General features: G+C 59.7%; 85 protein-coding genes and 4 pseudogenes (1 of these 89 running past the window's edge). 52 read left to right on the top strand and 37 right to left on the bottom strand.

Features of this window, described 5'->3' with window-relative positions; genetic code table 11:
- The 7 genes from F8N12_RS10675 to F8N12_RS10645 all read left to right on the top strand — a co-directional run.
- Positions 1 to 681 carry the 3' portion of a glutamine synthetase family protein gene (locus F8N12_RS10675; RefSeq protein WP_150580397.1) on the top strand. 678 nt of this gene lie to the left of the window's left edge, so the window shows 681 of its 1,359 coding nt (coding positions 679-1,359); its start codon lies beyond the left edge, outside the window; the stop codon is at positions 679 to 681.
- 168 nt (positions 682 to 849) lie between these two features.
- Entirely contained in the window at positions 850 to 1,938 is a 1,089-nt protein-coding gene (locus F8N12_RS10670) for a polyamine ABC transporter substrate-binding protein (protein ID WP_150580396.1), read from the top strand.
- Positions 1,935 to 3,227, top strand: coding sequence for an NAD(P)/FAD-dependent oxidoreductase (locus F8N12_RS10665; protein WP_150580395.1), 1,293 nt, complete (start codon positions 1,935 to 1,937; stop codon positions 3,225 to 3,227). Before F8N12_RS10670 ends, F8N12_RS10665 begins: the two co-directional genes overlap by 4 nt.
- Positions 3,228 to 3,534: 307 nt before the next feature.
- On the top strand, positions 3,535 to 4,131 hold the full coding sequence (locus F8N12_RS10660; RefSeq protein WP_150580394.1) for a paraquat-inducible protein A: 597 nt from the start codon (positions 3,535 to 3,537) through the stop codon (positions 4,129 to 4,131).
- On the top strand, positions 4,128 to 4,790 hold the full coding sequence (locus tag F8N12_RS10655) for a paraquat-inducible protein A (protein ID WP_150580393.1): 663 nt from the start codon (positions 4,128 to 4,130) through the stop codon (positions 4,788 to 4,790). Before F8N12_RS10660 ends, F8N12_RS10655 begins: the two co-directional genes overlap by 4 nt.
- Positions 4,771 to 6,426 carry an intermembrane transport protein PqiB gene (locus tag F8N12_RS10650; protein WP_150580392.1) on the top strand — a complete coding sequence of 552 codons (1,656 nt, stop codon included), beginning with the start codon at positions 4,771 to 4,773 and terminating at the stop codon, positions 6,424 to 6,426. The genes F8N12_RS10655 and F8N12_RS10650 overlap by 20 nt, the downstream gene beginning before the upstream one ends.
- A gap of 16 nt (positions 6,427 to 6,442) precedes the next feature.
- Positions 6,443 to 6,988 (top strand): membrane integrity-associated transporter subunit PqiC, encoded by a 546-nt coding sequence (locus F8N12_RS10645; RefSeq protein ID WP_150580391.1) that lies wholly within the window; start codon positions 6,443 to 6,445, stop codon positions 6,986 to 6,988.
- A gap of 646 nt (positions 6,989 to 7,634) precedes the next feature.
- Here F8N12_RS10645 and xerC read toward each other — a convergent pair.
- A complete protein-coding gene (gene xerC, locus F8N12_RS10640; protein ID WP_150580390.1) occupies positions 7,635 to 8,525 on the bottom strand; it encodes a tyrosine recombinase XerC in 891 nt (296 codons plus the stop codon).
- Between the two features lie 317 nt (positions 8,526 to 8,842).
- Here xerC and F8N12_RS10635 point away from each other — a divergent pair, with 317 nt between their 5' ends.
- The 3 genes from F8N12_RS10635 (at position 8,843) to F8N12_RS10625 (ending at position 11,947) form a co-directional block, all read left to right on the top strand.
- Positions 8,843 to 9,553, top strand: a complete 711-nt coding sequence (locus F8N12_RS10635) for an HPP family protein (protein ID WP_150580389.1) — start codon at positions 8,843 to 8,845, stop codon at positions 9,551 to 9,553.
- 132 nt (positions 9,554 to 9,685) lie between these two features.
- Positions 9,686 to 10,792, top strand: coding sequence for an enoyl-CoA hydratase/isomerase family protein (locus tag F8N12_RS10630; protein WP_150580388.1), 1,107 nt, complete (start codon positions 9,686 to 9,688; stop codon positions 10,790 to 10,792).
- A gap of 3 nt (positions 10,793 to 10,795) precedes the next feature.
- Positions 10,796 to 11,947 (top strand): acyl-CoA dehydrogenase family protein, encoded by a 1,152-nt coding sequence (locus F8N12_RS10625; RefSeq protein WP_150580387.1) that lies wholly within the window; start codon positions 10,796 to 10,798, stop codon positions 11,945 to 11,947.
- 202 nt (positions 11,948 to 12,149) lie between these two features.
- Here the strand turns inward: F8N12_RS10625 and F8N12_RS10615 are convergent, their stop codons facing one another.
- Positions 12,150 to 12,923 (bottom strand): enoyl-CoA hydratase, encoded by a 774-nt coding sequence (locus F8N12_RS10615; RefSeq protein ID WP_150580385.1) that lies wholly within the window; start codon positions 12,921 to 12,923, stop codon positions 12,150 to 12,152.
- A gap of 13 nt (positions 12,924 to 12,936) precedes the next feature.
- On the bottom strand, positions 12,937 to 14,064 hold the full coding sequence (locus tag F8N12_RS10610) for an acyl-CoA dehydrogenase (RefSeq protein ID WP_150580384.1): 1,128 nt from the start codon (positions 14,062 to 14,064) through the stop codon (positions 12,937 to 12,939).
- A gap of 49 nt (positions 14,065 to 14,113) precedes the next feature.
- On the opposite strand from F8N12_RS10610, the pseudogene F8N12_RS27850 reads away from it, so the two are divergent.
- Positions 14,114 to 14,191: pseudogene (locus tag F8N12_RS27850) on the top strand (outer membrane lipoprotein carrier protein LolA); the annotation flags it as partial.
- A 9-nt stretch (positions 14,192 to 14,200) separates the two neighbouring features.
- On the opposite strand, the gene F8N12_RS10605 reads toward F8N12_RS27850, so the two are convergent.
- The 4 genes from F8N12_RS10605 to F8N12_RS10590 form a co-directional block, all read right to left on the bottom strand.
- Complete coding sequence (locus F8N12_RS10605; protein WP_150580383.1) at positions 14,201 to 15,394, bottom strand: acetyl-CoA C-acyltransferase; 1,194 nt, start codon at positions 15,392 to 15,394, stop codon at positions 14,201 to 14,203.
- A 12-nt stretch (positions 15,395 to 15,406) separates the two neighbouring features.
- Positions 15,407 to 16,168, bottom strand: coding sequence for an SDR family NAD(P)-dependent oxidoreductase (locus F8N12_RS10600; RefSeq protein ID WP_150580382.1), 762 nt, complete (start codon positions 16,166 to 16,168; stop codon positions 15,407 to 15,409).
- A 16-nt stretch (positions 16,169 to 16,184) separates the two neighbouring features.
- A complete protein-coding gene (locus F8N12_RS10595) occupies positions 16,185 to 17,849 on the bottom strand; it encodes an AMP-binding protein (protein WP_150580381.1) in 1,665 nt (554 codons plus the stop codon).
- Positions 17,850 to 18,052: 203 nt separating this feature from the next.
- Entirely contained in the window at positions 18,053 to 18,940 is an 888-nt protein-coding gene (locus F8N12_RS10590) for an AraC family transcriptional regulator (protein ID WP_150580380.1), read from the bottom strand.
- Between the two features lie 232 nt (positions 18,941 to 19,172).
- Here F8N12_RS10590 and F8N12_RS10585 point away from each other — a divergent pair, with 232 nt between their 5' ends.
- Positions 19,173 to 20,243 carry an aldo/keto reductase gene (locus F8N12_RS10585; protein WP_150580379.1) on the top strand — a complete coding sequence of 357 codons (1,071 nt, stop codon included), beginning with the start codon at positions 19,173 to 19,175 and terminating at the stop codon, positions 20,241 to 20,243.
- Between the two features lie 4 nt (positions 20,244 to 20,247).
- On the top strand, positions 20,248 to 20,766 hold the full coding sequence (locus tag F8N12_RS10580; RefSeq protein WP_150580378.1) for a nuclear transport factor 2 family protein: 519 nt from the start codon (positions 20,248 to 20,250) through the stop codon (positions 20,764 to 20,766).
- Between the two features lie 57 nt (positions 20,767 to 20,823).
- Here F8N12_RS10580 and F8N12_RS10575 read toward each other — a convergent pair whose 3' ends face one another.
- Together F8N12_RS10575 and pssA are read right to left on the bottom strand one after the other, a co-directional pair.
- Positions 20,824 to 21,840, bottom strand: a complete 1,017-nt coding sequence (locus tag F8N12_RS10575; RefSeq protein WP_150580377.1) for an AraC family transcriptional regulator — start codon at positions 21,838 to 21,840, stop codon at positions 20,824 to 20,826.
- Positions 21,841 to 21,953: 113 nt separating this feature from the next.
- On the bottom strand, positions 21,954 to 23,297 hold the full coding sequence (gene pssA, locus F8N12_RS10570; protein WP_150580376.1) for a CDP-diacylglycerol--serine O-phosphatidyltransferase: 1,344 nt from the start codon (positions 23,295 to 23,297) through the stop codon (positions 21,954 to 21,956).
- A gap of 168 nt (positions 23,298 to 23,465) precedes the next feature.
- Here pssA and F8N12_RS10565 point away from each other — a divergent pair, with 168 nt between their 5' ends.
- The 3 genes from F8N12_RS10565 (at position 23,466) to F8N12_RS10555 (ending at position 25,511) form a co-directional block, all read left to right on the top strand.
- Positions 23,466 to 24,029, top strand: a complete 564-nt coding sequence (locus F8N12_RS10565) for a TetR/AcrR family transcriptional regulator (protein ID WP_150580375.1) — start codon at positions 23,466 to 23,468, stop codon at positions 24,027 to 24,029.
- A gap of 47 nt (positions 24,030 to 24,076) precedes the next feature.
- Positions 24,077 to 24,553 (top strand): DUF1348 family protein, encoded by a 477-nt coding sequence (locus F8N12_RS10560; RefSeq protein WP_150580374.1) that lies wholly within the window; start codon positions 24,077 to 24,079, stop codon positions 24,551 to 24,553.
- A gap of 178 nt (positions 24,554 to 24,731) precedes the next feature.
- Entirely contained in the window at positions 24,732 to 25,511 is a 780-nt protein-coding gene (locus tag F8N12_RS10555) for a TSUP family transporter (RefSeq protein WP_150580373.1), read from the top strand.
- On the opposite strand, the gene nudC is transcribed toward F8N12_RS10555, so the two are convergent.
- On the bottom strand, positions 25,479 to 26,309 hold the full coding sequence (gene nudC / locus F8N12_RS10550; protein WP_150580372.1) for an NAD(+) diphosphatase: 831 nt from the start codon (positions 26,307 to 26,309) through the stop codon (positions 25,479 to 25,481). The two genes, F8N12_RS10555 and nudC, sit on opposite strands and share 33 nt — an antisense overlap.
- A gap of 6 nt (positions 26,310 to 26,315) precedes the next feature.
- Positions 26,316 to 27,128 carry a crotonase/enoyl-CoA hydratase family protein gene (locus tag F8N12_RS10545; protein WP_150580371.1) on the bottom strand — a complete coding sequence of 271 codons (813 nt, stop codon included), beginning with the start codon at positions 27,126 to 27,128 and terminating at the stop codon, positions 26,316 to 26,318.
- A 577-nt stretch (positions 27,129 to 27,705) separates the two neighbouring features.
- Here F8N12_RS10545 and glgA point away from each other — a divergent pair.
- From glgA to F8N12_RS10475, 14 genes and pseudogenes are all read left to right on the top strand, one after another.
- Positions 27,706 to 29,292: a glycogen synthase GlgA gene (gene glgA, locus F8N12_RS10540; RefSeq protein WP_150580370.1), complete on the top strand. Its 1,587-nt coding sequence runs from the start codon at positions 27,706 to 27,708 to the stop codon at positions 29,290 to 29,292.
- Positions 29,293 to 29,304: 12 nt separating this feature from the next.
- Entirely contained in the window at positions 29,305 to 31,098 is a 1,794-nt protein-coding gene (gene treZ / locus F8N12_RS10535; RefSeq protein ID WP_150580369.1) for a malto-oligosyltrehalose trehalohydrolase, read from the top strand.
- Positions 31,095 to 33,173 (top strand): 4-alpha-glucanotransferase, encoded by a 2,079-nt coding sequence (malQ, locus tag F8N12_RS10530; protein ID WP_150580368.1) that lies wholly within the window; start codon positions 31,095 to 31,097, stop codon positions 33,171 to 33,173. The genes treZ and malQ overlap by 4 nt, the downstream gene beginning before the upstream one ends.
- The gene (locus F8N12_RS10525; protein WP_150580367.1) at positions 33,170 to 35,935 is read left to right on the top strand and encodes a malto-oligosyltrehalose synthase; all 2,766 of its coding nucleotides are present in this window, start codon (positions 33,170 to 33,172) and stop codon (positions 35,933 to 35,935) included. Before malQ ends, F8N12_RS10525 begins: the two co-directional genes overlap by 4 nt.
- 21 nt (positions 35,936 to 35,956) lie before the next feature.
- Positions 35,957 to 36,289, top strand: a complete 333-nt coding sequence (locus F8N12_RS10520) for a DUF2934 domain-containing protein (protein WP_150580366.1) — start codon at positions 35,957 to 35,959, stop codon at positions 36,287 to 36,289.
- 139 nt (positions 36,290 to 36,428) lie between these two features.
- Positions 36,429 to 38,591, top strand: a complete 2,163-nt coding sequence (gene glgX / locus F8N12_RS10515; RefSeq protein ID WP_150580365.1) for a glycogen debranching protein GlgX — start codon at positions 36,429 to 36,431, stop codon at positions 38,589 to 38,591.
- 1 nt (position 38,592) lies between these two features.
- Positions 38,593 to 39,582 (top strand): acyl-CoA dehydrogenase, encoded by a 990-nt coding sequence (locus F8N12_RS10510; RefSeq protein WP_150580364.1) that lies wholly within the window; start codon positions 38,593 to 38,595, stop codon positions 39,580 to 39,582.
- The gene (locus tag F8N12_RS10505; RefSeq protein ID WP_150580363.1) at positions 39,579 to 40,337 is read left to right on the top strand and encodes a PIG-L deacetylase family protein; all 759 of its coding nucleotides are present in this window, start codon (positions 39,579 to 39,581) and stop codon (positions 40,335 to 40,337) included. The genes F8N12_RS10510 and F8N12_RS10505 overlap by 4 nt, the downstream gene beginning before the upstream one ends.
- Complete coding sequence (locus F8N12_RS10500; RefSeq protein ID WP_150580362.1) at positions 40,334 to 40,933, top strand: SAM-dependent methyltransferase; 600 nt, start codon at positions 40,334 to 40,336, stop codon at positions 40,931 to 40,933. The genes F8N12_RS10505 and F8N12_RS10500 overlap by 4 nt, the downstream gene beginning before the upstream one ends.
- Positions 40,930 to 41,589, top strand: a complete 660-nt coding sequence (locus tag F8N12_RS10495; RefSeq protein WP_150580361.1) for a glycosyltransferase — start codon at positions 40,930 to 40,932, stop codon at positions 41,587 to 41,589. Before F8N12_RS10500 ends, F8N12_RS10495 begins: the two co-directional genes overlap by 4 nt.
- Before the next feature lie 119 nt (positions 41,590 to 41,708).
- Positions 41,709 to 42,467, top strand: a complete 759-nt coding sequence (locus F8N12_RS10490) for a PIG-L deacetylase family protein (RefSeq protein ID WP_150580360.1) — start codon at positions 41,709 to 41,711, stop codon at positions 42,465 to 42,467.
- A gap of 705 nt (positions 42,468 to 43,172) precedes the next feature.
- Positions 43,173 to 43,973, top strand: a complete 801-nt coding sequence (locus F8N12_RS10485; RefSeq protein ID WP_150580359.1) for an endonuclease/exonuclease/phosphatase family protein — start codon at positions 43,173 to 43,175, stop codon at positions 43,971 to 43,973.
- Positions 43,974 to 44,216: 243 nt separating this feature from the next.
- Positions 44,217 to 46,818, top strand: a pseudogene (locus F8N12_RS10480) (autotransporter outer membrane beta-barrel domain-containing protein).
- Between the two features lie 312 nt (positions 46,819 to 47,130).
- Entirely contained in the window at positions 47,131 to 48,198 is a 1,068-nt protein-coding gene (locus F8N12_RS10475) for an autotransporter outer membrane beta-barrel domain-containing protein (protein ID WP_150580358.1), read from the top strand.
- 84 nt (positions 48,199 to 48,282) lie between these two features.
- Here F8N12_RS10475 and glgB read toward each other — a convergent pair whose 3' ends face one another.
- From glgB to F8N12_RS10460, 3 genes are all read right to left on the bottom strand, one after another.
- Complete coding sequence (gene glgB, locus F8N12_RS10470; protein ID WP_150580357.1) at positions 48,283 to 50,514, bottom strand: 1,4-alpha-glucan branching protein GlgB; 2,232 nt, start codon at positions 50,512 to 50,514, stop codon at positions 48,283 to 48,285.
- A gap of 2 nt (positions 50,515 to 50,516) precedes the next feature.
- Positions 50,517 to 53,858, bottom strand: coding sequence for a maltose alpha-D-glucosyltransferase (treS, locus tag F8N12_RS10465; RefSeq protein ID WP_150580356.1), 3,342 nt, complete (start codon positions 53,856 to 53,858; stop codon positions 50,517 to 50,519).
- A 149-nt stretch (positions 53,859 to 54,007) separates the two neighbouring features.
- Positions 54,008 to 56,002 (bottom strand): alpha-1,4-glucan--maltose-1-phosphate maltosyltransferase, encoded by a 1,995-nt coding sequence (locus F8N12_RS10460; RefSeq protein ID WP_150580355.1) that lies wholly within the window; start codon positions 56,000 to 56,002, stop codon positions 54,008 to 54,010.
- 206 nt (positions 56,003 to 56,208) lie between these two features.
- Here F8N12_RS10460 and F8N12_RS27605 point away from each other — a divergent pair, with 206 nt between their 5' ends.
- A complete protein-coding gene (locus tag F8N12_RS27605; protein WP_177326947.1) occupies positions 56,209 to 56,376 on the top strand; it encodes a hypothetical protein in 168 nt (55 codons plus the stop codon).
- Positions 56,377 to 56,419: 43 nt separating this feature from the next.
- On the opposite strand, the gene F8N12_RS10455 is transcribed toward F8N12_RS27605, so the two are convergent.
- Complete coding sequence (locus F8N12_RS10455) at positions 56,420 to 56,929, bottom strand: MgtC/SapB family protein (RefSeq protein WP_150580354.1); 510 nt, start codon at positions 56,927 to 56,929, stop codon at positions 56,420 to 56,422.
- A gap of 121 nt (positions 56,930 to 57,050) precedes the next feature.
- Between F8N12_RS10455 and F8N12_RS10450 the strand changes: the two genes are divergently transcribed.
- The 3 genes from F8N12_RS10450 (at position 57,051) to mapR (ending at position 60,424) form a co-directional block, all read left to right on the top strand.
- Positions 57,051 to 57,284, top strand: a complete 234-nt coding sequence (locus F8N12_RS10450; RefSeq protein WP_150580353.1) for a DUF3203 family protein — start codon at positions 57,051 to 57,053, stop codon at positions 57,282 to 57,284.
- Positions 57,285 to 57,463: 179 nt separating this feature from the next.
- On the top strand, positions 57,464 to 58,894 hold the full coding sequence (gene ccoG / locus F8N12_RS10445) for a cytochrome c oxidase accessory protein CcoG (protein WP_150580352.1): 1,431 nt from the start codon (positions 57,464 to 57,466) through the stop codon (positions 58,892 to 58,894).
- Between the two features lie 102 nt (positions 58,895 to 58,996).
- Entirely contained in the window at positions 58,997 to 60,424 is a 1,428-nt protein-coding gene (gene mapR / locus F8N12_RS10440; protein ID WP_150580351.1) for a GntR family transcriptional regulator MpaR, read from the top strand.
- Positions 60,425 to 60,499: 75 nt separating this feature from the next.
- On the opposite strand, the gene F8N12_RS10435 is transcribed toward mapR, so the two are convergent.
- From F8N12_RS10435 to tpx, 7 genes and pseudogenes are all read right to left on the bottom strand, one after another.
- On the bottom strand, positions 60,500 to 61,246 hold the full coding sequence (locus F8N12_RS10435; protein ID WP_150580350.1) for an SDR family oxidoreductase: 747 nt from the start codon (positions 61,244 to 61,246) through the stop codon (positions 60,500 to 60,502).
- Positions 61,247 to 61,474: 228 nt separating this feature from the next.
- A pseudogene (locus F8N12_RS10430) lies at positions 61,475 to 63,555 on the bottom strand (putative bifunctional diguanylate cyclase/phosphodiesterase).
- 291 nt (positions 63,556 to 63,846) lie between these two features.
- Positions 63,847 to 65,328, bottom strand: a complete 1,482-nt coding sequence (locus F8N12_RS10425) for an efflux transporter outer membrane subunit (protein WP_150580349.1) — start codon at positions 65,326 to 65,328, stop codon at positions 63,847 to 63,849.
- Positions 65,325 to 68,432, bottom strand: a complete 3,108-nt coding sequence (locus F8N12_RS10420; RefSeq protein ID WP_150580348.1) for an efflux RND transporter permease subunit — start codon at positions 68,430 to 68,432, stop codon at positions 65,325 to 65,327. Before F8N12_RS10420 ends, F8N12_RS10425 begins: the two co-directional genes overlap by 4 nt.
- On the bottom strand, positions 68,429 to 71,533 hold the full coding sequence (locus tag F8N12_RS10415; RefSeq protein ID WP_150580347.1) for an MdtB/MuxB family multidrug efflux RND transporter permease subunit: 3,105 nt from the start codon (positions 71,531 to 71,533) through the stop codon (positions 68,429 to 68,431). The genes F8N12_RS10420 and F8N12_RS10415 overlap by 4 nt, the downstream gene beginning before the upstream one ends.
- On the bottom strand, positions 71,530 to 72,840 hold the full coding sequence (locus F8N12_RS10410) for an MdtA/MuxA family multidrug efflux RND transporter periplasmic adaptor subunit (RefSeq protein WP_150580346.1): 1,311 nt from the start codon (positions 72,838 to 72,840) through the stop codon (positions 71,530 to 71,532). The genes F8N12_RS10415 and F8N12_RS10410 overlap by 4 nt, the downstream gene beginning before the upstream one ends.
- 179 nt (positions 72,841 to 73,019) lie before the next feature.
- A complete protein-coding gene (gene tpx, locus F8N12_RS10405; RefSeq protein WP_150580345.1) occupies positions 73,020 to 73,520 on the bottom strand; it encodes a thiol peroxidase in 501 nt (166 codons plus the stop codon).
- 308 nt (positions 73,521 to 73,828) lie between these two features.
- Between tpx and F8N12_RS10400 the strand changes: the two genes are divergently transcribed.
- Positions 73,829 to 75,265 carry a DUF1254 domain-containing protein gene (locus F8N12_RS10400; RefSeq protein WP_150580344.1) on the top strand — a complete coding sequence of 479 codons (1,437 nt, stop codon included), beginning with the start codon at positions 73,829 to 73,831 and terminating at the stop codon, positions 75,263 to 75,265.
- Positions 75,266 to 75,335: 70 nt separating this feature from the next.
- Here F8N12_RS10400 and F8N12_RS10395 read toward each other — a convergent pair whose 3' ends face one another.
- The 4 genes and pseudogenes from F8N12_RS10395 to F8N12_RS10380 form a co-directional block, all read right to left on the bottom strand.
- Positions 75,336 to 76,007 carry a DUF3313 domain-containing protein gene (locus tag F8N12_RS10395; RefSeq protein WP_150580343.1) on the bottom strand — a complete coding sequence of 224 codons (672 nt, stop codon included), beginning with the start codon at positions 76,005 to 76,007 and terminating at the stop codon, positions 75,336 to 75,338.
- 136 nt (positions 76,008 to 76,143) lie between these two features.
- Complete coding sequence (locus tag F8N12_RS10390) at positions 76,144 to 76,638, bottom strand: hypothetical protein (protein ID WP_150580342.1); 495 nt, start codon at positions 76,636 to 76,638, stop codon at positions 76,144 to 76,146.
- A gap of 134 nt (positions 76,639 to 76,772) precedes the next feature.
- Positions 76,773 to 76,937: pseudogene (locus F8N12_RS10385) on the bottom strand (GNAT family N-acetyltransferase); the annotation flags it as partial.
- A 58-nt stretch (positions 76,938 to 76,995) separates the two neighbouring features.
- Positions 76,996 to 77,436, bottom strand: a complete 441-nt coding sequence (locus F8N12_RS10380; RefSeq protein WP_150580341.1) for a carboxymuconolactone decarboxylase family protein — start codon at positions 77,434 to 77,436, stop codon at positions 76,996 to 76,998.
- A 231-nt stretch (positions 77,437 to 77,667) separates the two neighbouring features.
- Between F8N12_RS10380 and F8N12_RS10375 the strand changes: the two genes are divergently transcribed.
- The 5 genes from F8N12_RS10375 (at position 77,668) to F8N12_RS10355 (ending at position 81,759) form a co-directional block, all read left to right on the top strand.
- On the top strand, positions 77,668 to 79,101 hold the full coding sequence (locus F8N12_RS10375; RefSeq protein WP_150580340.1) for a PLP-dependent aminotransferase family protein: 1,434 nt from the start codon (positions 77,668 to 77,670) through the stop codon (positions 79,099 to 79,101).
- 123 nt (positions 79,102 to 79,224) lie between these two features.
- Positions 79,225 to 79,518, top strand: a complete 294-nt coding sequence (locus F8N12_RS10370; RefSeq protein WP_150580339.1) for an antibiotic biosynthesis monooxygenase family protein — start codon at positions 79,225 to 79,227, stop codon at positions 79,516 to 79,518.
- Positions 79,519 to 79,671: 153 nt separating this feature from the next.
- A complete protein-coding gene (locus F8N12_RS10365; protein ID WP_150580338.1) occupies positions 79,672 to 80,091 on the top strand; it encodes a cupin domain-containing protein in 420 nt (139 codons plus the stop codon).
- 229 nt (positions 80,092 to 80,320) lie between these two features.
- Positions 80,321 to 81,013 (top strand): ATPase, encoded by a 693-nt coding sequence (locus F8N12_RS10360; RefSeq protein WP_150580337.1) that lies wholly within the window; start codon positions 80,321 to 80,323, stop codon positions 81,011 to 81,013.
- A gap of 164 nt (positions 81,014 to 81,177) precedes the next feature.
- Positions 81,178 to 81,759, top strand: a complete 582-nt coding sequence (locus tag F8N12_RS10355) for a hypothetical protein (RefSeq protein WP_150580336.1) — start codon at positions 81,178 to 81,180, stop codon at positions 81,757 to 81,759.
- A 143-nt stretch (positions 81,760 to 81,902) separates the two neighbouring features.
- On the opposite strand, the gene F8N12_RS10350 is transcribed toward F8N12_RS10355, so the two are convergent.
- Positions 81,903 to 86,810: an NAD-glutamate dehydrogenase gene (locus F8N12_RS10350; RefSeq protein ID WP_150580335.1), complete on the bottom strand. Its 4,908-nt coding sequence runs from the start codon at positions 86,808 to 86,810 to the stop codon at positions 81,903 to 81,905.
- Positions 86,811 to 87,310: 500 nt separating this feature from the next.
- Between F8N12_RS10350 and F8N12_RS10345 the strand changes: the two genes are divergently transcribed.
- The 10 genes from F8N12_RS10345 to F8N12_RS10300 all read left to right on the top strand — a co-directional run bounded on the left by F8N12_RS10345 (position 87,311) and on the right by F8N12_RS10300 (position 100,825).
- Complete coding sequence (locus F8N12_RS10345; protein WP_150580334.1) at positions 87,311 to 87,664, top strand: hypothetical protein; 354 nt, start codon at positions 87,311 to 87,313, stop codon at positions 87,662 to 87,664.
- Positions 87,665 to 87,942: 278 nt separating this feature from the next.
- The gene (locus tag F8N12_RS10340; protein ID WP_003218556.1) at positions 87,943 to 88,902 is read left to right on the top strand and encodes an AAA family ATPase; all 960 of its coding nucleotides are present in this window, start codon (positions 87,943 to 87,945) and stop codon (positions 88,900 to 88,902) included.
- 5 nt (positions 88,903 to 88,907) lie between these two features.
- The gene (locus F8N12_RS10335) at positions 88,908 to 89,852 is read left to right on the top strand and encodes a DUF58 domain-containing protein (RefSeq protein WP_150580333.1); all 945 of its coding nucleotides are present in this window, start codon (positions 88,908 to 88,910) and stop codon (positions 89,850 to 89,852) included.
- Positions 89,849 to 90,343: a DUF4381 domain-containing protein gene (locus F8N12_RS10330; RefSeq protein ID WP_150580332.1), complete on the top strand. Its 495-nt coding sequence runs from the start codon at positions 89,849 to 89,851 to the stop codon at positions 90,341 to 90,343. Before F8N12_RS10335 ends, F8N12_RS10330 begins: the two co-directional genes overlap by 4 nt.
- A complete protein-coding gene (locus F8N12_RS10325) occupies positions 90,336 to 91,415 on the top strand; it encodes a vWA domain-containing protein (protein ID WP_150580331.1) in 1,080 nt (359 codons plus the stop codon). Before F8N12_RS10330 ends, F8N12_RS10325 begins: the two co-directional genes overlap by 8 nt.
- Positions 91,412 to 93,148, top strand: coding sequence for a VWA domain-containing protein (locus tag F8N12_RS10320; protein WP_150580330.1), 1,737 nt, complete (start codon positions 91,412 to 91,414; stop codon positions 93,146 to 93,148). The genes F8N12_RS10325 and F8N12_RS10320 overlap by 4 nt, the downstream gene beginning before the upstream one ends.
- Positions 93,145 to 94,779 carry a BatD family protein gene (locus F8N12_RS10315; protein ID WP_150580329.1) on the top strand — a complete coding sequence of 545 codons (1,635 nt, stop codon included), beginning with the start codon at positions 93,145 to 93,147 and terminating at the stop codon, positions 94,777 to 94,779. The genes F8N12_RS10320 and F8N12_RS10315 overlap by 4 nt, the downstream gene beginning before the upstream one ends.
- A gap of 570 nt (positions 94,780 to 95,349) precedes the next feature.
- A complete protein-coding gene (locus F8N12_RS10310; RefSeq protein WP_150580328.1) occupies positions 95,350 to 96,594 on the top strand; it encodes an exonuclease SbcCD subunit D C-terminal domain-containing protein in 1,245 nt (414 codons plus the stop codon).
- Positions 96,591 to 100,232, top strand: a complete 3,642-nt coding sequence (locus tag F8N12_RS10305; RefSeq protein WP_150580327.1) for an AAA family ATPase — start codon at positions 96,591 to 96,593, stop codon at positions 100,230 to 100,232. The genes F8N12_RS10310 and F8N12_RS10305 overlap by 4 nt, the downstream gene beginning before the upstream one ends.
- Positions 100,229 to 100,825 carry a glutathione S-transferase gene (locus tag F8N12_RS10300; RefSeq protein WP_150580326.1) on the top strand — a complete coding sequence of 199 codons (597 nt, stop codon included), beginning with the start codon at positions 100,229 to 100,231 and terminating at the stop codon, positions 100,823 to 100,825. The genes F8N12_RS10305 and F8N12_RS10300 overlap by 4 nt, the downstream gene beginning before the upstream one ends.
- Before the next feature lie 193 nt (positions 100,826 to 101,018).
- On the opposite strand, the gene F8N12_RS10295 is transcribed toward F8N12_RS10300, so the two are convergent.
- The 8 genes from F8N12_RS10295 to F8N12_RS10260 all read right to left on the bottom strand — a co-directional run bounded on the left by F8N12_RS10295 (position 101,019) and on the right by F8N12_RS10260 (position 107,868).
- Entirely contained in the window at positions 101,019 to 101,276 is a 258-nt protein-coding gene (locus F8N12_RS10295; RefSeq protein ID WP_150580325.1) for a hypothetical protein, read from the bottom strand.
- On the bottom strand, positions 101,273 to 101,485 hold the full coding sequence (locus F8N12_RS10290) for a hypothetical protein (protein ID WP_150580324.1): 213 nt from the start codon (positions 101,483 to 101,485) through the stop codon (positions 101,273 to 101,275). Before F8N12_RS10290 ends, F8N12_RS10295 begins: the two co-directional genes overlap by 4 nt.
- Before the next feature lie 292 nt (positions 101,486 to 101,777).
- Positions 101,778 to 101,957 (bottom strand): hypothetical protein, encoded by a 180-nt coding sequence (locus tag F8N12_RS10285; protein ID WP_028620583.1) that lies wholly within the window; start codon positions 101,955 to 101,957, stop codon positions 101,778 to 101,780.
- A 156-nt stretch (positions 101,958 to 102,113) separates the two neighbouring features.
- Positions 102,114 to 103,283, bottom strand: a complete 1,170-nt coding sequence (locus F8N12_RS10280; RefSeq protein ID WP_150580399.1) for a lactonase family protein — start codon at positions 103,281 to 103,283, stop codon at positions 102,114 to 102,116.
- Entirely contained in the window at positions 103,276 to 103,572 is a 297-nt protein-coding gene (locus tag F8N12_RS10275) for a DUF5629 family protein (RefSeq protein ID WP_150580323.1), read from the bottom strand. The genes F8N12_RS10280 and F8N12_RS10275 overlap by 8 nt, the downstream gene beginning before the upstream one ends.
- A 222-nt stretch (positions 103,573 to 103,794) precedes the next feature.
- Entirely contained in the window at positions 103,795 to 105,375 is a 1,581-nt protein-coding gene (locus tag F8N12_RS10270) for an aldehyde dehydrogenase (NADP(+)) (RefSeq protein WP_150580322.1), read from the bottom strand.
- A gap of 10 nt (positions 105,376 to 105,385) precedes the next feature.
- A complete protein-coding gene (gene araD1 / locus F8N12_RS10265; RefSeq protein ID WP_150580321.1) occupies positions 105,386 to 106,378 on the bottom strand; it encodes an AraD1 family protein in 993 nt (330 codons plus the stop codon).
- A gap of 167 nt (positions 106,379 to 106,545) precedes the next feature.
- Complete coding sequence (locus F8N12_RS10260) at positions 106,546 to 107,868, bottom strand: MFS transporter (RefSeq protein WP_150580320.1); 1,323 nt, start codon at positions 107,866 to 107,868, stop codon at positions 106,546 to 106,548.
- Positions 107,869 to 108,062: 194 nt separating this feature from the next.
- On the opposite strand from F8N12_RS10260, the gene F8N12_RS10255 reads away from it, so the two are divergent.
- Together F8N12_RS10255 and F8N12_RS10250 are read left to right on the top strand one after the other, a co-directional pair.
- The gene (locus F8N12_RS10255; RefSeq protein ID WP_150580319.1) at positions 108,063 to 109,799 is read left to right on the top strand and encodes an IlvD/Edd family dehydratase; all 1,737 of its coding nucleotides are present in this window, start codon (positions 108,063 to 108,065) and stop codon (positions 109,797 to 109,799) included.
- Between the two features lie 187 nt (positions 109,800 to 109,986).
- Positions 109,987 to 110,706, top strand: coding sequence for a FadR/GntR family transcriptional regulator (locus F8N12_RS10250; RefSeq protein WP_150580318.1), 720 nt, complete (start codon positions 109,987 to 109,989; stop codon positions 110,704 to 110,706).
- 177 nt (positions 110,707 to 110,883) lie between these two features.
- Here F8N12_RS10250 and F8N12_RS10245 read toward each other — a convergent pair whose 3' ends face one another.
- Both F8N12_RS10245 and F8N12_RS10240 read right to left on the bottom strand, forming a co-directional pair.
- Positions 110,884 to 113,259: an efflux RND transporter permease subunit gene (locus F8N12_RS10245; RefSeq protein ID WP_150580317.1), complete on the bottom strand. Its 2,376-nt coding sequence runs from the start codon at positions 113,257 to 113,259 to the stop codon at positions 110,884 to 110,886.
- Between the two features lie 25 nt (positions 113,260 to 113,284).
- Positions 113,285 to 114,337, bottom strand: a complete 1,053-nt coding sequence (locus tag F8N12_RS10240; protein WP_150580316.1) for a WD40/YVTN/BNR-like repeat-containing protein — start codon at positions 114,335 to 114,337, stop codon at positions 113,285 to 113,287.
- Between the last annotated feature and the right edge of the window lie 1,006 nt (positions 114,338 to 115,343).

The raw sequence follows: 115,343 nt of genomic DNA, 5'->3' as shown, positions 1-115,343 counted from the left end.
ATTACCGTGTTCAAACGCACCCTGCGCGAAGCGGCACTCAAGCACAACGTCGCGGCAACATTCATGGCCAAACCGATTGGCGACGAGCCGGGCAGCGCCATGCATATTCACCAGAGCGTGGTCAACATCGCCACGGGGCAGCCGATCTTCTCCAACGCCGACGGCAGCATGAGCGAACTGTTCCTGCAGCACATCGGCGGCTTGCAGAAGTACATCCCGAAAGTGCTGCCGATGTTCGCACCCAACGTCAACTCGTTCCGCCGCTTCCTGCCCGACACCTCGGCACCGGTGAACGTGGAATGGGGCGAAGAGAACCGCACTGTAGGCCTGCGTGTGCCGACCTCGACACCGGATTCGATGCGTGTGGAAAACCGCTTGCCCGGCGCTGACGCCAATCCTTACCTGGCAATTGCCGCGAGTTTGTTGTGCGGTTATCTGGGCATGGTCGAGCACGTCCAGCCAAGCGCTGCGGTGCAAGGGCGGGCCTATGAGCGGCGCAACCTGCGCCTGCCGATCACCATCGAGGAGGCGCTGACGCAGATGGAAGAATGCGACACCGTGATTCGTTACCTGGGTGACAAGTTTGTCCGCGGGTATGTCGCGGTGAAGCGTGCAGAGCATGAAAATTTCAAACGCGTGATCAGCTCGTGGGAACGTGAGTTTTTGATGATGAGTGTTTAAAACCACGTTTCTTTCTGGGATCACGGTCCATTGTGGGAGCGGGCTTGCTCGCGAAGACGGTTGCATTCGCACCATCGGTATCGTCTGACACTGCGCTTTCGCGAGCAAGCCCGCTCCCACAGTGAGTAACTAGCGCCTGAAAACCACAAAAATCAAAGAGGTGTCGATATGCGTCTATTGAAAACCCTGGCTCCGCTCGGCCTGGCCATGTTCGTCAGCGCAAGTGCACAGGCCGAACAAAACGTCAGCGTCTATAACTGGACCGATTACATCGGCGAAACCACCCTCGCCGACTTTCAGAGCAAAACCGGCATCAAGGTGATCTACGACGTCTTCGATTCCAACGAAACCCTGGAAGGCAAACTGCTCGCCGGTCGCACCGGTTATGACGTGGTGGTGCCGTCCAACCACTTCCTCGCTCGCCAGGTGAAGGCTGGTGCTTTTCTGAAACTGGACCGCGCGCAATTACCCAACTTCAAGAACCTCGACCCCAAACTGCTCGCGTTGCTGGAAAAAAACGACCCGGGTAACGCGCATTCGGTGCCGTACCTGTGGGGCACCAACGGCATCGGCTACAACGTCGACAAGGTCAAGCAAGTGCTGGGCATCGACCATATTGATTCCTGGGCAGTGTTCTTCGAGCCGGAGAATCTGAAGAAGCTCAGCCAGTGCGGCGTGTCGATGATGGACTCGGCCGATGAAGTGTTCCCGGCGGTGCTCAACTACATGGGCATGGACCCGCGCAGTGAAAACCCCGAAGACTATAAAAAGGCCGAAGCCAAGCTGCTGAGCATTCGTCCTTACATCACCTATTTCCATTCCTCCAAGTACGTTTCGGACCTGGCCAACGGCGATATCTGCCTAGCGTTTGGTTATTCCGGCGACGTGTTCCAGGCGGCGAATCGCGCCAAGGAAGCGAACAATGGCGTGAACATCGCCTATACCATTCCCAAGGAAGGCAGCAACCTGTGGTTCGACCTGTTGGCGATTCCGGCCGACGCGAGCAACCCGAAAGAAGCTCACGCGTTCATCAACTACCTGCTTGATCCGAAAGTGATCGCCCAGGTCAGCGCCTCGGTGGGTTACGCCAACCCGAACCCGGCGTCGCAGCCCTTCATGGACGCCGAGCTGGTGAACAATCCAGAGGTGTATCCGCCGCAGACTGTCCTCGACAAGCTGTACATTTCCAGTACTCCGCCCCAGGCGATCATGCGGCTGATGACCCGTTCCTGGAGCAAAGTGAAGTCCAACAAATGAACCACGAGCAAGCTAATTCCTACTACGCGGCCACTGCCAAGAGCCAGGCGCCCTATCCGGCGCTGGCCGAGGACAAGGTCGCCGATGTCTGCGTGATCGGCGGTGGTTTCACCGGGGTCAACACGGCGATCGAACTGGCACAACGCGGGCTTTCGGTGGTTTTGCTTGAGGCACGCCGAATCGGCTGGGGCGCCAGTGGGCGCAACGGTGGGCAGTTGATTCGCGGCGTTGGCCATGACGTCAGCGGTTTTGCCAGGCATGTCGGTGAAGAAGGCGTGCGCTACCTGGAGCGTGCGGGTATCGAGTCGGTCGAGTTGGTAGGCCGGCGCATTGGCGAACACAATATTGACTGCGACCTGCGCTGGGGCTTCTGTGAACTGGCTAACACCAAGGCGCAGTTCGAGTCGTTCAAGGCCGAGCAGCAAAGCCTGGTTGAATCGGGATATGCCCATGAGACCCGCCTCGTCGCGCCGCAGCAGATCCGCGAACAGGTGGTGAACTCGGGGGTGTATGCCGGCGGACTGGTGGACATGGGTTCAGGGCATTTGCACCCGCTCAACCTGGTGCTGGGCGAGGCGCGACTGGCGCAGTCGCTGGGCGTACAGATTTTCGAGCAAAGCCCGGTGCTGGAATTGATTCATGGCAGCACCGTGCAGGTGCGTTGTGCCGGTGGCACCGTGCGCGCCGGGAGCATCGTGCTGGCGTGCAATGCGCATCTGCAAGAACTCGAACCGAAACTCAGCGGCAAGGTGCTGCCGGCCGGTAGCTACATCATTGCCACCGAGCCGCTGACGGCTGAAGCGGCGGCGCAGTTGATTCCGCAGAATCTGGCGTTGTGCGACCAGAAAGTCGGCCTCGATTACTACCGCCTCTCGGCAGACCGGCGCCTGTTGTTCGGCGGCGCCTGCCACTATTCCGGACGGGACCCGGCGGATATCAGTGCCTACATGCGCCCGCACATGCTCAAGGTCTTCCCGCAACTGGCCAATGTGCGCATTGATTATCAGTGGGGTGGAATGATCGGCATTACTGCCAATCGCTTCCCGCAGGTCGGGCGTTTGCGTCAACATCCTAATGTGTTCTACGCGCAAGGTTATTCCGGGCATGGGCTGAACGTGACCCACTGGTGCGCGAAGTTACTGGGCGAAGCCATCCATGCGGGGCACAGCAAAGGATTCGATGTCTTCAGCGCCGTGCCCCACATGACCTTCCCCGGCGGCCCGATGCTGCGCTCGCCACTGTTGGCCCTTGGCATGTTCTGGTATCGCTTGCGCGAGTTGCTTGGCTGACCTGATCCCTGCCTTCAAGAGCGGGCCCGCTCGCGATAGCCGCCTTTTGTAGGAGCGAGCCTGCTGGCGATAGCTGCCTTTTGTGGGAGCGAGCCTGCTCGCGATTGCCGCCTTTTGTGGGAGCGAGCCTGCTCGCGATAGCGCTCGCGCGATCAAATCGATGCTCGCCTGAAAAACCGCCACCGTCGCAATTCCGCCCAGACCAGGCTTAGGCCCACAATCGTTTGTGCCTTTCGATTTGCTCAATCGCAAGGCGCTTCTATATTGAGGGGGTGCTCTGAAATTCCTGTCTCATGGCGAGCGGCCTATGGCTACGACTGACCCATTGATCATCTGCGAGCACTGCGACTGCGTGTACGAGAAAGTCATGCTCGGCAAACACCAGAAGACCCTGTGCACCCGTTGCGGCGGCGTGCTGCAGCGCTATAACGGCCTGACCGTGGAACAGCGCCTGGCGCTGGCCTACACCGCGGCCGTGCTGTGGGCGTTCGCCAATTTCTATCCGGTCATGAGCATCAGCCTGCAGGGTTTGAAAAACAGCGCAACCTTGTGGGATTCAGTGCTGGCCCTGAGCCACGGTCCCATTACATTCATCGCCATGGTGGCTGCGATTGCGATGATCATCGCCCCCCTGTTCCAGGTCCTGCTGCTGATCTGGGTGCTGAGCTACGCCCTTGCTGGCCAGCGCTCACCCGGTTTCAGGTTCTGCATGCGCTGGCTGGAAACGCTCAGGCCCTGGAGCATGCTCGAAGTGTGCCTGCTGGGGGCCATGGTCGCGGTGTTCAAACTGGCCGGCATGCTCGACGTGCTACCCGGCATCGGCCTGTTTGCCCTGGCGGTCCTGAGCCTGATGATGATCCGCATCGCCGGGCGGGATATCCGTGAATTGTGGGACATCCTGTGAGCCGGGCGCCCATTGCCAGCGATCTCGACCTGTGCCTGTGCCACACCTGCGGGCTCGCCTGTGACGTCCGCGACGACCCGCATGAATGCGAGCGTTGCGGTGCACCGCTGCACCGGCGCAAGACCAATTCGATGGCGCGAACCTGGGCCTATCTCCTGGCGTCACTGGTGTTCTACATCCCGGCCAATCTGCTGCCGGTGATGAACACGACGATGCTCGGTTCTGGAGCAGACAGTACGATCATGGGCGGTGTGCTGGAGTTCTGGCAGCACGGCGCCTGGGACATCGCCCTGATCATTTTCATTGCCAGCGTCGCGGTGCCCGGCATCAAGTTTGGCGCGCTGACGCTGCTGCTGATCACCGTGCAGCGCAACAGCGTGTGGGCGCGCAGAGAGCGCTCCAGGCTCTACCGCTTCGTCGAGCTGATTGGTTACTGGTCGATGCTCGACGTGATCGTGGTGGCGTTGGTGGCGGCGCTGGTGAAGTTTCAGGCGTTAGGCGATATCGAACCGCGTCTGGGCATTCTGTTTTTCGGCCTGGTGGTGGTTTTCACCATGCTCTCGGCGATGAGTTTCGACCCACGCCTGATCTGGGATAACGACACATTGCGGGGCAACCCGCCAAATGAGGAGGTCATGGATGAAGTCGCCAGTCACTGATGGGTCGCAGCGCCCCGGCCAGGCCCCCGTCAAGACCCGTCGCTTCAGCGTGTCGCTGGTGTGGATTGTGCCGATTGTGGCGGTGCTGGTCGGGCTGTCACTGGTGGTGCACAGCCTGATGCAGGAAGGTCCGACCATCACCGTCACGTTCAAAACCGGCAGTGGCCTGACCGCCAACAAGACCGAGGTTAAATACCGCAACGTGGTGATCGGCCACGTCTCCGGGGTGGAGTTGAGCGATGACCAGAAAAGCGTCAATGCGACGATCAAACTGGACAAGCAGGCAGAAAGCTTCACCCGCCAGGACTCGCAATTCTGGGTGGTACGCCCGCGCATCGGTGCCGGTGGCGTGTCAGGCATCGATACGTTGCTGTCCGGCGACTACATTGGCGCCGATATCGGCCAGTCCGAGACGCGCGCAAAAACCTTCCAGGGCCTCGAGAATCCGCCGCCCATTACCTACGGCGAACCGGGCAAAAGTTTTACGTTGCATACCGAAGACCTAGGTTCGCTGGACATCGGCTCACCGGTCTATTTCCGCAAGATTCCGGTAGGCCAGGTGGTCGCATACGCACTGGATCCTGAAGGCAAAGGCGTCAATATCGAGGTGTTCATTCACGCGCCCAACGACGCCTATGTCACCGAGAACACCCGGTTCTGGAACGCCAGCGGCATTGATGTCAACGTCGGTGCCAACGGCTTTGCGGTGAAGACCGAGTCGTTATCGTCGTTGCTGGTCGGCGGCATTGCTTTCCGCGCGCCGCAATACAGCCCCAATGACACCCCGGCAGTGGAAGACAAGACCTTTGAATTGTTCGACGATCAGCAGGTTGCCCTCGCCCCGCCCAGCGGCAAACCGCAATACCTCAGCCTGCGTTTCGATCAGGCATTGCGCGGGCTGAAGGTGGATGCGCCTGTGGAGTTCCTGGGCATCGAGTTCGGTCGGGTAGTCTCGGTCAACCTTGATTTCGATCCGAAGAGCCGCACCTTCCCGGTCAATGTCGGCATCGTCATCTACCCGCAGCGTCTGGGCCAGGCGCACGTCAAGATGCTTGAGGTGCTCAAGCATGATCCCGAAGACGAAGCCGCCGGCGTTCGCCTGATTGGCACCTTCATCGAAAACGGCCTGCGGGCTCAGGCGCGCAGCGGCAACCTGTTGACCGGGCAACTTTACATCGCCCTTGATTTTTACCCGAAAGCCCCGAAAGTCACGTTCGACGCCACTGCCCGCCCGGTCTCTATCCCGACCATACCTGGCAGCCTCGAGCAGTTGCAGGAAAAACTCGAAAGCATGGTCAACAAGATCAACAATCTGCCGGTTGAACGCATCGCCAACAACCTCGACAGCAACCTCGTCGAGCTGCGCAAAGGCCTGACTCAGTTCAACGCGAAAACCTTGCCTGCCGTGCAATCGACCTTGGCCGATGTCAGCAAGACGCTGCAATCGGCCAGTTCGACCCTGGCCGAAGATTCCCCACAGCGCGAGCAGTTGAGCCAGACCCTGGATGAGCTTGGGCGGATGTCACGTTCCTTGCGCGAACTCTCGGATTACCTGGGCCGGCATCCGGAGTCGCTGATTCGCGGCCGCCCCGACCATGCTGCGCCCATGGACTTGAAGGCGCCGCCACGCAACTGATCACAGGAGCAACACCATGGCTTTATCGCTGAAATTCACCCTGGTCACTGCGTGTTTGCTGCTGGCGGCGTGTCGCAGTGACCCGATTCAATTCCATACGTTGACACCGGCACAACCTGTGGCTGCGCGTGGGAACGCGGGGGAGATTCTGATCGAGGGGCTGAGCGTACCGCCCCAGGTCGACCGTCCGCAAATTGTTATCCGCCAGGGCAACAGCAGTCTGGCGATTCTGGAAACCGAATGGTGGGCTGCGAGTCTGGTGGATGAGTTGCGCAGCGCGTTGGTGGATCAACTGGGCAGTGGCGCTCAGCGCAAAGTATCAGTGCGCCTGGATGTGCAACGCTTTGACTCGATTCCGGGGCAATACGGCTTGATCGATGTCAAATGGCGTTTGCGTAGTGGCGACGGCACATTGTTGACTTGCCGAAGCACATTGCAGACACCGTCCGGGCCCAGCGTCGGTGAACTGGTGGTTGCCCAGCAGAACAATGTCAAACGGCTTGCCGCGCTGATCAATCGCGCAGCGGGCGGGTATCAGTCAGGGTGTCCGGCGGATACTTAGCGTCCTCGTCACACGACCGCTGCGCGCCCCGACGCAGCCTTCGGCAGCTGCTGCAAAACAGCGTTCGCCGCAAACTCTGTAGCAGCTGGCGCAGCCTGCGTCCGTACGCGCGGGCGCCGTCTGCCTGAGATCCTGACGCAGCCTTCGGCAGCTGCTACAAAAACAGCGTTCGCCGCAAATCCTGTAGCAGCTGGCGCAGCCTGCGTCCGTATGCGCGGGCGCCGTCTGCCGGAGACCCTGACGCAGCCTTCGGCAGCTGCTACAAAAACAGCGTTCGCCGCAAATTCTGTAGCAGCTGGCGCAGCCTGCGTCCGGGCGCGCTGCCGCCGTCTGCCGGAGCCCCTGACGCAGCCTTCGGCAGCTGCTACAAAACAGCGTTCGCCACAAATCCTGTAGCAGCTGGCGCAGCCTGCGTCCGTACGCGCGGCCGCCGCCTGCCGTGGACTCTAACGCAGCCTTCGGCAGCTGCTACAAAACAGCGTTCGCCGCAAACTCTGTAGCAGCTGGCGCAGCCTGCGTCCGTACGCGCTGCCGCCGTCTGCCTAAGATCCGGACGCAGCCTTCGGCAGCTGCTACAAAACACCATTCGCCGCAAATTCTGTAGCAGCTGGCGCAGCCTGCGTCCGGGCGCCCTGCGGCACCCCAGTCAAAGATCAAAACGATCCACGGCCCGCCGGCGTTCGTTGTCGTCGCGCACATCGTAGTTGGCGGTGGTCTGGATGTTGCTGTGGTGCGCGAGTTTCTGCGCAATCGACAAATCATGCTCTTCGATCACGCGGGTGATGAAGGAACGACGGAAATCGTGGGGCATGATCTTCACCCCGACTTGCGCACCGCGCTGACGGGCAATGTAGTAAATGGCGTGTTTGGTAATGCGCTCGCGGGTGATATGGCTGCCACGACGGATGCGATTGAACAGGAACGGATCATCAGCCTCACCCTCCTTGAGCTGGGAGCGGCGCAGCTCCAGCCACGCCTCAAGCTTGGCGAACGCCCAGGCCGGGGCGTACTTGATCAACTGCTTATTACCCTTGCCGGTGACGCGAAGACTGCGCTCGTTGAAATCGACCTGAGCGAGGTCCAGGTTTACCGATTCAGATTTGCGCATCCCGGAACCGTACAGAATCCCGATGATAGCCGCATCCCGCAGCCCCTGGGGCCGTGGGTCGGCCGCGCAAACCGCCATCATTTCCTGAATCAACGAGCGACGCAGGTTGCGCCCCTGCGATAGCCGCGTGCCGGCGATTGCCTTGACCGAACGCATTTTCAGCAGGTGGTCCTGACTGATCAGGCTCATGCGCCACGCCTCATTCATGACGCCACGCACCGCGTTGACATACAGCGACGAAGTGTTCGGCGCATAACCGTCAGTGCGCAAGGCCGCGACCAATGCGATCACATCCTCGGGCTGCAACTGATGCCACGGGATATCTTCTACGTTCATGTCGTCAAAGCCCAGGCGATCAGCTGCATCTTGCAGCACATAACGCATGGTCAACTGGCTGGACGGCGCCAAACGTGCCAGATAGACGGACATCGGGTTGTTCCCGGCATTACTTGAATCTGCAGTTGGTAAGTCGATCAAAACGGAGGAGCCTTGAATGGCGTTGAAAAAAAAAGGGGGAATCAACCTGCCGTTGATGGCACTAAATGTCAAACGGTCGTCGTCGGAAAACCGGCATCTCTTACTGCAATATAAATGCACTGAAACTGCATTAATATGAATTTGTCACCTGCATGAATGAACGGCACACTGGGCCGGTTCCTCCCCCAATAGTTGGAACACCTTCAAAGGGCTTTCTGGGATTCTCAGATGAGCCTTTTTTTTTCGAATTTTTCTGGATCATCTGCCCAATGCTTGCTCGCTGGTTACCCGCCGCCATCAACACCCGCCCGACTGAGTGGAGCCGCGCCGCCATCGGTATGTCGCTGGGCACGCTGTTCAGCGTCTGGCTGTGCAGTCAATTCTTCGGTATCCAGGTCGCGCAGCATCTGATCGGTCCGCTGGGCGCGTCAGCCGTATTACTGTTTGCCGTATCGTCGGGCGCCCTCGCCCAGCCTTGGTCAATTGTGGGCGGCTACCTGAGTGCCGCTGTCGTCTCCTTGCTGGTTGCGCACGTACTCGGTCGCACCCTGGGCAGCGCTTGCCTCGCCGCCGGCATGGCGCTGGTGCTGATGTGCTGGCTGCGCTGCCTGCACCCGCCCGCCGGCGCCCTGGCACTGCTGTTAGTGCTGGCCGACCCGGCGACCATCGCCATGGACTGGAAGGCCCTCGCCCCGGTGATGCTTGCCGCCTTCACGTTGCTGTTCAGTGCGCTGGCGTATAACAATCTCACCCGCATTCGCTATCCCAAGCGCGCTGCGGAGCCGCTAGCGGTGGTGCCCGCTGACCATCCGCCCGTCGACAGTCAGGCCATCACTGCACAGGACCTGAAACTGGCGCTCGCCGACATGGAAGCATTCATCGACGTGACCCCCGAAGACCTTGAACAGCTGATCCACGCCACCGAGTTGCAGGCCAAACGCCGCAGCATCGGCGAAGTGCTGTCACCTCGCGTCCAATAGTTTGCGTAAGGCAAAAATGCAGACTAAACCTGCACGTATCCGGGTTGTACTGGGCAAATTTGCACTGGTACGATCCGGGATCGCTCGCGCGCGAGCTTGTCCATAAAGAACAATAAAAGCAGGGAGTTAGTGATGACTGCTCAGGTTTCTTCTCCGAGGACCCAGTCCATGGATGCCACGCAAAACGAAGTACTGGCCGAAGTCCGCAACCACATTGGTCACCTGACCCTCAATCGTCCCGCCGGGCTCAACGCAATCACCCTCGACATGGTCCGCCACCTGCAGCGTCAACTGGATGCGTGGGCGCAAGACCCGCAAATTCACGCCGTGGTATTGCGCGGTGCCGGCGAAAAGGCCTTCTGCGCCGGCGGTGACATACGTTCCCTTTACGACAGTTTCAAGAACGGCGGCACGCTGCACGGGGATTTCTTCGTCGAGGAATATGCGCTCGACCTCACTCTCCACCATTACCGCAAACCGGTGCTCGCCCTGATGGACGGCTTCGTCCTCGGTGGTGGCATGGGCCTGGTGCAGGGCGCAGATTTGCGGGTGGTGACTGAAAAGAGCCGCCTGGCCATGCCGGAAGTGGCGATCGGCTATTTCCCGGACGTCGGCGGAAGCTATTTCCTGTCACGTATTCCCGGTGAGCTGGGCACGTACCTGGGCGTCAGCGGCACGCAGATTCGCGCGGCCGACGCGCTGTATTGCGGGCTGGCCGACTGGTACCTGGAGAGCGCCAGCCTGGGCGCGCTCGACGAACAGCTCGATCAGCTTGAGTGGCACGACACACCGCTGAAAGACCTTCAGGGCTTGCTGGCCAAACTCGCCGTGCAGCAATTGCCCCACCCGCCACTGAGTACCTTGCGGCCGGTGATTGATCACTTCTTCGCCCTTCCCGACGTGCCGAGTATGGTGGAGCAACTGCGTGAAGTGACCGTTGCCGACAGCCATGAATGGGCGCTCGCTACCGCGGATCTGTTGGAGAGCCGTTCGCCGCTGGCCATGGGCGTGACCCTGGAAATGTTGCGGCGCGGTCGTCATTTGAGCCTGGAAGACTGCTTCGCCATGGAGTTGCACCTGGACCGCCAGTGGTTTGAACGCGGTGACCTGATCGAAGGCGTACGCGCCCTGCTGATCGACAAGGACAAAAATCCGCGCTGGAACCCGCCGACGTTACAGGCACTGGATGCCGAGCATATCGCGAGTTTCTTCAGCGGCCTCGAACAGAGTGGGAGCTGAGCCATGCACGACATCGAATTAAGCGAAGAGCAGGTGATGATCCGCGACATGGCCCGGGATTTTGCCCGTGGCGAGATCGCGCCCCACGCACAATCCTGGGAAAAGGCCGGCTGGATCGACGACGCGCTGGTGGCGAAGATGGGTGAACTTGGCCTGCTCGGCATGGTGGTCCCGGAAGAATGGGGTGGCACCTACGTCGACTACGTGGCCTACGCCTTGGCGGTCGAGGAAATATCTGCCGGTGACGGCGCCACGGGTGCGCTGATGAGCATTCACAATTCGGTCGGCTGCGGGCCGGTCCTCAACTACGGCACCGAGGAGCAGAAAAAAACCTGGCTGGCGGACCTCGCCAGCGGCCAGGCTATTGGCTGCTTCTGCCTGACTGAACCGCAGGCCGGTTCCGAAGCGCATAACCTGCGCACCCGCGCTGAACTGCGTGACGGCCAGTGGGTGATCAACGGCGCCAAGCAATTTGTCAGCAATGGCAAGCGGGCCCGGCTGGCGATCGTGTTTGCGGTGACAGACCCGGACTTGGGCAAGCGCGGAATTTCTGCGTTTCTGGTACCGACGGACACCGCAGGTTTTATCGTCGACCGCACCGAGCACAAAATGGGCATCCGCGCCTCCGACACCTGCGCGGTGACGTTGAGCAACTGTACGATCCCCGAGGCCAACCTGCTGGGCGAGCGCGGCAAGGGTTTGGCAATCGCCTTGTCGAACCTTGAAGGCGGCCGTATCGGCATCGCCGCCCAGGCATTGGGCATCGCCCGCGCGGCGTTCGAAGCGGCGTTGGCCTATTCGCGTGATCGGGTGCAGTTCGACAAGCCGATCATCGAGCACCAAAGCATCGCGAACATGCTGGCGGACATGCACACCCGGTTGAACGCAGCACGCTTGCTGATCCTTCACGCGGCGCGCTTGCGCAGTGCCGGCAAACCGTGTCTGTCGGAGGCTTCGCAGGCCAAGCTATTCGCGTCAGAGATGGCCGAGAAGGTCTGCTCTTCGGCGCTGCAGATTCATGGCGGCTACGGGTACCTGGAGGATTATCCGGTTGAGCGGTATTACCGCGATGCGCGGATCACGCAGATTTACGAAGGGTCCAGCGAGATTCAGCGGATGGTCATTGCCCGGGAGTTGAAGCATTACCTGGTGTGATGCTTAACGGCATCGCGAGCAGGCTTGCTCTCACGGGTTATGCGTCGGTCGAAAGAACACCGATAACCTGTCAGAGTCGGGCTCGCCCGCAGGACGCCTTCGCGGGCAAGCCCGCTCCCACATTTGACCGCATTTCTCCTGAGGAGACGCGGGCGAATGTGGGAGCGGGCTTGCTCGCGAAGGGGACAGTGAAAACGCCGTATTACTTACCGACGAACGCGGCCTCACGCTTGCCAACAAACGCCGCCATTCCTTCCTTCTGATCCTGCGTCGCAAACGCGGCATGGAACACCCGACGCTCGAAACGCACGCCTTCCGACAAGCTCACCTCGAATGCGCGATTCACACTTTCCTTGACCATCATCGCAATCGGCAACGACTTCTTCGCAATCAGCGTCGCGACTTTCAGCGCCTCCTCCAGCAGCTCATCGGCCGGCACGATCCGCGCGACGATACCGCAGCGCTCCGCTTCCACCGCATCGATCAAGCGCCCGCTCAGGCACATCTCCATCGCCTTGGCTTTACCCACTGCACGGGTCAGACGCTGAGTGCCGCCCATGCCTGGGAGCACACCAAGGTTGATTTCCGGCTGACCGAATTTCGCGTTGTCGCCGGCCAGAATAAAGTCGCACATCAACGCCAGCTCACAGCCGCCGCCCAAGGCGAAACCGCTAACGGCGGCAATGATCGGCTTGCGGCGGTTAGCCACGCGATCGCTGTCGCTGAACAGATCGTCCAGGTAAATCTGCGGGTAGGTCAGCTCGGCCATTTCCTTGATGTCCGCGCCGGCGGCGAAGGCTTTTTTTGAACCGGTGAGGACAATGCAACCGATGTTGGAGTCCGCTTCCAGACCATCCAGCGCATGATTCAGCTCGCTGACAATCTGCGCATTGAGCGCGTTGAGCGCTTGCGGACGGTTAAGAGTGATCAGGCCAACGCGGCCCTGGATTTCAAGCAAAATAGTTTCGTAGTTCACAAGGGACTCCTTCTCAAAGATTGCGCGAAATGACCATGCGCTGAATGTCGCTGGTGCCTTCGTAGATCTGGCAAACCCGCACGTCGCGATAAATTCGCTCCAGCGGGAAATCGTTCAGATAACCGTAGCCGCCCAGGGTTTGCAACGCTGATGAACATACCTTTTCGGCCATTTCCGAGGCGAACAGTTTGGCCATCGACGCTTCGACCAGCGCTGGTTTGCCACTGTCGCGCAGGGCCGCGGCGTAATGCACCATCTGCCGCGCCACTGCGATCTGCGTGGCCATGTCGGCCAGACGAAACGCCACGGCCTGATGCTCGATGATCGGTTTGCCGAAACTCTCGCGCTCACGGGCGTAGTCGCGTGCCGCCTCAAACGCAGCTCGGGCCATGCCCACCGACTGCGACGCGATACCGACGCGGCCGCCTTCCAGATTGGCCAGGGCGATGCGATAACCTTCGCCCTCCTCACCCAGTCGATTGGCCACCGGCACTTTGACGTCTTCGAACAGAATCTGGCAGGTGTCCGACGCATGCTGGCCAAGCTTGTCTTCGACGCGGGCGACTTTGTAGCCCGGTGAATCGGTCGGAACGATCAACGCCGTGATGCCGCGTTTGCCGGCGCTCGGGTCAGTCACCGCAAATACGATCACCACGCCGGCGTTCTGCCCGGACGTGATGAATTGTTTGCAGCCATTGAGCACATAGTGATCGCCTTCCAGACGCGCCCGGGTCTTCAAGCCGCTGGCGTCGGACCCGGCCTGCGGTTCGGTGAGGGCGAAAGCGCCGAGCATGGCGCCGCTGGCCAATGGCTTGAGGAAACGCTCTTTCTGTTCATCGCTGCCGTAGTTGAGGATCGGCACGCAGCCGACCGAATTGTGTACGCTCATGATGGTCGAGCAGGCGCCGTCGCCGGCGGCGATTTCTTCCAGGGCCATGGCGTAGGCCAGGTAGCCGGTGTCGCAGCCGCCCCACTGTTCCGGCACCAACATGCCGAAAAAGCCCAGCTCGGCCATCTCGCCGATGGCTTCCCTGGGGAAGCGATGCTCGCGGTCCCATTCGGCAGCGAACGGCTTGAGCCGCTCCTGGGCGAACTGCCGGGCCGCTTCGCTGATCTGCAGTTGTTCGTCGTTGGGAATCATGGATCAACCTTAAGATGTGAATGCCCCTGTAGGAGCGAGCCTGCTCGCGATGGTCGTCAACGATAACGCTGACCACCTGACGCCCCGCGGCGCTCTCCGGATTATCGCGAGCAGGCTCGCTCCTACAGGGATCGGGTTAGTACAGGCACTCAACCGCCATCGCTGTGGCTTCGCCGCCGCCGATGCAGATGGCCGCCACCCCGCGCTTCAACCCTTTCTGGCGCAACGCCGAAAGCAAGGTCACCAGGATTCGTGCACCCGACGCGCCGATCGGGTGGCCCAATGCGCAAGCGCCGCCGTGGACGTTGACCTTCTCTTGGGGGATTTCCAGTTTAGTCATGGTCACCAGACTCACCACCGCGAACGCTTCGTTGACTTCGAACAGCTCGACGTCGTCCATGGACCAGCCGGTTTTCTTCATCAGTTTCTTGATCGCACCCACCGGCGCCACCGGAAACAGGCCCGGGGTATCGGCAAATGCCGCGTGGCCGTGAATGACTGCGAGCGGCTTCAAGCCTTTTTTCTCAGCCTCGGACCGTCGCATCAGCACCAATGCCGCCGCACCGTCGGAAATCGAACTGGAGTTGGCCGCCGTCACCGTTCCGCCTTCGCGGAATGCTGGTTTCAGCGAGGCAATTTTGTCCAGTTTGGCCTTTGGCGGCTGTTCGTCGTTGCTGATGACCACCTGCTCTTTGCCGACGGTCACCGTCAGCGGCACGATCTCGTCCTTGAAGCTGCCGTCATTGATCGCCTGCTGCGCGCGGGTGGTCGAGGCGATGGCAAACCCGTCCTGATCTTCCCGGCTGAAGCCGTTGGTTTCAGCGCAGTCCTCAGCAAAGGTGCCCATCAGGCGGCCCTTGTCGTAGGCGTCTTCGAGACCATCGAGGAACATGTGATCGAGCACGCGACCGTGGCCCATGCGGTAACCGCTGCGCGCACGGTCCAGCAGGTACGGCGAGTTGGACATGCTTTCCATGCCACCGGCGACTACCACCTCGGCGCTGCCGGCGATTAGCATGTCGTGGGCCAGAATCGCCGCTTCCATGCCCGAGCCGCACATTTTGTTGAGCGTGGTGCATCGGGTCGATTTATCCAGCCCGGCACCCAGCGCAGCCTGACGTGCAGGCGCCTGGCCCAGGCCGGCGGACAGCACACAGCCAAACAACACTTCTTCGACCGTATCAGCGGCTATACCGGCGCGTTCGACCGCTGCGCGGATGGCGGCTGCGCCGAGTTGCGGAGCGGTCAGGCTTTTCAGTTCACCCTGAAAGCCACCCATCGGCGTGCGCACAGCGCTGACAATAACAATCGGATCGTTGGCAATCGTCATGACGAATTCCTCTTACTTGGCGGCCATGCGCAAGGCGCCGTCGAGACGGATCACCTCGCCGTTGAGCATGCTGTTTTCAATAATATGCCGAACCAGCGCAGCGTACTCGGAAGGTTTACCCAGGCGCGGCGGGAACGGCACGCCGGCAGCCAGGGAGTCGCGTACTTCCGGGGTCATGCCGGCCATCATCGGCGTTTCGAAAATGCCCGGGGCGACGGTCATCACACGGATGCCAAAGCGCGCCAGTTCCCGCGCGGCGGGCAAGGTCAGGCTGGCAATCGCACCTTTGGAAGCGGCATAGGCCGCCTGACCGATCTGACCGTCGAAGGCGGCGACCGACGCTGTATTGATGATCACGCCGCGTTCACCGTCGCCATCCGCTTCGGTCTCGGCAATCGCTGCGGCGGCAAGGCGCAGCATGTTGAAGCTGCCGATCAGGTTGACATTGAACACCTGGCTGAAATTGGCCAATACGTGCGGGCCGTTTTTGCCCAGGATTTTTTCGCCCCGCACGATGCCCGCGCAGTTGACCAGACCATTGAGGCCGCCAAACGCTTTGACCGTCGCCTCAACCGCCGCCTCGGCGGCGGTTTCATTGCTGATGTCGGCCACGACACTCTGCGCGCCCAGACGCAGGGCCTGAGCCGCGAGCGCGTCGGCGTTCATGTCTACGAGCATCACTTTGGCGCCGGCTGCGATCAGCATTTCAGCCGTCGCTGCTCCGAGCCCGGAGGCGCCGCCAGTGACGATAAAAATCTTGTTCTCGATCTGCATCATTGTTTCCCTGGGTTCAAGCTGATGGGGTCTTGGCCGCGGCCTCCTGGGCCTTGGCGATTTCCTGGTTACGCAAGATAAAGCGCTGCAATTTGCCGCTGGGGGTCTTCGGCAGTTCACTGACAAATTCGATTTCACGCGGGTATGAGTGCGCGGCCAGGCGCTTGCGGACGTGCTGCCGCAGTTCTTCGGCCAGCTCTGGCGCGGCGCGGTATTGCGTGCTGAGCACGACAAAGGCTTTGACCAGTTCGGTGCGCTCCGGATCAGGCTTGCCGACCACCGCAGCTTCAATAACCGCCGGGTGTTCGATCAACGCACTTTCGACGTCGAACGGGCCGACGCGGTAGCCGGATGTGGTAATCACATCGTCACTGCGCCCGACAAAGCTGATGCTGCCGTCCGGGTTCCACTCAACGGTATCGCCGCTCAAATAATAGTTGCCGACGAACGCTTTGGTCGGCCCGCCTTCGTAACCAGCAAACCAGCACATCGGCGACTGGCTGCGATCAATCGCCAGAATGCCCGGCTGACCGATGCCCAGTTCGGCGTATTGATCATCCAGCACCACGATGCGATGGCCCGGCGAGGCGAAACCGGCAGCGCCCATGTGGATCGGATGGTCCAGCCCATGGTGATTGCACAGGACCATGCCCAATTCGGTCTGGCCGTAATGGTCGTGAATCACCACGCCAAGTTGATCATTGAACCAGCGGATGACTTCCGGGTTCAGCGGTTCGCCGGCGCTGCTGACGATGCGCAACCTGCCCTTGATCGATTTGGCGAAGTCGTCGCCACCGGCGATCAGCAGGCGATACGCGGTTGGCGAGCCGGTGAGGTTGCTGATTTTGTATTTGTTGATCACCCGGCAGGTGCTCTCGAGGGTGAACGGGCCATCGTAGAACGTGATCGGATGCCCCATCGCCATGGGTCCGGTGACACCGAAATAAATGTCGTAGGCCCAGCCGGGATCTGCCACGTTCCAGAAGGCATCTTCCGGGCGCAGGTCGACGGCGTCGCGGGTGTAACGCTCAAAGGCGACGATCGCCTTGAGCGGCACGGACAAAGATTTAGACGGGCCGGTGGTGCCCGAAGTGAACATCAGCAAAAACGGGTCTTCGCCACTGAGCATGACCGGTGCGCAGTCAGCGGAATAATTGGCCAGTTCGGCCCAGAAGCTGAAATCGCCGCGGACGATGCCCTGCCCTTTGCCGCCGCCGACGGTGACGATGGTCGGGCAGTCGGCGACTTCGGCGAGTTTCGGGCGGTTGACCGCATCGCTGACCACCACTTTGGCGCAAGAACTGCTCAAGCGATGTTCGATCGCTTTGGGGCCGAACGCCGTGAAGAGCGGCTGATAGACGGCGCCGATGCGCCAGGTGGCGAACACGGTAATCAACAATTCGATATTGCGCGGCAGCAGGCCGGCAACCTTGTCGCCCTTCTTCACACCCTGGGCCAGCAGGAAATTGGCGAAACGCGCGGCTTTGTCCTGCAGTTCGCTGAAGGTGTACGTCGCACTGTCGCCGTCGCGCCCTTCCCAGAACAGCGCGATACGCCCGGGCAAAGCATGGCGGTCGCAACACTCGACGCAGGCGTTGAGCGCCGTCAGATCACCCGACAGCGCGGCATCGACGGTGGTCTGGTAATCGAACTGTGAGGTGGCAGACAAGTAATCGCGCATGACCAGAATCCCTCTGTTTTCTTATTAGGTTGGGGAACCGAATTCAACAGGGAAATAGTCGCGCTGTGTGAGGCGTGGGGCAATGGTCAAAGCGGCCAAGTTGGTTGACTGGTTTGGCCATGGTGTGAGAGCGCCTGGTGATGGGGCGCGCAGAGCCAGCTTTCAGCGCGGTGCTGCGTGCCAGACGAGCGCAAAACCGGGCGCTACCTGCCATGCGCCAGGCGAAAGCGACTTGCATCCTTGGCCGGTGGTGTCCCGAACAGCCGGGAATAGTCGCGGCTGAATTGCGAGGGGCTGTCGTACCCCACGGTATGTCCGGCACTGGCTGCGTCCAGACCATCGGTGACCATAAGACGACGCGCCTCCTGCATCCGCAACTGAGTTCTGAACGCCAAGGGGCTCATGGCCGTGACCGCCTTGAAATGTTCATGGAATGCGGAGCGACTCATGCCGGCGACCCTGACTAAATCATCTATACGACAGGCATCCTTGAAATTCCCTCTGATCCATAAAATCGCACGCGCGATCTGCCCGTGCCGGCTATCAGACTGAGACATCGCGTGGATGACTCCGCCACTTGGCCCGGTAAACAATCTGTAGAAGATCTCACGTGTGGTGAGCGGTCCAAGCGCCTCGATATCTGCCGGTGTATCAAGCAGCGTAACCAGTCTCGTGACCGCATCGAGCAGTCCAGAAGTCATCTCATTGACCGTCAGGCCTGCGCTGACTGCGCTTTGAGCGGGTGAGCGCGGATATCTCAACGCCAGCTCCCCGAGTGCTGTCGAGTCGAGGTCGAGTTGAACGCTCATGTAAGGGTGCAAGGCACTCGCCTCGATGACCGTGCCCACCACGGGAAGCCCCACCGAGGCAACCAGATAACTGGTCGGGTCGTAATGAAGCACGCTGGCGCCGAGCGTGGCCCGCTTTCGCCCCTGCGCGACGAAGCAGGCTGTCGGTTCATAGATGACAGGCATCGGCATCGTTGGCTCTGACCATCGAATCAGCTTCACGCCGGGGATCGGACATTCGAAGGTCCCGTCTTGTGGCGTGTGCCGGGCTATTGCGTCACGGAATTGTTCGAGCTGAGTCATTGGCATTAGTCCACTTTGCGCTCATTGCACCGGGCCTGGAGGCTGCGTCGGCATTATCCAAGGCGTGTGGATGATCGTGCAATCATTCAGGAAAAGCGTTCTACCGGCACCGTCCCTATCTCAAGAAAATGAGCACAGGAAAACCGTGAGCTTCTCTTGCGCTGGCGATGGCATCAGCCGGGATACCAGTGACGACAGCTCTACCCTCTGACGATCCTGTGAGGACGCAAGCATGGCTAACCAAACGTTGCTGAATAATTACCGCTTACTCGGCTGCTCCGGTCTTCGGGTATCGCCCCTGACATTGGGCACCATGACCTTCGGGTCTGATTGGGGCTGGGGCGCGGATGACGCAGAAGCGAAACGCATCTTTGATGCCTATGTGGACCGCGGAGGAAACTTCATCGACACCGCGGTCAACTACACCAATGGAGCCTCCGAGCGGATCCTCGGTGGATTTATCAAAGAAAAGCGTGAACGGATCATTCTGGCGACCAAATTCACAATGGCGCGGGACGCGCAGAACATCAACTCCGGGGGCAATCATCGCTTGAACCTGGTGCGCTCGGTTGAGACCAGTCTTCGCCAGCTGGATACCGACCGCATCGACCTGTTGTACCTGCATTCCTGGGATTTCACGACGACGCCTGACGAGGTGATGCGAAGTCTCGATGCCCTCGTCCAGTCGGGCAAGATTCTCTATGTCGGCATTTGCAACACGCCGGCCTGGCGGGTCGCACAGATGCAAACACTGGCAGACCTTCGCGGCTGGTCGCCTTTTGTCGCACTGCAGATCGGCTATAGCCTGGTCGAGCGTACCGTCGAGCATGAGCTCATGCCGATGGCGCAAGCGATGGGCCTTGGCGTTCTGCCGTGGTCACCCCTCGGCGGGGGAATACTCACCGGCAAATACAGCCGCGCCGACCTGTCGAGCGAGAATGAGGCGAATGTCTCGGCAACGCGCAAGGGCGTGATTGCCTCGTCGGGCCATCTCAACGAGCATGCGCTGGCCATCGCGGACGTAGTGGGTGAGATAGCCGAAGAGCTACACGCCTCGCGCTCGCAAGTTGCACTTGCCTGGACGTTGCAGCATCCGGCGGTGGTCTCGCCGGTGATGGGCGCGCGCACGCTGGAACAGGCTGAGGACAATTTCGGCGCGCTGGACGTCACATTCACAGCGGACCAGCTGAAGCGCCTTGACCTGGCCAGCGCGATCGCGCCTATTTTCCCGGAGAACTTCATCGGCCGTCCGATGGCCCAGCAACTTATCTTCGGCAAGAACACCGTCGCGGTTCGGAGGTAATGCCATGACCCGCATAACGATTGCAAAGGGTTTTACCACGGCCGTATTTTGCGCGGTTCTTGTTGGCTTTACAGTGCCAGCCCTGGCCGAGGTAGCGCCCACACAGGCGGCGCCCATCGCGCACAACAGAGCCGTCGTTTCGGCGGCTTTCGATCGTTGGGCCGCCGGTGGTTCCGGTTTCTTCAACGAAGTGTTGGCGCCTGACGTCGTCTGGACGATCAAGGGCTCCGGGCCAAGTGCGGGGACCTACCACGGCCGGGATGACTTGATGGCGCGGGCGGTCCGCCCCCTCGCAACCCGCCTGAGCACGCCGATCCGGCCGGTCGCGAAACGAATCTGGGCCGAAGGCGCTCACGTCATCGTCAACTGGGAGGGGCAAGCCCTCGCGCGCGACGGCAAGCCCTACACCAACAGTTACGTCTGGATCTTGCGCATGGAGGGAGGCCGGGCGACCGAGGTGACAGCGTTTCTTGACCTGGTTGCCTATGATGACGTGCTGCGTCGCATTCCCCAGCCAGATTAGAGGCGCAATGCTCGCCTCTGGGGTCGCCGGTGGAAGGTCAGTCAATCCGAGGTTCGATCAATCAGCCTCGTTCAAAATCAGACTCCGATAATGCCCCGGATTCGACCCCGACCACTTGCGGAACGCCTTGTAGAACGAGCTCGCATCGGCGAACCCCAGCCGCGTGGCGATCTCGGCAAAACTGATCGCCGGCTCGGCCAGCCAGACAATCGCCAACTCCTTGCGCACGCTGTCCTTGAGCCCTTGATAGGTCTGCCCTTCCTCGGCCAGACGCCGACGCAACGTCGAGGCGGACATGCACAATTGCTGCGCCAGCGCCTCGGTTTCCGGCCAATGCTCGGCGGGCAAATGGCGCAAATCATGTTTGATCCGGCTGGCCAGGCTCTGCGGGTCGCGGTACTTGACCAGGATGTTTGCCGGCGCATGAGCAAGGAAACGCTTGAGCTCTTCAGCGCTGCGCTTGATCGGCAGGTCCAGGCAATCGGCAGAAAAAATCATACGGGTGCGGGGCCGATCAAAGCGCAGGTTTTGCGAAAACATAACTTGGTAATCGTCGCAGAAATCCGGCGCCGCACAGCGCAACTCCACGGCCAGAATCGGGATCCGCCGCCCTGCCAGCCAGCACGCAACGCCGTGCACGATCATCCAGTAAGTGAAATAGGTGAAGGCCCGACGCGGGTCGCGATCGTCTTCGAGCAGGACAATTTCCGCCAGGCTCTGCTGACGCACCAGTTGCGCCGGCAGTTGCTCGAGCATCAGCGAGAGAAAGTCGAGACCCGAGGTCAAGCCCGCCGCAAGGGTGGACTGGGCCATCGCACAGCGGCACAGAAAGGCCAGGCTACCCGACTTGAGCTCGCGCGGGTCCATGCCAAAGAACTCGTCGTCGCGGCGCCGGGCCAGCAAACGCCACAACCGCGCATACGCAGTGGCCGGGACGCGGGCCGTGGGGTTTGTTAACAACCCGGGATCGATGCCAACCTTGTTCAGTACCTCGACGGTGGCCGCGCCCGGCGCGCAACTTTGCAACAGCGCTTCACGCACCAGTTGGATAGAGATGGTGTCTTTTTCCGCCATGGAACGAGGTGGGCCATGTTGTTTTCAGGATGATGCGCATAGTAGCGCATGGCGGTGCTTTGAAGCCTTTGCACCGTGAGCTTGAGCACAATCAACGGACAATCCCGAGCTGTTTACAGAATCCGGTACAGCCAACGCTCAATGCGCACCCGACTCACGCGCTTGAGAAACTTCGCTACCCCGGCCGGATAGTCCGGCATCGTCTGCAAATCCTGATACCGCTCGATCCGCGAAGTGTGCTGAAAAATCTCTTGCAGTTCCCGTGCGCGAGGCTCAAGCATTTCGCCGTGTGGATCATCGATCAGCACGCCGTTTTCCAGGTCAAGACGGAAAGCCCGCGGGTTGAGGTTGTTGCCGGTCAGCAAGGTGTAGCGCTCATCGACCCACATGCCTTTGAGGTGATAGGTGTGTTCTCCATCCTTCCACAGGTGCAGGTTCAACTGGCCACTCTCGACGCTGCGACTGTGGCGCTTGGCGAAGCGCCGCAGACTGATTTCATAAAGGTACGGCAGCGCCGAAATCACCTTGAACGGCTCGCTCGGCGGGATGTAGAAATCGTTGGCCGTCTTGTCGCCCACCACAATGTCGATCTTCACCCCGCGCGCCAGTGCCCGATTGATTTCCCGGGTCACGGCCAGTGGCAGATTGAAATACGGCGTGCAGATAGTCAGTTGGTATTTGGCGCTGGCAATCAATTCGCAGATGACCCGGCTCAGAGGGTTATTCTTGCCGACTCCCAATAGCGGGCTGACCGACAAACCGTTCCTGGCGGTACTGCCGGCAGTGGTGTCATACGCGGCATGTTTGAGGCGACTGCGCAGGTCGCCGATGTCATTGCGCAGGCTGCGGGTGGTGGGCAGATTCGGCAGATCGAGACGGTGAACTGCCTTGGAGGCGATCAGGCCGTGCTGAATCAGGTGCTGCATCGAATCGGCCAGCGCGGCGTTGTTCAACAGGTGATAGCGGTCGTACCGGTACTTGTCGAATTTGTGCAGATAGACGTTGTTCAGGCTCGCGCCGCTGTAAATCACGCAGTCGTCGATAACAAAACCTTTCAGATGCAAGACGCCGAACAGCTCACGGGTTTGCACCGGAACGCCGTATATCGGTACTTCGCTTTGATGCGTACGAGTCGCTTCCTGATACCACGCCGAGTTGCCCGGCTGTTTGCCGGCGCCGATCAAACCGCGCTGGGCGCGCAACCAGTCGACCACCACCACCACGTCCAGCTCCGGACGCGCCAGTTTGGCTGCGTGCAAGGCATCGAGAATTTCCTGGCCGGCTTCATCCTGTTGCAGGTACAGCGCAACGATGTAGATGCGCCGGGTCGCGCTGGCGATCTGCTCCAGCAGGCAACGGCGAAATTCGGCAGCGCCGGAGAGAATGGTGACGGCCTCGGCGGTCAGCGGGAAACTGCGCAGTTTAGGCAGCAGGGAGCGTTTGAAAAGCGACGGCATAGGGCTCGCAATGGGTCGAATCCGAAGAGCTCTAGAGCTTACACCATGCACAGGCTCGGGTCTTGTGGCGTGCCTGATCTTCTCCGGGCAACCTTGCGCCCTTAGCATTTTGTCGGCCAGGAAAAATATCGGCTTGACCATGGAGAACGACCGTTCTACTGTTAGCGCATGAACCCGATTATTGATAATCAAACCCGCGATATCATCCTGGACGTCGCCGAGAAGCTGATCTACAAAAGTGGCATCTCTGCTACCGGTGTGGATTTGCTGGTGAAGACGGCTGGGGTTTCGAGGAAAAGCATTTACCGATATTTCGCCAATAAGGAGGCGTTGACTGTCGCCGCCTTGCAACGTCGCGATGTTCGCTGGATGCACTGGTACCAGACTGAGGTGAACAAAGCACACACCCCTGGCGCACGCCTGCTCAGCCTGTTTACCGTGTTGAAGACCTGGTTTGCCTCGGAGGGCTTTCGGGGCTGCGCGTTTATCAATACCGCTGGGGAAACCGGCGACCCCCACGATCCGGTCCGCCTCGTGGCCAGGGAGCATAAACGAAAGCTGCTCGACTACGTGTGCGAGCTCTGTACCGAGCATGGCGTTGCGGATCCGCTGAAAGTCGCCAGGCAATTGTTGATCCTGATTGACGGTGCTATCACCGTGGCACTGATCATGGGTGATCACAATGCTGCGGATGATGCGCAATATATGGCGCGAAAGTTGTTGGATCTGTAACTCGTTGATAACTGACTACGTGGTTAACCTGATAGAGAGACGTTGATATGTCCAGTGCAGAAGTCCGTCCACCATTGCCGCCTTTCACCCGTGAATCGGCGATTGAAAAGATCCGCCTGGCCGAAGACGGCTGGAACTCGCGCGACCCTGATCGGGTGTCGCTGGCGTATACGCTGGACACGCAATGGCGTAACCGCGCCGAGTTCGCGCACAACCGGGAAGAAGCGAAAAACTTCCTCACGCGCAAATGGGCCAAGGAACTGGATTATCGCCTGATCAAGGAGCTTTGGGCTTTTACCGATAACCGCATCGCCGTGCGCTATGCCTATGAATGGCACGACGATTCGGGCAACTGGTTTCGTTCCTATGGCAATGAGAACTGGGAGTTTGATGAAAACGGCCTGATGGCCAATCGGTTCGCCTGTATCAATGACCTGCCTATCAAAGAAAGCGAGCGCAAGTTCCACTGGCCACTGGGCCGCCGTCCGGATGACCACGAGGGTCTGTCGGAGTTGGGGTTGTAATCACCGGTCAACCCGTAGTGACTGGAGCCGAATGCAAAATATTCGGCCGATACAAAAACCGGGAGGAGCCGGGCTTGCCCGCGATGGGGCCGCAGTGGTCGCTGCCCGATCCGGATATGGGTAAGATATCTGCCCTCCCCGCAGCTCAAATCTGCCCCCCGCCGAATAAGTCGATTCCATGCCCTTCGAACTCAGCGTTGACCTTACCACCCTGGCCATCCTCGCGGTCGTTGCCTTTATTGCCGGTTTCATCGACGCCATTGCCGGCGGCGGTGGGTTGTTGACCACGCCTGCGCTATTAACCGCAGGTCTGCCACCGCACCTGGTGCTGGGTACCAACAAGCTCAGTTCGACCTTTGGCTCGGCGACCGCCAGTTTCACCTTCTACCGGCGCAAGCTGTTCCATCCCCGGCAATGGGTTCACGCGATTGTCGGCACGCTGATCGGCGCGTTGACCGGGGCCGTGGTCGCGCACTACCTGCCCGCCGAATGGCTGAACAAAATGCTCCCGGTGATCGTATTCGGCTGCGGTCTCTATCTGCTGTTCGGCGGCACACCCAAAGCACCTCTGGACAGCGACGCGCCGATCAAGAAGAAATGGCAATCAACCCAAGGCTTCACCCTTGGTTTTTACGACGGTGTGGCCGGCCCCGGTACCGGCGCGTTCTGGACGGTGAGCAGCATGCTCATGTACCCGATCGATCTGGTCAAAGCCAGCGGTGTCGCGCGCAGCATGAACTTCGTCAGCAACATCGCGGCGCTGTCGGTGTTTATCTTCTCGGGTCAGGTGGACTGGATCATCGGCCTGAGCATGGGCCTGTCGGTGATGGTCGGCGCATTCTTCGGCGCACGCACCGCCATCAGCGGCGGCGCGAAGTTCATCCGGCCGGTATTCATCACCGTCGTGCTCGGCCTGACCGTGCGCCTAGCCTGGCAGCACTGGTTCAGCGTGGCCTAGCCGGCGCGCCACGTAGGCATCGATCAGGTAACGTGCAATCGAGCGCGACGCCGGCAACGGCGGCAGATCATGCACGTTGAACCACTGGGCATCCTCGATTTCGTCCTCCTGACAGACGATTTCGCCCCCGGCATATTCAGCATGAAAACCCAGCATCATCGAATGCGGAAACGGCCAGCACTGGCTGCCCATGTACTGGATGTTCTTCACCTCGATCTGCACTTCCTCGCGAACCTCGCGAATCAGGCAGTCCTCGGCGGATTCGCCGGGCTCAGCAAAGCCCGCCAGCGTGCTGTAAACCCCCGCGACAAAACGAGGCGAGCGCGCCAGCAGAATTTCATCGCCGCGGGTAATCAGCACAATCATGCTCGGCGAAATCCGCGGGTAAAAACGCAGATCACAAGGCTGACAATACATGGCCCGCTCACGCGGCACTTGATGCGTGGCCTGCCCGCAATTCCCGCAGAAGCGATGTTCACGGGCCCAGGTGCCGATTTGCGCGGCATAGCCGAGCACCTGGAACAGCGTGTGATCACCCTCAAGCATGAACGCCCGCAGCCCTTTCCAGTTGCAACCCGCTACCTCGCTGGAACTGCGCAGTTCCAGCAGATATACCGGCTCACCATCGAAATGGCCGATGCCATGTTCGGCCAGCACCGACAAATCCTGACGCTTGAGCCATTCACGCGGGAACAGCGCGCCATTGTCATCGCTAAGAAAGCCATCGGGGCTTCGCGCAACGGCCCAGCCGCCAGGTTGATCGGTGTCCAGTACTGCAGTGGTCCAGCGTGAAGTCATGTTCTCTCAATCCAGAAATTCGGGTTTCTGTTTGCTCATATGGGCGGCCATGGCCACGCGCAGATCGTTGGATTGCAGCATGGCGGCGTTCCAGGTGGCAACGTATTCCAGACCGTCGTCAATACGATGGTCGCGCATATAGCTGATCATCTCTTTGGTGCCGCTGATGGCGATCGGTGACTTGGTGGCGATCTCGCGGGCGATGCCCATCACGCTGTCAAGCAGGCTGGCCGAGTCGCTGTAGACCCTGTTGACCAGGCCGATCTCGCGCGCTTCTGCGGCACCAAAGGTGCGACCGGTGTAAGCCAGTTCCCGAAGCATGCCGTCCCCGATGATCCGCGGCAAGCGTTGCAGGGTGCCAACGTCGGCGGCCATCCCGATGTCGATTTCCTTGATGGAGAATTGCGCGTCCTCGGCGGCGTAGCGCATATCACAAGCCGCAATCAGGTCGATTGCGCCACCCAGGCAATAGCCTTGAATAGCCGCCAGTACCGGTTTGCGGCAATTGTCCACGGCATTGAAAGATGCCTGCAGCGCCAGAATTTTACGGCGCAGCAGACGCGCGTTGCGCCCGACGTCCTTGCCCATTTCGTTGGCCACGCCGGCCAGCAGCATCAGGTCGATACCGGAAGAAAAATGTTTGCCGGCACCACTGAGCACCACCACGCGTACTTCGTCGGTGTCATCGATCCACTGAAATATCTCAATGATCTCACTCCAGAAGGCAGCGTTCATCGAATTGATCTTTTCCGGGCGATTGATCTGCACATGGGCAATCTTGTTCGCCAGTTCGACGGTGAATGCGGTGTATTCAGACATGGCAGCGATCCTTTACCGGGAAAAAACGAGGTCGGGACTATACCAAGGAGGGGCAGCGACGAGTAAGGCAGCGCTTCAGCCAAACACAGGACTTAACGCTGCATCATGTTGGTGCGAAAGGATTATGTTCGCGTGCTTCCTTACATGACGGACAAGTCATTTTGTACTCGCAGAGAAAATTAAAACCGCCCTTCGTCGGTGCAATTGCAGATTCATCCGGCACGTTCGTACCGCTTTGAACCGATTGTCGAACAATTTTGCCATCCGCACTGCGCCGCTCTATGGTCTGGCCTAGACTGATTTCCGGGGGCGTAAACCGGTTAGTCACAAAGCGCGAAAATAATCGAAACTTTTGCCGCTGCTGACCGGTCCTCTAAATGGTAGGTGGGTTGCACTGGTGCAATCCTTGCAACCTGCACTCCAGTCGTTCCGTTTTAGCGCATGGGTAGCATTTGCTCACCGTGCGCAGCGCACTTGTGCCCCGCACTTGTGCCTCGCACTCGTACCCGGCCACAGGAATTGGCCACGAAACATTGCTCGCCAGACCAGAATTAGATCAATAACACGGGAGATTCAAATGATCAGTGCGGCTTTAGATATTCAGGGAGAACGTGCTCATCAGCAGGTCGGCGAATCGAGCACCTTGAGCGTGACCAGCAACACCCCGGTGATCGTCCCGGGAGTTCGCACGCTCACCCCGACGCCGAGCCAGAATCCGAATCGCAAGAAAGTCCTGTTCGTTACTTCGGAAATCGCCGATCTGGTGAAAACCGGGGGTCTGGGCGACGTCTCCGCGGCGTTGCCCCGCGCCATGGCGCATCTGCATGATGTGCGCGTGCTCATCCCCGGTTATCCGCAAGTGCTGAACAGCGAGAATCCGATCCACATCATTGGTGAGCTGGGCGGCCATGCCGCGCTGCCGCCATGCAAGATCGGGCGTATGGACATGCCTGACGGTCTGGTCATCTACGTGTTGATGTGCCCTGAGCTCTATGAGCGCGAAGGTTCGCCGTACGGCGCCAACAACGGCCGCGACTGGCCGGACAACCATATTCGTTTCGCCCGTCTGGGCCTGGCTGCGGCTGATATTGCCGCAAATCTGGCGCAAATCCATTGGTGCCCGGATCTGGTGCATGCCCATGACTGGCCGGCGGGCCTGGCGCCTGCTTACATGCACTGGCGCGGTCAGCGTACGCCAACGCTGTTTACCATTCACAATCTCGCCTACCAGGGCGTGATCGGCCTGGGTTCCTGCCCGGAACTGGGCATTCCCACGCATGCGTTGCAGCAAGAAGGCATGGAGTTCTACGGCAAGATGTCGTACCTCAAAGCGGGTATGGCTTATGCGAGCCACATCACCACTGTCAGCGCGACCTACGCCCAGGAAATCACCACGCCGGCCTTCGGCTGTGGTCTTGACGGCTTTCTCGCCGCCAAGACCCAGCAAGGCCTGCTCAGCGGCATCCCCAATGGCATCGATGAGAGCTGGGATGCGGCAACCGACACCCATCTGTTCCGCCCGTTCCAGATTGGCGATTGGGAAGGCAAGGCCGTCAATGCCGCGCACGTTCGCGAGCTGTTCGGTCTGCAAGACTCCAAAGGCCCTTTGTTTGCCGTGGTATCGCGACTGGTCTTCCAGAAAGGCCTGGACCTGACCGAAGGCGTGACTGAATACATCGTCAAGTCCGGTGGCCAGATAGCAATCATCGGCCGTGGCGAACCGGAAGAAGAACAGGCCATGCGTGAACTGGCCCTGCGTTTTCCCGGGCAAGTGGGTGTACGCATCGGCTTCAATGAAACCGATGCACGGCGCATGTTCGCCGGCAGCGATTTCCTGCTGATGCCCTCGCGCTATGAGCCTTGTGGCTTGAGCCAGATGTACGCGCAGCGCTTTGGCTCCTTGCCGGTTGCACGCAACACCGGTGGCCTGGCCGACACTATTGAAAACGGCGTGACTGGTTTCCTGTTCGACGAATCCTCGGTGGAAAGCTACCAGGAAGCGTTGAGCCGGGCCTTCAAGGTTTTCGCTTACCCCGACTTGCTCAACGCCATGCGTTGCCGCGCGATGACCGCTCCCTTCAACTGGAGCAAAGCCGTTGAACCCTATGCCGAACTTTATGAACAACTCGTCGCTAAAGCGCTCGGTAAATCGCACAGACAGTAAGAGGTTGCACCCATGCCGTTACGGACCCAAGAGACCTGGCCCCACGGCGCAATAATGCTGGACGCCGAACACACGCGTTTTGCCTTGTGGGCACCGGACGCCGTTTCGGTCAGCGTGGAATTGCAAGATGGCCAATCCGTGCCACTGTTGCCCAAGGCCAATGGCTGGCACGTGAACGAAGCGCGCTGCCCGGCCGGCACGCGCTACCGTTTCAGAATCGACAATGAACTGGACGTGCCCGACCCGGCTTCCCGCGCCCAGGACGGCGACATCGACCGCCCCAGCATTGTGGTTGATCCCCTCGCCTACCCCTGGCAACACCGCGATTGGCAGGGACGGCCATGGAATGAGGCGGTGATCTACGAATTGCATGTCGGGGCGCTCGGCGGCTACAGCGAAGTTGAAAAACAGTTGGCGCGCCTCGCTGATCTGGGCGTAACCGCCATCGAACTGATGCCCATCGCGCAATTTCCCGGTGACCGCAACTGGGGCTACGACGGGGTACTGCCTTACTCACCCCAAGCCTCGTACGGCACCCCCGAGCAACTCAAGCATTTGATCGACACCGCCCACGGCCATGGCCTGGCGGTGCTGTTAGACGTGGTTTACAACCATTTCGGCCCCGATGGCAATTACCTGCACCGCTACGCCAAGGGCTTCTTCAACGAACACAAGCACACCCCATGGGGCGCGGCGATTGATTTCCAGCGGCGCGAAGTGCGCGACTTTTTCATCGACAACGCGTTGATGTGGTTGTTGGAGTATCGCTTCGACGGCTTGCGTTTCGATGCGGTGCATGCGATCAAAAGCCCGGATTTCCTGCAAGAGCTGGCGCAGCGCGTGCGCGAGCAGATTGATCCCGCGCGTCACGTGTGGCTTACCGTCGAGAACGAGCACAACCAGGCCAGCCTGTTGCAGGAAGGTTTTGACGCACAGTGGAACGACGACGGCCATAACGCCTTGCACGTATTGCTGACCGGTGAAACTGACGCTTATTACGCGGACTATGCCGACGACACCACCGAAAAGCTCGCGCGTTGCCTGAGCCAGGGTTTTGTGTTTCAGGGCCACACCAATCGTCACGGTGAAGCCCGCGGTGAACCCAGTGGCCATCTGCCTACCAGCGCGTTCGTGCTGTTCCTGCAGAATCACGACCAAATCGGCAATCGCGCCTTTGGCGAGCGCCTGCCGCAACTGGCGCACCCCGATGCATTGAAAGCTGCAACCGCGTTGTTATTGCTGTCGCCGATGATCCCGCTGATGTTCATGGGCGATGAATTCGCAGCCGAGCAGCCTTTCCTGTTTTTCACCAGTCACCACGGTGAGCTGGCGGAACTGGTCCGTGAAGGGCGACGTAACGAATTTTCCGCCTTCAGCGCCTTCGCCGATCCGGAAAAGCGCGAGCGAATCCCTGATCCAAATGCGCAAGAGACGTTCGAGGCCTCGCGTCCTGATCTGCTTGAGCGCCCCTCTGCAGTCCACGATCTTTATCGGCAATTGCTGCAATTGCGCCGCACGCACATCGTGCCGCACTTGACCGATGCCGAAGCGCTCGGCGCCCAGGTGCTGGGCAAAGGCGCGGTGTCCGCACGCTGGCGTCTGGGCAATGGCAGCGAGCTGAGAATCGACCTGAACCTCAGCGATACGCCAGTGGTCCACTCCCCACAGGCCGATGTTTTGCAGGTGTTTGAACACCCACCCCAGGCGTTCGGCCTACTGGATCAGGGCACGCTTGCCCCGTATTGCGCGCTAGTCAGCCTCACGGCCGCAGCCCCTTTGCTACCCCTGGATGGAGAGCGCCAATGAGTGATGCGCAACTGGAAATACTCGCCAGCCGAGCTGGCCTGGCCGTTGACTGGATCGACGCCAACGGTCGCCAACAGAAAGTCGCTCCCGCAGTATTACGCAACGTTTTGACCGGGCTTGGCCACCCTGCGAGCTCGGCGATGGAAATCGACGCCAGTCTGCTTGAATTGCAAGCCGTGCAACAGACCCGGCACCTGCCTCCATTGTTGACCGCTGACGTCGGTGTCGGCCTTGATCTGTCCCGGTATTTCGCGCCACAGACCCCTTGTGAAATTCATCTTGAAGACGGTTCCCGGATCGACCTGAAGCTGGACACCGAAGCGTTTCTGCCAGGCCTTATCCCGGTCGGTTATCAGAACGTGCGCATCGACGATCAGGAATTCACGTTGGCCGTGGCCCCGGAGCGTTGCTACAGCGTGGGTGACGCGGTGGAAAATCCGTTGCCTCGTGCCTGGGGTTTGAGCGTGCAACTGTACTCGCTGCGTCGCCCCGGCGATGGCGGCTTCGGCGATACGCAGGCATTGGAGAATCTCGCCCGTGTGGCCGGTGAACGCGGTGCCGAGGCGCTCGCGATCAGCCCGATGCACGCAATGTTCAGCAGCGACACCCATCGCTACAGCCCATACTCGCCCTCCAGCCGCCTGTTTCTAAACAGCCTGTACGCCGCACCGGGAGCAATTCTGGGCGAACGGGCGCTGCGCACCGCGATTGACGCGACCGGGCTTGCCGCGCAACTCAAGGAACTCGAGGCACTGCCCTTAATAGACTGGCCGGTTGCCGCCGAAGCTAAACACCGGGTGTTGCAAGCGTTGTATGAAGGATTTGTCCAGGGCGAGCATCCGCTTCATCCCGACTTCAGCAGCTTCCGTCACGCTGGCGGTGAGGCGCTGGAGAATCATTGCCGTTTCGAAGCCATTCAAGAGGCCCGTGCCGCCAAGGGTGAAAGCCTCGACTGGCGTGAGTGGCCGGAACAATGGCGTGATCCGCGCAGCAATGCGCTCGCCGAGTTTGCTGAGGAAAACGCCGGACGCATCGGCTTCTTTGCGTTCTGCCAATGGCTGATCACCCGTTGCCTGGAGCGTGCGCAAACCGCCGCCCGCAGTAGCGGCATGAGCATCGGCCTGATCGCTGATCTGGCGGTAGGCGCAGATGGCGGCGGCAGCCAGGCCTGGAGTCGTCAGGACGAATTGCTCGCCGCACTGACCGTTGGCGCGCCACCGGACATTCTCAACCGCAGCGGCCAGGGCTGGGGCATCTCCGCGTTTTCTCCCGAAGGGCTGGTACGGCACGGTTTCCGCGCGTTCATCGAAATGCTGCGGGCCAACTTTGCGCACGCCGGTGGCCTGCGCATCGATCACGTCATGGGTCTGCAACGATTGTGGGTGATTCCCAACGGTGCACCGCCGGCTGACGGCGCCTACCTGTATTACCCGATTGACGACATGCTGCGTCTGCTCGCACTGGAATCCCACCGCCATCAGGCAATCGTCCTCGGTGAAGACCTGGGTACAGTGCCCGAAGGCCTGCAGGAAAAGCTGATTGCACGTTCAATCCTGGGCATGCGCGTGATGCTGTTCGAGCAGGACAATGCACATTTCAAGGGCACGCTCGACTGGCCAGACAACGCATTGGCGACCACCAGCACCCACGATTTGCCAACCATCAATGGCTGGTGGTACGGACACGATATAGACTGGAATGCCCGTTTGGGACTGGTCGATGCGCACACTGAAATAGAATGGCGTCAACATCGCGAACGCGAGCGTGAAGGCCTGCGCCGGGTGTTGGCTGAAGACCCGCAGAACTTCCGCGAAGAGTCCCATGAGACCGATCAGGTACTCGACGCAACCATTCGTTTCCTGGGCCACACACCCGCACCCCTGGTGTTGCTGCCCCTGGAAGATGCTCTGGGTATTGAACAGCAGGCCAACCTGCCCGGCACCACCAACGAACACCCTAACTGGTCGCGGCGCCTGCCCGGCGACAGCGAAACCCTACTGGATGACCCGGACGCCGCCCGGCGTCTGGAATTGCTCGCCTGTGCGCGACTTCAAGCAGCTGAGCGTGACCGATGAATCAAGCACTTGTTAAACCGCTGCGGGCGACTTTGCGCCTGCAATTCCATAAAGATTTCACCCTGGATCAAGCGGTGCCGCTGGTACCGTATTTCGCCAGCCTCGGAATCAGCCACATCTACGCGTCCCCCCTGCTCGCCGCCCGTGCCGGCTCGATGCACGGTTATGACGTGGTCGACCCGACCCGGGTCAATCCGGAGCTCGGCGGTGAAGCGGCTTTGCGCCGACTGGTCACTGCCCTGCGCGAGCAGAACATGGGGCTGATCCTTGACATCGTATCCAACCACATGGCGGTCGGCGGGGGCGACAACCCATGGTGGCAGGACTTGCTGGAATGGGGACGCCTGAGCCCTTACGGAGAATTCTTCGACATTCAGTGGCATTCCCCCGACCCGTTGATGGAAGGCCAGTTGTTATTGCCGTTCCTGGGCAGCGACTACGGCGTCGCCTTGCAGGATGGCACCTTGCATTTGCGCTTCGACGCCGAGCGCGGCGGGTTTTATGTCGAGCATTACGACCATCACTTCCCGATCTGCCCGAAGAATTACGGCGAGCTCTTGCGCGTCGACAACGAGGCGCTCAAATCCCTCGCAGAGCGGTTCAGCGCCCTTAGTTTCCAAAGCGACGCGCACAGCCTGGCGATGCCGTTGAAGGAAGAGCTGCGCGAACTGGCGAGCGATCCGGCGATTCTGCAACTCATCGAGCAATCCCTCGGCGCATATGATTCGCTCAAACCGGAAGGTTTTGATCGGCTGCACGCCTTGCTCGAACGGCAAAGCTACCGCCTCGCCAGCTGGCGCACAGCCGGTGACGATATCAATTGGCGGCGTTTCTTCGATGTCAACGAACTGGGTGGTTTGCGCGTAGAACGCCCTGCCGTGTTTGAAGCGACTCACGCGAAGATTTTCGAGCTGGTTGCCGCTGGCCTGATCGACGGACTGCGCATCGACCATATCGATGGCCTCGCTGACCCGCGTGGTTACTGCCGCAAGTTGCGTCGCCGAGTCGACAGCCTGTGCCCGGATCGGCACTTGCCAATCTACGTGGAAAAAATTCTCGGCGAAGGCGAAACCCTGCATCGCGACTGGTCTGTGGATGGCACCACCGGTTATGAATTCATGAACCAGGTATCGCTGCTGCAACACGATCCGGCTGGCGCCGAAACCCTCGGTGAATTGTGGAGCGGCATCAGCCAGCGTCCTGCGCAGTTCCTCCAGGAAGCGCATCTGGCGCGCCAGCAGATCCTCAACGGCTCGCTCGCCGGTGACTTCGAAAGTGTCGCCCAGGCATTGCTGCAAGTGGCCCGCGATGACTTGATGACCCGTGACCTGACGCTCGGCGCGATCCGCCGGGCCTTGCAGGAATTGATTGTGCACTTCCCGGTGTACCGCACCTACATCAGCCCTCGCGGGCGCTCCGCCGAGGACGACGTGTTCTTCCAGCAAGCCATGGACGGCGCCCGGCACACCCTCGGCGAGGCTGATTGGCCGGTGCTCGATTGCCTGGCACGCTGGCTCGGCGGTGAGCCCTGGCGCAAACGGCCGGTGGGTCGCTCGCGCAAAATGCTCAAACATGCTTGTGTGCGGTTTCAGCAGCTGACTTCACCAGCGGCGGCGAAGGCAGTGGAAGACACGGCGTTCTATCGTTCGGCGGTTTTGCTCTCGCGTAACGATGTCGGCTTCAGCACCGAGCAGTTCAGCGCACCGGTGGCTGATTTCCATGCGGCTTGCCTCAATCGCTTGCAGGAATTTCCAGACAACTTGTTGGCCACCGCGACCCATGACCACAAGCGGGGCGAAGATACCCGCGCCCGCCTGGCGGTATTAAGCGAGCGCAGTGACTGGTATGCCGAGCAGGTGCCGCTGTGGCAGGCCCTCGCCCGCCCGTTGCGCGCTGACGAGCAAATGCCTTCTTCCGGTGACGAACTGTTTCTCTATCAGGCCTTGCTCGGCAGCTGGCCGCTGGACTTGCGCAGCGACGATCACGCGGCGCTCGAGGCCTACAATGAACGCGTCTGGCAGTGGCAGCAAAAAGCACTGCGTGAAGCCAAGTTGGCAAGCAGCTGGAGCGCACCCAATGACGCTTACGAGCAAGCGGCGCAACAATTCCTGCAACGTCTGCTGCTGAGTCCGGAAGGTGAAGCGCTGCGTACGGCGCTGGGTGCAGCTGCAAACGCCCTCGCCGCCCCCGGCGCGCTGAATGGCCTGGCGCAAACCTTGCTGCGCATGACCGTGCCGGGCATTCCGGATTTGTATCAGGGCAGCGAGTTCTGGGATTTTTCGCTGGTCGATCCGGACAACCGCCGTCCGGTGGATTACGCCAGACGCCAGCAGGCCGTGCAGTCGCCTGCGCGGTTGCCGGAGCTGCTAGACCATTGGCGTGACGGTCGGATCAAACAAACCCTCATCCAGCGCACCCTGCAGTTGCGCGCTGAGCATCCCGAGCTGTTCAGACAGGGTAGCTACCAAGCCCTGGAAGTGATCGGCAGCCAAGCTCATCGTGTGCTCGCTTTCGCACGATCGCTGGAAGGCAAAACGGCCATCGTCATAGTGCCGGTCCGCTGCGCCGGGTTGCTCAAAGACAGTTCCGTGCCACAGATCGACGCGCTGCAATGGGGCGATACCCGGGTGCAGTTACCGTTTGCGGCCTCAGGCGAAAATCTGAAGGGACTTTTTTCCAGCGCGGTAGTCACAGAACACAGAGAGCTGGCCATCAGCGCAGCGCTGGGGAGTTTCCCCGTTAACGTTTTTATCAAAGTTTGAGTTGAGTTCAGGAGCAATGCGATGAGTACTGACGATAAACGCGTTCGAGAATTTGCTTACCAAATCTGGGAGTCGGAAGGCAAACCGGAGGGACAGGAAGCCCGTCACTGGGAAATGGCTCGCAAGCTCGCAGAGGCCGAAGCACTGGCGCCGAGCAAATCGCCCAAGGCGGCTGGTAGTAAATCGGCTGGCAAGATCCCCGCGAAAAAGGCGGACAGCAAAGTAATCGACGGCAAAGGCGCTGAAACGAAAGCCAAGGCCAAGAAGCCGGCAGCAGCTTCTTCGATCGTTCCACCAGGTGAAAAAGCTGCCGAAAAAAAGCCTCGCGCCGCGCGTAAACCGCCTGCGGTCTGACGCGCTCACACCTTTGCCCTGAATGACTCGTGGCGAGTGCGCTCGCCACCGAGGTTTCGCTCGTCCTCGAAAAAACCCGAGCCGTGTATCACGCACTTCGACATCGAACAGCGTCAGCCCCCTATTTGCAGGAGCACCTATGAGCAGCAGTCCAAAAAAAACCGCGCCGGAAACCAAGGCCGAGCCTTCGCGCATTCGTGAAGGTTTACCCTTCCCGTTAGGCGCGACCTGGGATGGTCTGGGGGTCAACTTCGCCTTGTTCTCCGCTAACGCCACCAAGGTTGAATTGTGCATCTTCGATGATTCGGGCGAGATCGAGCTTGAGCGCATCGAGCTGCCGGAATACACCGACGAGATCTACCACGGCTACCTGCCCGACGCCCATCCCGGAATGATTTATGGCTACCGCGTCTACGGTCCATATGACCCGGCAAACGGCCATCGCTTCAACCACAACAAGCTGTTGATCGACCCGTATGCCAAACAACTGGTTGGCGAGCTCAAATGGTCCGAAGCCCTGTTCGGCTACACCATCGGCCACCCGGATGCCGACCTCAGCTTCGATGAGCGCGACAGTGCGCCGTTTGTACCCAAGTGCAAAGTGATCGACCCGGCTCACACCTGGGGCAACGATCAGCGCGTCAGCGTGCCGTGGGACAAAACCATCATTTATGAGACTCACGTACGCGGCATCAGCATGCGTCACCCGTCCGTCCCAGAGAATGTGCGCGGCACTTTCGCCGGGTTGATGGTCGATGACGTGCTGGAACACATCCGCAAGCTTGGCGTGTCGTCGGTTGAGTTGCTGCCCATCCACGCATTCGTCAATGACCAGCACTTGCTGCACAAGGGCATGACCAACTACTGGGGCTACAACAGCATCGCGTTTTTCGCCCCGGACCCGCGCTATCTCGCCAGCGGCAAGATTGCCGAGTTCAAGGAGATGGTTGCGCATCTGCACGAAGCCAATCTGGAAGTGATTCTCGACGTGGTCTACAACCACACCGCCGAGGGCAACGAGCAGGGCCCGACCCTCTCCATGCGCGGCATCGACAACGCCTCTTACTACCGCTTGATGCCGGACGACAAACGTTACTACATCAACGATTCCGGCACCGGCAACACCCTCGATCTGAGTCACCCGTGCGTGCTGCAAATGGTCACCGATTCGCTGCGTTACTGGGCCACGGAAATGCATGTGGACGGTTTCCGCTTCGACCTGGCGACCATTCTCGGTCGCTACCACGATGGCTTCGACGAGCGTCACAGTTTCCTCGTTGCCTGCCGTCAGGACCCGGTATTGCGCCAGGTGAAAATGATTGCCGAGCCTTGGGATTGCGGTCCCGGTGGATATCAGGTGGGCGGCTTCCCTCCGGGCTGGGTTGAGTGGAATGACCAGTATCGCGACACCGTGCGCGCTTTCTGGAAAGGTGATGAAGGCCAACTGGCCGACTTCGCCAGCCGCATGACGGCCTCTGGGGAGATGTTCAACCAGCGCGGGCGACGTCCGTATGCGTCGGTGAATTTCATCACTGCGCACGACGGCTTCACGCTTAATGACCTGGTGTCGTATAACGACAAGCACAACGAGGCCAACGACGAAAATAACCAGGACGGCAGCAACAACAACCTGTCCTGGAACCATGGCGCCGAAGGCCCGACTGACGACCCGGAAATCAACGAGCTGCGCCAGCGGCAGATGCGCAACTTCTTTGCCACGCTATTGCTCTCGCAAGGCACGCCGATGATTCTGGCCGGCGATGAATTTGCGCGCACTCAGGATGGCAACAACAACGCCTACTGCCAGGACAGCGATATCGGTTGGGTCAATTGGGATCTCAGCGATGATGGCAAAGCCCTGCTCAAATTCGTCAAGCGTCTGATCAAGCTGCGCCTGACCTACCCGATCCTGCGTCGTGGTCGCTTCCTGGTGGGCAATTACAACGAGGACATCGGCGTCAAGGATGTCACCTGGCTCGCGCCAAGTGGCGAAGAAATGTCCATCGAACAATGGGAAGACGCGCACGGCAAATGCCTGGGCATGTTGATGGATGGCCGAGCGCAGGAAACCGGGATTCGCCGCAAGGGTGCCGATGCGACCCTGTTGCTGGTAGTCAATGCGCACCACGACGTGGTCAATTTCACTTTGCCTGAAGTCCCGGACGGTGGATTCTGGACCTGCATGATCGACACCAATCAACCGTCGATTCGAGGCCAGGAGCGCTTCGAGTTCGGCCACGAATATTCGGTCACCGGCCGTTCGTTACTGTTGTTCGAACTGCAGCATGAGGAAGAAGAGTGAAATGGACCTCAGTGCATTTCTGCTGCGTCGTTCACCGGATTACCCTGACGCCGATGCGTTAGGGCAATGCCTGCGGGAAATGGTCGAGGCAGGTCTCGATCAGCTCCCGTTGCCCGGTAACGGTCAAACGCTGGAACGTTTCCAGCGCTTGGCCGAGGTTGCCGGGCATGATCTGGCGCTGTGCAAACTGTACGAAGGCCATACCGACGCGCTGGCGATTGTCCAGCAACTCGGTGGTTCGCCTACCCCAGGCAGCACGTGGGGCATGTGGGCCGCCGAACCACCAGACGCTCGTGTTCGCGTCATCCCGCAAGGCCATCTGGTTACGCTGAATGGCCGCAAGGCCTGGTGTTCGGGCGCCGCAGTATTGAGTAATGCCTTGCTGACCGCTTGGGATGATCAGGGCCGTCAGCAACTGGTGGCGGTTGCGCTGGATCAACCCGGCGTGAACGTTACCGATCAAGGTTGGCATGCAGTCGGCATGGGCGCGACGGGCAGTGTCGAGGTGCTGTTCGATGGGGCTCAGGCAAAGGCCATCGGACAGCCCGGCGATTACCTGCATCGACCCGGTTTCTGGCAAGGCGGCATTGGTATCGCCGCCTGCTGGTACGGTGCCGCACAAAGCCTTGCCGAACGCTTGCGCAGTCATTGCAGGTTACGTCCAGAACCCCATGCTCTTGCTCATCTAGGCGCCGTCGACTGCGCGTTGCAAGCGGCGGCTGATGTTTTGAGAATCGGCGCACAGGCCATTGATGCCGCGCCTTTAGACAATGCTGAACTGTTGGCCCGTCGCGCTCGCGCCGTGGTTGAACAGGCCGCCGAGCAAGTGATTTTGCACGTCGGCCATGCCCTCGGTGCAGGCCCTTATTGCAAGGATCGGCATTTCGCTCGGATGATCGCCGATTTGCCGGTCTTCCTCCGTCAAAGTCATGCCGAACGAGACCTTGCAGCGCTTGGCGAAAAAGTACTCAGTGGAACATGGACGTTATGAAAAACAATCCAATCGTCGGTCAGGGCACGTCGTTGCATCAGTGGCAACGCTCGAGCCAATTGGCGCAGCTGCCCGATACCGACATTCTGCAGCTGGTGCCGGAAGGTTCGCGCGCAGTCATTATCGCCCCGCACCCCGACGATGAAGTGCTGGGCTGTGGCGGGCTCCTGCAGATTCTTGCGGCGGCTGGTCGGCCATTGCAGCTGATTTCGGTGACCGATGGCAGCGCCAGTCATCCCGGTTCCGCGAGCTGGCCAGTCGAACGCTTGAGCACCGTACGCCCGCAAGAGTCCGCCGAGGCATTGCGCCGGTTGGGTCTGCCGTTGCACAGCCTGAAATGGTTGCGCGGTGGCTTTGCCGACAGTCAGGTGGCAGCACGCGAGGCCGAGCTGTGCGATTTCATTGAACGCTATCTGCGCCCGGACGATGTGGTGTTCACCACCTGGCGTGAGGACGGCCATTGCGATCATGAAGCCGTGGGCCGCGCCAGTGCCGAAGCAGCGCGACGCGTGGGGGCCACCCTGCTCGAATTGCCCGTGTGGACCTGGCACTGGGCAGCGCCGGAAGATCGCGCGGTGCCGTGGGAGCGGGCACGCAAGATTCTCCTGAGCGCGCCTCTGGTCGCACGCAAGCGTCACGCGATTCACGCCTTCGCCAGCCAACTGGAAGGCGATCCGCTGGTGGGTCTGCCGCCGGTGCTTGCACCTAACGTGGTCGATCGTTTGCTGCAGCCATTCGAGGTGGTGTTCATATGAGTGTCGACGATCGCTATTTCGACGGTCTCTTTGCAGGCAACGACGATCCCTGGTCGTTTCGCCAGCGCTGGTATGAGCAACGCAAACGCGCCATCACCCTGGCCGCCCTGCCCCGACCCCGGTATCGCGCCATCTTCGAGCCCGGCTGTGCCAACGGTGAGCTGAGTGCGGAACTGGCCGGCCGCTGCGATCGTTTGCTGTGTTATGACACCGCTGCAGCGGCAGTCAGTCTGGCGCGCACGCGTCTGAGCCTGTTTGATCACGCCGAGATTCGCAAGGGCCGCTTGCCGGAAGACTGGCCGAACGAGCAGTTCGACCTGATCGTGTTGAGCGAAGTCGGCTATTACCTGGATGCCGACGATCTGACCCGCTTGATCCAACACGCCGCGCAGTCCCTGACGGCTGATGGCCAACTAATCGCCTGTCATTGGCGCCCGCCTATTGAGGGCTGCCCGCTCAACGCCCGTCAAGTGCACGACCAGTTGCACGAGCATCTGCACCTGCCGCGCCTGGTTTTGCATCAGGAAGCTGATTTTCTATTGGAAGTCTGGAGCCGTGAACCGCGCTCCGTTGCCGCACTTGAGGGTTTGCGATGATTGGAATTCTGATCCCGGCACACAATGAGGAGGCATTGCTCGAAGAATGCCTTCAGGCCGCATTGCTGGCGGCGCGGCATGATTTATTGAACGGTGAAGATGTTGAAGTGCTGGTGGTGCTGGACAGTTGCACCGATCGTTCGCTGGAGATCGTCAAAAGTTACCCGGTGCACAGCCTGGTGATCCAGGCGCGTAATGTCGGCGAGGCGCGCGCAGCAGGCGCGCGATTTTTGCTGGAGCGTGGTGCGCGATGGATTTCCTGCTCTGACGCCGACAGCAGGGTGGCCCACGATTGGCTGGTGGCGCAATTGGCCCTTGGCACTGACGCCGTGTGCGGCACGGTCACGGTGGAGACGTGGCACGAATCGTTCGATGAAGCGGCGCAGATTCGTTATCACCAGCATTATCAGGCTCGTGAAGACCACCGGCATATTCACGGCGCCAACCTGGGCATCAGCGCCGATGCCTACAGGCGCGCCGGCGGGTTTGAGCCTCTGGCCTGCCATGAAGATGTGCAGCTGGTGCGCCAGCTTGAACGCTGCGGCGCAACGATCGCCTGGAGTCACCGCCCGCAGGTGCTGACCAGCGCCCGCCTCGACGCACGGGCTCGGGGCGGTTTCGGTGATTATCTGCGGGGGATGCTTCAGGTCGGCTAAAAAACGAAACGGGTAGAACATCAGGGCGACGAATAGCGTTACTTGAGTAATACTCTGCTTCCGCAATCCATGGTTTGGAGCGCGGCGCCCCGGCTCAATCGACACAAGGATGTAGACCGATGAAACCCGTTTCCATCAGTGACACCAGCCTCCCCGGACAAATCTGGAACCACGCCGCCCAGCTCGACAACATCCCCGTCATCAGTACCCGCAACCTTGTCCCGCCGGGGGCACGGGCAGTATTCATCGCGCCCCATCCCGGTGATGAAGTGGTGACCTGCGGCGGGCTGCTGCAATTGCTCAGCGCGCTGGGCCATCCACTGCAACTCATCTCGATCACCGATGGCAGTGCCAGTCACCCTGGCTCGCGCCAGTGGTCGGAAAAACGTCTCAGCGTATTCCGGCCGCAGGAAAGTGTCGAAGCCCTGCGCCGGCTTGGCTTGCCGATGCACAGTTTGAAATGGATTCGCGGCGGTTTTACCGACAATGCCTTGAATGAACGTGAAGCTGAGCTGGCGCAATTTATCGCGCGCTACCTGCGAGCCGATGACGTGGTGTTCACAACGTGGTCTGAAGACGGCCATCCCGATCAAGCAGCCGTGGGTCGTGCTGCCGCCCGGGCCGCCGACTCAGTCGGCGCGACATTCAACGAAGTACCCGTATGGGCCTGGCACCGGCCGGCACGCGATCACACGCACATTCCCTGGCATCGCGCGCGCAAGCTGCGCCTCGACACCTGGACTGTGGCGCGTAAAAGCCACGCTACCCACGCTTACGCCACCCAGCTGGACGGTGATCCGGCCATCGGCCTCGCACCGTTGATACCGCCGGTTCTGCTGGAACGCATGCGCTTGCCCTACGAAATCGTCTTCGTCTGACTCACCACCTGTAGCAGCTGCCGAGCCTGCGAGGCTGCGTGTGTAGCAGCTGTCGAGCCTGCGAGCCTGCGAGGCTGCGTGGGCTGCGTGGGTTGTGGCCTGCTCGCGCGGGTTCGGACGCAGGAGCCCTTAAACCGGCCGACGCGATTCACCTGACACACTGAGTCGTCTGGTGCAGCGAGTCCTTCGGCCTCGACGCAGCCTCGCGGGCTCGGCAGCTGCTACGTCGATTGCGTCGATACCGCCGGTTCTGCTGGAACGCATGCGCTTGCCCTACGAAATCGTCTTCGTCTGACTCACCACCTGTAGCAGCTGCCGAGCCTGCGAGGCTGCGTGTGTAGACTTCAGCTGCGAGGGCTGCGGCCTGCTCGCGCGGGTTCGGACGCAGGAGCCCTAATACCGGCCGACGCGATTCACCTGACACACTGAGTCGTCTGGTGCAGCGAGTCCTTCGGCCTCGACGCAGCCTCGCAGGCTCGGCAGCTGCTACATCGATTGGGTCGATACCTGGTGGGACGCAGCCTCGCGGGCTCGGCAGCTGCTACATCGATTGGGTCGCTTGGTGGCCGCAGCCTCGCGGGCTCGACGGCTGCTACATGGGCTTGCGGCGTTTGGGGGAGGTGCGGGCGGCACGACGAATCACGCTGAACTGCTCGCCCGCGTATCAGTCGCATGCATAAGCAAGCCTGATTCAGAGGAGTGAACGTGACCAGTGATTCCAAGCCGCAAGTTATCGAGCCCGCAGAGCCGGATGCGCCACCGGCGATTCATCGACTCAGGGTGCTGACGGTCAACACTCACAAAGGATTTACGGCGTTCAACAGGCGCTTCATCCTCCCGGAACTGCGTGAGGCAGTGCGCAGTACTTCCGCCGATCTGGTGTTTCTGCAGGAAGTGGTCGGCGAACATGAGCGCCACTCCAACCGCTTTGATGACTGGCCGCAAACGTCGCAATACGAATTCCTCGCCGACAGTATGTGGAGCGACTTTGCCTATGGCCGCAACGCCGTCTACCCCGACGGCCACCACGGTAATGCACTGCTTTCGAAATACCCCATCCGCGAATATCGCAACCTGGATGTCTCCATTACAGGGCCGGAACGTCGCGGGCTGCTGCATTGCATTCTGGACGTGCCAGGACACGCCGAGGTCCATGCAATCTGCGTGCACTTGAGCCTGCTGGAAAGCCACCGCCAGTTACAGCTTCAGCTGTTGTGCCAACTGCTCGAATCCTTGCCCGACGATGCACCGGTAATCATCGCCGGCGACTTCAACGACTGGCAACTGCAAGGCAACGCCACCCTCGCCCGCCGCAATTATCTGCACGAGGTATTTGAACGTCAAAACGGCCGCCCGGCGAAAACCTATCCGGCACGCTTCCCCCTATTACGACTGGACCGAATCTACTTACGCAACGCCAGCAGTCACAACCCGCGAATACTGGGCAATAAGCCCTGGACGCACTTGTCGGATCACTTGCCACTGGCAGTGGAAGTGCATCTTTGAGGCAAATCCCGATGAATGGGCTACTGTGATTTGTGTCAGTAGGAATGCCGACTTCTATTGCTAGGGTAAATCGTCCTCGTCAGTTCATTTCGGGGACCCGTGAAACACCGTAGTCGATGTCGCCGAAGTCTGTCGTCTCGGGTAGTCATGTATCCGTAGCTGTCCGGCAAACCGTGCTGATGAATTCACCGATGACACTCAGTAAGCGTCAGGTATGGACGCCACTCACTTGCGGAGATAACCATGAACTCTTCGAATCTGCTGCCCCATTATCGCTACAGCACTTTGGCTGCATCCATCTGGCTGTGCACCGCCTGGTCGCAACCTGTGCAGGCGGCTTGCACGCTCATACCTACCGCCGGCAACGACAACTACGTGTGTGACAGCGCAAGTAGCGGTGCGCTGACTGATTTGCTCGGCAACAACAGCCTGACCTTTCCGGCAAACGGTACCGGCGTTGTGGACGGCAGCGTGACCTTTGGAGGCGGCAATGACACCGTCACCATGAACTCCGGGATTGTGAATGGCGCACTGGCTCAAGGCGACGGCGCCGATAGATTCACGATCAACGCCGGGCAGATCGCCGGGGCGGTCACCCAGGGTAATGGCATTGACGATTTCGTCATGAACGGTGGCGTTATCCAGTCTCTGGCCCAAGGCGATAGTCGCGACACCTTCGAAATGAACGGGGGCACCATCACCGGCGCATTTGAGGATGGTGACAGCGCACGGATGACCGCCGGTACGATTGGCCGGGTCGACATGAAGCTCGATAACAATCTGTTCGACCTTTCGGGCGGCGAGATTTTCGGCAACCTGGTGAGCGGGTTCGGTACCGACACCATCATCATCTCCGGTGGCCGCATTGGCGGCAATGTGTCGGTCAGCGGCGGCAACGACAGCATCACACTGACAGGCGGCGAAATCGCGGGCGAAATCCGCGCGAGTGCGGGCGATGACACGTTTGTCTGGGGCAACGGCGGCACGGTTCTCTCAGCGATTCTGCTGGAGGCCGGCAACGACAGCGCAACACTGCGCAACCTGAATGAAACTGCACTCGCTCCCACGCCGAGTATCAACGGCGGCACGGGCATCGATGTATTGACCTTCGACGGCACGTCGTCGGCGGGTGCGCAACGCTACGTCAACTGGGAAACGGTCAATCTGAACAACGGCTCCAGCTTCGATCTCGACGGCGTTTTTCGCATGGGCGACAACATTAGCGGCACCGGCGTATTCAACATGGACGGCAGCAGCACGCTGACCTCTGCTCAGGGCAGCATCAGTGCCTTCAGCGCTGGCCAGCTCGCCACCCTGAACAACGCCGGGGTTGATCGACCTGAGCACTGGCAATAACCGGACAAACGACACCCTGACGGTGCAAGGTAATTACGTCGGCGACAATGGCCGCCTGTTTCTGCAAACCGTGCTGGGTGACGACAGCTCCCCGAGCGATAAATTAGTGGTGGCCGACGGCACCTTGACCGGCCGCACCGCCATTACCGTCACCAATCTGGGAGGGCTCGGCGCGTTGACCCAACAAAACGGCATTCAGGTGGTGGAGGCTCAGGGCACGGCTGTCAGCGACAGCAGCGCATTCGCCCTCGCTGCTCCGATCTCCGCCGGTGCCTTCGATTACAACCTGTACAAAGGCGGCGTCACGCCTGGCAGTGAAAACAGTTTTTACCTGAGATCTGCTGTGGTAGCTGCGCCTCTGGTAGCTGTACCGAACCCTGATCCAGCGTTGCCACCCATTCTGGTACCGCTGGTGCAGGCTCCCGTGCCAGCGCCGGCCCTGCCCGCTGTACCGTCCGGGACACCCACATTACCAGCGGTAGTGGCGGCTCCACCGGTATTACCAGCGGCGGTCCCTGGCGCCGCTCCGATTCCCACCTACCGCCCGGAAGTGCCAACCTGGTCGGTGATGCCCCCGGCCGCAGCGCAAATGGCGCTGACGGCCCTGGGCACATTTCATGATCGCCAGGGTGATCAGCGTCTGCTTACCGAAACCGGTGCGCTCAGCGCGGGCTGGGGTCGGGTTTATGGGGAAAACTTCGAGCAAACCTGGGCCGGCACCGTCACGCCGACACTTGACGGCTCCCTGAACGGCTACCAGGTGGGCCACGATCTTTTTGCTTCACAGATTTCCAATACACTGAACCAGCGCGGCGGTGTCTTTGTCGCCGACACTCGCTTGCGCGGGGATGTCGACGGATTCAACCAGGGCTTTGAAGGCAAAAGAGCGGGCAAGATCGACATTGAAGGTAAGAGCGCAGGTCTGTACTGGACTCTACTTAACCCACTAGGCGGCTATCTGGACCTGGTGGCGATGCACACCTGGCTGGACGGTGACAGCCGTTCCGAACGCGGTCTGGAAATCGACAACGACGGCCATGTCACAACCTTCTCGGCGGAAGTCGGTCAGCCGTTCGCCGTAACCGACAATTGGTTGATAGAGCCGCAGGCTCAGGTGATCTACCAGAAGGTCTCCCTCGACACGCAGAACGACGGGATCTCGCGCGTGACGTTCGATTCCGATGCCGCCACGACTGGCCGCCTCGGCATGCGACTGGAGGGCAGCTACGAAGTGAGCCAAAGCAAAGTGACGCCGTATGTGCAAGCCAACATCTGGCACACAATGTCCGGCACCGATTCGGTCACGTTTGATGACACAACCCAAATCGACACCGAACAAAAATCTACCCAGGCCGATCTCGGGTTTGGCGCGGTGGTCAGTCTTACCGAATCGGTCAGCGTTTACGCCGGTATTGATTACGGTCTCAATATCGACAGTAATCAACAGCGCGCGACGTCGGCGAATGCCGGTCTCAGAATGAGCTGGTGAGACGGTGAGCGAGTCGCACCATTGCGCGCAGATGGTCAATTCCTCAGCTATCAACCCCTTGCTGAAGCTCGTCAGATCAGATACTTGAAAGTCCCGATAAATCAATGCCGCTTATCGGGCATTTTCTTGACGCAGGGTCTACGGTCTTCTTAGCTACACCTTACTACCCCCGGAATCACACCCGAGGCAAGCCCCCAGACACCCGCGAAAACGGGCGGTCAGCGGCTTGCCTCAATCCATTCGGTCGCCCCTCATTCGGGGTAGGAGAGACGCCAGAGCGAGACAGCGCATGCGATTGCAAGGTAGACCCCCATGAAAAACTCCTTCGGGCCACAAGAGATCAAAATTACTTTTTGCAGCGTATCGGGTTCACTCCTTCTATGTTCTTCCCTGGAAATGCAGGCCGCGCCTGTCGAGGAAGAATCCGCCCCTTGGTACGACCAATCCGCCCCCTCGTTCACTCTTCCGGCCATTAGCAATGCATGGCCCGGTCGCTTCAGCCCCCAAGCCGACCTGCGCAGTTCACGGCTGACCACCGAAGACGCCAGCCCATTCGCATGGGATCAGCTCTACGGGCAAGCTTCACGTCAGGCACACATCGATGACCAAACCGAGGCTTCCACTCTCTCGAGTGCTGACCAATCCAAAGGCCCGGCGATACTGACGCTGCAAAGTGGCAGCGGTCATACCCAACGGGTCGGTCTGGTCAGCGGCCTCCGCCAGATTCAAGGTACCGGAAATGGAGTGCTGAACCATCGCGCTCAGGCCAGATCGCAAACTGACACGCTCAACGTGCAGGGTCAGAGTGTCGGCGCCTACTGGAGCCTGACCGGCCCTCAGGGCTGGCACGTGGATCTGACGGCCAGTGGCGGCCGGGTCAACGGGTTCAGCCGCAACGAAAAAGGTGCCCGTCAAGCGACTGAAGGCAGCGCGGTAACCCTGTCGGTGGAAGGTGGTTTTCCGATTGGCTTGAGCGAGAACTGGGTGGTCGAGCCCCAGGCGCAGTTGATCAATCAACGCATCACTCTGGACAGGCCGTATGCCGGATCCGCCAACGCTTCAACCAGCGACCTCAACTCATGGAGCGGCCGGGTCGGTGCGCGATTGAAAGGGAGTTACGACATCAACGGTCTGGGCTTCGAACCCTATCTGCGGACCAACGTGTGGCACACGGTTTATACCGGCAACACCGTGACTCTCGATCAGGTCGACAAGATCAGCAGCAGCCGCAAATCATCGACCGTTGAAGTGGGTTTGGGATTGGTTGCAAGAGTGACGCCCGTTGTCAGTCTATACGTCAGCGCCGATTACAGCAGCGATGTCGATGACAACGATTTGAACGGTTTGATTGGCAGCCTCGGAGTGAGGATGCGCTGGTGAGGCAGTCGCGAGCAACCGCCGTTCGGGCACAATCCCGAGCCGCTCATGCTTCAACAAGCATGGCGGCCCGAGACGGCCTGGACGTTAACCTTCAGGTCTGAACATCAACACCGCCAATGGCGGCAGATTCAACACCAGCGACTCCGGTTGCCCGTGGCTCGGTTGTGCTTCAGTAAACGCCCCGCCACCATTGCCGTAATTCGACCCGGCATACTTCTCCGAATCACTGTTGATCAGCTCGGTCCAGCGCCCGGCGAACGGCACGCCGATGCGATAAGCCTCACGTGGAATCGGCGTGAAATTGGCCACCACCAACACCGGCCGGCCGTCTGAACTCCAACGCAGCCAGGCATAAACACTGTTGATGGCATCATCGCCAATCAGCCACTGGAAGCCGGCCGGTTTATGGTCCTGATCATGCAGCGCCGGCTCTTCGCGGTAGAGCTGGTTGAGGTCGGCCACCAGTTTTTGCACACCCTGGTGTTCCGGGTATTGCAGCAGATACCAGTCGAGCTGTTGATCGTGGTTCCACTCACGCCACTGACCGAACTCGCAGCCCATGAACAGCAGCTTCTTGCCCGGATGCCCCCACATGAAACTCAGGTAGGCGCGCAGGTTGGCGAATTTCTGCCAGCGGTCGCCCGGCATCTTGTCGATCAGCGAGTGCTTGCCGTGCACCACTTCGTCGTGAGAAATCGGCAGGATGAAGCGCTCGGACCATGCGTACATCAGGCCGAAACTCAGCTCGTTGTGATGATGCGCGCGGTACACGGGATCCTGCTGGATGTAGTGCAGCGAATCGTGCATCCAGCCCATGTTCCATTTGTAATCGAAACCCAGCCCGCCCTGTTGCGTCGGTTGGCTGACGCCTGGCCATGCCGTGGATTCCTCGGCAATCACCAGCGCGCCCGGCGCTTCGAGGTTGACCACATCATTCAGATGGCGCAGGAAGTCGATGGCTTCGAGGTTCTCGCGACCGCCGTGACGGTTCGGCACCCACTCGCCGGCTTTGCGCGAATAGTCGCGATACAGCATCGACGCCACCGCATCGACCCGCAGGCCATCGATATGGAAATGCTTAAGCCAGTGCAGGCCTGAAGCAAGCATGTAGCCGTGCACTTCGGTGCGGCCAAGGTTGTAGATCAGCGTGTCCCAATCCTGGTGGAAGCCTTCCTGCGGGTTAGCGTATTCGTACAGCGCGGTGCCGTCGAATTGGGCCATGCCGTGGGTATCCGTCGGGAAATGCGCTGGAACCCAGTCAAGAATGACGCCAATATCTGCCTGGTGGCAGGCATTGATGAATGCCGCAAAATCATCCGGCGAGCCGTAACGGGCACTCGGGGCGAATTGCGACAGCAACTGATAGCCCCACGAACCGCCGAACGGATGCTCCATGATCGGCATCAGTTCGATGTGGGTAAAGCCCAGCTCCTTGACGTACGGAATCAGCCGCTCGCCCAGTTCGTGCCAGGTGTACTGACGGGCTACTTCGCCGAGATCGTCGAGCTCACACTGCCAGGACCCGGCGTGCAGTTCGTAAATCGACAGCGGTGCGCTCGCCTTCTGACGCTCAAGGCGCGCTTCCATCCAGGCGTGGTCCTGCCATTCGATGCTCAGCGGTGCAGCCACTTTCGAGGCGGTATCCGGTGGCAGCGTGGTCGCTAGTGCCATCGGGTCTGCCTTGAGCGGCAGAATGCCGTGGGCACCGAGGATTTCGTATTTGTAAGCCTCCCCCGCCTGCAGACGCGGGATGAACAATTCCCAGACACCGGTCGGGTGACGCAAACGCATCGGATGACGACGGCCGTCCCAGTTATTGAAATTGCCCACCACAGAAACACGTTTTGCGTTCGGCGCCCACACGGCGAACCGCACGCCGTCCACACCGTCGACAGTTTTCAGCTGCGCGCCGAGGCAACTGCTCAGGTCACGGTGGTTGCCCTCGGCGAACAGATACAGGTCCATTTCCCCAAGCAACGGCCCGAAGCTGTAAGGATCTTCGCAAAGCTGTTCACCACCGGCCCAGCGAACACGAAGTTGATAAGGTTGCGCGCGGTCGAAATGCCCGACGAACAGCCCCGGCGTCTGCGTGGTCTCAAGGTTGCCGAGCTCTTCCCCGGTGTCCTTGGCCACCACCTGCACGCTCAATGCGTCCGGCAAATACGCCCGAATGAATTGCCCACCGGCGTTATCGCCATGGGGGCCGAGAATCGAGAAAGGGTCGTGATGCTCAGCGCGTACCAATGCGTCGATGTCTCGCGCATTGGGTAAAAGCGCCTCTTGAGCGTGACCCTGTTCCTTGTTCGAGAAACTCATGACTATTCTCCACCAAGTTCGGAAAAGGGTTTAAGCCCACTTAATAATCCAGACAAACCATGCAACGGCACCGGCAACCAGGTGGGGCGATTTTCCGCTTCGTACGCCACCTCGTAGGCTGCCTTTTCCAGACCGAATAACGAAAGCGCAGCGTCCTCGCCTTCCGGATCTTGCCACGCATGACCAAGATTAGCTGCCGCCAGCCGATACGCGTCGACAAAGGCCTGTTTTGCTTCAACCAGATAACGGTCGGACACGTGCTGACGTGCAGCCTGTGCCTCATCGGTGTTATCGACGTTATGCACGTTGATCGCCATTGCCGCTGCGTAATCAAATGAGCGCAGCACGCCGCTGACATCTTTGTACGGGCTGTGTTTGCCGCGACGTTCCGACAGTGGACGAGCCGGCTCGCCTTCGAAATCGATCAGGTAAGCATCGCCTTTGATCACCAGCACCTGACCCAGGTGCAAGTCGCCGTGGACACGGATACGCAGGCCGCCGGTGGCTTTTTTGCCGAGCTCCTGCACATGAGCCAGGATGACTTTCCTGTTGTCCAGTAACCGAGTGACCATGGCCTGGTCTTCGCTGTTCAATTCGTGCTGGTGTTCCTTGAGCAGTTTCAACGCGCGCTCAACCTGAGCCGCGACGTCCTTGGCCGAAGCCACCGCATCTTTCTGGCTGGTCACCTGCGGCGCGAAATCCGCGTCATCGGTCGGCGCTGCCAGCACCTGATGCATTTCGCCCAGGCGCTGACCGAGCATGCCCGCGAAATCACGCAATTCGCCGAGCGCGTTGTAATGCTGTTCCTGCTCGGACATGGCATCTGCCAGTTCGTCGCGCAGCGCTCGTTCGAGATTGTTCTGCGTCCACTCCCATGCATCGCCTTGATTGCTCAGATAGCCTTGGGCGATCATCAGCAAGTTGTCGTCGCCCTGGGCATCGCGACGTACCACCGAGCCCAGCAATGGCGAAATGTTGCTGAAGCCGGCATTGGTCAGGTACGCACTCATTTCCAGTTCCGGATGCACCCCTGAGGCGACCTTGCGAATCAGCTTGAGCACCATGCTGCTGCCGATCACCACCGAACTGTTGGACTGCTCGGCGGACAGATAGCGCACTTCCGATTCAGCGGTCAGGCCCAGTTTGGCCAGTTCTGCTGTTGGCTCGAAACGAATTTCGCCGCCATCCGACGGCAACACGGTGTTGTCCTGCATGCCTTGCAGCACCGTGCGGATGAAATTCTCAAGGCTGAACGCGTCAGTGATCAAGCCGACCTGCGGCCCGCGCCGGACTCGAGACAACGCCAATTGCTGTGGCAGCGCCGGTCCGACCTGATCATCAGCCATAAAGCCGAAAGGCAATTGATAACGACTGGTCTGGCCGCCGCTGGTGACTTCGATTTCGCTCAACAGCACCGGATGCTCGGCATCGCCAAAACGCACGCCATAGGCAAGGTTGACCTTCTCGATCGCCGCATCCTTCCCGGCGAACCAGCGCCTATTTTGCAGCCAGTTTGGCAGGATGCTCTGCTCCAGCGTGTTGCGAGACGGCGACTCGAGCAGCTCTTCCATACGTTTTTTCAACACCAGTGTGGTGAAATCCGGCAGGCTTTGCGCCGGTTCTACGTGCCAGGTGGGCATTTTGTTCTCCGCAGCGAGTCCGAACCAATAAAAGCCGTAAGGCGCCAGGGTCAAGAGGAAATTCAGCTGTCCAATCGGCGGGAACGCATTGCCGCCGAGCATCTCCACAGGCACCATGCCGACGTACGCCGACAGGTCCAATTCCGCCGCTTGCGCGCTGCGCGACACGTTGGCCACGCACAGGATAATTTCGTGTGTACCGTCGGCAGCCGTGAATTCACGGGTATAGGCCAGAATTCGCCGGTTGCTCGGCGAGAGCATTTTTATCGTGCCGCGGCCAAAGGCTTTCGACTGTTTGCGCACGGCAAGCATGCGTCGCGTCCAGTTGAGCAATGAATGCGGATCGCCGGACTGCGTTTCGACGTTGACTGACAGATAACCGTATTGCGGGTCCATGATCGGTGGCAGCACCAGGCTCGCCGGGTCGGCGCGGGAGAAGCCGCCGTTACGATCGATCGACCATTGCATCGGCGTGCGCACGCCATCGCGGTCGCCGAGGTAGATATTGTCGCCCATACCGATTTCGTCGCCGTAATACAGCGTCGGCGTGCCCGGCATCGACAGCAGCAGCGAGTTAAGCAATTCAACACGGCGGCGGTCACGCTCCATCAACGGCGCCAGGCGCCGGCGAATACCCAGATTGATCCGCGCCCGACGGTCGGCCGCGTAGTAATTCCACAGGTAATCGCGTTCTTTGTCGGTGACCATTTCCAGCGTCAGTTCATCGTGGTTACGCAGGAAGATTGCCCACTGGCAATTGGCTGGTATCTCAGGGGTCTGGCGTAAAATGTCGGTGATCGGGAAACGGTCTTCCTGAGCCAGCGCCATGTACATCCGCGGCATCAGCGGGAAGTGGAACGCCATATGGCATTCGTCGCCGTTGAGCCCTTCTTGATCGGTGTCGCCGAAATAAAGCTGCGTGTCTTCCGGCCATTGGTTGGCCTCGGCCAGCAGCATGCGGTCCGGATAATTGGCGTCGATTTCGGCGCGGATCTGCTTGAGAACGTCGTGGGTCTCGGGCAGGTTTTCGTTGTTGGTGCCATCGCGCTCGATCAGGTACGGGATCGCATCCAGGCGCAGGCCGTCAATCCCCATGTCGAGCCAGTAGCGCATGACCGACAGTACCGCCTTCATGACCTGCGGGTTGTCGAAATTCAGATCCGGCTGGTGAGAATAGAAACGGTGCCAGAAGTACTGTTCGGCAACCGGGTCCCAGGTCCAGTTGGATTTTTCGGTGTCGAGAAAGATGATGCGCGTGCCGTCGTACTTGTGATCGTCATCGGACCACACGTAGAAGTCCCGCGCCGCCGAACCTTTTTTGGCTTTGCGTGCGCGCTGAAACCAGGCGTGTTGATCGGATGTGTGGTTTATGACCAGCTCGGTGATCACCCGCAAACCACGGCTGTGCGCTTCGGAAATGAAGCGCTTGGCATCGGCCATGGTGCCGTAGTCGGGGTGCACACCACGGTATTCGGCTATGTCGTAACCGTCGTCGCGACGTGGCGAGGGATAAAACGGCAGCAGCCAGATAGTATTGACGCCGAGGTCTGCGATGTAATCGAGTTTGGCGATCAGGCCGGGAAAGTCACCGATCCCGTCATTGTTGGAGTCGAAAAAAGATTTGACGTGTACTTGATAGATCACCGCGTCCTTGTACCAGAGCGGGTCCTTGATAAAGGTAGCTCCATTGGATTTCTTCGCCATTTGAAACTCCTGCTGAATTCGAAAAATGCCGCTGAACCGATCAGATCTACTTGTGGGAGCGAGCCTGCTCGCGATGGCGGTGGTACATTCAGCACATGTATTGCCTGACACACCGCTATCGCGAGCAGGCTCGCCCACAGGTCTTGGTTTTAAACGGTGATGCGCCAGATTCCGAACGGCTGAACGGCTGGATCAATCCGCATGAACTGATACTTGCCGTGCCAGGTCCAGCGATGGCCGTTCATCAAATCTTCGCCTTGGGTGCTGGCGTCGTCCGGCAGGCCCATTTCCCAAAGTGGCAATTCGAAGTTAGCTTCCTGCACGTTGTTCGGATCAAGGTTGACCGCGACCAGGATAAAGTTGCTGCCATCCTCGCTGCGTTTGCCGAAATACAGAATGTTGTCGTTCCAGGCGTTGTAGATCGTCAGGCCCAGGTGCGTGTGCAGCGCCGGATTTTGCCGGCGAATGCGGTTGAGCTGAGCGATCTCGGCAATGATGTTGCCCGGTGCGGTGAAATCCCTTGGTCGGATCTCATACTTCTCGGAGTTGAGGTATTCCTCTTTGCCCGGCACGGGCGCCGACTCGCACAGCTCGAACCCGGAATACATTCCCCACAATCCGGAACCCATGGTCGCCAGCGCCGCACGAATGAGAAAACCGGGGCGCCCGGACTGATGCAGGAATGCCGGATTGATGTCCGGCGTGTTGACGAAGAAGTTTGGCCGGTAGCACTCGCGCCATGGCGATTCGTTCAACTCGGTCAGGTAGGTCGAGAGTTCATATTTGGTGTTGCGCCAGGTGAAATAGGTGTAACTCTGGGAATAACCGACCTTGCCCAGGCGCGCCATCATCGCTGGCGTGGTAAACGCCTCGGCAAGGAAGATCACCTCCGGGTGCAGCGCGCGCACATCGGCAATCAGCCACTGCCAGAACGGCAAAGGTTTGGTGTGCGGGTTATCGACACGGAAAATCTTCACACCTTCTGCGACCCAACCCAAAACGATGTCGCGCAGCTCCACCCAGAGGCTCGGAATCGCATCAGCGGCATAGAAGTCGACGTTGACGATGTCCTGATATTTTTTCGGCGGGTTTTCCGCATATTTGATCGTGCCGTCCGGCCGCCAGTTGAACCAGCCAGGGTGCTGCTTGAGCCATGGGTGATCCTGGGAACACTGGATGGCGAAGTCCAGGGCGATTTCCAGGCCGTGGTCTGCCGCAGCCGCCACCAATCGACGGAAGTCTTCGCGGCTGCCGAGCTGGGGATGGATTGCTTCGTGACCACCCTCTTCGCTGCCGATCGCATACGGGCTGCCCGGATCATCGGGGCCGGCGGTCAACGAGTTGTTCGGGCCCTTGCGGAAGCTGCGGCCGATCGGGTGAATCGGCGGAAAATACAGCACGTCGAAGCCCATGTCCTGGATCATTGGCAACCGCGCATGCACGCCGTTGAAGGTGCCGTGGCGAGCCGGATCATCCGTGATCGAGCGCGGAAACAGCTCATACCAGCTGGCGAACTGTGCGAGGTCGCGCTCGACGTCGACCGGAAATTCAGGGCTGAGGCTGACAAATGCGCGATGGTCAGCCTGCTGCATCAAATCAGCGCTGCGTTGGTGCAGAAACAGCGCGACCTGCTCGGTTTCGAGCAGCCCGGACAGTTCATGATGCAACGCGGCCAGGTCTTCGCTCAGTTGACCGTCAGTGCGCTCAGCCGCTTGCTGGACGTGATTTCGACCTTCCTGCAGCTCCAGGCTCACTGGCACTGCAGCCAGATGCTTTTTCTCAAGTTCGTAGCGGAACGTCGCAAACTGGTCAATCCAGGCTTCGATGCAATAAACGTAGCGGCCCTGCTCAACGACGTGAAAGCGGCCTTTCCAGCCATTATTGCCAAGCTCTTCCATGACCTCGCTTTGCCACGATTCTTCGCCCTCGGCACGCCAGCGGATGCGCACGGCCAGCTTGTCGTGGCCATCAGCAAACACCTTGCTGGTGACGACCACGTCCTGGCCGACCACGGCCTTGACGGCAAATTGCCCGCCATCAAGGATCGGCATGGTGTTTTCAATCGCGATGCGCGGCAAAAGCAATGCCTGGGCCAACGGAATGTGCGGGTTGTAGTTCAGTTCTGGTGTGTTTTCAGCAGTCATCGAGCATCTCTCCTTAACGCCCCATGGACGCTCATTGTCTGAATAATCGTTCTCACAGAGCGGTCTGCCCCGTCATGAACTCGCTTAGGTTCCGAGCTATGGGGTGAGTAAAAGTTCACGCGGATGTAGAGGGAATCAATTACCTCGCGCGAGGGTCAATCGACTTAAGCACGTCTCACGCCATGTGCCATCAGGAGGCTTCACCCATGACCCTGCCCAACCCGGTAGAAACGCCCGATCCAAACATCGACGACCCGGTGATTCCGCCGACCGATCCGCAACCAGTGCCTGAGCAGGAACCGCCGGGGACTACGCCACCGCCGCGGGAGGATCCGCCGGATACAATGCCGCCGGTGGTGGTTGCAGCTGAATAAATGCCCAAAGCATTCCCACGCCCGCCGTGGGAATGGATGACGGCTACGGCCGGTCCTGATCGCCGTTCTTGTCAAATATCCGCACAATCTTCGGCATCACGCTGAATACCATCAGCGCCAGCAATGTACTCACCACCGCTGTCGCTTCGCGGCCCATGCCGGCCGACACACCGATGGCGGCAGTCATCCACAAGCCTGCCGCGGTGGTCAGGCCTTTGACGTGGCCTTCCTGGCCTTCAGCGTTTTTCAGGATGGTGCCCGCACCCAGGAAGCCGATGCCGGCGATCACACCCTGCAATACCCGGCTCATGGCGTCTTCCTCCGAGCCGGACATCTGCGGCACCATGACGAATAGCGCAGCACCCATCGCTACCAGCATATGGGTCCGAACGCCTGCCGCCTTGCCCTTTTGCTCTCGCTCAAAACCGAGGATGCCGCCCAGCAATGCCGCCATCAACAGTCTGACGGTGATACGTGTCAGTTGAGAGGCATCGCCGATGTCGGCGAATTCTGCTTGCAGCGTTACCCAAACTTCGTGCCACCAAGCGTCCATGAAGCCCTCCTATTCAGAATTGATAGACCATGGACCGCGTCGACCTTTAATCAGTTGCACAGAACGATGTTGCCCGGATACGCCCTAACAGATCATCAACATTGAAAAAAGGATGCCTGCCATGGCCGTTCGTACTCAGGATAAAACAGTGTTTTTCACCACCGACACTGGCGAAGAAATTCGTCTGGCTGAAGATCTTGTCGTCATTACTGACCCGGACATGCGCATGTCAGCGGTCGACGTCGATGGAAGGCGTATTTTCCTGACTGAAGCCGAGGTGGATATGTTGACCGTAGCAGGTGCGAAAGACGGCCGCGAAAATTTGAAAGAGACTGACAGTGATTCGGTGGTTTGACCGTCCGCCGCCGCGCAGCCTTCACCTGAACGTCCGTTACCGGTGCTGAGTCTTAACGCCGCAACAAGCGGATCAGTCCACATCTGATCCGCTTTTTAACGTGAAACCTGAGTCTGTTATGTAAACAGTCCGACGCTCATAGTTCGAAAGGCCTGATGGAGGCTGATGAGCTGAAGACCATGAGCGAAAGAATTCCCGTCCGAACGATAGAACCCGCTGCATTCCTGAATACCGATGTGACTTCGCATGTAGCGAGCAAGGCTAAATCGAGCGACAACCTGATCCACACTCGCAGCTTCAAGGGACTATTCCGCAACGTGCGCATCACCGGTGCGGGTTTGCTGTTTTTGCTTTTTTTTGGCACGGTATGGCTGGATTGGGGTGATCGTCAGGCGGTGCTCTGGGACCTGGCGGAAAGCAAATTCCACATCTTCGGCGCAACTTTCTGGCCACAGGACTTCATTCTGCTGTCCGCATTGTTGATCATTGCCGCGTTCGGTTTGTTTGCAATAACAGTGTTCGCTGGCCGGGTCTGGTGCGGATACGCCTGTCCGCAGAGCTCCTGGACCTGGATCTTCATGTGGTGCGAAAAAATCACTGAAGGTGAACGCAATCAGCGCATCAGGCTGCAAGCCGCGCCTTGGGGTCCGAACAAACTGGTGCGCCGCTTGGCAAAGCACACCTTGTGGCTGGCCATCAGTCTGTTGACCGGCCTGACGTTCGTCGGCTATTTCACGCCGATCCGCCCGCTCACTGAAGCACTGTTGACCTTGCAGATCAGCGGCGTCAGCCTGTTCTGGGTGTTGTTTTTCACCGGCGCGACTTACATCAACGCCGGCTGGTTGCGCGAAGCGGTGTGCATGCATATGTGCCCGTATGCACGGTTCCAGAGCGTGATGTTCGACAAGGACACCCTGACCATTTCCTACGACGTGGCGCGCGGTGAAAACCGTGGCCCGCGCAGGCGTGAGGCAGTGCCGACCGACATCGGCCTGGGCGATTGCATCGACTGCCAGCTCTGCGTGCAGGTCTGTCCCACGGGAATCGACATTCGCGATGGCCTGCAAATGGAGTGCATTGGTTGCGCTGCATGCATCGACGCCTGCGACTCGATCATGGACAAAATGGGCTATGCGCCAGGGCTGATCAGCTACACCTCGGAACGCGAGCTGCAGGGCGGCAAGACTCATCTGCTGCGACCCCGATTGATCGGCTACACCGCAGTGTTGTTGATCATGATCGCGGCCCTGGTGGTTTGCTTGGTAGAGCGGCCGATGGTCTCGCTCGACGTGAGCAAGGACCGCGGTCTGTTCCGGGAAAACAGCCAAGGGCAGATCGAAAACATCTACAGCCTCAAAGTCATCAACAAGACCCAGCAGCGGCAGGATTACCGGCTGACGCTGGAGGATGCCGATGGCTTTGTGTTGCAGGGCAAGACCGAACTGAGCCTGGCGCCAGGGGAGATCGTCGACGTGCCGGTGTCGGTGGCGATGACCCTGCAACAGCCGAGCAGCGGCTCGCAAAGTATCGGCTTCAAGATTGTCGACAGCGATGAGCCGCAGATTTACAGCGTGGAGAAAAGCCGCTTTGTTGCGCCGATGCATCGGTGAGCCGGTAGACTGCGCTGCGCACGTTCGCGAGCGGGCAGCGCTCTCAAAAGCCCGCGCAGCAATCATTTCGATCTTTGTGAATGCAACCAATCCAGGCACTCGATGAAGCGCTACGAAAAATTCGCCGACGACATCGCTGAACTGATCCGCTCTGGCGTCCTGGGTCCCGGCGAGCGGGTGCCCTCGGTGCGCTATGCCAGCCAGACTTACGGCGTGAGCCCCTCAACAGTGTTCCAGGCCTATTATCTGCTCGAACGTCGCGGCCTGATTCGCGCCCGGCCGCGATCCGGCTATTTCGTCAATGCCCATGCACCGGCATCGTTCCGCGAGCCGGTGACCCGCCATGAGGTCAGCGAATCTACCGAAGTGGACGTCAGCGAACTGGTGTTCTCGGTCCTCGACTCCATCAAAGATCCGAACACAGTCCCTTTCGGCTCGGCTTTTCCCAGCCCTGCCCTGTTTCCGCTGCAGCGACTGTCGCGCTCACTGTCGAGCGCTACCCGCGACATGGACCCGCGCATGGTCGTCACCGATCTTTCGCCAGGCAATCCGCAACTACGCCGGCAAATCGCGCTGCGCTATAGGGTCGGCGGTTTGATGTTGCCGATGGAAGAACTGCTGATAACTAACGGCGCGCTCGAGGCATTGAACCTGTGCCTGCAAGCCGTCACCGAGCCTGGCGATCTGGTGGCCATCGAAGCGCCTGCATTTTATGCCTGCCTGCAAATCCTCGAACGCTTGAAACTCAAAGCCGTGGAAATCCCGGTGCATCCGCGCGATGGCATCGACCTTGACGTGCTCGCTCAAACGCTGGAACGCCACCCGATCAAGGCCTGCTGGTGCATGACCAGTTTCCACAACCCGATTGGCGCAACCATGCCCGAGTCGAGGAAACAGCAGCTGGTTGAACTGCTGCGCAAGCATGAAGTACCGCTGATTGAAGACGATGTTTACGCCGAACTTTACTATGGGCAACACGCCCCGAAACCCGCCAAGGCTTTTGATACCGAAGGTCTGGTGATGCATTGCGGGTCGTTCGCCAAGAGCCTGGCGCCAGGTTATCGAATTGGCTGGGTGGCCGCTGGACGTTACGCGCAGAAGATCGAACGATTGAAGTTGATGACTTCCCTGTGCGCTTCGATGCCGGCACAGGCGGCAATTGCCGATTACTTGCAGCACGGTGGCTATGACCGGCATCTGCGCAAGCTGCGTTATGCACTGGAGGAACAGCAGAGCGCGATGCTCGCGGCGATTGTTCGCTATTTCCCGGCGCAAACACGGGTCAGTCGGCCAGCGGGCGGTTATTTTCTGTGGCTGGAACTACCAGCGCAGATGGATTCGCTGAAGTTGTTCCAGATGGCGCTGGCGCAGGGCATCAGTATCGCGCCGGGGCCGATTTTTTCACCGACGCAACGATTCAGGAACTGCATTCGGTTGAACTATGGAAGTCCTTGGGATGAGGCATGCGAGCAGGCGATGGAGACGTTGGGTCGAATCATCCGGTCGTTTCCGGAAAGGGAGAACGACTGATCGATTGCCTGCGCGAGCAGGCTCACCCCGAGCCTGCTCGTCAATCCGACACCGAAAGCGAGGAGGCGCTGGTGCTTAACGCCCACCGCCCAGATCCAAAAAAGTCCCGGTGGCGTAGGAAGCCCGGTCCGACAGCAACCACACAATCGCCTCGGCTACTTCATCCGGCCGACCGCCACGCGCCATCGGGATGGCGGATTCGAGTTTGCTGACCCGCTCCGGATCGCCGCTCAAGGCGTGAAAGTCGGTGTAGATGTAACCTGGCCGCACTGCATTGACTCGGATGCCTTCGCCGGCGACTTCCTTCGACAAGCCGATGGTGAAACTGTCCAGCGCCCCTTTTGATGCCGCGTAATCCACGTATTCATTGGGCGAGCCCAGACGCGCCGCGACCGAGGACACGTTGACGATGCTGCCGCCCTGCCCGCCATGCTTGGGCGACATGCGCAGGATGGCGTGCTTGGCGCAGAGGATCGGCGCCAGGACGTTGGTCTTGAGGATTTTCAGAATGCGGAACTCGGACATTTCATCGACCCGGGACTTGTGCCCCACGGTGCCGGCGTTGTTCACCAGCGCGGTGACGCGCCCGAGCTCTGCGTCCACACGATTGAACAGGGCGATCACTTCGTCTTCGATGCTGACGTCGGCGCGAATGGCAATGGCTTGCGCGCCGAGTGCGCGGACCTTTTCCAGAACGTTTTGCGCCGCCTCTTCATCAGACTGGTAATTGATACAGATTCGATAGCCCAACCCCGCGGCCAACAGCGCGGTGGCCGCGCCGATGCCGCGGCTGCCGCCGGTGATGACGATCACTTTGTCCATGCAGCCTGTTCCCCCGTTACACGCTTATGCAGTCGGGGCAAAGGATAACCGCCATCGGGGGTTTTTGCATGACCTGTAGCAGCTGTCGAGCCTGCGAGGCTGCGTCCGCGGGCGCAGCTGTCGCGAGATTATTGGCTGAGTTTTTTCAGGTAAAGGGTGTTGGCCGGTTTGACGACGGCTGCGCCGCCCGACGCAGCCTCGCAGGCTCGACAGCTGCTACGGAATGTTTCAGCCGGCAGCCAACTGCTCGCCGCGGATGATGTCGACCATGAAGCGATCGGCCGGGAGCGGGTGGCCGAGCAAATATCCTTGCAGCGAATCGCACCCCAGTTGCGTCAGGAAATCCTGCTGAACGCCGGTTTCCACCCCTTCAGCGACGATGCGCAACCCCAGGGCCTGACCCAGCGCGACAATGGCCGACACGATGGCCGCATCATCGCTGTCATGCTCCAGATCGCGGACGAAGCCGCGGTCGATTTTCAGTTCGTTGGCCGGCAGGCGTTTAAGGTACATCAGGCTTGAATAACCCGTGCCGAAGTCGTCGATGGACAGATCAACCCCCATGTTTGACAGCTCCTGCAGCACGGTCATGCTCGCGTCGGCGTCACTCATGGCGGTGGTTTCGGTGATTTCCAGGGTCAGACTGTTGGCCGGCAAATGATGTGTGGCCAAGGCTTTGGCGACACTTTGCACAAGTCCGGCATGACAGAACTGCAACGCCGAGAGATTGACTGCGATGCGCCACTGCGTATAGCCAAGGAGGTACCACTCCCGCATTTGCCGACACGCCTCGTTGAGCACCCATTCGCCAATCGGAATGATCAGTCCGGTTTTCTCCGCAAGATCGATGAACTTGTCCGGCAGTAACATGCCATGAGTCGGGTGCACCCAGCGCAAAACGCTTCGGCACCAACCGGACGGCCATTGCTCGCGTCGAATTTGGGTTGGTAATACAGGCTGAACTGGCGCTGATGCAATGCCGTGCGCAAATCCTGCAACAGTTGCAATTGCTTGCGGGCGTCGCTGTTCATCGACGCATCGAAAAAACTGTAGCCGTTTTTACCGGCGCCCTTGGCGTGATACATCGCCGCGTCCGCATTCATCAGCAGCTCATCGGCGGTCTCACCGTTACCCGGGTACAGGGTGATGCCGACACTCGCGGAAATCTGCAGATCATGTTCTGCCACCCGGAACGACCGTGCGATCAAGCCCACCTGCCGTGCGGCCAGGGCCAGCGCGTCGTTGGCCTCTGCCAACTGCACCAGCAGAACGAATTCGTCGCCGCCGATTCGTGCCAGTGTGTCCGGGCTACGCAAATCCTCGCGCAGACGCAAGCCGACTTCACGCAACAACTGATCGCCCATGTGATGGCCGAACGCGTCGTTGACCGGTTTGAATCCATCAAGGTCAATGAACATCAAAGCAAAGTAACCGCCCTGCTCTTGAACCCGCGCCATGGCCTGATTGATTCGATCTGCCAGCAATACGCGATTTGGCAGGCCGGTGAGGTTGTCGTGCAAGGCCAGTTGCTTGAGTTCGCGATTGGCTTGTGTCAACGAAGACGCCAGGCTGGCGGTTCGCGCTTCCAGACGAGCATCGAGGATCGAAGTGAGCAACGCGATGCTCAGTACCGCCAGCGTGGTCACCAGCACCAGGCTGTCGAGGCCTTTGCCGCTGAGACCATTCACTGCCCCACCGCAGAAGCTGCCATCCGGAAAACGCGCGGCAGCCATTGCCGTGTAGTGCATGCCTACGATAGCGATGCCCATGATCACAGCCGCCCCGCCCTGAATCAGGCTCACGTACGGCGAATGCTGGCGCAGCCGGAAGGCGATCCACAACGCCGCACCGGATGCGCCGACGGCGATCAGCAACGAGGCGCTGAACAAGGTCGGATCATAATCGATGCCCGGCTGCATGAGCATGGCGGCCATGCCGGTGTAGTGCATCGCGCTGATGCCGGCGCCCATGACGAGCGCGCCCAAGCCCAGTTGCCACGCCGGTAGTTGCGGTTGACTGACCAGCCACAGGGCGAAACCGCAAGACAGGACCGCCGTGATCAGCGATAACGCCGTGAGGGTTACGTCGTAACCCAGGTCGATCGGCAAATCGAAGGCGAGCATGCCGATAAAATGCATCGACCACACACCGATTCCCATGGGGATAGCGCCGCCCGCCGTCCAGAAATGCACCGCCCGACCTTTGGCAGTGGCGATGCGCCCGGTCAGATCCAGAGCGGTATAGGAGGCAAGAATCGCCACGCAAAGCGAGACAACAACCAGCGAGGTGGAATAGGAACCGATAAGCATGGGGAATCTGTTTCTCGAGACTACCGGCCGGACTGCTTCCATTCTCGGCAGGTCAAATCGCGCGATTGTATAGAATCCCCCAACTAACGCACTGACAAAATAACCAAAATGCCAGCAAGCCGATGAAACGCTTGTTTCAAACTTTCACTAACCGCGAAACGCCCCAAATCCGTAGCAGCTGTCGAGCCCGCGAGGCTGCGTCCGAGGGCGTAGCGGTCGTAATCCAGTCAGTTTTTTACAACCGCTGAGCGCTCTGACGCAGCCTCGCGGGCTCGGCAGCTGCTACAACGATCAGCGTTTTTCAGGCGCCTGCAGAGCGCCATCCCATCCACCGCCCAGGGCCGCGATCAGTTGCACGCTGGCGATCAGCCGGCTTTGCATCAAATCCAGCATGTTGCGCTCATTGTTCAGCGCAGTGGCTTGTACCACCACCACGTCCAGATAAGCGATCAAGCCAGCCTTGTATTGATTCTGTATCAGTTTCAGCGATTCACGCGCCGCATCCAGTGCCTGCTGACGCACCGCCGACTCGTCTTCCAGCACTTTGAGCTGCACCAGGTAGTTTTCCACTTCTCGGAAACCATCGAGCACCGTCTGCCGGTACGCAGCAACCGTTTCGTCGTAAGCCGCTTCGCTGCGATCAACTTCCGCCGAGCGCTGACCGCCATCGAACAAGGTCATCGCCAACTGGGGGCCAACCGACCAGAAACGATTGGGCACACTGAGCCAGTTATTGGTCGTGCTGCTGCTGTAACCGCCATTCAGGCTCAGCGTGAAGTCCGGGTAGTACGCTGCCTTGGCCACCCCAATATTGGCGTTCGCCGCCATCACCGAACGCTCGGCCGAGGCAATGTCCGGCCGCCGTTCGAGCAATTGTGAGGGCAGTGCCAACGGCACATCGGGCAGCGCCGGGATGTTCGAGGTGTCGGCGAGGCCGAACTCGGCCGGAGGCAAACCGATGAGCACCGCGATAGCGTTTTCGAACTGCGCCCGTTGCCAGATCAGATCGACCATTTCGGCTTCAGTGCTTTTCAGTTGCGTAGTCGCCTGGGCCACCGAATCCTTGCCGGAAACGCCTGCGCGATACTGGTTTTCGGTCATTTTCAGGGAACGCTGATAAGCTTCGACGGTAGCTTGCAGCAAGCGACGCTGCTCATCAATTACGCGCAACTGTAGGTAATTCTGCACCAGCTCCGATTGCTGGCTCAGGCGCATTGCTGCCAGATCGGCAAAGCTGGCCTCGGCATTGGCAGTGTCGGCTTCCAGCCCGCGGCGTAATTTGCCCCAGACATCGGCCTCCCAACTCACCCCGGCCTGAGCAGTGTAAGTGTCGCGAATACCGCTCGATGAGCTGGTAAGGCTGGAGCTGCTGCTGCCGGTGCCCTGGCTCGAACGGTTTTTCCCGACCGTCAGATCCACTGTTGGGAAAAAAGCCCCACGCGCGCTGCGCACCAAGGCTTGAGCCTGACGATATTGGGCTTCCGACTGCGCAACAGTCTGGTTGGAGCGGTTGAGACGCTCTATCAACTCATTGAGCTGGCGGTCGCCGTATAACTCCCACCAGGCTCCACGTGCCAGCGAATCACTCGGATTGGCCTGACGCCAACCCGCAGCTTCCTTGTATTGCATCGGGGCGGCGGCCTGCGGACGCTGATAATCCGGGCCGATAGCGCAGGCACTAAGCAGCGCCACGCACAGCGTAAAACTCAGTAAGCGCGAACCTCGCACGATAATCGGCGATACGGGCAGACGGGTGGGCGAACGTTCAGTCATAACGGAGTTTCCAGAGCAGCATCGGTACGCACCCCACGCCAGTGGTTGAAGCCATGGCGCAGTTTATCGAGATAGAGGTAAACCACCGGAGTGGTGTAAAGGGTCAGCACCTGACTGAAAATCAGCCCGCCGATAATGGTCAGGCCTAGCGGCTGGCGCATTTCCGCACCCTCGGCACGGCCGAGAAGCAGCGGCAAGGCGCCGAGGATCGCCGCCAGCGTGGTCATCAGAATCGGTCGCAGGCGTTGCAGGCAGGCGCTGCGGATGGATTCCAGGGGCGCGAGGCCCTGGTGCCGCTCCAGTTGCAAGGCAAGGTCGATCATCAAGATAGCGTTCTTTTTCACCACACCAATCAGCAGGAACAGCCCAAGCAAAGAGATCAGGCTGAACTCGCCGCCCAGAACGTAAATCGACAACAACGCGCCAACCCCCGCCGACGGAAGGGTCGAGAGGATGGTCAGGGGATGGATATAACTCTCATACAGCACGCCCAGCACCAGATAGACCGCTACCAGCGCCCCAAGGATCATCCACGGCTGGCTCTTTTGCGTCGCGGCAAACGCGTCGGCGGTGCCGGACATTTTCGCAATGACACCTTCGGGCAAGCCAACACGGGCGATGGCCCGCTCAATGGCAGCGGTGCCCTGCTCTACCGTCACGCCTTCGGCCATGTCGAACGAGATGTCTTCGGAGGCAAACTGACCTTCGTGGCTGACCCGATCGTCTGCCAGGCTGTTTTCGTAATGGGCAATGGTCGACAGCGGTATCCGCGCGCCGTCGGCAGTGATGACCTTGACCTGATTGAGGGTGATCGGGTCCTGCGCGTACTTCGGATTGACCTCCATGACCACCTGATACTGGTTGAGGCTGTCGTAAATCGTCGAGATCTGCCGCTGGCTATAACCGTTGTTCAACACTGACGTCACCATATTCATGTCAACGCCCAGGCGTTTGGCCTGATCACGGTCGACAATCAGCGTCACCTGCTGCGCGCCGCGCCCTTCACGAGCGTCAATTGCAGTCAATTCCGGCAGCGCCTTCAGCGCGGTTAATACCTTCGGATACCATTCACGCAGCAGCCCCAGATCGCCGCTTTGCAGGATGTAGGAATATTGCGAGGTGGTCTGCTCGCGCCCGCCGCCGAATTGCAGATCCTGATCGGCCATCAGCATCAGCTGCGCCCCGGCGACTTTGGGCATTTCCTTACGCAGCTGCTCAATGACCTGTTGCGCATTGACGCCGCGCTCCTTGATCGGCTTCAACCGTACAAGCATGAAGGCGTTATTGGTGCCGTTGTTGCCGCCAATGAACCCTGCGACGCTTTCCACCGCAGGGTTCTTCAGCACAGCTCGACGGAAGGTCTCCATCTTTGGCTGCATTACGGTAAATGAAAGACCGTCGTCTCCGCGCACGAAACCGATCAGCTGGCCGGTGTCCTGTTGTGGCATAAACGTTTTGGGAACAACCACATACAGGGCGATGTTCACGCCAATTGTCACGAGCAGACTAAGCAACGTCAGGCGCCGATGACGCAGTACCCAGTCGAGGCTGGTGGCGTATTTGCCGACCATCCAGTCATTGGTGCGCTGGCTCCAGCGTTGCAGGCGATTTTCCTGACCCGGTGTGTGCGGCTTCAACCAGCGCGCGCAGAGCATCGGCGTCAGGGTCAGGGAGACCACCAGCGAAACGATGATGGAGGCCGCCAGGGTAATCGAGAACTCGCGGAACAGACTTTCGACGATGCCGCCCATGAACAGAATGGACAGGAACACCGCCACCAGCGACACGTTCATCGACAGCAGGGTAAAGCCGACTTCCTCGGCACCCAGGTAGGCAGCCTTCATTGGCGGCACGCCTTGGTCGATGTGCCGGGAAATGTTTTCCAGCACCACGATGGCATCGTCGACCACCAGCCCGGTGGCGAGAATCAGCGCCATCAGCGACAGGTTGTTCAGCGAAAATCCGTAGAGGTACATCACCGCGAAGGTGCCGACCAGCGACACCGGCACAGCCAGTGTCGGAATCAGTGAGGCGCGAAAATTGCCGAGAAACAGGTACACCACCAGAATCACCAGGGCCACGGCAATCAGCAGGGTCATCTCGGCTTCGTGCAGCGTAGCCTTGATGACCGGTGAACGGTCCATCGCCAGGTTCAGCTTCACACTGGCCGGCAATACCGCTTGCAAGGCTGGCAACTGCGCCTTGATTTCGTTGACCGTCTCGATGATGTTGGCACCGGCCTGTCGGTTGATCACCAACAATACCGCCGCATCGTTATTGAAGAAGCCGCTGTTGTATCGGTCCTCGACACTGTCGCTGACCCTGGCCACGTCCTTCAGGCGCAACGCGGCACCGTCGGCGTAGTGAATGATCAGCGACTCGTAGTCCTTGGCTTTTTCCAGTTGATCGTTGGCCTGCACCTGCCACATCCGCTGATCGTCTTCCACCGACCCTTTGGGTCGGCGTACGTTGGCATTCGCGATGGTAGTGCGCACATCGTCCAGCGCGACCCCATACTGGTTGAGTGCCTGCGGTTCAAGCTCGATGCGCACCGCCGGCAACGAACTGCCGCCGATCTGCACCTCGCCGACCCCCTGCACCTGGGACAGGCTCTGCGACAGAATGGTCGAGGCCAAATCGTAGAGCTGGCCCTTTTCAAGCACATCGGAAGTCAGTGACAGCACCATGATCGGCGCCTGGGACGGATTGACTTTCTTGTAGGTCGGCATGCTGCGCATCCCGCTGGGGAGGAGATTGCGTGAAGCATTGATCGCTGCCTGCACCTCCCGCGCCGCGCCATTGATGTCGCGGTCAAGGTCGAACTGCAAAATCACCCGCGTCGAACCCTGGCTTGAGCGGCTGCTCATGGTATTCACGCCGGCAATGGCGCCGAAGGAACGCTCAAGCGGTGTTGCCACGGACGACGCCATGACCTCCGGACTGGCCCCGGGTAAACTGGCCTGTACCACAATCACCGGAAAGTCCATCTGCGGCAGTGGCGATACCGGCAACAAGCCAAAGCTCACGCCGCCCAGCAACATGATCGCCAGGCTCAGCAACATGGTGGCGACCGGGCGTTTGATGAACGGTCCGGACAGATTCATGGCTGTTCAACCACGGCCGTCGGCTCGGACTTACGACCCCAGCGGCGACCGAGACGGTCGAAGTACAGATAGATCACCGGCGTGGTGAACAATGTGAGCACCTGGCTGAGCAGCAAGCCGCCCACCATCACCAGACCCAACGGCTGACGCAGCTCCGCGCCGGAGCCGGTGGCCAGCATCAAAGGAACAGCCCCGAACAACGCCGCGAGCGTGGTCATCAGAATCGGCCGAAATCGCAGGAGTGCCGCTTGATAGATCGCTGTTTCCGGGTCCAGCCCCTGATTACGCTCGGCGTCCAGGGCAAAGTCGATCATCATGATCGCGTTTTTCTTGACGATGCCGATCAGCAATATGATGCCGATGATCGCAATCATGCCCAGGTCATTGCCGCTCAACAGCAGTGCCAGCAAAGCGCCAACCGCCGCCGAGGGCAAGGTCGACAGGATCGTGATCGGGTGAATGTAGCTCTCGTACAACACGCCAAGCACGATGTACATGGTCACTACCGCAGCGAGAATCAGCAGCAAGGTGCTCGACAGCGAAGCCTGAAAGGCCTCGGCCGCGCCTTGAAACCGGGTCTGCACGCCAATCGGCATGCCGATGTCCTGCTGAACCTGCTCGATAATCTCCACCGCATGCCCCAGCGCCACGCCGGGCGCCAGGTTGAATGACATCATCACCGCCGGAAACTGGCCAATGTGGGTGATTGCCAGTTGCGCCTGTCGCTCTTCAATACGCGCCAGGCTGGACAGGCGTACCTGCCCGCCATCGGTGGTCTTGACGTGAATCTGGTTCAGCGCATCCGGGCCGATTTTCTCGCCCGATTGCGATTGCAGGACAACCCGGTACTGACTGGCCTGGGTATAGATAGTGGAAATCTGCCGCTGTCCGAAAGCGTCGTAAAGTGCATCGGTAATGTTCGACACCGACACGCCGACACGCGACGCTGCATCGCGGTCGATCACCAGGAAGATCTGCAAGCCCTTGTCCTGCAGGTCGCTGGCAACATCGGTCAATTCTGGCCGCTGGGCCAATGCCTCCACCAGTCGGCCGCTCCACAGACTAAGCAACTCCGAATCCGGCGACGACATGCTGAACTGATATTGGGTGCGGCTGACGCGGTCCTCGATGGTCAGGTCCTGCACCGGCTGCATGAACAGACGAATGCCGGGCAGTTTGTCCAGTTCCGGTTGCAGGCGAGCGATCACTTGCGTCGCGCTCAAGTCGCGAGCGCTGTGAGGCTTGAGGTTGATCAGCAGGCGTCCGCTGTTGAGCGTCGAGTTGTCACCGTCGACGCCTATGTAAGACGACAGGCTCTGCACCGCCGGGTCCGCCAGGATTACCTTGGCCAATCCCTGCTGACGCTCGCTCATCGCCGCAAACGAAATCGATTGCGGCGCCTCGGAAATACCCTGGATCACGCCGGTGTCCTGCACCGGGAAAAACCCCTTGGGCACCATCATGTACAGCAACACGGTCAGGGCCAGCGTACCGACAGCGACCAGCAGCGTCAGCGGCTGATGTTTGAGAACCCACGTTAACTTGCGCCCGTAAGCCGCTATCATCCAATCAATTGTTGCGCCACTGGCACGATAAAAACGGCCCTGCTCTGCTTCCTTCGGCTCACGTTTGAGCAGCCGCGCGCACATCATCGGCGTCAGTGTCAGGGACACCACCAGCGAGATGAGAATGGCCACCGCCAGAGTGATGGCAAACTCGCGGAACAGCCGCCCCACCACGTCAGCCATGAACAGCAGGGGAATCAATACGGCGATCAGCGACAAGGTCAGGGAAACCAGGGTAAACCCGATCTGTTTAGCGCCTTTGAGCGCCGCATTCATCGGGGTTTCGCCCTCTTCGATGTAGCGGGAGATGTTCTCGAGCATCACGATGGCATCGTCGACCACAAAACCAGTGGCGATGGTCAACGCCATCAAAGTCAGGTTGTTGACCGAGAAGCCAGCGAGATACATCACGCCAAAAGTGCCAATCAACGACAGCGGCACGGCCACTGAAGGAATGATCGTGGCACTGAAGCGCCGCAGGAAGAGAAAGGTGACCATGACCACCAGCGCAATGGCAATCAGCAATTCATGCTGCACGTCGGTAACGGAGGCACGGATAGTCTGAGTGCGGTCGGTCAGTACAGTGACCTCAAGGCCAGCGGGCAGATTGTCAGTGATGCTCGGCAACAGCGCTTTGATGCGATCAACCACTTCGATGACGTTGGCTCCGGGTTGGCGCTGAATGTTCAGCAGCACGGCCTGGTTTTCGTTGGACCATGCCGCCAGACGTTCGTTCTCCGCCCCATCGACGATCTGCGCGACATCCTTGAGCCGCAACGGCGCGCCATTGGCATAGGCCAGGATCAGATTGGCGTAGTCCTTGGGCGACGTCAGTTGATCGTTCGCGTCGAGCATCGATACGCGGGTCGGGCCGTCGAAATTGCCTTTTGGCTGGTTGACGTTGGAAGCGCCGATCAGCGTGCGCACATCGGACAGGTTCAAGCCATTGGCGGCGAGTGCTTCCGGGTTGACCTTGATCCGCACCGCCTGACGCTGGCCGCCGGCGATGCTGACCATACCGACACCGCTGATCTGGGCAATTTTCTGCGCCATGCGCGTGTCGACGAGGTCATTGAGCTTGGGCAGCAACATTGTTTTCGAGGTGATGGCAAGCGTCAGCACCGGGGTGTCCGCCGGGTTGACCTTGTTGTACACCGGAGGCGCAGGCAGGTCATCAGGCAGTAGATTGGTCGCCGCATTGATCGCCGCTTGCACCTGCTGCTCGGCAACGTCCATGTTGATGTCGAGACTGAAACGCAACGTCAGCACCGAGGCGCCGCCGGAACTGGTCGAGGCCATCTGGGTCAGGCCGGGCATCTGTCCGAATTGACGCTCTAGCGGCGCGGTAACCGCACTGGTCATCACGTCCGGGCTGGCGCCTGGGTACATCGTCATCACGCGGATGGTCGGGTAATCGACCTGGGGCAAGGCCGATACTGGCAGCAGTCGATAGGCAATCACACCGGCCAGAATAATAGCCAGCATGCTGAGAGTCGTCGCTACCGGACGCAGGATGAACAGCCGCGAGATGTTCATGCGCCTCCCTTGTTCGCCTTGTCAGCAGCGCCAGCATCCGGCGCAGTGGCCGATTTGCCCTGCAAGTGTTGAGTCGGGGTGGTCGGCACATCCTTGCTGTCACTGACCACTTCCACTTCACTGCCTTCCTTCAGGCGGTCGGTGCCTTCAAGGACCACGCGGTCACCGACGGCCAGCCCCTCGGTGACGACGGTGTTTTCGCCATCGCTGGCGCCGATTTTCAAGGAGCGGATCGTGACCTTTTTGTCACCGTCCAGCGCGTAGACAAAGGTGCCGTTGGTGCCAAACTGAATCGCAGCCGAAGGTGCCAGAATCACGTCTTTGAGTGTGTCTGCCAACAAATGGACGTTGACGAACTGATTGGGAAACAGAGCCTGATCGCGGTTGTCGTAACGGGCCTTGAATTTGAGGGTGCCGGTGGTGACGTCGATCTGGTTGTCGAGGCTTTGCAATACGCCGGTGGCCTGGATTTTAGTGTCGCCACGGTCCCAGGCTTCAGCGGGCAGCCTGGCGCCTGTGCGATAACGGCTCAGCACCACGTCGAGGCTGTTTTCCGGCAAGGTGAAGGCGACGCTGATCGGTTGCGTCTGGGTGATGATCGCCAGCGCGGTCGTGTCATTGGCGGCCACCAGATTGCCGACGTCGAGTTGACGCAGGCCAACGCGGCCGGCAATCGGTGAGCGTATTTTCGTGAATTCCAGATTGAGCCTGGCGTCGTTGACCGCCGCCTGGTTGGTTTTTACGGTGCCCTGATACTGGCCCACCAGCGCTTCGGCGGTGTCCAGCGTCTGCTTGGCAATACTGTCCTCGCGAAACAGGCCACGGTAGCGCTCGACATCAACCTGAGCGTTTTTCAGCTGCGCCTGATTCTGCAGCAAGGTGCCTTCGGCCTGGAGCAAGGCGTTCTGGTACGGGCGCGGATCGATTTCAGCCAGCAGATCGCCCGCCTTGACCATCTGCCCCTCTTCGAACGAGACCTTGATCAATTCGCCGCCGACCCGGCTACGCACGTTGATAGTGTTGAGTGCCGTTACCGTGCCGAGCGCCTTGTAATAGAGCGGGAAGTCGCCCTTCACCGCAGGCGCCACCCGAACCGGTATTGCCCCCGCTGCGCCGCCGAAGCCTGGACGCATGCCTCCCGCCCGACCGGTCTGCCCGGCTGCCGCTTTCTGCCCCGCCGCTTCTTTTGGCGTAGCGCTGCCGGGCCAGAATTTCCAGCAGAGCACAGCGACCACGAGCACGACAAGCAGGCCGAAAAGCCAGCGACGGGAATTGCGGGGGGAAGATTGCATTGAATGATCAACCATTGGGCGCGAGAGGTTCTTTTACAGGAGGCTGAACGATAAGCACTGGAGCGACTTAAGCAAAGCGCCTTTACCGGCAATTTACCTTCTGCTTACGTAACAGGAGATTCTACTAAAGCATTGAAGCACAAATGAAAACGGCTTGGCGGAGGGCCAAGCCGTTATCAATTGTAATGGTTTACTTATTTCAGGACGGACAGAGCCGCTTCGTAGTTTGGCTCTTCAGCAATTTCCTTGACCAGTTCGCTGTGCAGCACGTTGTCATTTTCGTCCAGTACCACGACGGCACGGGCAGTCAGGCCTTTCAACGGACCGTCGGCAATTGCCACGCCATAGCTTTCAATGAACTCGGCGCCGCGCAGGGTCGACAGGTTCTGCACGTTTTCCAGACCTTCGGCACCGCAGAAACGGGCCTGAGCGAATGGCAGGTCAGCAGAGATGCACAGCACGACCGTGTTGGCCAGTTCATTGGCCTGGGCGTTGAACTTGCGCACCGAAGTCGCGCAGGTCGGGGTGTCGACGCTTGGGAAAATGTTCAAAACTTTGCGCTTGCCGGCGAAGCTCGCCAGGGTCACGTCGGACAGATTGCCGGCCACCAGAGAAAAGGCTGGTGCCTTGGAACCGGCTTGCGGCAGTTGACCGTTGACTTGAACCGGAGTGCCTTTGAGAGTGACTTGAGCCATGAACGGAGTCCTTCTGAACGTTGATATGGAAATTCGACGAGGCAGAAGTTAACCATGAAATTTGCCGGGGACCTATCCCCGACACAAAATGGAAAAATTCTCCCTGCTTGCTAACACAAAGTGCGGCTGGCCGGCGCTCACCTTTTCTACGTCTTTTTCGTTCGTCTACGCGAACAGGCTGCCGCATCAGCGGCGAATAACTCGAATCAATCGTGCGCTGGTGTCGCCCCCGTTTACTGCTAACGTCAGTGGAACGCTCGATACGTTTGCTTGGATCGACATCAATCTGGTAACCAGGAACTTTCGATATGCACGGTGCACTCCGCGCGGCGGGCTACAGCTTGCTGACTCTGTTTGTCAGTTGCGGGGTGGGTGCTCAGAACCCCGCCAGCAATGCAAGGATCAGTTTCAGCGCGACTCCTCAGGAAGCGCGAGCAATCGCCAAGGAAGCCTACCTCTACGGTTTTCCGGTCGTGGAGATGTACAAAGTCCTGTACACCCAGGCCATTGATGACAAGAGCCAGAACTTCAAGGCACCGCTAAATCAGATCGGCAACACCGCCAAAGCGTTTACCGCACGTGACACCGCTTTCGTCACACCGAACGCAGATACGCCCTACTCATTCGTGTGGATGGACCTGCGTTCCGAACCGGTCGTGCTGAACCTGCCGGCCATCGATGAACATCGTTATTACTCGGTGCAACTGATCGACGCCTATACGCAGAATTTTGCCTATCTGGGCACCCGCAGCACCGGCAACAACGGAGGTCGGTTCTTGATAGCCGGGCCGAACTGGCAAGGCCAGCAGCCCGGTGGCACTGATCGCCTGCTGCGCAGCGAAACCGATATTGCCTACGCGCTGTATCGCACGCAGTTGTTCGACGCCAAAGACCTGAACAGGGTGAAGGAGATACAGGCGGGTTACACGGTCGAAACGCTAAGTCAGTACCTCAGTCAGCAAGCCCCCCCGCCGGCCCCTGACATCGATTGGCCCAAACCCGCGCCCACCATGAGTGACACCCCCGACCTGTTCCGCTACCTGAACTTCATGCTTGCATTCGCTGCGCCTCAGGATGCTGAGAAACCTTTGCTGGCGCGTTTCAAAATGATCGGCATCGAGGCCGGCAAGCCCTTCACTGTCACCGATCTGGCCCCCGAACAGCGTCAGGCGCTGGAAGACGGTATCGCCGACGCCAAGGCGGAGTTCGCCACGTGCAAGAGAGCCAGGATTGATACTCACGAGGTTACCAGTGGTGATTTGTTCGGCTCTCGCGACGACCTCAAAGGCAATTACCTGTACCGCTACGCGGGCGCCACCCTGGGTATTTTCGGAAACTCCCCCGAGGAAGCCGCCGACATCGGCTATTTCGCCGACAAGGAGGGCCAACCGTTAGACGCTTCCACAAGAAATTACACGCTGCGGTTTGATAAGGACGGCCTGCCACCGGCCGAGGCGTTCTGGTCGCTGACGATGTACAACGGCAAAAACAAGCTGTTGGTGGCCAACCCGCTGAACCGTTACCTGATCAACTCGCGAATGTTGCCGCAGTTGTCCCTGGATGCCGATGGCGGCCTGACTCTTTATGTGCAACGCGATGCGCCGGCCAAGGCGCTGCAGAACAACTGGCTGCCGGCACCGGACGGGCCGTTTTTTGGCATGTTACGGCTGTACCTGCCCAAACCCGAGGTTGCCGATGGCCAATGGACAATGCCCTTGCTGACTTCGGGAGGCCGTCAGGAATAACCGCGACATAGCCCGGAGAACGAGGCCTTCATCCGGGCGATCTTTCGATAAAGGCCTTAGGCTCAGCGCATCATTTGGACTTCAGCTTCAGATACGACTGGTGCATGTCCGACGCCCAGCCATCAATCACGGCTTTCACGTCATCGGCTTTCATGACCTGAGCCTCATTTTCCAGCGGCTGGCCGATGCCTCTGCGCACCACCTGGGCAACGACCTTGTTGTTGCCGCCATCGAGAAACACGGCCTCCGTAGCCAGATCAGTTTCCTGATCACGAATACCGCTGGCAGTGCTCACCGCTGCCGCTACCAAGGCAATCGGAATCACTTCATACGGCTTGAGGCCTTCGGTTTTGCTACTGACCGCCGTGATGGCTGCGCGCACTACAATCACCCCCGGGCCAGGGCCGGCCGCAAGTGGTAGCGATTTGCTGATTTCGCGCTTGAGCGCTTGATCGTAGTAACGGGTGATACCGTTCAAAGTCGCCTGAGGGATTTTTGCAGTCGGCTGCGGCTTGGGATACAGCTGGGTAGGTTCGATGTAGACGCTGGTGAACTTGTCGAACCCGACCTTCGGGTCGATCCAGCGCATGACCGTAGCACCGGAAGGAGATTTGGCCTCGCTCAACTGACTATAGTCCTTGAGAAAGCCAGAATAATCCTCTGGATCGACCACTTTGCTGGAGCAACCCACCATTGCAATTGAGGCCACGCACAGGGCGCTCATCATTACTGCTAGCTTCATGCTGTAACTCCTTGGTCGACAATCGTCTGAAGACGGGTGTTACAGGTATAGCCAATGCAGGAAATCCTGTTATGAAAATCCAGAAATTCATCTAAAGACGGCGCACAGCGCCAGCCACCTGGCGGACCAGGTCTGATCATCCACGCTCGCGGGGAATCAGGCTCTGCAGTTGCTGGGCGAGGAAATTCGCATCGAAGGCAAACGTATCGGGATCTTTCAAGCCGTTAGTCTTGCGCCACTGCCAGCTGTTTGACGGAGGCTGGCACACCAGTGAAATGCTGCCATAACGCGCGGCGGTCAGGCCCATCACCGCCAGCGAAATCTGGCCCCCGGAGCCCATTACATCAGGCACGAATTCAACGGGTTTGCCGGCGATCACAATGATGAGTTTTTCCGTCTTGAATGAAGACGTCTCCACCGGAACGCTCGGCCCCGATGCAACATAGTGTTCGCGGCTGACCACCAGCAGATTCGGCGCCTTGACGGGCTCCAGCCATTGCTGGATCTCATCGAACAGCGCGCCAATGCGCGTCGCCCACACGGCAGATTGCGATTCGAACTGTTGTTTCTTGTGCGCTTCGCTGTCTGCGTAAAGACGAAGCATTTCGCCCAGTTGCTGAACGTCGTCCATTGCGGTAATCCTTTGATTCAAGCGGTTCTACGGACGTCGAGCATGGCAGATGCGCGAGCACGGCGTACGACTAAAACGCCTGAGCGGTCAGCCGTTGGAGGACCGCCCGGCATTGGCACTGGTCGGCTGGTTGATCAAGCCCCGCGCGTACGGCGAAGACGGGCCATGCTCAACGTGTCTACCAGCCTGCCATCGCGCACCGCGTAATCGCGGAGCAGGCCTTCGGTCTCGAAACCGTACTTGCGGTGAAGACCTATGGCCGCTTCATTGTCGGTATACACCGAGAGCTCGACCCGTTGGGTCACCGCCGGTTCGTTATAGAGCGCAGTGACTCTAACAACGAATGAAGGAATGAAACTAGGCGCTCGGCGTTTGGCGGAAGCTCACCGCCAGACGATTCCAGCTGTTGATAGTGTTGACCGCGATGGTCAGGTCGACCATTTCGCCTTCAGTGAACTGCTCGCGAGCCTCGGCGTAGACAGTGTCCGGAACCCGGGTTTGGGCAAGCAAGGTTACCGCTTCGGTCCAGGCCAGCGCAGCTCGTTCGCGCAAGTTGAAGAAATCGCTGTCGCGCCAGACTGCGATCGCGTACATACGGCGCTCAGTCTCGCCCAGGCGCCGCGCGTCGAGCGAATGCATGTCGGTGCAAAAGGCGCAGCCGTTGACTTGCGAGGCGCGGATCTTGATCAGATGAAGCAAGGCGGGTTCAATGCTGAGGTTGCTGGTCAAGGCCTCCATGGCGATCATGGCTTTCATCGCTTTGGGCGATGCGCTGTAGTAATCCAGACGTGGATGCATATCGGCCTCGGTATTTCACTGGTGCAATCCACCTTAGGCCCTGACGGGCGGGCGTTATAGATCCAATTCAGCGAAATACCGGTGGACCATCCGTCGCGGCACGCCAATCGCGGGTTTTTCGTCCACGCAACTTCTGCCGACAGGCACATGCGGGTAATCTTCGCGACGTCCTGTTGAACGCAGCCACGCGCGATTTCAAGTGCACTTTCCGGGCCGGGAGCCCTAGTCGGTATGGAACTTCATGTTGTCATCAACGGCCGCAAGGACCTGGCAGGCCAGCTCTACAACCAGCTGCGCAGCGCTATCGAATCCGGTCGTCTGGCAGCCGGCACACAGTTGCCGCCCAGTCGATTGCTCGCCGAGCAGTTGGGCATTTCGCGCAAAACCATTTCCGATACCTACGCGCAACTCACTTACGAAAACTTTCTGACTGGCGTGATTGGCAAAGGCACTTACGTGAACGCGCGGCCGGCCACAGTCAGGGGCAAGCAAAGCCATAGTGAGCTGGCCAGCTTTGAGGTGATCGAGTCATGGCGCAACATGCCGGAATTTTTGCGCCACCCCTCGCTGGAAGCGTGCCTGCGCTACGACTTCATCGGCGGCGCCACCAGCCGGGGGCAGTTTCCTCAGGATGAATGGCGACGCTGCACCGCCCACGCCCTGCGCCAGGTCGGCGCGGCAAAAGGACTCTATAGCGCGTCCGAGGGCCTTCCAGCGCTGCGTAATGCGATCGCTCGACATATCGCGTTTTCGCGCGGAGTCAATTGCAAGGACGAAGACGTAGTGGTGTGCAACGGTGCGCAACAGGCACTGGACCTGATTTCCCGGGTGATGACGCGGCCCGGCAGCCTTGTCGCCATTGAAGACCCCGGTTATCCGCCGGCCCGGCTGTTGTTCAGTTCGCATGGGGCGACGGTCGTTGGCGTTCCGGTGGATGCAGAAGGCATTCAGGTTGAGCTGATTCCGGACGGCACCCAATTGATCTATGTGACCCCGTCACACCAGTTCCCCCTCGGCATGCCGATGAGTCAGGCGCGTCGGGTGGCGCTGCTGGAGCGGGCGCACGAGTTGGGCGCAATCATCATCGAGGATGACTACGACAGCGAATTTCGCTATGAGGGACGCCCGACCGATTCGCTGCAAAGCATGGATGAGCGCGGAATCGTCGCGTACGTCGGGACCTTCTCGAAAACCTTGCTACCCGAACTGCGCCTCGGCTACGCAATCCTGCCGCCGGCGATTCTCGACGCCGTGATTCGCGCCAAGCACCTCACCGACCGGCATACCTCCACCCTTTCCCAATGGACACTGGCCAAGTTCATCAGCGAAGGCTGCCTGCTCAAACATATCCGCCGCTGCCATGCCATTTACGCCGGGCGCCGCGAACGTATTCTGGCGCGAATCGACAGTGATCTCTCACCCTGGTTCGAGGCCGTGCCGATCACGGCCGGTTTCCACATGGTGATCATGGGCAAAGTGCCGATAGACATTGCTTTGCTGGTGGAGTTGGCGAGAAAAGTCGAGGTCGGGCTGTACCCGATCGCGCCTTTTTTCTATCAGCGAGCCCCGCAAAACGGCTTATTGATCGGATTTGGCGCGATCGAAACCCTGGACATTGACATCGCATTGGACCGACTGCGCGACATTCTCCAGCATGTCACCTGATGCATTGGTCTGGCGCTTTATCCGGCGATTGGTTATTGGCGTCTTAGGGAGGCAGGCCTATGCTGCATGGGCGTTATCCCTCAGTGAGCAGGATTCGTCCGGCCTGATTCAGGAGTGTGAGTAATGTCCCACCAAGTGATTAACACGGTAAAAGTCCAGGCCAGCGCTGGACGCTCGGAAGAGCTTGGCAGACAGTTGCAGAAAATCGTCGAAACCCTGCGCGAGCTGCCTGGTTGCGACTCGTACATGGTCGACCGTTGTCCCGAGGACAGCAACCGCTGGACGGTCAGTGCGCGCTGGCAATCGGAAGCCGCCATGCAGATGCATTTCAACTGCCCCGAAGTGCAAGGCTTCATCGGTTTGATCGATAGCCGCCTGGCCAACAGCGTCGATTTCAACAGCTTTGCGCTGACTTGATTCAACTTAGCGGGTGCCGAGCCAGCGAGCGCCCGGCCAAGCCAGTCGCTAATCAAGGATTGGTCACCTGACCTTCTCGTACATTGGCTGTTTGATTGGCTTCATCTGCGAATTACTGTGGTCCTCGACGACTCATCACCACAGGTAACTATCATGAAAGTATCGCGTTTTTGTGCCACTTCCCTCGCCGCTTTGGCGCTGACCTTTTGCGCTTCAACGTTCGCCCACGAGACGGGTGATCCTTCGGAAAAAGTCACGGTGTTACAGGATCGCCCGCTGAAAAACGTCCCGGGGAAAAAGGCCATGATGATCGAGGTCGATTACCAGCCCGGGCAATCGTCGATCGCTCACAAGCACGACGGGACAGCGATGGCCTATGTGCTGTCCGGGGCAGTCACCTCCCAGGTGAAGGGTGAGAAAGAGCAGACTTTCGAGGCGGGCGATTACTGGTACGAGCCAGCGGGATCCGAACATCTGGTCTCCAAAAACGCCAGCGCCACCGAGCCGGCAAAACTGTTGGTGTTCATGGTCATGTCGCCGGATGAGAAAGTGCTGATACCATTGAAAAACTGATAGCTGTTGGTTCAGCCATAAATAAACAGGCTCAAACTTCGATTATGGGCTTGTTTATCTCCTGTAGTAATTAGTGATTATTTTTTACATCCAACAAAACTAATTTTTACCCTTGATGACGACGGACAGCTTCTTCACCCGGACTTTTCGGGTTTAGTCTAAAACGACTGCTGCACGCCAACGGCTGTTTAAAAATTAACGGCTCAGTCTGTTTCACTGGAGAAACACCATGAGACGCGCACTTGCTGGTTCCCTGATAATTAGCGTTTTGCTGTCCGGTTGTTCCATCCCTACCGCGCCAGAAGCGACGTATCGGCTTCACGGGTTGTTCACCGAACCGGTCGGGCGCAGCAGTGCCACTCATGTGGACAGTGGCAAGAATGTGTCGCTGGGCATCATCTACAGCCGCAATACGCAGACCAACCGCGCTTACCTGCAAGATTATCAGGCCAATGCCGGCACCGGTTTCGGCCAGACCTTGCTGGTGCAATCGATTCATGATGCTTACGTGGCGACCTCCAAACCCGACCTAGCGGTGGATTGGGTCAAGTCATCCCTGCAGCGACAGTTCGGATCGGTCACGGTCTACCCGGACCTGCAAAGCCTCAACGCTGCGAAACCTGATGTGGTCGCTATTATCGACAGCCGCAGCCAACTGATGACCTCGCGCAGTTCCGACATATCAGCCGAGGTCAGCGCAGATTTCTACGACAGGCAGCTTAATTATATAGGCACAGCCCGAGGTCATGACGCCAAAGCATTAAGTCCACTGTGGGCAGACTATAAACGTAGCGAAGAGATAGTGTCGGACATTTACGAACAACAGCATGTGCAAGTTCGGGCACTGCAGGAGTTTGATCGGTCGCTGAGCCAATTGATCAAGCCGCCGAGCGATAATATATCGATGCTGGACATCAGGTAACTGCCCTTCTGACCTGCAGGGCTGCCGACGTCCATCCACCTGTCCAAGCCCTGTTTTTTATCGCGCAATAAAACGCAATCCTTTCCAGCTATCAAAAAAAACCCGCTCGGATACTGTAGAGGCATCAACGGATGCCCCATAAAACAGACACGGACGGACGACCTATGGCTATTTCACATGAACGATCTTTTTTGGCTCAAATAACATGCGATGGCGCCAGAATCATATTCTTTGATGCACATTCGTATGGAAAACGTTTCGATACTCTTAAAAGTCAAATCACGACTTCCTCTGATCCGGACGTATCGCTCGACATTGTGACCCGTTCCAAACAGGGCCCGCTCTACGCTTATTTCATAGGCCATGACGACTATACTTACACCATCCAGTTTCGAGGCGGCAAGCATCACGGAAAATACCTCCGCACCGCTGGCAATGGCAACCCTGCTCTCGGCGCTTTCTCCGGATCAGACAGTGAATCAACTTCGTTCGTGCTTTATGACTACGATCTAAACCTCATCACACTTCAAGACATGCGAAAAAATGTGAACAGTGTCTATCTGCAGCTACATCAAGGCGCCTTTATAAAAAAGCAATCCATCGAGCGGCAGATGTACAGCTATAGCGGACAATGGGGCAATCTGGTTACTTTCAACCTGAACATCATTGAACGCGGCTTTGATGACCTTGCGAATTACGGAATAAGTCGCGCTACTGGTGAATATCTCAGATGGGAAAGCAACTGATGGAGGGTTGTTTCCGGCAGTGGTGAATAGGCTTGCAAATGGCACGTGATGCTTTGGTATTCATGAAGCGGTCCCCCCCCTTTGATTTTTGGAAAAAAAAACCCCGCATTTCACAATGCGGGGCTTTTTCATTCAATTGCCGATCAGATAGCCGGCTCCAGTTCGGCGCTGGCTGTCGTTGTCGCAGGTGCAGGCACGACGGCCTGCCCACTCAGTGCCAGATCCAGCAGTTCGCGGTTGGCCACTGCGTACATGGCGTAATCCGTACCGCTGGCGGCACGGATTTCCACCAGCATGGCGCGCCAGCGATCGATCATGCTTTTGTGCTCTTCCATCCACAGCGCCAGGCGTGTCTCCACGTCCTGGGTACCATCGCCCTGTTGCAGGACAGAGATGGTGATCGCACGTTGCTGCCAGTCGACGTCATCGCGGAATGCTTCACGGGCCAGGGCCTGCCAGTTGTTTTCAACCGGCAGCGCGCTGATCTGTTGCAGGTACCAGGTGATGTCCAGCGCACTGCCCACGGCGAAGTAGGCCTTGGCCACGTCCGCTGCGTTCTGGCCAGTGACGTCGGATGCCTCGATGATCGGCAACAGCGTGTACAGGTGCGAAGTACCGGCCACCATGCGCGCGAGCAATTCCGGCACACCGGCTTCGACGTATGCCTGATAACGCGCCTGCCAGTTTTCGTGGATTTCGCCACTCAGCAGTTCGTCCAGCTTGAGACCCAGTTCCTTCAGGTGCGGACCGAAGTGCGCCACGTCGCGGGCAGCATTCTGCTCATTACGGCGAGCACGCAGGAACCAGCGGGTGGCGCGACGGCCCAGACGCATCAATTCGTCCATCAGCTCCAGTTGCACGTCAGCCGCGACCTGATAATCCAGGGCTTCTATTTGGCGGAACCAGTGCGGAAGGTGAAAGATATCCCGAACAATTACATACGCACCCGCCACGTTCGCCGGGCTCATGCCGGTCGACTCTTTGAGTCGCTGCACAAAGGTAATGCCCATATGGTTGACCAGGTCGTTGGCGATCTGGGTACTGACGATCTCACGCTTCAGACGATGACGACGCATGGCTTGCGAGAACTTGCTGACCAGGCTTGGCGGGAAAGCCGTTTCCATGTCGCGCGTCAGGTAGTCGTCATCCGGTACCTGAGAGTTGAGCAACGCTTCCTTGAGGTCGATCTTGCTGTAGGAGATCAGCACCGACAGCTCGGCGCGGGTCAGTCCGTGGCCCTCCGCGACACGCTCGCTGATGGCCTCTTCAGCCGGCAGGAACTCGATTGCACGATCCAGCTTGCCGCGACCCTCGAGGTCATTCATCAAACGCTTGTATTCGGCGATCCGCTCATAAGCGCGACGGGCCGCCAGCGACAAGGCTTGAGTCTGCTTGTAGTTGTTACCCAACACGAGGTTGCCGACTTCGTCCGTCATGCTGCCGAGCAACTGGTTGCGTTGCTTCTCGGTCATGTCACCGGCCTGAACCACTTCGTTGAGCAGGATCTTGATGTTCACTTCATGGTCGGAGCAGTCGACGCCACCAGCGTTATCGATGAAGTCGGTGTTCGAACCACCGCCATTCAGGCCGAATTCGACGCGACCCAGCTGGGTCATCCCGAGGTTACCGCCCTCGCCCACCACTTTGCAGCGCAGCTCGTTGCCGTTCACGCGCAACGCATCGTTGGCCTTGTCACCAACATCGGCGTGGCTTTCGGTGCTCGCCTTGACGTAGGTACCGATACCGCCGTTCCACAGCAGATCCACCGGCGCCTTGAGCAAGGCGTTGAGCAGTTCGGTCGGGGTCAGCTTGTCGGCCTGAATGTCGAAACGCTCTTTCATCTGCGGGGAAATCGCGATGCTTTTCGCGCTACGGGAGAAGATCCCGCCGCCTTCGGACATGATGCTGGTGTCGTAATCCGACCATGCCGAACGCGGCAGATCGAACAGGCGCTGACGCTCGGCGAAGCTGTTCGCTGGCGTAGGGTTTGGATCGATGAAGATGTGCAGGTGGTTGAAGGCCGCGACCAGTTGCAGCTTGTCGGACATCAACAGGCCGTTACCGAACACGTCACCGGCCATGTCGCCGACGCCGACCACGGTGATGCTGTCTTCCTGAACATTGATGCCGCGTTCGCGGAAGTGACGCTGTACGCCAACCCACGCGCCTTTGGCGGTGATGCCCATTTTCTTGTGGTCGTAACCGGCCGAGCCACCGGAGGCAAAGGCGTCGCCGAGCCAGAAGCCGTAATCGATGGCGATGCCGTTGGCGATGTCGGAGAACGTTGCCGTGCCCTTGTCCGCCGCCACCACAAGGTACGGGTCATCGTCGTCATGACGCACGACGTTGACCGGCGGTACCAGCGCGCCGTCTTTCAGGTTGTCGGTGATATCCAACAGGCCGGAAATGAAGATGCGATAGCAAGCAATACCTTCGGCCGCGATCTCGTCACGGCTGCCGCCCAGTGGCAAACGACGCGGCAGGAAGCCACCCTTCGCCCCCACAGGAACGATCACCGAGTTCTTCACCTGCTGGGCTTTTACCAGGCCCAGCACTTCGGTGCGGTAATCCTCTTCGCGGTCGGACCAGCGCAGACCACCGCGTGCCACGTTGCCAAAGCGCAGGTGCACGCCTTCGACGCGTGGCGAGTAGACGAAGATTTCGAATTTCGGTACCGGCTTCGGAAGCTCTGGAATCTGGTGCGGGTTGAACTTGAAGCTGAAGTACGACTTGTTCTGGCCGTTGGCGTCAGTCTGATAGAAGTTGGTGCGCAGGGTCGCCTTGATCAGGTCAAGGTAGCGACGCAGGATGCGGTCTTCGTTCAGTACCTGAACATCGTCCAGTGCGGTCAGAATCGCCTGTTCCAGACGCTGCTGCTTGTCTTCCAGATCATCGCTGGACAACTTGCGTGCCAGGTAGAAACGGGTTTTGAACAACCGGGTCAGTTCGCGAGCGATGTCGGTGTGGTTGTTCAGGGTGCTGGCAATGTAGCCAAGGTCGAAGCCCAGACGGATCTGCTTCATGTAACGTGCGTAAGCACGCAGCAGCGCCACGTCGCGCCATGGCAGGCCGGCGGTCAGCACCAGACGGTTGAACGCATCGTTTTCGGCATCGCCACGGACGATGTGGACGAACGCGTCCTGCAAGGTGTCGTTGAGCTGCTGGATGTCGAGTTCCAGGCCCTCGGCGGCGGTGAACGCGAAATCATGAATCCAGAACTCGCGGCCATTATTGTGACGCAGGCGATACGGGAACTCGCCGAGCACGCGCAGGCCAAGGTTTTCCAGGATCGGCAGGACGTCGGACAAAGCCAGTGGCGTGTCGGCGTGATACAGCTTGCAGTGCAACTCGCGCTGACCGGAAACCTGGCCCAATGGCTGGTAGAAACTCATCACCAGCGGATTCTTTTCGTTCAGGCTCAGCAGGTGCTGCATATCGACCACGGCCGAGTGCGCGGCGAAGCGCTCGCGGTAGCCGGCCGGGAAGCCTTTCGGAAAGTCGGCCAGGACGTTGGTGCCGCTGGCTTCGCCGAAGCTTTCGACGGTCAGGCTGGCGTAATCGTCCTGCCAGCTGCGGCAGGCCTGTACCACTTCTTTTTCCAGCAGCACCGGGTCGATGTCGAGACGGTTTTTCGGATCGACACGCAGGATCAACTGCACGCGAGCCAGCACCGATTCGGAGAAGAAGGTCCAGAATTCGCAATCCGAAGCCTTCAGACGGTCCATCAGCACTTGCTGGATCTTCTGGCGCACTTCGGTGGAGTAGATGTCGCGCGGCACGTAGGCCAGGCAGTAGCAGAAACGACCGTACGGGTCTTTGCGCAGGAACACGCGGATCTTGTTGCGTTCCTGAATCTGTACGATCGACATCACGGTGCTGAACAGTTCATCGACCGGGGTCTGGAACAGGTCATCGCGCGGTAGCACTTCAACCACCTGCGCCAGTTCTTTACCGAGGTGGGCCTTGGCCTGGAAACCGGAGCGGCGTTCGATCTCTTCGACCTTGCGGCGGATGTACGGAATGACCCGCACGCTCTCGCCATACACCGACGAGGTGTACAGGCCCATGAAACGGCATTCCTTGATGACATTGCCGTCGGCGTCGATTTCACGGATCGACACATAATCCGGGTAAGCCGGACGGTGGACACGGCTCGGATGCGCGGCCTTGGCGAACGACAACAAGGTCGGTTCACGCAGGTAATTGACCGCGTAATCTTCGATGCGCAGGTCGTCGTAAGTCAGGCCGCGGCGCAGCAGTTTGGTCAGGCCGAGGAATGAGTTCTGATCGTAGACAATGTGGCCACCGTCCGGCTCATCGCTGACCACGAATTCTTCATAGCCGAGGAAGGTGAAGTGGTTACCCACCAGCCATTCAAGGAAGCTTTTGATTTCGGCTTTTTCTTCAGGGTCAACGGAGAACTGGCTGTGGTCGAGGCCGGTCAGGATTTCCTGGACCTTGGCTTTCATCGGCTCGAAATCGGCGACGGCGACGCGGACTTCGCCGAGCACCTGCTCCAGTTCTTTACTCAGGACATTCAATTCGGCCGCATTGGCGCAGCGGTCGATTTCCAGATACATCAGGGATTCCTGCAGGATCCCTTCGCCCTGGGTGCCTTTGGGCAGGATTTCCAGCAACTCGCCCTTGCTGCCGCGACGCACGCTCAGCACGGTGGTTTGCAGGGTATGAATGCTGTAGCCGCGACGGTTCAGCTCGGTACGCACCGAGTCCACGAGAAATGGCAGGTCGTGGTGCAGCACTTCCACTGCAGTGTGGGTCGACTGCCAGCCGTGGCGTTCGTAATCAGGGTTGTAAACGCGCACTTGCGGCTGCGCGTGATCGAAGCGCTCAAGCAGACGCCATGCAGAAAGGGTGCAGCCAGCGAGGTCGGACAACCGACGCTGCGTCAGCTCGTCCAGGGAAATGATGCCGAAAAATTGTTCAGCGAACAGCGCCACTTGTGGCAGTGCCTGTTCACTGATGTGCTGCGCCAGTGCCGCTTGCAGTTGGTGCTGGAAGTCGGCTTTGCTGGCTGCGGTGAAGAACGCCATCTGTGGTACTCCGCTTGGGCTTGTTATTGATGGAAGCGTCGCGTGCAAAACCCCTTTCGGGGCGATCCGTCGCCCTGTTCCTGATTCTCGGGCAGAGGAAACAGGGTGACAGGTGGGTGAAGCTGGACGAGACACTCAGGTCACATTCACCTTCCATGAATGGGCATCTGCAAAAACCACTGCGCGATGGATTGCGCACTGTCTTTACGGGTATCCATTCGATGCGCAGCTTAACCAGTGCGGCAAGGCCCGTGCTTGCGGTGCTGCGACATATTCGGTCATCGGTATGCAGGTTGCGGCCCGCGCCTGGAACAACACTAGCAGCCACAGGAAAAAACGGGCGGGTTGCGTCCGTATTTGCGACCCTGCGTACCGGAAATGACCGGCAACATACCGAACGCTCACGACCCATGCTCAGACACCATGACGAGCATTAATTCCCGCGAGCTGGCAGAATCGCCTTTTGTTGCGCTCATAACACTCCGATCCAGGATGACCCCATGCAAATGACTACCGCTCTCTTGATCGTCAACCCTTGTGATGAGGAAGAAGACGACATGGCCATGCTCGCCTGCCACAGCGATCAGGGCGAAATGTTCCTGATGACGCGTTACCCGGACGAGGCTGAACTGGAAATCACCCTGGATGGCGAGCCTTCGACGCTGGACGGTGTGAAAGTCACGCTCAGCCCTGCCCGGCTGCTGATCGAAATCGCCGCTGGCGACGCGGATGCGCTCAATGGCGATGATTCGCTGGAGATTACGCACAGCACGGATGCGGCGGATTTGGCGGAGGTTGAGGAGACTTTGCAGAACATTCTCAAGGGGACCGGGACTTATATCAGCGAAATTTGAGGGTGCCCTGGCCGGCCTCATCGCGAGCAGGCTCGCTCCCACATTGATCGCACCCCGATCAAACAACTCGGTCAACGGTGCGAGCGAGCCTGCTCGCGAGGGGGCCTGAAAGAACACATCACCCTCTGCGCCTGCATTTTCTGTCAATTTCACTCATCTATTCCCGCACTTTGCACAAAATGCCGTTAGTCGCCGCCCCCCACCATGCATTAAAGTAACGCCCCCAGCCCTGGCGTTAGCAGAACGTCTGCGGCCACCCTTTGCAGGAACAGTCATCGATGGAACATCGTGAAGCGCTGCTCGCGCTGCGAACCTTTCTTTCAACGCAGATTCTGGGCCAGGAAAAGCTCATCGAGCGCTTGCTCATCGCCCTGCTCGCCGACGGCCATATGTTGGTCGAGGGTGCCCCTGGTCTGGCCAAGACCAAGGCCATCAAAGAACTCGCGGAGGGCATCGAAGCCCAGTTCCATCGAATCCAGTTCACCCCGGACCTGCTGCCCGCCGACATCACTGGCACAGAAATCTATCGCCCTGAAACCGGCAGTTTCGTCTTCCAGCAAGGGCCGATCTTCCACAATCTGGTGCTGGCGGACGAAATCAACCGGGCGCCAGCCAAGGTGCAGTCAGCCCTGCTGGAGGCGATGGCCGAACGTCAGGTCAGTGTCGGACGCAGCACTTACGAACTGTCGCCACTGTTTCTGGTGATGGCCACACAGAACCCGATCGAGCAGGAAGGCACCTATCCATTGCCCGAAGCGCAACTCGACCGCTTCCTGATGCACGTCAAAATCGGTTTCCCGGACGCCGCGGTCGAGCGCCGCATCCTGCAGCAGGCCCGTGGCGAAGCGCTTAACGGCGAAACCAAACCGGAGCGCCGCGTCAGCCAGCAGGCAATTTTCGCCGCACGCAAGGAAATCCTCGGTTTGTACATGGCCGACGCAGTTGAGGAATACCTGGTACAACTGGTCATGGCCACGCGCACGCCGGCCAAGTTCGATCCGGAGATGGCCGAGTGGATCGCCTACGGCGCCAGCCCGCGGGGTTCGATCGCCCTGGACCGCTGCGCCCGCGCTCACGCATGGCTGGCCGGCCGAGACTTCGTCAGCCCTGAAGATATTCAAGCGGTACTGTTCGACGTGTTGCGTCACCGCATCATTCTGTCCTTTGAAGCCGAAGCTGCGGGCATCGATCAGGACCGGGTGGTCCAGCGGATTCTCGACGTCGTAGCCGTCGCTTGACCCCGATGAACGCCAGCCTGCCGCCCGAAACGGGCATCCGCATCAGCCTTAGCGAACTGATCGAGATGCGCCATCGTGTTCGCGAAGTGCAGCTGTTTTCCACGCCAAGCCAGCGCAGCCCGCTGATTGGCCTGCACCACTCCAAGCTACGCGGGCGTGGCGTCGATTTCGATCAGGTGCGGGTTTATCAGGCGGGCGATGACGTGCGCACCATCGACTGGCGAGTTACCGCACGCACTCAGGAACCCCACACCAAACTTTTCCACGAAGAACGTGAGCGGCCGATTTTCATCATGGTCGAGCAAAGTCGCCGACTGTTTTTCGGTTCCGGGCTGATGTTCAAATCGGTGCTGGCCGCGCAGGCCGCAAGCCTGATCGGCTGGGCTGCGCTCGGTCACAACGATCGCGTCGGCGGGCTGGTGTTCGGCGACAACGAGCATTACGAGATCAAACCGCGGCGCAGCAAACAAAGTCTGCTGCAACTGCTCAACCGGCTGGTGCGGGTCAATCAGTCGCTGCACACCGAAAGCGAGCAGAATCGCGACTCGTTGAACATGGCGCTGCGCCGCGCCCGCGAGGTATTGCGCCCTGGCAGTCTGGTAATCGTGATCTGCGACGAACGCGCACTGACTGAAGGTTCCGAGCAACAACTGAGTCTGTTGTCGCGGCATTGCGACCTGTTGCTGCTGCCGGTATCCGACCCGCTCGACCATGCCTTGCCGGCCGCCGGGCTTCTGCGCTTCACCGAACGTGGCGCGCAACTGGAACTCGACACTCTAAATTATGATCTGCGCCAAACCTATCGCGCACAAGCCGAAGCGCGTATCGCCCGCTGGGAATTGCTGGCGCAAAAACTGCGCGTGCTGCTGATGCCGTTGAGCACCCAGAGCGAGATGGTCGAACAGTTGCGCGAGTACCTCAATCCCGAGCGCCCAGGGAAAGGCCGATGAGCAGCCTCGATCAACTGCAACCGCTGATTTCGCCGCCGCCCATTGGTTTTTGGCCTCCGGCGCCTGGCTGGTGGTTGTTGATTCTGTTGTTCCCGCTGCTGGGTTTCGGCCTGTGGCAACTGCGCCGCTTTCTGCCGTCTGAACGTGTCGCTGCACCCGCCGAGCAACCGCTCGATCCCGTGCGCGTCGCAGCCCTGGCCGAACTGGCGCTGATGCCCAAACCTTACGATGGCGCGCCCGCCGGGGCGTGGCTGCAGCAACTCAACGGTTTACTCAAGCGCCTGTGCCGCAACCATTATCCCTACAGTCAAAGCCACACGCTGAATGGGCGCAAATGGCTGGCATTTCTCGACAATCGCTGCCCCGCCGCCGGCCTGACGCGCTGGATGATTCTGGTCGAAGGCGCCTATAAACCCGAATGCAAACTCGACGACAAAGCCATCGCCGGCCTCACCCAGGCTGTCGATACGTGGATCCGCAAACATGTTTGAGTTCGCCTGGCCCTGGATCTTCGTCCTGCTGCCGCTGCCCTGGCTGTTGCGCAGCGTGTTGCCGGCGGCCGACAGCGGTGAACCGGCACTGAAAGTCAGCTTCCTCGGCGATCTCGAGGGTCTCGCACGCCGCCGCGCCCGGGCCAATCTGCCGGCCTGGCGGCAACAGGCGCCATTCCTGCTGCTGTGGTTGTTGCTGCTGATCTCGGCGGCACGCCCGCAATGGCTGGGAGAGCCGCTGCCCATCGCGGCCAGTGGTCGCGATTTGCTGGTGGCGGTGGATGTCTCCGGCTCGATGGATTTTCCCGACATGCAGTGGCAGGACGATGAAGTCAGTCGCCTCGCGCTGGTGCAGCACTTGCTCGGGGACTTCCTCGAAAGTCGTGAAGGCGATCGCGTCGGCCTGATCCTGTTCGGCAGCAAGGCATACCTGCAATCACCGCTGACTTTCGATCGGCGTACCGTGCGCATCTGGCTGGACGAAGCCCGGATCGGCATTGCCGGGAAAAACACCGCGATCGGCGATGCCATTGGCCTGGCACTCAAGCGCTTGCGCCTGCGTCCGGCGCAGAGCCGGGTTTTGATTCTGGTGACGGATGGCGCCAACAACGGCGGCGAAATCGACCCGGTGACGGCGGCGCGGCTCGCGGCCCGCGAAGGCGTGAAAATTTATCCGATCGGCATCGGTGGTGATCCCGAGCAAAGCGGCACGGCGGGCTTGCTCGGCATCAATCCGAGTCTGGACCTCGATGAGCCCTCCTTGAAGGCAATCGCCCAGATTACCGGCGGCCAGTACTTCCGGGCCCGCGATGGTGAGGAACTGCAAGCGATCAAGGCAACCCTCGATCAACTGGAACCGGTGACCCAACAACCGACTCAGGCACGCCCTGCCCAGGCGTTGTATCACTGGCCCCTGGCGCTTGCGTTGTTGCTCAGCATATTGCTGGTGGTGCGCGAACGCTGGCCGCATAACCCGATACAGCGCCTGTTTACCAAAGACTTGTTTTTGCAGGCGCAATTGCCTGACTGGCGCCAGCGGCTCAACCGCTTGCGTCTGCGGAGGCGCAAGTGAGCGTGCTCTGGCCATATTGGTTCCGCCCGTGGTGGCTGCTGCTGTTGCCGGTGCTTGGCTGGTTGCTCTGGCAACTCTGGCATCGGCAAAAGCGCGCCGGGCGCTGGCAGATGATCCTGCCGCCCGCTTTTCATGCGGCGTTGCTCAGTGGTGGCAATGGCCGCGAAAGCAAAGTGCCATGGGTGTCGCTCGGTGTCGCGTGGGTACTGACGGTGCTGGCGTTGCTGGGCCCGAGCTGGGACCGGGTCGAGCAAACCAGCCAGAAACCGGCCGACCCTCTGGTGGTGATCCTGGAGCTGACCCCGGAAATGCTCGCCACCGACGTGACACCCAATCGCCTGGAACAAGCCCGACGCAAAGTCTTCGATTTGCTTCAAAGGCGCAGCGACGCGCAGACAGCCATCATTGTCTATTCCGGCAGCGCGCACACGCTGGTGCCGCTTTCGGACGATTTTTCCACCAGTCGCAACCTGCTCGACGCGCTCAAACCCTCGCTGATGCCGGCAGCCGGCCATCGCGCCGATCTCGCCGTGCGCAAAGCCCTCGCGCTGCTGAACCAGGCTGCACTCGGCGATGGTCGTATTCTGCTGATCGGTTCGTCGCTGAACGAACTCGAGCGCGAAGGGATTGATCTAGCGCTCAAAGGTAAATCCACCCAATTGCTGATGCTGGGCGTTGGCACGCGCGAAGGCTCACCGATCACCCAGGAAGACGGCAGTTTTCTCAAGGATGAACTGGGCGCCATCCTCGTGTCGCGCCTGGATGAACCCGGCTTGAAAACATTCGTCGAGAGCGTCGATGGGCGTTATCGTCACGCCCGCCTGGAAGACGCCGACCTACGTGCGCTGGGTCTGTTCGATGGCCCTCGCCACTTGCGCAATGACGGCCAGACCGTGCGTCTTGATACCTGGGCCGATCAAGGTCACTGGTTGTTATTGCCGCTGTTACTGCTTGCCGCCTGTGCCGGTCGTCGTGGCTGGCTGTTCTGTTTGCCCCTGCTATTTCTGGTACCGCAACCGAGTTACGCCTTCGACTTCGAAGACTTGTGGTTGCGCCCCGATCAGCGCGGGCTGCAGTTGCTCAGACAGAAACAACCGGCCGCAGCTGCGCAGCACTTCGAAGATGCGCAATGGCAAGGCGTGGCGCTGTATGAGGCTGGCGATTACAGTGGCGCCGCCCAGCGCTTCGCCGAAGGCAAGGATGCTTACGCCCACTACAATCGTGGCAACGCCCTGGCCAAAAGCGGTGAACTGGAAGCCGCGCTTGATGCCTATGAGCAGGCCCTGGAACGCCAACCGGATTTGCGCCCGGCCCTGACTAACAAGGCGCTGGTGGAAAACCTGTTGAAGCAGAAAAACACCCCGCCGCCGGTTGAGCCGGACGAGCCGCCTGCCGATGAACAACCGCTGGAGCAGGAACCATCGCCGGGCGCGGCGACGCAGCCGTCGAGCAACGGCGAAACGGCAGTTGAGGCCGGTAAGCCGCCCCCCGACACCGAGCAACCGGCGACCGCGCCGACTAAATCGGGCGCCAGTGAAGTCCCGGGCAGCGAACTCGGCGACGAACAGCACACCCGCCCGCCGCTGCGTCCGGCCACCGACAGCATCGATGGCGAACAACAGCAGGCGCTGGAGCAATGGCTGCGCCAGATACCGGACGATCCGGGTGAATTGCTCAGACGCAAATTCTGGTACGAACAGCAACAACATCAGGATCAGGAAAAAACCCGATGACCCGCTTCACGATTTCCATGCTGGCGCTGCTGCTGTGCACCACTGAAGTACAGGCTGTGGGACTGGTTGCCAGTGTCGACCGCAGTCGCTTGAATTCGGGCGAGACAGTAGAGCTGACCCTGGAATCCACCGATGTGACGCAGTTCGGCAAACCCGATCTGGCTGCGCTCGAGCCGCAGTTCGACGTTCGTGGCACGCGTCAGGTCAACCAGTTGACAACCATCAATGGCGATTCCGGCGCGACCACGCGCTGGATCATCACCCTGCTGCCGCGCCAGAATGGCACTGTGGTGATCCCATCGTTGCAGTTGGGCGACGTGCAGAGCGAGCCGCTCACTCTCCAGGTGGTTGCAAGCGACAATCAGGACAACACGGGCAGACTGGCCCCGGTGTTCATCGAGGCCAGTCTCGATCAGAACAGCGTTTATGTGCAGGCCCAGGCCATCCTGACCCTGCGTATCTACCATTCGGTGTCGCTGTACGACGACAGCAGCCTGACCCCGCTGCAGGTTCCTGACGCGCGCATCGAGCAGCTCGGAGCCTCGCGAACCTATGAAAAAGACATCAAGGGCGTGCGTCACGGCGTGATCGAGATGCGCTACGCGATCTACCCGCAACATAGCGGGCCACTGAGCATTCCGGCGCAGGCATTCAGCGCCACACTGGTCGAAACACACCCGGCCCAGGATACCGAATCGCCAAAATCGGGGAAAATGCTGCGCGTCAGCTCCAGCGCAATGGTGCTTACTGTCAAAGCCAAGCCCGTCAGTTATCCGGTCGACGCACCCTGGCTGCCGGCTCGCAGCGTTAGCCTGAGCGAAAGCTGGAACCCGGAGCCGGAACAGGCGCAGGCTGGCGAGTCGCTCACCCGCAGCCTGACGCTTAAGGCTGAAGGCCTCTCCAGCGCACAATTGCCACCGCTGCCAGCCACCGACATCAACGGCCTGCGGCGGTATCCGGATCAGCCGCTGCTGGTTAATCAAAACAGCGAGCGCGGGTTGATCGGCAGTCGCGAAGACCGCGAAGCGCTGGTCCCGGTCCGCAGCGGCGAGCTTGAGTTGCCCGCCGTGGACGTGGTCTGGTGGAACACCTTTGAAGATCACCTGGAACACACCAGTCTGCCCGCGCGCACCTTGCAAGTGGCGAACAATCCGAGCCTGACGGTCGACACGCCGGCCAGCACCGTGGCTATCACCCCAGCGGCTGACCCCGATACCGTGTGGCGCTGGCAGCTGACCAGCCTGATTCTGCTCTGCACCACGCTGTTGGGTTTCGGCCTCTGGTGGCGTGCACGCTGGCAACCCGCGATCCTGCGCGCCGCGCATGCGGGCCCGAGCACACGCACCGTGCTCGACGAACTCAAACGCGCCTGCCTGGCCAACGACTCCCACGCCACCCGCCAGGCCCTCGACGCCTGGGCCCGGCAACAACCGGAAACCCTCGCCGACATGGCCGCGCGTTTTGTACCGCTGTCCGACGCCCTGGATGGTTTGAACGGCGCGCTGTACAGCGAGACCGGGCAGCAGTGGCAAGGTGAAGACCTGTGGCGGGCAATCCGCGCGATACCCACGGCGGAAGGCATCCAGGACCCGGTGGCTGACAGCGGGCTACCGCCGCTGTATCCGAAATAGGGCACAAAAATAGCAGCGTTTGGCGGCTCCTTGGGTTTGTGTATGGCTCAAAATTTGTGTTGTTGCGCAGATCCATGTGGGAATGAACCTGCTCGCGATTGGGTCTGCACATTGAACATTGATTTATCTGACAGATAGCCTTCGCGAGCAAGCCCGCTCCCACAGGTTTTATGTAGGGTTCGAAATCTGTGTTGTTGCGCAGATCCATGTGGGAGTGAGCCTGCTCGCGATTGGGTCTGCACATTGAACATTGATTTATCTGACAGACAGCTCTCGCGAGCAAGCCCGCTCCCACAGGTTTTATGTAGGGTTCGAAATCTGTGTTGTTGCGCAGATCCATGTGGGAGTGAGCCTGCTCGCGATTGGGGCTGCACATTCAACATTGATCTATCTGACAGACAGCTTTCGCGAGCGGGCTCACTCCTACAGAGACACGCATCCCTGAGTACCTGTCGAAAGCTGCGATCTATTCGCCCTTCTGCACTCGCCCCCTTTTACCAGTAAACTCTCTCCCCTTTCGCCGCCTCCAATTTCCACGCGGCCATTACCTTATTTCCCACGGAGTTCGCCTTGCGTCTGTTTCACACCTCCGACTGGCATCTTGGGCAGAACCTGCACGGCCAGGAACGTGATTTCGAGCACGGTTGTTTTCTCGACTGGCTGCTGCGTCAGTTGAAGCTTGACCAGCCCGATGCATTGCTGATCGCCGGCGATATCTTCGACACGGTCAACCCGCCGGTCAAAGCCCAGGAACGCCTTTACGATTTCATCGTCAGTGCCCATGAACAACAGCCCAAGCTGACCATCGTGATGATCGCCGGCAACCACGATTCCGGTTCGCGCATCGAATTGCCGGCGCCGCTGATGCGCCGTTTGCGTACCCATGCGCTCGGTCGCGTGTTGTGGCTGGACGACGGGCAGCTGGATGCCGAGCGTCTGCTGCTGCCCCTGCCGGACGCCAAGGGCAAAACGGTCGCCTGGTGCCTGGCGCTGCCGTTCCTGCGCCCGGCCGAGGTGACCGGCGCGCATCTGGGCGACAACTATTTGCGCGGTATTGGTCAGGTTCACGAATGGCTGATCGCTGCGGCGAATGCCAAGCGCAAGAAGGGCCAGGCGTTGATCGCCATCAGCCATGCGCACATGGCCGGCGGCTCGGTGTCGGAAGATTCCGAGCGCAGCCTGATCATCGGCAATGCCGAAGCGCTGCCGGCCAGCCTGTTCGGCCCGACCATCAGCTATGTCGCACTTGGGCACCTGCACAAGCCACAAAAGGTCAACGGTGAAGAGCGCATTCGCTACAGCGGCTCGCCGATTCCACTGTCGTTTTCCGAGATCGGTTATCAGCACCAGATTCTGGATATTGAGCTCGACGGCGAGACCCTGCTCAGTGTCGTACCCAAGCTCATCCCCCGCGCGGTCAACCTGCAACGCATTGGCCCAGCGCCGTTGGCGGACATTCTCTTGCAGCTGACCGACTTGCCGAACATTGATCTGCTGGCCGACATTCAGCGTCAACCGTGGCTGGAAGTGCGCGTTCGTCTCGACGAACCGCAACCGGATCTGCGCCATCAGCTCGAAACCGCGCTGCAAGGCAAAGCGGTCCGGCTGGTGAGAATCGCCGCCGAATATGCCGGCAGTGGCGCTCCCGACGGTAGCGATGATGGCGCCAAGCTGATCGAACTGGATCAGTTGACACCGCAGGAATTGTTCAGTCGCGCCTGGCTGGACAACTATGGCAGCGAGGTCGACGAGCAAACGCTGAAGGACTTTGCCGAACTGTTGCAGGACGTGCAGATGGAGAGCGAACAGCCATGAAAATCCTCGCGATCCGTTTGAAGAACCTCGCCTCGCTGGCCGGGCCTTTTGAAATCGACTTCACGGCTGAACCGCTGGCGAGTGCCGGTTTGTTCGCGATCACCGGACCGACCGGCGCCGGCAAAAGCACCCTGCTCGACGCCTTGTGCCTGGCGCTGTTCGGCGCCGTGCCAAGGCTGAGCAACGCGCAGGTCTCGGCCAAGGCGCCGGACGCTGATGGCGAAATCAGCACTGGCGACCCGCGCACGCTGTTGCGCCGCGGCACCGGCGAAGGGTATGCCGAGGTGGATTTTGTCGGCATTGACGGCCGCCGTTATCGTGCGCGCTGGGAAGCCAATCGCGCCCGCGAGAAGGCCGGCGGCAAGCTGCAGGCCAGTCGCCAGAGTTTGCGTGACATCGATCAGGACCAATTGCTCGCCAGCCAGAAAGCCGACTTCAAGACCCAACTCGAAGCCGTGCTGGGCCTTAATTTCGAGCAGTTCACCCGTGCCGTGCTGCTGGCCCAGAGTGAATTCAGCGCGTTCCTTAAGGCCAACGATAACGAACGCAGCGAACTGCTGGAAAAGCTCACCGACACCGCGCTGTACACGCGCCTGGGTCGGCGTGCTTTCGACAAGGCCAAAGACGCTCGCGAAAACCATAAGCTTTTGCAGGACCAGGCCACGGGGGTTACGCCGTTGTCCCCCGAAGCCCGCGCTGAACTGGATGAGCGCTTCAATGAGGCGCAGCAGCAGCTCAGGACGCAACAGGCGCAACTCAAGCAGCTTGAGCTGCAACACACCTGGCTCAAAGAGCTGCGCCAGTTGCAGGAGGAACAACAGAGTGCTGCTGAACAACTGACCAGCGCTCAACAGCACTGGGAGAGCCTGGCCGCTGAACGCCTGAAGTTGACGCGCCTGGAGCAACTCGCGCCGCAACGTCACCAGTTTGCCCGCCAGAGCGAACTCAGCGCCCAGCTCACCCCGCTGGCCGCGCAAATGCAAGAGCACAGCCGCCAGCAAACCGAGCTGAACCAACGCCGTGCGCAGCTTGAGCAAAGCCTGTGCGCCGCACAAACCGCGCTGGCCGAAGCGCAGGCACGTCACACGGCCAGCGCTGCGCCGTTGCGCCAGGCATTCGAGGCACAGAGCACCCTTGCCCGCCTGGCCAAAGACGCGAGCCAGAGTGCCGAGCGCAAGCAGCAGGCACAACTCGCCTGCACCGAAGGCCAAAGCGCGATTCAGGCCTTGCTCGACCAGCAGCAGCGCGTAGCCGAGCGTTTGCAACAGATCGCCGCAGAGCTCGCGCACAGTGCGCACCTTGCGCCGCTCAGTGACGCCTGGAACGCTTATCGCGATCGGCTGCAGCAACTGATGTTGATCGGCAATCGCCTCAACAAAGGCCAGGCGGAACTGGCTTCGCTGGAACAGAATGCCGCCCGCTGCGCCGAACAGCTGGCAGCGCAGAAGCAGCAATTGGAAGTCCTCTATAAAGAGGCTGGCGCCGAACCGGAAGCCGTAGCCGAGCAGATTCAGTTGCTGGGTAATTTGCTGCAGGACAACCGCAAGCAATTACGCGCGTTCGAAGAACTGAGCCGCCTGTGGGCCAGCCAGCAAGAACTCGACAAGCGTGGCGCCGAACTGCAACAGCGCCAGCTCACCGCCCAGCAGGAACGCGAGCGCCTGACTCAGGACGGGGTCAAGACCAAAGCCGCGTTGTCCGTTGCCGAACAGACCTTGAACGTCACCCGAGAATTGCTCGAACGCCAGCGTCTGGCCCGCAGCGCCAGTGTCGAAGAATTGCGCGCACAGTTGCAGGACGATCAGCCGTGCCCGGTGTGTGGCAGCTCCGACCATCCATATCACCAGCCTGAAGCCCTGCTGCAAAGTCTTGGTCGGCATGATGAAAGCGAACAGGCCAATGCGCACAAAGCGGTGGATACGCTCAAGGAACAGTTGACCGACTTGCGCGCCGAAGTCGGCGGCGTGATTGCTCAACAGAAAGAGTTGTTGCAACAGCAGGAACAGCTCGCCACTCAGCAGCAGGGCCTTTCGCCGAGCCTTGAAGCGCACCCGCTGTCGACTCAGTTGCTGGCTCAGGATGACGTTAAACGCGGTGCCTGGCTAACCCAGCAAACCAGCCAGTTGAACCAGAGCATCACTCAGGACGAACAGCGGCAAACCGCCCTGCTCTCCCTGCAACAGGATGCGGCGCGCCTTCAACAGCAATTGCGCAATGCCGAAACCGCCAGTCAGCAAGCCAGCCAGCACCTGGCCAACCAACAGCGCGAGCTGAGCAGTGATCGCCAGCGTCTGGATGAGGAACTGAATGCCTTCAGCACGCTGCTACCTGCCGATACCCTTGAAGCATTGCGCAGCGAACCGGCGGCAACGTTCCTGCAGCTCGATCAGCAAATCGCCCAGCGCGTGCAACAACTCGATCAACAACGCGACGAACAAAGCGAGCAACAGCAGCGCCAGCAGACGCTGGAAAAAGAACAGGATCGCCAGCTGACCCGAGCGCAGCAGCTCGAAGACGCGCAGCAACAATTCGCCGCGCTGACCGAACAGCAGCAGGCCTGTCAGCAAACCCTCGCGCAGTTATTGGGCGAACACGGCAGCGCAGAGGACTGGCAACTGCAACTGGATCAGGCCGTCGAGCAAGCCCGCAGTGCTGAAGCGAGCGCCGGCCAGGAATTGCAAAGCGTACGCACGCGGTTGGTGCAACTGGCCGCTGAACTCAAGGCGCAGGAGGATCGCAGTGAGGCCCTGGCCAGCGAAGACCGCGAGCTAAGCGGCAAGATCGCTGGTTGGCGGGCGCTGCATCCCGAACTGGATGATGGCGGCCTGGAGTTCCTGCTAAGTGTGGACGATCAACAAGTCAGTGACCTGCGCCAACGTCTGCAGCAAAGCGAAAAAGCCATCGAACAGGCCAAGGTCAGACTGCAGGAGCGCGATCAACGACTACTCAATCATCAGGCACAGCACAATGGCAATCTCGATGCCGCACAACTGGCCAGTGCCTTGGCCGAACTGCAAAATCTGTTCACCGGCAGCGAACAGCGTTGCGCCGAATTGCGTGCCGAACAGGCCGAAGATCAACGTCGGCAGAATGCCAATCAGGCGCTGGCCCAGCAAATCGCCGAGGCTAACGCCGAGTATCAGCGCTGGGCCCGCCTGAATGCGTTGATTGGTTCCGCCACCGGCGACACCTTCCGCAAGATCGCCCAGGCTTATAACCTCGACTTGCTGGTGCATCACGCCAACGTGCAGCTGCGGCAACTGGTGCGGCGCTATCGTTTGAAACGCGGCGGCAGCATGTTGGGGTTGCTGGTGATGGACACCGAGATGGGCGATGAACTGCGTTCGGTGCATTCGCTGTCCGGCGGTGAAACATTCCTGGTGTCGCTGGCGCTGGCGTTGGGTCTGGCGTCGATGGCTTCAAGTACGCTGAAGATTGAATCGCTGTTTATCGACGAAGGCTTCGGCAGCCTCGACCCGGAATCCCTGCAACTGGCCATGGACGCCCTCGACGGCTTGCAGGCACAGGGTCGCAAGGTTGCGGTGATCTCCCACGTGCAGGAAATGCATGAGCGGATTCCGGTACAGATCCAGGTCCATCGCCAAGGCAATGGCCTGAGTACGCTGGAGGTGAAATGAATACGCTGTATTCCTTCCGCCGCTGCCCGTACGCGATGCGCGCCAGGATGGCCCTGCGTTACTGCGGGGTCGCGGTGGACATCGTCGAGGTCAGCCTGAAAGCCAAACCTGCCGACATGCTCGCACTGTCGAGCAAAGGCACGGTGCCGGTGTTGAGTGTTGACGGCGAAGTGATCGATGAAAGCCTGGCGATCATGCGCTGGGCGCTGGCGCAGAACGATCCGCAGGACTGGTTGCTCAAGGCGGACCCTGACGGCCAGGCACATATCGCCGAGTTGATCGAACAAAATGATCAGGTGTTCAAAGTGCACCTCAATTGCTACAAATATGCCGAGCGCTATCCGGAGCAACCGATGAAAGTTTATCGGCGCGAAGGCGAGGTGTTTTTGCGCAGGCTGGAGGCCTTGCTGGAGGGTCGCGATTATCTATTGGCCGAACATCCAAGTCTGGCCGACGTGGCCGTGATGCCGTTCGTGCGGCAATTCGCGCATGTTGACCGCGAGTGGTTTGCGCAGACGCCCTACGTTCGGTTGCAGGCGTGGTTGCAGCAGTTTCTAGTGTCGGATTTCTTTACCGGTGTGATGCAGAAATAACCGCCATCGCTCACCTGTGCAGCAGCTAACACAATCATCTGTGGCGAGGGGGCTTGCCCCCGTTGGGTTGCGCAGCGACCCCTGTTATTCCTTCGACTAAAGACGGATCTCTGGGCGGCTTCGCCGCCAGCGGGGGCAAGCCCCCTCGCCACAAGTGTCTACAGCCAGCTCCCAGGGAGTAAGCGGCATCAGTTCAGGCAAACACTTCACACATCTTCAACACCGAGCAATCCACCTGGAACGGGCCAAAGAAATCTACTTCGCGTTTGATCGGTGGATTGCCCGCCAGTAATCCCATGGCCTTGGCGGTATCAATCGCGCGGGCCAGATTGTGGTTGGCTTCAATCGCGCGGGCGACCGAGCCTGCCGAACTGTGGCCGATACCCAATAGTGAAGAGCCATTGGTCATGAACGCCAGGAAGGCAATGACCCAGAGTTTCCCTCCTTTCATGATCCTGCAACTCCCGCGAGTTCAGCCCGATCTACCAGCACGCTTTGCGTACGATGATCAAACTGGATACCGGGATGAGCCACCTGGATCGGTGCCTCGAATTCGTGTTCGGTCTGCGCCGAAATGCTGACACCCAAGACCATGACCAGGTACAGACCGATAGCCAGGTAAGCGCCGCGTTTGGCAGAAGAGAGGATTGCGCTGGCCATGGTGTTCTCCCGTGGACATGTTTTTTGATGTCCACAGAATTGATCAAAAAAGCCGTGGTAACCACTCAGGGTTATCCATAGTAACCATCAGCTTCGTTGATTATTGAGCCACTCTATCCGAGCCTTTGAGAGAATTGATCAGGCCCGCGCGCTATAGCAGGAGCGGCTGAATAGCAGGTGGGGTTCAGACGCAAACGCGTTATGCAGGAGCGACCTCACTCAACGTTTCCCGAATTTACTTCGAGCCGCGCAAGTGACTTCGCTCCTGCATAAAGGGTGCAGGATTTACATTTCAGGCTTGGGTTTTATGATCCAGTGCGGCGTAGAAGTTGGCGCTTTGTTGCAGGTATTTTTGGGTGTAGCTCTGGGCGTGGGATTTTTTGTCGCTGAGTTCAACATTGGCACTGGCCGGCAACGCGACGGTTGCGGAGATGGCGGAAGCAGCGATTACAGAGAAGAGATTGAAGTTCATGGTGGTAGTCCTCGAAGTCAGTTGGCTTGTTTGCCCGGTGGGGCCGTGAAGCAAACTTAACCTTCGAGGGTTTCACCCTTGAAATGCTTTGTAGCACTTCTGCATATCAGCCGCATTGATACAAGCGTGCAGGCCCTATCCAGCGGGGCCTGCGGCCTATTGACGCACCAGGAACTTGAGGTCGCTCGGTGCATCGATCGGCAACTTTTGCACGGTTTTACCCAGCAGACCGCTTTGCGCATCGCGTTCGACCACAACGATCTGGTTACTTTTCTGATTGGCGATCAGCAGGAATTTGCCGCTGGGATCGAGGCTGAATTCTCGCGGGTGATCGCCCTCTACGGAGCGACGCTGCAGCTCCTTGAGCTGGCCGCTCGCAGCGGCGATGGCGAACACCAGCAACTGATTGGCGGTGCCACGGTTGCTGATGTAAAGGAACTTGCCATCGGCGGAAGCATGCAGCGCCGCGGCTGCCTTGTCCGACGCAGGCTGCCCGGCCGCCAGATCGACCATCTGCGTTTGCTCAAGCTTGCCATCGTGATAATCGAACACGGCAATCTGCGCGCTCATTTCCATGGTCAGCCACGCGTGTTTGCCATCGGCACTGAACAACAGATGACGCGGCCCGCTGCCCGGCGGCAGTTGCACGAATGGCGGCGTGGCGGCGGTCAATGGCAGTTCGGGGTTGGCTTTCGGATCGAAGCGGTAGACGAACACCTTGTCCGCGCCCAAGTCATTGGAGAAAACAAATTTGCCGTCTGGCGATGAGACCGTCGAATGCACGTGCGCCGACATCTGCCGCTCGGGGTTGACCCTGCTCGATGCATGGCTGCTCATCTGCACCACGGGTTTGAGCTGGCCGTCTGCGCCCACCGGTACTACCGCCAGGGTGCCACCCGGATCTTCGACCACGGAGTAATTGCTGACGAACAAATGGTCGGCATCCGCGCTGAGGCTCGAATGGGTCGGCTCATTGCCCAGACTCTGCACCTGATTGATCAAGCTCAATGCATGGGTCTTGGGGTCGATCGCAAAACTGCTGACGCGCCCTACCGGATCGGCCTGCCCCGGGCCGTTTTCGTTGACCGCGAACAGGTAGCGTTGATCCCTCGAGATCGTCAACCAGGATGGGTTTTCGCTTTTGATCACTTGCAGCGGTTTGGCGTCGATGTGGCCGGTGGCGGCATCGAAACTCAGGCGATAAATGCCCTCGCTCTGGCCCGCTGTGTAGGAGCCGACCAGCAGGTCGTAGCGCTCGTCAGCCACAGCCTGAAGGCCCATCGCGCCGACGCTGCCGGCGATCAACAGTGGCCAGAAGTTACGCATCCTCATTCGTCTCGTCCTCGTCGTTATCACCGCCAATGGCGTCCAAAGGCACCAGTCGGTGTTCGCCCGAATCGCCGGTAATCAGCCAGCTCTGCAACGTTGCATCAAAGGTTGCGGCCTGAATCTGCGCCATGCTGAACGCCCAGCGTTTCAGTGCGCGACCGTCCATGCATTCGATGTGCAGGTTGTCGTCTTCATCGAGGGAGAAATCGAACGCGTGCAGCCCGTCGATTTCGAGCATGTCTGCGTGTTCGAGGGATTGGAGCAAGGTATCGGTGTTGGCAGTCATGGCAGTCAATCTTTGGAGAGGAAAGACGCAATAATAGCGCATGCCTGCAGCGAAGCTCGCGAGCAACACAGATCGAGATGTGGGAGCGGGCTTGCTCGCGAAAGCGGAGAGTCAGCCGACAGAGGTGTCGAATGAAAAACCGCCTTCGCGAGCAAGCCCGCTCTTACAAAGGTTTCGCGTTCCCAGCCGGAGCGTGGGAACGATCAAACATCAGCGACCAGACTAGATCGCGTCGCGCGACGGCTGGCCATCCACCAGGCGCTGGATGCGCAGCGGGTTAGCGTTTTTCAACGCGTCCGGCAGCAAACTGTCGGGGTAGTTCTGGAAACACACCGGCCGCAGGAAACGGTCGATGGCCAGAGTGCCAACCGACGTGCCGCGCGCATCGGAAGTGGCCGGGTACGGTCCGCCGTGGACCATTGAATCGCAGACTTCCACGCCGGTTGGGTAGCCGTTCAGCAGGATCCGGCCGACCTTCTGTTCCAGCAACGCGGTCAATTCGCCGAACTGCTCAAAGTCTGCCGGCTCACCGATGATCGTAGCGGTCAACTGGCCGTGCAAACCGTTCAAGGCCGCACTTAATTGCGCCTGATCCGCCACTTCGACGAACACGGTAGTTGGACCGAATACCTCCTCCTGCAGCACTTCATCGCCGTCAATCAGCAGGCTGACGTCGGCCTTGAACAGTTGCGGCTGCGCCTGATTACCTTCCTGCGCACGACCAGCCAGATGTTCGATGCCGGGATGCGCGAGGAGTTTTTGCAGGCCTTTGCCATAGCTGCCCAACGTGCCGGCGTTGAGCATGGTTTGCGCCGGCTGATCGCCGATCATCTGCGCCACTTGCTGCGCGAATGCGCTGAACTCGGGCGAGCGAATACCGATCACCAGGCCAGGGTTGGTGCAGAACTGCCCGCAGCCCTGAACCACCGAAGCGGTCAGGTCACGCGCCACCGTTTCTGCACGGGCTTTCAGCGCCTGAGGCAAGACGATCACCGGGTTGATGCTCGACATCTCGGCAAACACTGGAATCGGCTGCGGACGCGCCGCCGCCATGTCGCACAGCGCCCGGCCGCCCTTGAGCGAGCCGGTAAAACCTACTGCCTGAATCGCCGGGTGCTTGACCAGCGCTTCGCCGACGCCGGCGCCATAAATCATGTTGAACACACCGGCCGGCATGCCGGTTTTTTCCGCAGCGCGGGTCAGCGCACATGCGACCAATTCGGCAGTGGCCATGTGTCCACTGTGGGCCTTGAACACCACCGGGCAACCGGCGGCCAACGCAGATGCGGTGTCGCCGCCTGCCGTGGAAAATGCCAACGGGAAGTTGCTTGCACCGAACACGGCAACCGGGCCGAGGCCGATGCGGTATTGGCGCAGGTCCGGACGCGGCAACGGCTGGCGATCCGGCAACGCCTGATCAATCCGTGCGCCATAAAAATCGCCGCGACGCAGCACTTTAGCGAACAGGCGCATCTGGCCACTGGTGCGCCCGCGTTCGCCTTGAATGCGTCCGGCCGGCAATGCGGTTTCACGGCAAACCACGGCAACGAAGTGGTCGCCGAGGGCGTCCAGCTCATCGGCGATCGCATCGAGAAATTCCGCACGACGCTCAGCGCTCAAACTGCGATAAGCCGGGTACGCGGCAGCGGCGGCTTTGGCGGCGGCGTCTACTTCTTCCGGAGTGGCCTGGTAAAACTCATGTGGCAACGGCTCGCCGGTGGTGGCGTCGACGCTTTGCAAAGTCTGGGAGCCGGCGGCGCTGCGCTGGCCGCCGATGTAATTGTGGCCAAGAATGCTGGTCATGAAGTTCTCCTTAAAGAGTACCGATGGTGCCGGGTTCGTATGACGCTTCGACAGGCATGATGCCATTGATCAACGGCGCACCGAATTCGGCCTGGCTGATCTCGAACACGTCGCCCGGCTGCGTGCGAATGCCGTCGGCGAACGACAGCGTCGCGGTGCCGAAAAAATGGATGTGCACATCCCCCGGTCGCAGGAACTGACTGTACTTGAAGTGGTGGTACTCGAGGTTCTCGAGACTGTGGCACATGTTCGCTTCGCCACTGAGAAACTCGTTCTGCCACAACACTTCACCGTCACGCAGGATGCGGCTGGTGCCTGCCAGATGTTGAGGCAATTCACCGACCCGAAGTTCCGGACCATAACTGCAACTGCGCAATTTCGAGTGTGCAAGGTACAGGTAATTCTTGCGTTCCATGATGTGATCGGAAAATTCGTTACCCACCGCAAAACCGAGGCGATACGGCTTGCCGTCGTGGCCGATGACATAGAGACCGCTGAGTTCGGGCTCTTCGCCGGCATCCTCGGCAAACGGTGGCAGTGGAAACGGTTGGCCGGGGCGCACGACGATGCTGCCGTCGCCTTTGTAGAACCATTCCGGTTGTACACCGGCCTGCCCTGCTGCGGGTTTGCCGCCCTCCACGCCCCATTTGAAGATGCGCATGGTGTCGGTCATCGCCGTTTCGTCGCCGGCCTGCTGGTGCATTTTGTCCCGCGCCGAGGCACTGCCCAGGTGGGTCAGGCCGGTGCCGCTGATCAGCATATGCGCTGGGTCCGGGTGGTCCAGCGGCGGCAAGATGCGCAATTCTGCCAGCAATTCAGCGTAATCGTGGGTGATGCCCAGCCCGAGGGTTTTCACCTGTTGTTCAAGATTCACGCCGGCCTCGATGGCCGCGAGGGCAAGATCGCGCACCGTACCCGCACCCTGGACTTCACGAACCAGAGTGCCTTCTACGACGCCAACCCGGCGCTCGCCGTGAATCAATTCAAATTGAACCAGACGCATGAGACTTCTCCTGTTAGAGCAAAACATGAAGGCGACGCCGACTAATGTGGGAGCGGGCTTGCCCGCGAAGGCAATATTTCAGTCGACACCGATGTTGAATTTCCAATCCCTTTCGTCGGAACGCCGCCCGGAGCAAGCCCGCTCCCACAGGGGATTTGCATGGCCTTTCAGGTACGCGTTGCACCGCGTGCACTCGCCGCGAACTGATCCGCCGGCAATACATGCTTGCGCTCCAGCACCCGATAGACCACACCCGTCAAAATCAAACCGAACACCATCACGCCCGAGAGGAAGTACAGGCCCGAGGCCAGGTTGCCGGTGTATTCCTTCAACGCGCCGATCACGAATGGGCCGATGTAACCGCCGAGGTTACCGACCGAGTTGATCAACGCTATTCCGGCCGCGGCACTGGCGCCGGCGAAGAAACGGCCCGGCAAGGTCCAGAACACCGCCGTGCAGGAAAACAGCGCAAATGCCACTAGACATAAAGCTGCGAGCTGCCATACCGGCACCGTCAGCCATGCGCTGAAAAACAGGCCGACGGCACCCAACACGTAAAGCACTGCGAGGTGACCGTAGCGGTCATTCAAACGATCGGAGCTGCGCGGAATAATCAGCAAACCGATGATCCCGAAAATGTATGGCACGGAAGAGACAAAACCAGTCACCAGGTCAGTGCCGCCGAACTGCTTGATCAGGGTCGGCAACCACAACCCGAGGCCATAAATGCTCAGAGTCACCGGGAGGTAAAACAGCGCCAGCAGCAACACTCGCTTGTCTTTCAACGCGTGCAGCGGGTTGCCGTGACGGGTCTGGCCGTACTCTTCCAGGTCCTTTTTCAGCTCACCGCTGAGCCAGTCCTTCTCGGCCTGGTCCATCCATTTCACTTGCTGCGGACCGTCCGGGAGCCAGCGCAGTACCGGCCAGGTCAACAGGATGGCCGGGGTGCCGATGACGATGAACAGCCACTGCCAGCCGTGCAGACCGAGGATGCCGTCCATGCCCAGCAAACCGCCGGACACCGGGCCGGTGATCAGCATGGCGATCGGTTGCGAGAGGATGAACAAGCCAAGGATCTTGCCGCGATGGCGCACCGGGAACCACTGGGTGATGTAGTACAGAACGCCCGGGAAGAACCCGGCTTCGGCGGCACCCAGCAGGAAGCGCATCACGTAAAAGCTATGCGGCCCCTGGACAAACGCCATGCCGATGGTGATGGCGCCCCAAGTGATCATGATCCGGGCAAACCAGCGTCGCGCCCCGAAGCGTTCAAGCATCAGGTTGCTGGGGATTTCGAACAGGAAGTAGCCAATGAAGAACAGTCCGGCGCCCAGCCCGTAAGCGGCGTCACCGATACCGATGTCGGCACCCATGTGCAGCTTGGCGAACCCTACGGCGGAGCGATCCACATAGGCGATCAGGTACAGCAGGATCAGGAAGGGAATCAGTTTCAGTGTGATGCGACGAATAAGCCGCAGTTCCTGGCTCATGAGATCGGTCTCCGATTGTTGTTGTTATAGAACCTCGGGGGACGCCTCTCGCGGAAAACCGCCAGGGCCCATCCCTCCGTTGAAAGCGACTATATAGTAATACTATTTATCCAACAACACTTCCCATAGCAGGAGATTGCGCTTATGTTAAGCATCAGCTCGCACAATATAGTCATACAATAAGAGAATCGATCATGTCTGATAAGAAACCCACCCTGCGCTCCGCCCAATGGTTTGGCACCGCCGACAAGAACGGCTTCATGTACCGCAGCTGGATGAAGAATCAGGGCATCGCCGACCACCAGTTTCATGGCAAGCCGATCATCGGCATCTGTAACACCTGGTCGGAACTGACCCCGTGCAACGCGCATTTCCGCCAGATCGCGGAGCACGTCAAGCGCGGGGTGATCGAAGCCGGTGGCTTCCCGGTGGAATTCCCGGTGTTCTCGAACGGCGAATCGAACCTGCGCCCGACCGCCATGCTCACCCGCAACCTGGCGAGCATGGACGTCGAAGAAGCCATCCGCGGCAATCCGATCGATGGCGTGGTGCTGCTGACCGGCTGCGATAAAACCACTCCGGCATTGTTGATGGGTGCGGCCAGTTGCGACGTGCCCGCGATTGTCGTCACCGGCGGGCCGATGCTTAACGGCAAACACAAGGGCAAGGACATTGGCTCGGGCACCGTGGTCTGGCAGCTCAGCGAGCAAGTGAAGGCCGGCACCATCACCATCGACGATTTTCTTGCGGCCGAGGGCGGCATGTCCCGCTCAGCTGGCACCTGTAACACCATGGGCACCGCGTCGACGATGGCTTGCATGGCGGAAGCGCTGGGCACGTCCCTGCCCCACAACGCCGCCATTCCTGCAGTGGATGCGCGCCGCTACGTGTTGGCACACATGTCCGGCATGCGTGCCGTGGAAATGGTTCGCGAAGATTTGCGCCTGTCGAAAATCCTCACCAAGGAGGCCTTCGAAAACGCCATTCGGGTCAACGCCGCCATCGGTGGTTCGACCAACGCAGTTATCCATTTGAAAGCCATTGCTGGCCGTATCGGCGTGGAACTGGACCTTGATGACTGGACCCGCATCGGTCGCGGCATGCCAACCATCGTTGACCTGCAACCGTCCGGGCGCTTCCTGATGGAAGAGTTCTACTACGCCGGCGGCCTGCCTGCGGTACTGCGCCGTCTCGGTGAAGCCAACCTGATCCCGAACCCGGACGCTCTGACCGTCAACGGCAAGTCGATCGGCGAGAACACCAGGGACGCGCCGATTTATGGCGAGGACGAAGTGATCCGCTCGCTCGACAATCCGATCCGCGCCGACGGCGGCATCTGTGTCCTGCGCGGCAACCTTGCACCACTCGGCGCGGTGTTGAAACCGTCTGCCGCGAGTGCCGAATTGATGCAGCATCGCGGCCGTGCGGTGGTGTTCGAGAATTTCGACATGTACAAGGCGCGCATCAACGATCCGGAACTGGACGTGGATGCCAACTCGATTCTGGTGATGAAGAACTGCGGGCCGAAGGGTTATCCGGGCATGGCCGAAGTGGGGAATATGGGCTTGCCGGCCAAACTGCTGGCGCAAGGGGTCACCGACATGGTGCGCATTTCCGATGCTCGTATGAGCGGCACGGCGTACGGCACGGTGGTGTTGCATGTGGCGCCGGAAGCGGCGGCCGGCGGTCCTTTGGCGACAGTGAAGGAAGGCGACTGGATCGAACTGGACTGCGCCAACGGCCGTTTGCATCTGGACATCCCGGACGCCGAACTCGCCGCGCGCATGGCCGACCTGCAACCGCCGCAAAACCTGATCGTCGGCGGCTATCGTCAGCTGTACATCGACCATGTGTTGCAGGCGGATCAAGGCTGTGACTTTGACTTCCTGGTGGGCTGCCGTGGGTCAGAAGTGCCGCGTCACTCTCACTGACCCACCACGACCCTTTGTGGGAGCGGGCTTGCTCGCGAACGCGGTGTGTCATTCAACATATTCGTTGTCTGCCACACCGCATTCGCGAGCAAGCCCGCCCCCACATTTAATCGTGGCCCGCCTCAAGACCGTGCCACGCCTGCTATCATGCGCCACACCTCCATCGCACAGGATCGCGCCGCTTCCCATGGATTACCGCAAACCTTCCGACCGCAAAAGCATGCACTCGCGCATCGTCCAGGAACTGGGCATGCAGATCGTTTCCGGACGCTTCAAACCGGACGACAAACTGCCCGCCGAAGCGCTGTTGTGCGAAGAATATGCGGTCAGCCGCCCGGTGTTGCGTGAAGCCACGCGGGTGTTGGTCGCCAAAGGTCTGGTGTATTCCCGGCCGCGGGTCGGCACGGTGGTCAAGCAGCGCAAGGAATGGCACATGCTTGATCCGGACGTGCTGCACTGGTTGATGCAAAGCAGCCCGCAGAACGAGTTTTTCGATCTGCTGACCAGCGTGCGCAGCATCATCGAGCCAGCCGCCGCCGCCCTCGCGGCGCAATTCGCTACCGACGCAGACATCGCCTCCATCGGCGAGGCCTACCAGCGCATGGAAAACGCGCCGAGCCCGGAAGCACTGCTGCAACCGGATCTGGATTTCCACAGCCGCATCGCCGATGCCACCCACAACGATCTGCTGGCCAACCTGTGCAACATGCTCTCGGTGGCCATTGCCGAAGCGTTGAAACACTCCAACCAGCGACCGAACCTGCACGAACTGGCGCTGCCGCGGCACAAGGCGATCCTCACCGCCATCGAAAACCGCGACGCCCTCGGCGCCCGCCATGCAACGCTGGTGCAGCTAGACGATGCGCGCAGTGCACTGAACGTGGTGCTGGGCACCGATCCCTCCTGACACCATAACTTCAATGTGGGAGCGAGCCTGCTGGCGATGGCAATTTCACATTCAACATTGATGTTGGCTGGAAGACCGCCATCGCGAGCAGGCTCGCTCCCACAGGTGCCGGTGTGAATCTTCAGATGAAAAAAAGCCGCAAACCATAGGTTGCGGCTTTTTCGTTTGCGCTCGCTATCAGTGAGCGAACAGAGAATTACCCTTCTGCCCGGCAAGTTTCTCCGGCTTGATCAGGAACCGTGCCAGCGCCGGCAACAGCCACAGCGCGCCGAACATGTTCCAGAGCAGCATGAAGGTCAGCATCAAGCCCATGTCAGCCTGGAACTTGATGGCCGAGAAGATCCAGGTGCATACGCCGATCGCCAGGCACAAACCGGTGAACAGCACGGCTTTACCGGTGGACTTCAGCGTCTGATAGTAGGCCTCTTGCAACGGCAGGCCGGCACGCAGGAAAGTTTCAAGACGGCTGTAGATGTAGATCCCGTAATCCACGCCGATCCCCACCCCGAGCGCCACCACTGGCAACGTGGCGACTTTCACGCCGATGCCCATGAAGGCCATCAATGCGTTACCCAGTACCGAAGTCAGCACCAGCGGCAGGACGATGCACAAGGTCGCCGCCCAGGAACGGAAGGTGATCATGCACATGGTCGCGACGCAGATATAGACCAGGATCAGGATGGTCAGCTCGGATTCCCTGATCACCTCGTTGGTCGCTGCCTCGATTCCGGCGTTACCCGCAGCGAGGATGAACTCCAGACCGTCCTTGTTGTTCTCCTTGGCAAACTCCTGCACCGCATGCACGGCACGGTCCAGCGTCGCCGCCTTGTGGTCGTTGAGGAACACCAGCACCGGCGCCACGGAACAGCTGTTGTTGTACAAACCGTCAGCACGGGCAATGGAGTTGTTGAGCACGTCCGGGTTGCGTGACAGGGTTTCCCATTTCAGGTTGCCCTCGTTCATGCCCTTGATCATTTGCTTGGACACGGTCACCAGGGAGATCGCCGATTGCACTCCTTCAGTGTTCTGCATCTTCCACATCAGCTCATCGATCGGTGCCATCGCTTCATAGCGCGAGCAGCCTTCCGCCTTGGTCTTGACCATCACCACCAATACGTCGGAGCTGGTGGAGTAGTTGCTGATGATGAAGTTGTTGTCCTTGTTGTAGCGCGAGTCCGGACGCAGCTCCGGCGCACCCTGGTCGAGGTCGCCGATTTTCAGGTTCTGGCTGTACCAGAGACCTCCACCAAAGGCCAGCAAGGCCAGAACGATCGACACCGGCGCCACTTTCGGACTGGCGAAACCTGAGAGCAAGCGCCAGAACGGATGCTCGCGGTGTGCGTCTTTTTTGCTGCGCTCGACCGCGCGTTTGCTGATCCCCACGTAGGAGATCGCCACGGGCAGCAGGATCAGGTTGGTGAACACGATGACCGCTACGCCGATGGACGCGCCGATGGCCAGTTCGCGGATCACGCCGATGTCGATGATCAGCAAGGTGATGAACCCCACCGCATCGGCGAGAATCGCGATCATCCCAGGCAAGAACAGTTGACGAAAGGTGCGCCGTGCTGCGGTCAGCGCGTTGTCGGCCTCGCTGGATTGCAGGGCGATCCCGTTGATCTTCTGCACACCGTGGGAGATACCAATGGCAAAGATCAGGAACGGCACGAGCATCGAGTAGGGATCGAGCCCGAACCCGAAAAAGTGCATCAGGCCCAGCTGCCAGACCACCGCCACCAGCGTGGTACTCAACACCGCGACAGTGCTGCGCATGCAATTGGTGAACCAGTACAGCAGAATCAGCGTGATGACAAAGGCGATGCCGAAAAACATCACCACCATCACCAGGCCATCGATCAGGTCGCCAACTTTCTTGGCGAAACCGACGATATGAATCTGAACGTTAGGGTTCTGCGTTTCGAACTTGTCGCGGATCTTGTCTTCGAGTTCGTGGGAGAACTTGCGGTAGTCCAGCGCCAGCAACTTGCCCTGATCCTGCGGGTCCGGGTAGGACTCCAGCAACGGAATGTCGACGATACTCGACTTGAAGTCGTTGGCCACCAGACGACCGACCTGGCCAGACTTGAGGACGTTGTTGCGCAGCAGATCGAGGCTTTCCTGCGAACCGTTGTAACTCTGTGGAATCACTTCGCCACCGGCAAAGCCCTCCTCCGTCACTTCGGTCCAGCGCACGCTCGGACTCCACAGCGACTTGAGACCGGAACGGTCCACGCCGGAAATGTAGAACACTTCGTCGTTGATCTGACGCAGAGTCTCCATGTACTCCTTGGAGAAGATATCGCCGTCGGTGGCTTCCACCGAAATGCGCACGGTGTTGCCCAGGTTCGCCAGATCGTTGCGATGCTCCATCATCTTCTGAATGAAGGGATGCTCGAGCGGAATCATTTTTTCGAAACTGGTGGACGGCCGGATCAGCGTCGCCTGCCAGAACAGGAAAATGCTGACCAGCAGGCAGATCACGATCACTGCCGGGCGGTTGTTGAAGATCAGGCGTTCAAGGAACGTCGCCTTGTCCTGGTGATGGCTTGTCATGGATGTCATAGCTCCGCCCTTCTTATTATTTGCCCAGCTCGGCGCCGGTTGGCGAAGTGGCGCGAACGCCGCCCTGTCCTGCCAGTATCAGATTACCGTTACCCGCCGCCGTGACCGCCGAAACGGAAATGCGATCCGGTCGGTTGAACACGCTGAAGGTCTGGCCGTCGTCGTTGCTGCGCACCACGCTGCCACCGTTGCCAACGATCACGATGGAACCGTCATCGAGCAGCGTAGCCCCGGACAGGCCGAACTCCAGCGCCCCGCGGGTGGCTTTCAACTCGACCGGCTCCCAGGTGGTACCGAAATCAGTGGAACGATACAGGTTGCCGCGCAGGCCGTAAGCCAGCAGCGTATTGGCCTGAGCGGTACCGATCACGCCGAAAAACGAGCCTTCGTATGGGCCTTCCAGCTTTTCCCAGGTCTCGCCCCAATCGGCAGAGCGGAACATGCTGCCTTGTTCGCCGACAACGAACAGCCCGGCATCCTTGACGGCCGCGATGGCGTTGAGGTGAAACTGGTCTTCGTTGTCGAGGCGATCGCTGACGTCTTCCCAGTGCTTGCCGCCATCGGTGGTGGCCATCACCGCACCGTACGCGCCCACGGCAAAGCCGCTGTTGACGTCCTGAAACCAGACATCGAGCAGCGGCGATTCGCGTGTGAGTTCTTCAAATTGCTTGGTCCACGTAGTGCCGCCGTCCTCGGTGGCGAGGATCTGGGCATCGTGACCGACCGCCCAGCCGTGTTTGTCATCGACAAAAAACACCGCTGTCAGCAGTTGCCGGGTCGGCACTTTGGCTTGTGTCCAGGTTTTGCCCTGGTCATCGGAATACAGAATGTGCCCGCGATCGCCGACCGCAATCAGGCGAGCGCCAGCGTGCACGACGTCGAGCATCAGGCTTTTGCTGGCTTTGGCAGACTCAACGGCATAAACGACATCAGATGCCGGCGCTGCAGCGGCCAGCACAGGTGCCGACAACACGGCACAGCCCAACAGCGAGAGCGCTGTAGCCAGCAACGCGAATCTGCGTAGCGCCGGCGGGCGGCAGATACCCACACCCATGACAGGCTCACTCATAGACCTTCCCCCATTATTATTGTTAGGTCGTTCAACCTTTCAGGGCGCCGCAAGGGGTGCTCACGGCGATTGACAGGTTAAGAGCATAGTCCTGAAACCCGCAACCCAGAGCCCCTTCGGAAGCAGGCTTATCCTATCGGGGTTTGGAAAGGTCTGACAATCGACGCCACGTTATCTTTTGTTAACCCGGGCGGTTGGGGGGTGGGCTGAATGTTTGGGTATCAGGTGGGGTGATTGGCGATTGTGATCTGCTTGCAAAGACTTTGTATCCGGGAACCACTTACTAGCGGATTTACTCAATTAGCTGAGCGAGCTTGCTCGCGATGGCGGTGTGTCAGGTGACGTGATTTTGAAGGTGTACATATCCGTTATTGCGGTGATGGCTGATATGGGTTCCGCCCTTACGGCGGGTTACTTGGAAAAGCGCCAAGTAACCAAGCGCAAGCGCCCCTGACGTCCGGTGGCTCGCTAAGGCTCGCCATACCCTCGCTCCGGTCCTGCTCCGTGGGCGCGCCGCCATCGGCCATCCATGGCCGGCGGCAGCTAACCCGGCATCCTTGCCGGGTTGCCCACTGCGCAGAACCTGCGCTCGGCCTGCCGACGGGGCAGATCAAGATCAAAATCTGAAGCAAAGCAAAGCAAAGCAAAGCAAAGCAAAGCAAAGCAAAGCAAAGCAGCGGCGCCGTCTGGGCAGGATCATTTGTCTGAGACGACAAGGACCTGTAGCAGCTGGCGAAGCCTGCGTCCGGCTCGGGCCGCGATCGGACGCAGCAGTCGTCTCGTCGTCGTCGTCGTCGATCCCGAGCATGCGGTTATCTATTAAACCGCGCCGCCTGATTTTACGACTGCTTCGTCCGATCGCGGCCCGAACCGGACGCAGGCTGCGCCAGCTGCTACATGGATTTATGTTGCGGCGGAAACTGCAGCCAGGTCGGCTATCAGGCCGCCTCGGCGCGCTGTGGCGGTTAGGGCCCCCTCGGGAGGCTGAGCGCAGGTTCTGCGCAGT

Origin of the sequence: Pseudomonas fluorescens, assembly GCF_902497625.1 — a bacterium.
GTDB lineage: Bacteria > Pseudomonadota > Gammaproteobacteria > Pseudomonadales > Pseudomonadaceae > Aquipseudomonas > Aquipseudomonas fluorescens_BQ.
The sequence above is the reverse complement of the archived record's forward strand: the minus strand, read 5'-3'. Positions and strand labels throughout refer to the sequence as shown.

What these genes read in the sequence shown, in the direction of transcription:
- F8N12_RS10425 (WP_150580349.1), bottom strand. Translation starts at nt 65,328, where the DNA reads ATGACTGAACGTTCGCCCACCCGTCTGCCCGTATCGCCGATTATCGTG.
- F8N12_RS10315 (WP_150580329.1), top strand. Translation starts at nt 93,145, where the DNA reads ATGACCCGCTTCACGATTTCCATGCTGGCGCTGCTGCTGTGCACCACT.
- F8N12_RS10300 (WP_150580326.1), top strand. Translation starts at nt 100,229, where the DNA reads ATGAATACGCTGTATTCCTTCCGCCGCTGCCCGTACGCGATGCGCGCC.
- F8N12_RS10475 (WP_150580358.1), top strand. Translation starts at nt 47,131, where the DNA reads ATGAAAAACTCCTTCGGGCCACAAGAGATCAAAATTACTTTTTGCAGC.
- araD1 (WP_150580321.1), bottom strand. Translation starts at nt 106,378, where the DNA reads ATGCGTCTGGTTCAATTTGAATTGATTCACGGCGAGCGCCGGGTTGGC.
- F8N12_RS10455 (WP_150580354.1), bottom strand. Translation starts at nt 56,929, where the DNA reads ATGGACGCTTGGTGGCACGAAGTTTGGGTAACGCTGCAAGCAGAATTC.
- F8N12_RS10585 (WP_150580379.1), top strand. Translation starts at nt 19,173, where the DNA reads ATGGCTAACCAAACGTTGCTGAATAATTACCGCTTACTCGGCTGCTCC.
- F8N12_RS10335 (WP_150580333.1), top strand. Translation starts at nt 88,908, where the DNA reads ATGAACGCCAGCCTGCCGCCCGAAACGGGCATCCGCATCAGCCTTAGC.
- F8N12_RS10650 (WP_150580392.1), top strand. Translation starts at nt 4,771, where the DNA reads ATGAAGTCGCCAGTCACTGATGGGTCGCAGCGCCCCGGCCAGGCCCCC.
- F8N12_RS10595 (WP_150580381.1), bottom strand. Translation starts at nt 17,849, where the DNA reads ATGCGCGATTACTTGTCTGCCACCTCACAGTTCGATTACCAGACCACC.
- glgX (WP_150580365.1), top strand. Translation starts at nt 36,429, where the DNA reads ATGAGCAGCAGTCCAAAAAAAACCGCGCCGGAAACCAAGGCCGAGCCT.
- F8N12_RS10345 (WP_150580334.1), top strand. Translation starts at nt 87,311, where the DNA reads ATGCAAATGACTACCGCTCTCTTGATCGTCAACCCTTGTGATGAGGAA.
- glgB (WP_150580357.1), bottom strand. Translation starts at nt 50,514, where the DNA reads ATGAGTTTCTCGAACAAGGAACAGGGTCACGCTCAAGAGGCGCTTTTA.
- F8N12_RS10270 (WP_150580322.1), bottom strand. Translation starts at nt 105,375, where the DNA reads ATGACCAGCATTCTTGGCCACAATTACATCGGCGGCCAGCGCAGCGCC.
- F8N12_RS10495 (WP_150580361.1), top strand. Translation starts at nt 40,930, where the DNA reads ATGATTGGAATTCTGATCCCGGCACACAATGAGGAGGCATTGCTCGAA.
- F8N12_RS10325 (WP_150580331.1), top strand. Translation starts at nt 90,336, where the DNA reads ATGTTTGAGTTCGCCTGGCCCTGGATCTTCGTCCTGCTGCCGCTGCCC.
- F8N12_RS10635 (WP_150580389.1), top strand. Translation starts at nt 8,843, where the DNA reads ATGCTTGCTCGCTGGTTACCCGCCGCCATCAACACCCGCCCGACTGAG.
- F8N12_RS10390 (WP_150580342.1), bottom strand. Translation starts at nt 76,638, where the DNA reads ATGGACGACGTTCAGCAACTGGGCGAAATGCTTCGTCTTTACGCAGAC.
- F8N12_RS10590 (WP_150580380.1), bottom strand. Translation starts at nt 18,940, where the DNA reads ATGACTCAGCTCGAACAATTCCGTGACGCAATAGCCCGGCACACGCCA.
- F8N12_RS10605 (WP_150580383.1), bottom strand. Translation starts at nt 15,394, where the DNA reads ATGACGATTGCCAACGATCCGATTGTTATTGTCAGCGCTGTGCGCACG.
- F8N12_RS10510 (WP_150580364.1), top strand. Translation starts at nt 38,593, where the DNA reads ATGGACCTCAGTGCATTTCTGCTGCGTCGTTCACCGGATTACCCTGAC.
- F8N12_RS10340 (WP_003218556.1), top strand. Translation starts at nt 87,943, where the DNA reads ATGGAACATCGTGAAGCGCTGCTCGCGCTGCGAACCTTTCTTTCAACG.
- F8N12_RS10520 (WP_150580366.1), top strand. Translation starts at nt 35,957, where the DNA reads ATGAGTACTGACGATAAACGCGTTCGAGAATTTGCTTACCAAATCTGG.
- F8N12_RS10630 (WP_150580388.1), top strand. Translation starts at nt 9,686, where the DNA reads ATGACTGCTCAGGTTTCTTCTCCGAGGACCCAGTCCATGGATGCCACG.
- F8N12_RS10370 (WP_150580339.1), top strand. Translation starts at nt 79,225, where the DNA reads ATGTCCCACCAAGTGATTAACACGGTAAAAGTCCAGGCCAGCGCTGGA.
- F8N12_RS10245 (WP_150580317.1), bottom strand. Translation starts at nt 113,259, where the DNA reads ATGACAAGCCATCACCAGGACAAGGCGACGTTCCTTGAACGCCTGATC.
- F8N12_RS10670 (WP_150580396.1), top strand. Translation starts at nt 850, where the DNA reads ATGCGTCTATTGAAAACCCTGGCTCCGCTCGGCCTGGCCATGTTCGTC.
- F8N12_RS10500 (WP_150580362.1), top strand. Translation starts at nt 40,334, where the DNA reads ATGAGTGTCGACGATCGCTATTTCGACGGTCTCTTTGCAGGCAACGAC.
- xerC (WP_150580390.1), bottom strand. Translation starts at nt 8,525, where the DNA reads ATGTCCGTCTATCTGGCACGTTTGGCGCCGTCCAGCCAGTTGACCATG.
- F8N12_RS10545 (WP_150580371.1), bottom strand. Translation starts at nt 27,128, where the DNA reads ATGTCTGAATACACCGCATTCACCGTCGAACTGGCGAACAAGATTGCC.
- F8N12_RS10555 (WP_150580373.1), top strand. Translation starts at nt 24,732, where the DNA reads ATGCCCTTCGAACTCAGCGTTGACCTTACCACCCTGGCCATCCTCGCG.
- tpx (WP_150580345.1), bottom strand. Translation starts at nt 73,520, where the DNA reads ATGGCTCAAGTCACTCTCAAAGGCACTCCGGTTCAAGTCAACGGTCAA.
- F8N12_RS10400 (WP_150580344.1), top strand. Translation starts at nt 73,829, where the DNA reads ATGCACGGTGCACTCCGCGCGGCGGGCTACAGCTTGCTGACTCTGTTT.
- F8N12_RS10375 (WP_150580340.1), top strand. Translation starts at nt 77,668, where the DNA reads ATGGAACTTCATGTTGTCATCAACGGCCGCAAGGACCTGGCAGGCCAG.
- F8N12_RS10350 (WP_150580335.1), bottom strand. Translation starts at nt 86,810, where the DNA reads ATGGCGTTCTTCACCGCAGCCAGCAAAGCCGACTTCCAGCACCAACTG.
- nudC (WP_150580372.1), bottom strand. Translation starts at nt 26,309, where the DNA reads ATGACTTCACGCTGGACCACTGCAGTACTGGACACCGATCAACCTGGC.
- F8N12_RS10420 (WP_150580348.1), bottom strand. Translation starts at nt 68,432, where the DNA reads ATGAATCTGTCCGGACCGTTCATCAAACGCCCGGTCGCCACCATGTTG.
- F8N12_RS10575 (WP_150580377.1), bottom strand. Translation starts at nt 21,840, where the DNA reads ATGGCGGAAAAAGACACCATCTCTATCCAACTGGTGCGTGAAGCGCTG.
- treS (WP_150580356.1), bottom strand. Translation starts at nt 53,858, where the DNA reads ATGGCGAAGAAATCCAATGGAGCTACCTTTATCAAGGACCCGCTCTGG.
- F8N12_RS10410 (WP_150580346.1), bottom strand. Translation starts at nt 72,840, where the DNA reads ATGGTTGATCATTCAATGCAATCTTCCCCCCGCAATTCCCGTCGCTGG.
- F8N12_RS10380 (WP_150580341.1), bottom strand. Translation starts at nt 77,436, where the DNA reads ATGCATCCACGTCTGGATTACTACAGCGCATCGCCCAAAGCGATGAAA.
- F8N12_RS10250 (WP_150580318.1), top strand. Translation starts at nt 109,987, where the DNA reads ATGGATTACCGCAAACCTTCCGACCGCAAAAGCATGCACTCGCGCATC.
- F8N12_RS10560 (WP_150580374.1), top strand. Translation starts at nt 24,077, where the DNA reads ATGTCCAGTGCAGAAGTCCGTCCACCATTGCCGCCTTTCACCCGTGAA.
- F8N12_RS10610 (WP_150580384.1), bottom strand. Translation starts at nt 14,064, where the DNA reads ATGATTCCCAACGACGAACAACTGCAGATCAGCGAAGCGGCCCGGCAG.
- F8N12_RS10600 (WP_150580382.1), bottom strand. Translation starts at nt 16,168, where the DNA reads ATGCAGATCGAGAACAAGATTTTTATCGTCACTGGCGGCGCCTCCGGG.
- F8N12_RS10275 (WP_150580323.1), bottom strand. Translation starts at nt 103,572, where the DNA reads ATGACTGCCAACACCGATACCTTGCTCCAATCCCTCGAACACGCAGAC.
- F8N12_RS10665 (WP_150580395.1), top strand. Translation starts at nt 1,935, where the DNA reads ATGAACCACGAGCAAGCTAATTCCTACTACGCGGCCACTGCCAAGAGC.
- F8N12_RS10580 (WP_150580378.1), top strand. Translation starts at nt 20,248, where the DNA reads ATGACCCGCATAACGATTGCAAAGGGTTTTACCACGGCCGTATTTTGC.
- F8N12_RS10365 (WP_150580338.1), top strand. Translation starts at nt 79,672, where the DNA reads ATGAAAGTATCGCGTTTTTGTGCCACTTCCCTCGCCGCTTTGGCGCTG.
- F8N12_RS10435 (WP_150580350.1), bottom strand. Translation starts at nt 61,246, where the DNA reads ATGGACAAAGTGATCGTCATCACCGGCGGCAGCCGCGGCATCGGCGCG.
- F8N12_RS10360 (WP_150580337.1), top strand. Translation starts at nt 80,321, where the DNA reads ATGAGACGCGCACTTGCTGGTTCCCTGATAATTAGCGTTTTGCTGTCC.
- F8N12_RS10660 (WP_150580394.1), top strand. Translation starts at nt 3,535, where the DNA reads ATGGCTACGACTGACCCATTGATCATCTGCGAGCACTGCGACTGCGTG.
- F8N12_RS10285 (WP_028620583.1), bottom strand. Translation starts at nt 101,957, where the DNA reads ATGAACTTCAATCTCTTCTCTGTAATCGCTGCTTCCGCCATCTCCGCA.
- F8N12_RS10490 (WP_150580360.1), top strand. Translation starts at nt 41,709, where the DNA reads ATGAAACCCGTTTCCATCAGTGACACCAGCCTCCCCGGACAAATCTGG.
- F8N12_RS10260 (WP_150580320.1), bottom strand. Translation starts at nt 107,868, where the DNA reads ATGAGCCAGGAACTGCGGCTTATTCGTCGCATCACACTGAAACTGATT.
- F8N12_RS27605 (WP_177326947.1), top strand. Translation starts at nt 56,209, where the DNA reads ATGACCCTGCCCAACCCGGTAGAAACGCCCGATCCAAACATCGACGAC.
- ccoG (WP_150580352.1), top strand. Translation starts at nt 57,464, where the DNA reads ATGAGCGAAAGAATTCCCGTCCGAACGATAGAACCCGCTGCATTCCTG.
- F8N12_RS10330 (WP_150580332.1), top strand. Translation starts at nt 89,849, where the DNA reads ATGAGCAGCCTCGATCAACTGCAACCGCTGATTTCGCCGCCGCCCATT.
- F8N12_RS10505 (WP_150580363.1), top strand. Translation starts at nt 39,579, where the DNA reads ATGAAAAACAATCCAATCGTCGGTCAGGGCACGTCGTTGCATCAGTGG.
- F8N12_RS10290 (WP_150580324.1), bottom strand. Translation starts at nt 101,485, where the DNA reads ATGGCCAGCGCAATCCTCTCTTCTGCCAAACGCGGCGCTTACCTGGCT.
- F8N12_RS10645 (WP_150580391.1), top strand. Translation starts at nt 6,443, where the DNA reads ATGGCTTTATCGCTGAAATTCACCCTGGTCACTGCGTGTTTGCTGCTG.
- glgA (WP_150580370.1), top strand. Translation starts at nt 27,706, where the DNA reads ATGATCAGTGCGGCTTTAGATATTCAGGGAGAACGTGCTCATCAGCAG.
- F8N12_RS10395 (WP_150580343.1), bottom strand. Translation starts at nt 76,007, where the DNA reads ATGAAGCTAGCAGTAATGATGAGCGCCCTGTGCGTGGCCTCAATTGCA.
- F8N12_RS10565 (WP_150580375.1), top strand. Translation starts at nt 23,466, where the DNA reads ATGAACCCGATTATTGATAATCAAACCCGCGATATCATCCTGGACGTC.
- treZ (WP_150580369.1), top strand. Translation starts at nt 29,305, where the DNA reads ATGCCGTTACGGACCCAAGAGACCTGGCCCCACGGCGCAATAATGCTG.
- F8N12_RS10255 (WP_150580319.1), top strand. Translation starts at nt 108,063, where the DNA reads ATGTCTGATAAGAAACCCACCCTGCGCTCCGCCCAATGGTTTGGCACC.
- F8N12_RS10415 (WP_150580347.1), bottom strand. Translation starts at nt 71,533, where the DNA reads ATGAACATCTCGCGGCTGTTCATCCTGCGTCCGGTAGCGACGACTCTC.
- F8N12_RS10280 (WP_150580399.1), bottom strand. Translation starts at nt 103,283, where the DNA reads ATGCGTAACTTCTGGCCACTGTTGATCGCCGGCAGCGTCGGCGCGATG.
- F8N12_RS10450 (WP_150580353.1), top strand. Translation starts at nt 57,051, where the DNA reads ATGGCCGTTCGTACTCAGGATAAAACAGTGTTTTTCACCACCGACACT.
- F8N12_RS10625 (WP_150580387.1), top strand. Translation starts at nt 10,796, where the DNA reads ATGCACGACATCGAATTAAGCGAAGAGCAGGTGATGATCCGCGACATG.
- F8N12_RS10295 (WP_150580325.1), bottom strand. Translation starts at nt 101,276, where the DNA reads ATGAAAGGAGGGAAACTCTGGGTCATTGCCTTCCTGGCGTTCATGACC.
- F8N12_RS10305 (WP_150580327.1), top strand. Translation starts at nt 96,591, where the DNA reads ATGAAAATCCTCGCGATCCGTTTGAAGAACCTCGCCTCGCTGGCCGGG.
- F8N12_RS10525 (WP_150580367.1), top strand. Translation starts at nt 33,170, where the DNA reads ATGAATCAAGCACTTGTTAAACCGCTGCGGGCGACTTTGCGCCTGCAA.
- pssA (WP_150580376.1), bottom strand. Translation starts at nt 23,297, where the DNA reads ATGCCGTCGCTTTTCAAACGCTCCCTGCTGCCTAAACTGCGCAGTTTC.
- malQ (WP_150580368.1), top strand. Translation starts at nt 31,095, where the DNA reads ATGAGTGATGCGCAACTGGAAATACTCGCCAGCCGAGCTGGCCTGGCC.
- F8N12_RS10460 (WP_150580355.1), bottom strand. Translation starts at nt 56,002, where the DNA reads ATGACTGCTGAAAACACACCAGAACTGAACTACAACCCGCACATTCCG.
- F8N12_RS10355 (WP_150580336.1), top strand. Translation starts at nt 81,178, where the DNA reads ATGGCTATTTCACATGAACGATCTTTTTTGGCTCAAATAACATGCGAT.
- F8N12_RS10240 (WP_150580316.1), bottom strand. Translation starts at nt 114,337, where the DNA reads ATGAGTGAGCCTGTCATGGGTGTGGGTATCTGCCGCCCGCCGGCGCTA.
- mapR (WP_150580351.1), top strand. Translation starts at nt 58,997, where the DNA reads ATGAAGCGCTACGAAAAATTCGCCGACGACATCGCTGAACTGATCCGC.